This is a genomic window from Burkholderia diffusa, from assembly GCF_902499115.1.
In the GTDB taxonomy this organism is placed as follows: domain Bacteria; phylum Pseudomonadota; class Gammaproteobacteria; order Burkholderiales; family Burkholderiaceae; genus Burkholderia; species Burkholderia diffusa.
In genome coordinates this window covers 1-88,093 of sequence record NZ_CABVPN010000033.1, presented here as the reverse complement: position 1 = coordinate 88,093, position 88,093 = coordinate 1, and the positions used below count along the sequence as shown (strand labels likewise).

Genomic DNA, 88,093 nt, shown 5'->3' with positions numbered 1-88,093 from the left:
CCCTGTGCGGCCATCACGGCCGGGCTCGTGTAGTTTTCCGACGCGATCAGCTCGATGTGCTCTTCCTGGCGGCGGTTTTCCTGCTCGATCGCTGCAAAGATTTCGGGATCGACGTTCGCGATGGTGCTTTGGGCTCTGTCAAACATACGGTTTCCGTTAAGTGTGTACAGGTTGACCGGAGTGGCCGAGTACATTGCGCTGCTGGCGGAACCAGCCCGACGTGGCGGAAGAATCCGTATGACGCGAGGCAGGACAGCCACCGGCGATGCACGCGACGGCGCACAACGGCTGCCCAGGCGAACGGCAAAAACGGCGCCCCGCGCTTCACGGTGGGATGCTCCACCTTGAACCCGAAGGGTTCTATCGCCAGTCACGCAGGGGTGATGAGCGCGTTAGTGTATTGGATGCGTCATGAATAGGCAACCGCACGGCGGGACGCCCGAAGCAATTGGGGCCAGACTGTACGCGCCCGTACCGGAACGCTGTGCCGCCTTGCCGCGGTGCCGCAATCTCAGTAGGCTTGCGGGATACTATCCGCTACTTTGTTACCGACCAGGAGCAGCAATGATCGTGTTCGTCACAGGCGCGTCCGCCGGCTTCGGCGCCGCCATCGCCCGTGCCTTCGTCAAGGGCGGCCACCGCGTCGTCGCAACCGCGCGCCGCAAGGATCGTCTCGATGCGCTCGCCGCCGAACTCGGCGATTCCCTGCTGCCGCTCGAGCTCGACGTACGCGATCGCGCGGCCGTCGAGGCCGTGCCGGCCGCCCTTCCCGCCGAATTCGCAGCACTCGACGTCCTCGTCAACAACGCCGGCCTCGCGCTCGGCGTCGAGCCGGCCCAAAAGGCCAGCCTCGACGAATGGCACACGATGATCGACACGAACTGCACGGGCCTCGTCACCGTTACGCACGCGCTGCTGCCCGGCATGATCGAGCGCGGCCGCGGTCACATCTTCAATATCGGCTCGGTCGCGGGTTCGTACCCTTATGCGGGCGGCAACGTCTACGGCGCGACCAAGGCTTTCGTCAGACAATTCAGCCTGAACCTGCGCGCCGACCTGCTCGGCACGCCACTGCGCGTCACCGATATCGAGCCGGGCCTGTGCGGCGGCACCGAGTTCTCGAACATCCGCTATCGCGGCGACGACGCAAAAGCGGCGAGCGTCTACAACAATGTCCAGCCGCTCATGCCCGAGGACATCGCCGACACGATCTACTGGATCGCGACGCGCCCGGCACACGTCAACGTCAACACGATCGAGCTGATGCCGGTCGCGCAAGCGCCCGGCGGCCCGACCGTCCACCGCGGCTGAAAGTCGCGCGGGCCCGCCCCCTCTCGGGGCCGGCCCGCAGTGTGCTACGGCATACTACATTCCGTTACGAATCGGTTACGAATCCGGCCTCGGCCTTCCGGTAAAATGCGCGCCATGACTCAGCCTACCCGCTCCCCGGACGCGCACTCCGGCTTCACTTGGCCGGTACGCGTGTACTACGAGGACACCGACGCAGGCGGCATCGTCTTCTATGCCAACTACCTGAAGTTCTTCGAACGCGCTCGCACCGAGTGGCTGCGCGCATGCGGCATCGACCAGCGTCGGCTCGCCGACGATACCGGCGCGATCTTCATCGTTCGCAGCACATCGCTCGACTACCGCGCGCCGGCGCGACTCGACGACGCGCTGACGATCACGAGCCGGCCCGGGCGCATCGGCCGCGCATCGGTGGAATTCACGCAGGAAGCTTGGTGCGGAGACACGCTGCTCGTGGCCGGACACATCCGCCTCGGCTGCGTCGACCGAACCGGCATCCGGCCCGCAGCAATCCCGCCGGTCGTGCTCGACGCGCTGCAACGCGGGCCCGTCATCGACGCCGGGCAGACTGTATTGTCAACGAAGCTCGGATGAGCACCGTTTAGACAAAGCCTATGAACTTGCCCTCCTGAATCGATACTAAGCAAGGTTCGGCGCCAGGCCAGGCCGGCGCGCCGCGCCACACGCATACCGTGCGCCCTCGCCGGACACCCCCGAAGGGACGTTACTCAAACCTCTATGAACACTTCTCAAGACCTGTCGATCATTTCCCTCGTCCTCAACGCGAGCGTGCTGGCCCAGGCCGTGATGGGGCTGCTGCTGCTGCTGTCGCTGATGTCGTGGACCTTCATCTTCCGCAAGTGGTTCGCGATCCGCCGCGCACGCGCGCAGACCGAACGCTTCGAAAGGGATTTCTGGTCGGGCGGCGACCTGCAGGCGCTGTATCAAAGCGCGGCCAACAATCGTCACACGATCGGCGCGCTCGAGCGGATTTTCGAATCGGGGATGCGTGAGTTCCTGAAGGGGAAGGAAAAGCGCATCAGCGACCCGGGCCTCGTGCTCGACGGCGCGCGCCGTGCGATGCGCGCGTCGTTCCAGCGCGAAATGGACGTGCTCGAAGCGAACCTCGCGTTCCTCGCGTCGGTCGGCTCGGTCAGTCCGTACATCGGTCTGTTCGGCACCGTCTGGGGGATCATGAACTCGTTCCGCGGCCTGGCGAACGTGCAGCAGGCGACGCTCGCGAACGTCGCACCGGGCATCGCCGAGGCGCTCGTCGCCACCGCGATCGGCCTGTTCGCCGCGATTCCGGCGGTTGTCGCGTACAACCGCTACGCGCACGACATCGACCGCCTCGCAATCCGCTTCGAGACCTTCATCGAAGAGTTCTCGAACATCCTGCAGCGTCAGGCCCAGTAAGGAGCGCGCCATGGCAGGAAGTCCCATTCGATCCAGCATGCGCGGCGGCCGCTCGCGCCGCGCGATGGCCGACATCAACGTCGTGCCGTACATCGACGTGATGCTGGTGCTGCTCGTGATCTTCATGGTCACGGCACCGCTCGTCGCCCCGTCGATCATCAATCTGCCGACCGTCGGCAATGCCGCCCCCCAGGAACAGACGCCACCAGTCGTCGTCAACATCAAGGCCGACCGCACGATGAGCGTCAAGTACAAGGGCGACTCCGGCGCGACGCAGGAAGACACGATGACCAAGGCCGAGCTCGACAGCTTCATCTCGGCCCGGCAGGCTGACCATCCCGACCAGCCCGTCGTGATCGCGGCCGACAAGACCGTGCAGTACGATGCCGTCATGACCGTGATGTCGGACCTGAAGGCGCGCGGCGTCAAGCGCGTCGGCCTCCTCGTCAAATCGCAATGAACCGGCAGCAATCCACGCGCGGCAACGCCTATCCGTCTCAGCCCCCTCGCGAGCGCGGCACCTGGCGCGCGTTCGCGCTCGCGGCGCTGATGCACGTGCTGCTCGCGTTGTTCCTCTATCACGGCGTGCAGTGGCAGAACAGCACGCCGGCAGGCGCCGAAGCCGAACTGTGGACCGAGGTGCCCGACGTGCCCGCGCCGCGGCCCGTCGTCACACCCACGCCGCCCGCGAAGCTCGCACCGCCCCCTCCCCCGGTCAGGGACGAGCAGGCGGACATCGCGCTGCAGCAGAAGAAACGGCAACAGGAAGCGGCCGCGCGCGAAGCGCTGCTCGAGCAGCAGCGCCGCGCGCAGCAACTGAAGACCCAGCAGGAAGAAGCCCGGCGCGAGCAGCTTGCGGCCCAGCAGGCTGCTGCCCTCGCCGCGCAGAAGGCCGCCGAGCGCGAAAAGCAGAAGCAGGCGGACAAGCTCAAGCAACAACAGCTCGTGGAGCAGCAGAAGCTCGAACAGCAAAAACTCCAGCAGCAGAAACTGCAGCAACAGAAGCAGGCGCAGCTGGAAGCGCAGCAGGCGGCGAAGGCCAAGGCCGACGCGGCCGCGAAGGCGAAGGCGGAAGCCCAGGCAAAGGCGAAGGCCGAGGCGACGGCGCGCGCGAAGGCCGACGCGGCGGCGAAGGCGAAGCTCGACCGTGAGCGCAGCGCGCGTCTCGCGCAGATGCAAGGCATGTCCGGGTCCGGCGAAGGCGGCGGTGAAGGCCTCGCGAAAAGCGGTACCGGGACGGGCTCCGGCGGCAATGCCGCGTCGCCCGGCTATCCCGACAAGGTGCGTCGCCGTGTGAAGCCGAACATCGTCTGGGGCGGCGAGCGCGCGGGCCTGACGACGGTCGTCGCGATCCGCTGCACGCCGTCGGGCGACGTGCTGAGCGTTTCGATCCGCCGTTCGAGCGGAAATTCGGGGTGGGATCAAGCCGTGGTCAATGCGATTCAGGCGTCGGTCCCATTGCCGCCCGATTCTAACGGTCGTACCCCGTCCGACATTACGATTACCTTCAAGGCAGCGGAGTGATCGCAAATGCGCTTACACTCCGTGCGTCGCTGCCGGACGGGAACGAATCGGGTATTTTTACTGTCTCTGCGGTTGCGCAGCGATCCAAGTCACATGGGAAGCAAGAAGCATGAGTTTGATGACGAAACTAGGTTTCAGGGCACTCGTGGCCTCGTGTCTGATTGCGGCCGGCGGCGCCGCTAATGCGCAGGTCAACGTGCTGATCACCGGCGTCGGTTCGACCCAGTTCCCCATCGCCACCGCGAATTTCGTGAACGAGGCGAACCTGCCGCAGCAGGTCACGTCGATCGTCCGCGCCGACCTCGCGCGCAGCGGCAAATTCACCAATATCGACGCGGGCAGCACGCCCGTGCCCGAAACCGCATCGGTCGATCTCGGCGCATGGAAAGCCAAGGGCGCGAACGCGTTCGTCGCCGGCAGCGTGAACCGCGACGCCAACGGCCAGTACAAGGTGAACTTCATCCTGTACGACACCGTGAAGCAGCAAAGCCTCGGCGGCCTGTCGCTGACGGCGAACGACAACACGCTGCGCACGGCTGGCCACAAGATCGCCGACTACATCTACCAGAAGTTGCTCGGCGTGCGCGGCGTGTTCGCCACGCGTCTGTCGTACGTGATCAAGACGGGCAACCGGTACCAGTTGCAGATCTCGGACTCCGACGGCCAGAACGCACGCATCGCGCTCTCGAGCACCGAGCCGATCATCTCGCCGGCGTGGTCGCCGAGCGGGACGAAGGTCGCGTACGTGTCGTTCGAGCGCAAGAAGCCGATCGTCTACATCCATGACCTGCCGACGGGCCGCCGCTACATGGTCTCCGACCAGAAGGGCAACAACAGTGCGCCGGCGTGGTCGCCGGACGGCAACACGCTGGCCGTTGCGCTGTCGCTGACGGGCAATACGCAAATCTATACGGTCAATGCGAACGGCGGCGGTCTGCGCCGGCTCACGCAGAGCAGCTCGATCGACACCGAGCCGTACTACTCGCCGGACGGCCGCTGGATCTATTTCACGAGCGATCGCGGCGGCGCGCCGCAGATCTACCGGATGCCCGCGCAAGGCGAAAGCGCCGGCTCCGCGCAACGCGTGACCTTCACCGGCAGCTACAACACCAGCCCGCGCATCAGCCCGGACGGCAAGTTGCTCGCCTACATCTCCCGCACGGGTGGGGGGTTCAAGCTGTACGTTCAGGATCTGCAAACCGGCGCGGCGAACGCCATCACGAATACCAATCGCGACGAATCGCCGAGCTTCGCGGCAAACGGCCAGTACCTTCTTTACGCTACCCAGTCGGGTGGTCGCAACGTGCTGGCAGCAGTGCCCTCCGACGGCAGCGCGCCGCCGCAGATCCTGTCCGTCCAGGGCGGCTCCGTTCGTGAGCCGTCGTGGGGGCCCTTCATGCAATGACCACAAGGAGAGTAACCATGATGTCGAACAAAGCTCGTCTGGCCCTGGCCGTGATGATGATCAGCGCGCTCGCAGCGTGTAAGTCGGGCGTCAAGCTCGACGACAAGGCCAACGCGGGCGCGATGAGCACGCAGCCGAGCGCCGACAACGTCGCGCAGGTGAACGTCGATCCGCTGAATGACCCGAACAGCCCGCTTGCGAAGCGCAGCATTTACTTCGACTTCGACAGCTATTCGGTGAAGGACGAATACCAGCCGCTGCTGCAGCAGCACGCTCAGTACCTGAAGAGCCACCCGCAGCGCCATGTGCTGATCCAGGGCAACACCGACGAACGCGGCACGAGCGAGTACAACCTTGCGCTGGGTCAGAAGCGTGCGGAGGCTGTCCGCCGCGCGATGGCACTGCTCGGCGTGAACGACTCGCAGATGGAAGCCGTGAGCCTCGGCAAGGAAAAGCCGCAAGCATCGGGTCACGACGAAGCATCGTGGGCGCAGAACCGCCGCGCCGACCTCGTCTACCAACAGTAAGTAACGGAAGAGTTGCCGTATGACGCACCGTGTATCCTGGCTGCGGATGGCCGCAGCATTCTGCGTCGTCGGCGCGGCGTGGTCGGCCGCGCCGGCGCACGCCGGCATGTTCGACGACAACGAGGCGCGCCGCGCCGTGCTTGATCTGCGCAGCAAGAGTGACAACCTGTCCAGTCAGTTGTCGGCCGCCCAGCGTACGATACTCGATCAATCCGGCCGTATCGACCAGCTGAACCAGCAGGTCGCGACGCTGCGCGGCGAGAACGAAGACCTGACGAACCGGCTGACGACGCTCGAGCGGCAGCAGAAAGAGTACTACCAGGATCTCGACACGCGGCTGAAGAAGTTCGAGCCGCAACAGGCGACGATCGACGGCGTGGAAGGCACCGTGCAGCCGGGTGAAACGGATGCGCTCAACGCGGCGCAACAGCAGTTCCGCAACGGCAACTTCAAGGCGGCGGCGGCTTCGTTCCGCGCGTTCATCGCGAAGTATCCGCAGAGCCCCTACCAGCCGACCGCGCAGTACTGGTACGGCAATGCGCAATACGCGCTGCGCGACTACCGCGGTTCGACTGCAACGTGGCAAGGGATTGTGAGCAAGTTCCCGCAGCACCCGCGCGCGGCCGACGCACTCGTGGCAATCGGCACGAACCAACTCGAGCAGGGCCAGAAGGCGGCTGCAAAGAAGACGTTCGAGCAGGTCGTGTCGCAATACGCTGGATCGAACGCTGCGCAGACGGCACAGGGCAAGATCGAAAGCATCAAATAAATTATGGTGACGGGTTGTTGACAGACCAGCGATCCGCCGCTATAATTTTTTGCTCTTTGGGTCGTTAGCTCAGTTGGTAGAGCAGCGGACTTTTAATCCGTTGGTCGCGTGTTCGAGTCACGCACGGCCTACCAAGATGTCAAGAAGGGGCTTCCGGGAAACCGGAAGCCCCTTTTTCATTGTTGTTGCCTCGCGAGCAGGTGTGCGCCGCTGCACGCAGACACTTCTCCCCTCTTCGATTTCGCCAACGGTTCGTCGTCGAGCACGACGCCCCCGCCGGCAACCTCACGAGTCGCGCTGCGCGCGCCGCCAGCGCCCCGGCGTCGTGCCGAGCACCGCGCGAAATGCCTTGCCGAACGCCGCCTCCGACTGATAGCCGACTGCCTGCCCGATCTCCGCCTGCCCGCGCTGCGTGTCCTGCAGCAGCGCGCACGCATGCATCATCCGGATCTGCGCGATGAACGCGCCGACACTCATCCCGGCCCGCTCGCGGAAATGCCGTGCATATGTCGCGCGCGACATCGCGGATGCATCGCCGAGCGACTCAACCGTCCACGGCTTCTCCGGCGCCTGCAGCACGGCCTGAACCGACGGGCCGAGCCGCGCGTCGGCCGCAAGCGCGAGCCAGCCGGACGGCACGCGCGCACCACGACCGTATGCGCGCAACGCATACGCGAGCAGCGCCTGGCCGAGCGCGTTCACGATCGCGCCGGCGCCCGGTTGACCATTCGACGCCTCGGTGCGCAGCACGCTCGTCAGCAGCTGCAGCGGCGCGAACCCCGACGCCTCGCGCAACCCGACATGCAGTACATGCGGCAGCGTGCGCATCAGCAGTTCACCCGCACCGCGCGCATAGACGAACCGTCCACACAGCAGGTCCACGCTCGCGCCGCCCGGTTCGGCCGGATCGAGATTCGACTTGACCGGCAGCACCGTGCCACCGCCCGTCCCCAGATCGCGCAGCGCTGCAACCGGCCCCAACCGGCCGGCTCCTGCGTCGAGCAGGTCGTGCGCGCCACCCGCGGGCAGCAGTACGAAATCGCCGTCGGCGAGCTGCAGCGTGCGCCCGTCCGCGGTACGCATCCGGCACGTTCCGGCCAGCACGAGGTGAAACGCGGCCTCGCCGGGCGGCAACGGATCGTGCGGCATCGCGAACGGGCCATCGAGCAGGCAGCGCACGTCGAGTTCGACATGGCTGCGGCCCAGCGATAGTAGTTGACTGAGGGCATCCATGAGACGATCTCGCTAAAAATTGACACTCTAGCGTATCGAAACCCTCAGCGCGAACGATCAGAATAGGTCTGCATCGCCCGAGATCGCGGCGCCCGCCGCCCTCCTCACCTCTTCTCGAAAGGACGCATCATGCTGAACTGGAACGAATACCGGAAGGAACTCTCGACGCGCATCGGCGACATCGCCAAGCTGTCGCCCGATACGCTGGCCGGCTACAAGGCGCTGTCCGGCGCCGGCGCCAAGACGGGTCATCTCGACGCAAAGACGCGCGAGCTGATCGCGCTCGCGGTGGCCGTCACCACGCGCTGCGACGGCTGTATCGCCGTGCACACGGCGGAAGCCGCAAAGCATGGTGCGACCAAGGAGGAAGTGGCCGAAGCGCTCGGCGTCGCGATCGCGCTGAATGCGGGCGCGGCGCTCGTCTACTCCGCCCGCGTGATGGACGCGCTCGGCGACTGACGCGTGCACGAAGGACGCGGCACCCGCCGCATCCTTCATCGACGATCGACCGGCGCAGTCTGCCAACCGGCGAGCGTGCGGCAGCCGCGTATAACGGCGCCGCGAAGTCGGCTACCATGCGCGAGAGGATTCATCGCGAAGGAGCGCTCCATGTGCCGCTGGCTCGCCTATACGGGTAATCCGATCCATCTCGAGACCGTACTGTTTCGCGCGAAGCATTCGCTGATCGACCAGAGCCTGCATTCGGAACTGGGCGCCACGACCACCAACGGCGACGGGTTCGGCATCGGCTGGTACGGCAACCCCGACGAACTGCCGTTCCGCTACCGCTCGGTGCATCCCGCGTGGAACGATCGCAACCTGCGCGAAGCCGCGCGCGCGATCCGCTCGCGGATGTTCATCGCGCACATCCGTGCTGCAACCGATACGCCCGTGCAGGAAACCAACTGTCACCCGTTCCGCCACGGCCGCTGGCTGTTCGCGCACAACGGGCTGATCCGCGATTTCCACAAGCTGCGCCGCGACCTGACGATGAAGGTCGACCCGGCGCTGTTCGCTACGCTCGAAGGCTCGACCGATTCCGAGCTGATGTTCCGTCTCGCGTTGACCTACGGCCTCGAGCAGATGCCGCTGCCGGCGCTCGAACGCATGGTCGGCGTGATCGAGGAAACCGCCGCGCGATACCGAGTCGCCGAGCCGCTCAACATGACGATCTGCGTGACGGACGGCGACCGGATCATCGCGGTGCGCTACTCGAGCGAACGGCAATCGCGCTCGCTGTTCCACAGCACGTCGTTCAGGCATCTGCACGAACTTTATCCGCACAATCCGCGCATCGTCGAAGCGGGCGACGACGCGTTCATGGTCGTGTCGGAGCCGCTCATCGACCTGCGCGACGCATGGGAGGAAGTGCCCGAAAGCACGGTGATCGTCGCGCATGGGGCGGATGTGCAGCAGCGGCCGTTCAATCCGCGGCACAAATAGGTTGAAGCGGCGTTTAAAGTCCCCGCCACACCAGGTGAAATGAGTCCGAATCGGACCGGATTTAACGAGGAATACGACAGGCACGTCACCAGCCACGACGCCACCCGCCATGTCGGTAAAGTAAAAATATTGCGATTCCAAATCTCGATATAAAACGGGTGATTCGCGCCGATCGAATCGAGCATGATATAGTTGCCATCGATTTTTAGTATCAAAAAACCATCACCGCATTCGGCGTCGACTTCCGCTTGCACTCTCCTTGTCGCGGCTTTGCGCAAATGTTTGCGTGCGACAGCACGTCCGATGAATCCCGCGCAAGCGCACGGAGAATCGCGATACACCGCACACGACCGGCATCATCCGAGTCCTGCGGTATAGAGAATTAATAGTCTTTCAACGCAGACTGTGCGGTTGATACATGCGTCGCCTCGAAGGAATACCCTAGAATATGCGTGCAACCCAGCCCCCAGATCCGTCGGGGCAGCACGATTTCTTGATACTCTTCGTCCTGCGTCAATCGAGGGCGACGCGCACGAACGAGAGCAAGGCAGGACTCACTGCCGTTAACATAAAAAGAGGCTACATGATATTGGTTACAGGTGGCGCCGGCTTTATCGGTGCCAACTTTGTGCTGGATTGGCTGCGTCAATCCGACGAATCGGTTCTGAACGTCGACAAATTGACCTATGCGGGCAATCTCGGAACATTAAAATCGGTGCACGGAAACCCGAAGCACGTGTTCGCGCAAGCCGATATTTGCGACCGTGCGGCGCTCGATGCGCTGTTCGCGGAATACACGCCTCGCGCAGTCCTGCATTTCGCTGCGGAAAGCCACGTCGATCGCTCGATTCACGGGCCGGCGGATTTTGTTCAGACCAATGTCGTCGGAACATTCACGCTGCTTGAAGCTGCACGCCAGTACTGGAATACGCTGCCTGCGGCAGACAAGGCCGCATTCCGCTTTCTGCACGTTTCCACGGACGAAGTATTCGGTTCGCTGTCGCCTGCCGATCCGCAATTCTCCGAAACGACTCCGTACGCACCGAACAGCCCCTATTCGGCAACGAAGGCCGGCTCCGATCATCTCGTGCGCGCCTACCAGCATACGTACGGCCTGCCTACGCTCACCACGAACTGCTCGAACAACTACGGCCCATACCAGTTCCCCGAGAAACTCATTCCGCTGATGATCGCCAACGCGCTCGCCGGCAAGCCGTTGCCCGTGTACGGCGACGGCCAGAACGTACGGGACTGGCTGTACGTCGGCGACCACTGCAGTGCGATCCGCGAGGTGCTCGCGCGCGGCCAGACCGGCGAGACGTACAACGTGGGCGGCTGGAACGAGAAAACGAATCTCGAGGTCGTGCACACGCTGTGCGACCTGCTGGACGAACTGCGACCGAAATCGGCGGGTTCGTATCGCGACCAGATCACTTATGTGACCGACCGGCCGGGCCATGATCGACGCTACGCGATCGATGCACGCAAGCTCGAGCGAACGCTCGGCTGGAAGCCCGCCGAAACGTTCGAAACCGGCCTCGCGAAAACGGTGCGCTGGTATCTGGACCATCAGGAATGGGTCGACGAAGTCGCTTCGGGCGACTACCGGAAGTGGGTCGCAACGAACTACGCGCACCGCGCGTAAGGGGAACGGACATGGCGCGCAAGGGCATCATTCTCGCCGGCGGTTCCGGCACACGGCTCTATCCGATCACGCATGCGGTCTCGAAGCAGTTGCTTCCGGTCTACGACAAGCCGATGATCTATTACCCGCTCTCGACGCTGATGGTCGCGGGCATTCGCGACGTCCTGATCATCTCCACGCCGCAGGACACCCCACGCTTCGAAGCCATGCTCGGCGACGGCAGCCAGTGGGGGATGAACATCCAGTATGCGGTGCAGCCGTCGCCCGACGGCCTTGCACAGGCGTTCATCATCGGTCGCGAATTCGTGGGCAACGATCCGTCGGCGCTCATTCTCGGCGACAACATTTTCTATGGTCACGACCTGGCGAAACAGCTCGAGCACGCAGACGCGCAAGACGCGGGCGCGACGGTGTTCGCCTATCACGTGCACGATCCGGAACGTTACGGCGTCGTCGAATTCGATCAAGACTTCCGTGCCGTATCGATCGAAGAGAAGCCAGCCAAGCCGCGTTCGAACTACGCCGTGACCGGTCTCTACTTCTACGACAACCGCGTGTGCGACATCGCCGCCGACATCGAGCCGTCGCCGCGCGGCGAGCTGGAAATCACCGACGTCAATTCCCGCTATCTCGCGGACGGCGCGTTGAACGTCGAGATCATGGGCCGCGGCTATGCATGGCTCGACACCGGTACCCACGATTCGCTGATCGAGGCCGCGAGCTTCATCGCGACGCTGCAGAAGCGGCAAGGCTTGGTCGTCGCCTGCCCCGAGGAGATCGCGTACCGCCGGCAGTGGATCGATGCCGAGCAGGTGCAGAAGCTCGCGCAGCCGCTGTCGAAAAACGGCTACGGCAAATATTTGCTGAACATTCTCACGGATCAGGTTGCATGGCCATCACGGTAACTGCTACGGCGCTCCCCGAAGTCAAGATCGTCGAGCCGAAGGTATTCGGCGACGCGCGAGGCTATTTCTACGAGAGCTTCAACGGACGCGAATTCGCGGCGCTCGTCGAGGCCGACGTCGAGTTCGTCCAGGACAACCACTCGCGTTCGGTAAAGGGCGTGCTGCGCGGGCTCCACTACCAGATCGAGCACGCGCAGGGCAAGCTCGTGCGCGTGGTCGAAGGCGAGGTATTCGACGTCGCGGTCGACATCCGGCGCAGTTCACCGAACTTCGGCAAATGGGCCGGCGTGACACTGTCGGCCGACAACCATCGCCAGCTCTGGGTGCCGCCCGGCTTCGCGCACGGTTTCGTGGTGCTGTCGGAGTCGGCGCAATTCCTCTACAAGACCACCGACTACTGGTTCCCTGAGCACGAGCGCAGCTTGCTGTGGAACGATCCGGAGATCGGCATTGATTGGCCGCTCGAAGGCGAGCCCGTGCTCGCGGCCAAGGATGCGGCTGGCAAGCGGCTCGCCGAAGCCGAGTACTACAAGTGAGCGGCGCCGTGGAACAGAAAAAACGGCCCGAGCAACGGACCATCCTGCTCACCGGCATCAATGGCCAGGTGGGATTCGAGCTGGCGCGCAGCCTGCAGGGTCTCGGCAAAGTGGTCGCACTCGATCGCGGCGCGCTCGACTTGTCGCGCCTCGATCAGGTGCGCGACGTCGTGCGCCACGTCAGGCCGGACCTCATCGTCAACCCGGCGGCCTATACGGCCGTGGACCAGGCGCAAAACGACGTCGCGTTGGCCACGCGCCTGAATGCGGAAGCGCCAGCCGTGCTCGCCGAAGAAGCGAAGCGCATCGGCGCGGCGCTGATCCATTACTCGACGGATTACGTGTTCGCCGGGACGAAGAACGGCCCGTACATCGAGGACGATCCGGTCGATCCGCAAAACGTGTATGGCACGACCAAACTCGCGGGCGAGCAGGCGATCGCGGCATCCGGATGCGCGCACCTGATTTTCCGTACCAGCTGGGTGTACGGAACGCGCGGCAAGAACTTCCTGTTGACCATGCTGCGCCTCGGCGCCGAGCGTGACGAACTGAAGATCGTCGCGGACCAGATCGGTGCTCCGACCTGGTCGAAAACGATCGCTGCGCTCAGCGCGAACGTCGCTGCGCAGGCCATCGGCGCCTCCATGAACGAACGGGACGGACAGCACGAATGGTGGAACACGCATTCGGGTATCTATCACCTGTGTGCGGCCGGTTCGACTTCATGGCATGGATTCGCCGAAGCGATCTTTCGTCTCTCGAATCTGTCGAAGAAGCCGTCGTTGTCGCCCATTCCCGCCAGCGCTTATCCGACACCCGCATCGCGCCCGGCCAATTCCCGCATGTCGAATGCAAAACTGGCGGAGCACTTCGGCTTGTGCGCGCCGCATTGGGAAGCCGCGCTCGAACTGTGCATGAAAGAGATTTGATGCGCGCCGTCAGCCGCGACGCGTGAGCCGCATGCGTACCGAATCAAGCTCGGCAGGCAGCCGTCGCGAGCGCTGACGCGACCGCGTCAGCGCGACAAAGCCGAGCCGCTCGTACAGTGCGCGGGCGCGCTCGTTGCGGGTCAGCACGTCGAGCACGATGTCGCGGCTGTCGTCGTCCGGCAACGCACCGGTCTCGAGCGCGTCGCGCAGCAGTGCGGTGAAGATGCCCGTGCCGCGCCGCCGCTCGTCCGTCGCGCAATGCGCGATGAGGATCTGCCCACGCTTGGGCGCCGGAATCTCCGTTTCGAGCACCAGCCCGCGCAGCAGCTGGCCGATCGTGCGGCGCACGCCGAAAAAGCGCGCCAGGGCCCACACGACGTGAACGTCGTCGAACAACGTCCGGCGCCCGTCATGAATGGCCATCACGGCATGCACGGTGCCGTCGGCGCCGAGCGCGACCCGATGCCTGCGCCACGAGAACCGGCCGTGACGCGACCGGAACGCCTGTTGCAGGAACGCGATGCAGCGCGCGTCGCTCTCACCGAGGAAGAAACCGAATTCGCCGACGCCGGATGCGAACACGAGCGGTGCGCATGCCGCCGCATCGTCCGCGCATGCGGCGCGAAACGGCGTCGACGCGCCGGCTTGCGGCACGTCGAACGACGGCGCAAGCACCGCGGCGGGCATCATGCCGCCCGCCCCGCCAGGCGGGCCAGCACATCGACCGTCCGGCTGATCTGCCCGGGCTCGTGCGTCGAGCAGATGAAGAACCGCAGGCGCGCGGCCTTCTCCTCGACGGCCGGATAGAAGATCGGCTGCACGTTGATCCCTTCGTCGAACATCGCGTTGGCCCACTGCGCGGCTTTCAGCGAACTTCCGGTGATCACCGGCACGACCGCATATCCGGCGCTCGTGCCGGTGTTCAGCCCCGCCGCGCGTGCCTCGGTCAGGAATTGCTGCCCGCGCGCCTGCAGTTGCGCAACCCGCTCCGGTTCGGCCTGCAGGCGTTCGAGCGCGGCCAGCGACGCTTCGGCGAGCGTCGGCGCGAGTCCGACGCTATAGAGAAAGCCCGGCGCCAGATGGCGCAGCATGTCCACGAGCGGCTGACAGCCGGCGATGAAGCCGCCGCAACCGGCCAGCGTCTTGCTCATCGTGCCCATCCACACGTCGACCTGGTCGGGCGCGACCGCGCAATGTTCACGGATGCCCTTGCCCGTCGCGCCGAGCACGCCGAGCGAATGCGCTTCGTCGACCAGAAGGAACGCACCGTGGCGCGTCTTCACGTCGACGAAACGCTGCAGGTCCGGGAAATCGCCATCCATGCTGTACAGCCCCTCGATCGCGATCAGCACGTGCCGGTATTCGCGACGCACGCGCGACAGCAGTTCGTCGAGCGCCTGCCAGTCGTTGTGCGCGAAGCTCAGCCGTTTCGCGCCGCTCAGCTGCGCACCCTGCACGATGCTGTTGTGCGCGAGCGCGTCGTGGACGATCAGGTCGCCGGGGCCGAACAGTGCGCCGATCACGGTCACATTGGTCGCGTGGCCGCTCACGAACGCGACGCAATCGTCGGTCTCGTAGAACGCGGCCAGCGCCCGCTCGAGGTCGCGCTGCACCGGACGCTCACCCGCGACCATGCGGCTCGCGGACGCCGACGTGCCGTAGCGGTCAATCGCGGCCTTCGCACGTTCGGATACGGTCGGATCGCCGGCGAGACCGAGGTAGTTGTAGTTCGCGAAGTTCACGTACTCGCGACCGCCGATCTGGGTGGTCGCGCCGGCAACGCCATCGTGCACGCGGAAGAACGGCGAGTCGACGCGCAGCTTCTCGCCCATCTCGCGCATGATCCTGACTTGCTGATACTGCGGCATCGATTCGAAACGGCTGCGCGCCGACGCGGCCTGCGCCGCCGGCGTACCGGGCACGCCGGGCGCCGCGGCAGCTTCCGTTGCGCGCTCAAGTTGCCGCTTCAGCGCTTTCGCCGCCAGTTGCTGGCGAAGGTGTTCTCCGAGTGCCATGTCTTTGGTTCCGGGCAGTCCGTCCGTTGTGTCCGCGTTACGCGGATACGTCGACCCATTCGTACGCGTCGGGCGTACCGAGCAACGCGCTGAGAAGTCGGTAGTTCATTTCGTGGGTAGGGCGATGCGCGATGACGCGCCCGAGCAGCGGTGAGCCCGCGAGCGCCAGATCGCCGACGAGATCGAGCACGCGGTGACGCACGAATTCGTCGGGCGCGCGCAGTCCGCCGATCACGTGATTGCCGATGATCGACGCCGTGCAGGACGGCCTCGCGCCGCGCAGGATCGGCGTGCCCGTCAGGTAGCCGACCGCGATCGCCGGCACGGCCCACTTGATCCGCCCGTACGAACGCGACGACGAAATCTCGCTGGCGAACGTCCCCGGCGTGAGCTCGCCGTCCCACTGCATGTCGCCGAACCCCTTGAGATCGTCGCGCACGCTGAATTCGTATCGCTCGGCGGGCTCGACGCGCAATTCGCGCCGTGACGCGCCCTCGCCGTCGGCCACGCTCACCGGCTTCAGCACCCGGAGAAAGCGCTTCGAACGCTGCAATTCGGCACGGCCGCCGGCCGTGATCGCGTCGATCCACGGCCGCGCACTACCATCGAGAATCGGCACTTCTTCCGCATCGAGTTCGACGATCGCGTGATCGATCTCGCATGTCAGCAGCGATGCAAGCAGGTGCTCGACCGTACGCACGCCCATGCCGTCGTCGGCACGCAGCATCGTGCAGAGCGGCTGCGCGCGACGCACCGCCGGACCGGCGGCAAGCATCCCCAGTTGATGATCGCCGCGCATGCGGCGAAACACGATCCCGTGCCGTTCGTCCGACGGCGTCGCGGGCAGGATCCGCACCTGGACCCGGCGCCCGGTGTGCAGACCATGTCCGGTCATCGTCACCGGCCGGGCGACCGTGCCTTCGTTGGCCTGCCATCCCTGCGGTGCTTTCACGCGGCATGAACCGGCGTCGACTTGCATGTTGCTGCCCCCTGGTTTTTTTCGTGATCCTGACGACGTGCTAGCGTCGCCCGCGCCTCATCGCCCAATGCATGCCGCGCGACCAGCGCTTGCGCCAGTTCGTCCACGGCCGCGGTCTTCTCGTCGCCGCTACGCTCACCGAGCAACTCGACGATGCGCTCGGCCAGCGTATGCACCGTCGCGCCTTCCGCAATCGCCATGATCGACAGCTTGACGCCGAAGGTCTCCTCGACGGCCATGCCGAGCTCCATGCCCATCAGCGAGTCCATCCCGAGATCGAGGACCGACCGGCCTGCATCGACGCGCTCCGGCGACATATGCAGAATCCGCGCGATCTGGCCGCGCAGCACGGTCTCGACGAGCGCGACTGCCTCGGCCGGCGGCAACGTACGCAATTGCTCCAGCAACACGCGATCGTCGCTCGACGTTTCGGCCGTGCCACCCGTGTGCAACGCCGTGTAACGCTGAGCGTGCGCGGCCGGCATGCCGCGCGAAATGGCACCCCAGTCGAGACGCACGACGGCTTCGCCGGCGGTCCCTTGGGCAAGCGCGCGTTCGAGCGCGGCCATCGCTTCGTCCGACGTGATCGACGCACCGCCGATCCGCGACTGCAACGCCTCGCGCGTGCCGGCGTTGCGCGCCAGGAAGCCGACGTCCTCGATCGGCCCCCACGCCATGAACATGGCCGGCTGGCCGGCCGCGCGACGATGTGCGACCAGCGCCTCGAGGAAGCCGTTGGCGGCGACGTACGCACCCTGCCCCGGGTTGCCGAGACAGGTCGTCGCCGACGAATACACGATGAAGAAATCGAGCGTGCACCGCTGCGTCGCGCGATGCAGGTTCCATGCGCCCGCCACCTTCGGTTCGAGCACGGCCGCGAAGCGCGCGTCGTCGACGTTGCGCAGCAGCCCGTCGTCGATCTGCATCGCCGAATGCAGCACGCCCTTGAGCGGCGTTCCGCGACGCTCGATCTTGTCGACGAGGCCGTCGAGCGCCGTGGCGTCGGTCACGTCGCATCGCGCGACCGACACGTCAGCGCCGAGCATGTCCCGCCAGCGGTCGGCTTCCGCCTGCATTGCCGCGCCCAGCGCGCCGCCGCGACTCGCGAGCGTCAGGTGCCGCGCGCCGCGCTCGATCATCCAGCGCGCGGTCGCGAAGCCCAGCCCGCCGGTGCCACCGACGATCAGGTACGCGGCGTGCGGGTCGAATCGCAGCGCCGGCACCGCAACGCCACGCGTCGGCGCCGGCGTGCCTGACGGATAGGTGACCAGCACCTTGCCGATCTGGCGTGCCTGCTGCATGTAGCGGAATGCTTCCTCCGCACGTGCGGCCGGGAATGCGCGGTATGGCAACGGATGCAGCACGCCCGCAGATAACAGGTTCATCACCTCCTCGAACAGTCGTGCCGTCAGCGACGGCAGCACGCCCATCAGTTGATCCGCGTCGATGCCGAAATAGCTGATGTTGTTGCGGAACGGCCGCAGGCCGATCTGGCTATTCTCGTAGAAGTCGCGCTTGCCGAGTTCGAGGAAGCGGCCGAACGGACGCAGCGTATCGATGCTACGCACCATCGCTTCGCCCGCGAGCGAATTGAGCACGATGTCGACGCCTTCGCCGTGCGTGCGCGTACGGATCTCGTCGGCGAACGCGAGGCTGCGCGAATCGAACACGCGGTCGACGCCGAGCAGGCGAATGAACTCGCGCTTCTCGTCGCTGCCGGCAGTAGCGAAGACTTCCGCGCCGAGATGGCGCGCGATCTGGATCGCCGCGATGCCGACCCCACCCGCGCCACCGTGCACGAGCACGCGCTCTCCGCGTCGCAGTCGCGCCAGTTCGCACAACGCGTAGTACGCGGTGAAGAACGTCGTCGGAACCGTGGCGGCCTCCTCGAACGACATCGTGTCGGGCTTGTGTGCGATCGCGGTCGCGCGCGTGACCACGCGTGTCGCGAACGATGCGGGCGCGAAACCCAGCACCGCGTCGCCCGGTGCAAACCCTTCGACGTCGGCGCCGACCCGCGCGACGCGTCCCGACATTTCCATGCCGATCGTCGCGCCCGCGAAGCCCGTCTCGACGGCTTCGTCGGACAGCAGCCCCATCGCGTACATCACGTCGCGGAAATTGAGCCCCGTCGCCATCGGCTCGATCTCGACCTCGCCGGCGGCGAGATCGCGTGCCGGCATCGCGAACCATTCGAGGTTGCGCAACGAACCCGGCATGTCGAATGCGAGCCGCGCGCCCGACCGGCCCGATGCGCGTGACAGCGCGCCGTCACGCTCGGCCGCCTGCGCGGCCGGCAACATGCGCGGCACGTAGCGGCCCTGCGGCGCCAGCCGCACTTCCTCCTCGCCATCGTCGCCAAGCAGCGCCATCGCAAGCTGCGATGCCGGTTGTTCGACGGCGCGATCGACGTCGATCAACCGGAGCGGCAGCGTCGGATACTCGTTCGCGATCACGCGGCCGAGACCCCACAACGTTCCATGCTCGGGGTGTGACGACGTGCCTGCGGCAAACGGCGCGCCGCCACGCGTCACGACACACAGTCGCCCGCGCTCCGTCGCGCCGGCTGCATCGAGATCGCGCACGATCGATGCCAGCGCGAGCGCGCCACCGCGCTGCGCGCGCATCATGGCCGCACCGTCGGCTGTGTCGAGCGATGCAAGCGGCGCCACGAACACGACATGCGCCGGATGCCCGGCCGGCTGGCGCGCCGACCATGCCGCGGCGTCACGCACCGCTGCCGACTCGACACGGCAACCCAGCCGCTCGAGCTCGCCCGACAGGGCGATGCCGAACGCGTCGACATCGTCCTGCACGATCAGCCAGTGCGCGTCGTCACTCTGCGCCATGCGACGCGCCCGATCCTCATCCCGCGATGCGCCGGCCGCTTGCTCGCGGGCAGCGGGCTTGCGCGCGACGAAGAACGTCGGCGTGCCCTCGAGATCGAGGCCTTGTTCGGTATCACGCACCACGTCGACCAGCCCGGCGCGTTCGCACATCGACTCGATCGCGGCCGGCGCCAGCGCACCGTACGCGCCGGCGGCGCCCGCGCCACTGGCCGTGCCGAACACGATGTCGGAGAATCGACTGCGGCGCGCATCGGCAATGACGACGAGCCCGCCGGGCGCGAGCCGTTCGGCGATCGCCGTCAGCGCGGCGAGCGGATCCGGATGATCACCCAGCATCCGGTTGACGATCACGACGTCGAACGGCGTCGTATCGCGGCATTGCGAGAACAGCGGCGCGTCGGTCGCGAACGCCAGCGTCCGCACGTGCGCGTGCGCTTGCGCATCGAATCCGGCGAGCTGCTGCGGCGTACCCGCCAGCAGGTATTCGCAGCGACCGGCCGGCACGTCCACGTCGAGCGGTTGCAGCACGTCGCCGCTCGCGGCACCGAACTCCAGTACACGCAAGCGGCGTGCGTCCGGCCACGCCGCGACGGCCTGCGTCACGCAGGCGGCGAGCAGCGCGCGCGCATGCGCCCAGGTCGGCGATGCATCGAAGAACTGTTCGACCAGACTGCGCCCGGTCGACGACAGCGGCACGCCCCCGGGCGACGCATCGCGCAGCACGCGCGGCAGCGCCGCGCCGACGTGTGCCAGCAGCGTCAGTTCGGCGACATGGGCCGGCGATGCCGCCAGCACGTCGCGCCACAACGCGTCACGCGCGGGCATCGCCGCGCAGGCTTCGTCATCGCGAACCAGACGATCGCCTTCGAAGCGCGCCAGCCCGTCCTCGACGACGATTTCCGCCAGTCGCTCGACCTGTTGCGGATGCGTGTTCGTCAGCAGCGCCGGCTGGGCGAACGCGCCGAGCGCATCCAGCGCATCGAGCGCATGCAGACCGGCAAGCACGTCGAGCAGCGGCAGCATTTCGGTCAGATGCTTCGTGCGGCGCTCGAGGTCCTCACGCGCCGCGACGTGCGCGTTCGCACGCTCGACGAGCACGCCCGGCGGCGGCAACGCGTCGGCCGTGTAACCGGCCGGCAGCGGCCGCGCTTCGAGCACGTAGGCAAAGCGCGCGGGCGCGCCGTGACAGCGCCCGGCGAGATCGACGCGGCGGAAGCGGCACGCGGAAAGGCGCGCGACGATCTTGCCGTTTGCATCGATGAATTCGAACGACGCGAGGATGGAATGCGGGCTGCGGCGATGAATGCGCGCCAGCACGCGACGAATCGCTTCGCCGCTCAGGAAATCGACACGACCGATCTGCACGGGGACAAACGCCGACTGCGCATCGTTCGGCGTGGCACCGGCCTGCGCCAGCACCGCGAACAGCGGATGGAAGCCGCTGTCCATCAGCGCGGGATGCAGCAGATAGTCTGACCGCGCACGCGCATCGACAAGGACCGGCGGCACATCGAGCTCGGCAAGCGCGTCGTCGCCCGACACGCGCAGCGACCTCACCCATCGGAACGCCGGCCCGTAGCTCAGGCCGATCGCCGTCGTGCCCGCATACAGTGCATCGCCGGACAGCGCAGGACGCGACTGCAGACGGGTGACGACGGACGCATCCGGCGTGCTGTACGCATCGAGCGTATTGCCGCTTTCGAGCAGGCGCCCCGTCACGTTCAGGTTCCATGGGCCGTCCGACATCCGGTCGCGTGTCTCGATCGTAAACGACGCGGTGCGCACGTCGATCGCGAACCGGAACAGCTTCGCATGCTGCGGCTGGAACACGACCGGCATCCGGATCTCGACGTTCTCGATGGCCACATCCGGTGTGCCGAAGAACGTGCGCGCCGCCGCGAGTGCCATCTCGACATAACCGGCGCCCGGAAACGCGATGCCGCCGTCGACCACGTGATCGGCGAGCATCGGCACGCGCTGCGGATCGAGCTGATTCTCCCAGGCGAACGCATGCTCGTGCAGACGATAGCCGAGCAGCGGATGATCGACGCGGCGATTCACAAGCCCGTAACCCTCGACGCTCGGCACGAGCCAGTAACGCTCGCGCTGCCACGGATAAGTCGGCAGCGCGGCGTGCGGGACATCGGGAACGAGACGATCGAGATCGACACGCGCCCCCTGCGCGACCGCCGACAGGAACGAATGGGCGAGCATTTCCGCACTATCGTGCTGACGCTTGAGCGTCGGCACGACGACGCCCGGCGCGACGCGTGCGGCAAGCGTCTGCTTCACGTAAGTGCGCAGGATCGAATGCGGGGCGATCTCGACGAACACGCGCACGCGATCGTCGGCCAGGCGAGCAATTGCATCGCCGAAACGGACCGGCTCGCGAATGTTGCGCCACCAGTAATCCGCGTCGAGCGCGGTACCCGGCAACGTGTCGCCGGTGACCGTCGACACGAATCGCGTATGCGTATCGCGCGGCGCGAGATCGGCCAGCCCGTCGCGCACGACCGGCTCGATTACATCCATGCGGCTGCTGTGGAACGCATAGTCGAGGCCGAGCATCTGATAGAAATGGCCTGCGTCCGCGAGCGCTGCACCGATTGTTTCGAGCGCGGCTTGCGAACCTGCGAGCGTCACCGAGTCGGGGCTGTTGGTGCCCGCGATTTCAATGGCCGCAGCGAGATCGAGACGCGCGATCCAGTCGCGCGCCGCGGCTTCGCCGATGCCGGCCGCCGCCATCCTGCCCGCGCCGCGCGTCAGGCCCTGGGCACCGCTGCGAATCCTGATCACGCGCACGGCCTCGGCGAGCGTCAGCGCGCCCGACACCCAGGCCGCCGCGATCTCGCCGACACTGTGGCCGACCGCCGCGTCGAAGCGGATGCCGCGCGCGGTCAGCACACGCGTGATGCCGACCTGCATCGCGAACAGCAGCGGCTGCGCGTTCTCGGTCGCGGCGAGCCATTCGGCGTCGACACCCTCGCACATGACTTCGACGAGCGACGCGGTGCCGTCCGCGCGCCACAGCGCATCGACTTCGTCGAGCGCCGCGCGAAACACCGCATCCTCGGCATAGAGCCGCTTGCCCATCCCGGCCCATTGACAGCCGTTGCCCGCGTAGACGAACGCGACGGGCGCGTCACCTTCGATGGCCTGACCCTGCACGGCGCATGCCGGCAGCCCGCGCTCCGACGGCTCCGCGAGTGCGGCAAGCGCAGCCAAGCCTTCTTCGTGATCCGCCGGCGCGACGACCGCGCGATGCTCGAGCCATTGACGACGCCGTGCGGCGGCGGCCGCGAGTGCGGCCCAGTCGGCACCCGACTGCAGGCGCGCGAGATAGCGCGCGGCAACGGCTGCCAGCGCAGCCGGCGACCGTGCGGTGAGGACGAGCGGCGGCAACGGAGCATCGATCCTTGCCGCCGACTGCGCGACTGGCGCCGGCGCTGCCGCTTCGGTGACGACGACGTGCGCATTCGTGCCGCCAAAGCCGAACGAATTGATGCCGATGGTCAGCGGTGCGTCGCTGCGCTCGAGCGGCGTGAACCGATCGACCACGCGCAAGCGGCCGCCTTCGAAATCGATATTGGGGTTGGGCGTGTCGAAATGCAGCGAACGCGGCACCGCGCGGTGCTTCAGGCACAGCACGGCCTTCAGCAGACCGGCCATGCCCGATGCCGTTTCGAGGTGTCCGATATTGGTCTTGACCGAACCGATCAGCAGCGGATCGGATTCCGGCCGGCCGCCCGACACCGCATCGATCAAAGCACGCGCCTCGATCGGATCGCCGACCGCCGTGCCCGTGCCGTGCGCCTCGAGATACGCGAGCGTGCGCGGATCGATGCCCGCGCGCCGATACACGGCGCGCAGCAGGTCCGCCTGCGTCGCTGCTGCCGGCACGTTGATGCCGCCGTGCGAATGGCCATCCGAATTCACGCCCGATCCGGCGATGACCGCGTGGATCGTATCGCCGTCGGCCAACGCCTGGTCGAGCGGCTTGAGCAGCACGAACGCACCGCCTTCGGCGCGCACGTAGCCGTCGCCGGTGGCGTCGAACGCGCGGCAGCGGCCGCGCGGCGACAGCATCGACGCCTTCGAGAAACTGACGAATCCGAACGGATGCAGCAGCAGGTTGACCCCACCGGCAAGCGCCATCGCCGTCTCGCCGGACTGCAACGCGCGGATCGCCTGATGAAGCGCGACGAGCGAGGACGAGCATGCGGTGTCGACCGACATGCTCGGGCCGCGCAGGTCGAACAGGTAGGACACGCGGTTCGACGCGATGCTGAGCGTGTTGCCGGTTGCCGAATACGGATCGATCGTGTTCATGTCGTCCATATTGCGGTTGCCGTAATCCATGCCCGCCACGCCGACGAACACGCCGCAGTCGCGGCCGCGCATCGCGGCCGGACGCACGCCGGCGTCTTCGAACGCCTCCCACGCGAGTTCGAGCAGCAGCCGCTGCTGCGGATCCATTTGCGCCGCCTCGCGCGGCGAGATGCCGAAGAATTCGGCGTCGAAGCCCGCGACGTCGTCGACGACGCCCGCGGCGAACGTGTAGCTCTTTCCCGGCTCCCGTTTCGACGGGTGCTGGTAGAACGCCGTGCCGAATCGATCCGGCGGAATGGCGGTCACGGCATCGCGTTCGTCACGCAGCAGGTTCCAGAAGTCGTCGGGTCCCTCAACCCCACCGGGAAAGCGGCAAGCCATCCCAACTATTGCAATTTTCTTTTCCATCATCACGCCGGCGTCTGCAGCATCCCGGTCGGCGAAGCGGCGCGAGTGCAATCGACGTGCACCATCGCGCGCTGTATCGCGGCACCGAGACTCTCGACGCGAACGTTTCGGTGCTCGCCGAAATCGTTCGCGAAGTTGCGCCAAATAAAGTAATCGCTATTGGTCGGTTCGGTTTCGAGCGCGTCGAACACCGAAGTCAGAGCAGGAACATGGTCGCCGTAAAAGCACAGCACGGTCGGTCGCTCCCGCTTGCGGAGATAATCAGTCAGCTTGCCGATCATGCGGTCGGCATTCTCGACGTGTCGAAGATAGGCGGTCAGGTCGCGCCAGCGCGCGTCGTCGCCGAGCGTATGCCGCGATTCGGATTCGCCCGGTCCGACCGGTTCGAGATGCAGCGGCCCGTGGTTTTCCATCGTGATCGCGAACGCGAAGACCGGCCCGTCGCCGTGCTCCTGAAGGGCCGCGATGATCGCATCGGCCACGGGGCCGTCTCCGACATACGGCCCGATTCGCGCCGCACCGCCGAAGTCCCGAATGTCGAGAAAGCGGTCGAAATGCATGAACCGGAATGCCCGGTTGCGCCCGAAAAAATCGGCGTGGTAAGGATGAATCGCGAGCGTGCGATATCCGCCTCGCTTGAACCAGCCCGCCAGCGACGCACACGCGCGGCGCACATACATGTACGGGTAAAAGCGCGAATAGCCGAGCGATGCCGACGGCAATCCCGTCAGCATCGCGAATTCGCTGCGCATCGTGTTGGCGCCCCAGGCGGGAACGTCCAGGCTGCCCTGCGTGAATGCCTCGCGGCGGGCGCGATCGAGATTCGCGTACGGCTCCGACGACACGCATGCGCCAAGACGACGCGCGTCGAAATAGGATTCGCTCTGGATGACGATCACGTCCGGCGTGCTGTCCGGACGGCCGCGTGAGAATGGCCCGGCGTCGACCGCGCGAAAGAACGCACTGCGCTCCTCACGCCGCAGCCCGTTGACGAGGTAAGCGACGAATGCCGCGAAGAAACCCGTCCGACGCTGGTCCGCCATCGGGTCGAGCGTCAGCGGCGTGCGACGCGACAGCGCGACACAGACCGGCACGCAAGCGACCGCGATCAGTGCGGCGGCGCCACGCGCCAGCGTGCCCGCTGGTTGTTCGAGCAAAAAACCGATCGTCGCGACCGCCACGGCGGCAACGATGCCTAACACCTTGCCCGCACTCAGAAACGGCAGATAAAGACGCGGATGGGCGAAAACCTGGCTGAACAGGCTCAAGTCCGTAAAGACGAAGGGCTCGCGCAGGGATTCGTATTTTGCGTTGCTGATGACGGCCAGCAACGCGATCAGCACGAGGGCGGCGGATGCCGAGAAAAGCGGCCGAGCCGTCACGGCGAAAGTCGCGCTCGCCACGATCGCGAACGCGCAGACATGCAGTGCGATCGCCGCGGGCGAACGGGTGAGCGACGCGCGCGGATACGCGATGGCCTCTACGAGAAACGAGAGTGCGGCTGCGGCAGCCGCGAACGCGAATCCGGGCAGCACGTCACGCCTTCCCGCGCGGGAGATAGGACAGACGACCGAGAATGGCATCCGCCAGCGTGGCCGGCAGCAGGCGCAGCAACTTGATGCCGAGGGCAAGACTGAACGGAAAGGCAATTTCCACGCGGCGTCGCGCGAGGCGCTTCTTGATGTACCCGGCAGCCTTGTCCGCACTCCACATGAACGGTTTGCTGCCCGGGAAGACGTCGCTCATCGCCGTGCGGACAAAGCCCGGCATCACGACCGACAGGCCGATGCCCTCGCGTGCGAGGATCGGGCGCACGGAATCGCAGTAGGCGACCAGCGCCGCCTTGCTCGCGCAGTAGGCGGGCGAGATGGCCATGCCCCGCAATGCGGCGAGCGAACTGACGACCGCGATCTGCCCGCACCGGCGCATGCGCATCCGGTCGATGGCCGGCAGCACCGCATGCAACGCGCCGTACAAGTTGGTATCGACGACGTCGGCGGTGCGCGCCATATGCTCCCAGTCGTCCGCGGACTGCAGCGTGCTGGCCACGCCCGCATTCGCAATCATCAATTCGATTGGATACCGCGTATCGAAATCGATCATCCAGTCCTGAACGGCGGCCGAGTCGCGCACGTCCATGCAGCCGATCACGACGCGGGCGCCGCGCGCACGGCATTCCGCGGCGACGGATTCCAGCCGCGCCGAATTTCTGCCGATCAACCCCAGCGTGGTATCGGGCGCGGCATAACTCAATGCCAGCGCACGTCCAAGCCCGGCACTGCTGCCGGTTATCACGATTGCTCGCGGCCCGCTTGCGCTCACCTGCCCTCCCCGGTTGCGAATATTGCTGCTTGCCATCGTTTTAAACAGACTTTGTTTTTCAGCGATGCTGGTTATCGATCTTCAAGCGCCAAGCGCTGCCTGATATTTCGATCAAGCAGCAGACAACATTTTCGATTTATTGCGTTCGATTATTTCGTATGATTTGACCATGCCCGCAACACGCCACGCATTGGCATGGCACATCGACGTAACGATGTACGACCACCCGAATCAGGGTTGCGAAAAAGTGTGCGGGCCATGCAGCGAATCGACACCGCATGGAAATTTGCGCGGCGCGAAAGGTTGCTGGCCGCAAGCTTACAACACGCCGACGAGATCATACATCAATGTTAATATCCGCGTAATACCTTGCACGTTACGATCGCTTACACGGCACATACTCTCGGCGATCGGGACCATGCAAAAGACGAAACTTGCATTGTTTGCAATCGTCAGGTGCCGGTCTCACGCCGATCCGCGAAGTGCGAAGTGCGAGAATCGGAAAAAACTGCCGGATCATGCACGCGGCTGTCCGGCACCGGTCCATACGTTTTAGTCGCATCGATTACCGATGCTTGCATCACCGCCTGACCGACTTCATGCGGCAATCCTGCAAGCCGTTGTTAAGGTTTCCCGGTTACTTGTCAGACATGAATCTCCGACTTGGCGGGTTCGATGAGAGACTGTCTGGTGGCATTCTGCCCCGTCCAATTGGGACGTACAGAATTCCTCGAATGTTCTTTGCAAATCTTGATGATCCTTCGACTCGCTTGATTCGCCGAGTCATGTATGCAGATCGTCAGGGGCGCCTCCAGATCGGTGCCAGACCGGGGAAGCGAGCGAAGCCAGGCGGCCACGCCATCGGCAAAAAATGAACGCACTGCCCCGATTCGATCGAGCGAGCCCAGCCGGGTAACGCTCGAGGGCCTGCGGCATTCGTCGTACGAAATCGTTCGTTAGTTTGCGCTCCCTCATCGTGCAAACATCCGTGTTTCTTTCGATGCTGACAATCGCTTTACGCGGACCATATGCGCGAAAGGGAGGCGCCCTCAACGAATCGGCATTCCGTGCTCGTCATTCGGGTCGATTCGACTGCGCTCACGCTGAAATCACGATTGCACACGGACACGATGCTCTTGCCACGACCAATAGAGAACCATACCGAAGCCGACGCAAACCGTTACGTTGAGCGGAATCAGAATATAGTTCTTTTTCTGAATCGCCAGCAAAACCGTCATGAGTGAATAGGCGAACGTGGCGATTTCCCCGGCCAGCAGAACTGCATTGATGCGCGGCATCGTCGAGCGATAGGCTTCCCTGCCTTTTGGCGTGCGATGAAAACCGCTATACACGCCGAAAACCGCTCGCACGCCCCCCGCGAAGTAATACCAGGCCATCGGCAAAAACATCGCGATATAAAGGTAGGTCTCCCATACCGCTTTCAGAACACTCGGCTTGTCGTCGAATCTCGCGCCCTTGCGCGAACCGAACGCATTCGCAAGCGCCCAGATTGCCACCAGAACGAAAAAGACGAATGCGCCGAGATGAATCCCCTCGCCGTCGAAATGCACCAGGCAAGTCAACGGCATGCTGAGCAGTATCAGCACGTAGATCGAAGCCAGCAGCACGGACGAGAACATCACCGAGATCGCATGCATCCGCTTCATCAGCGGCATGCTTTGCGACAGCATCTGTCCGACATGCTTGAACCCGCTGTGGATCAGACCGCGCCCCCAGCGTTCCCGTTGAATGCGAAACGCGCTGATGGTCTCCGGCAGCACCGACATGGAAACGACTTCTCGCATATACGCGTATTTCCATTCGCCGAACTGCGCGCGATAGCCCAGGTCCACGTCTTCGGTGACGGTCGACGCATTCCAGCCGCCCAGCGCATCGACGCACTCCTTGCGCCACACACACGAGCTGCCGCTCAGCGAAGCCATGTCGCCGTCCTCGCTCAGCCCCACCGTCACGTACTGCTGGTGGCCCATTTCCATGGCCTGGAAGCGTGTCAGGAACGACGCGTCGCGATTCTCGTAGCCGATGCCGGTCTGAAGGAAGCCGAGCTTCGGATCGGTGAAGCACGGGATGGTCTTCAGCAGGAAGTCGGCGGGCGGCACGAAGTCCGCATCGAAGATCGCAAAGAACTCGCCGGACGACTGCTGGATGCCGTTTACCAGGTTGCCGGCCTTGTAGCCCGTTCGCGACTCACGCTTGATGAGCCGGATGTCGATTCCGTCGGCGGCGTAGCGATCGACTTTCGCCCGCGCGAGCTTCGTCGTCGCATCCGACGAATCGTCGAGCACCAGGATCTCGATCGCGTCGGGCGGATAGGTCAGGCGGCAGGCCGCGTCGATCAGCCGCTCGACCATCTCGGACTCGTTGCAGATCGGCAGCAGCACGCTGACCCGGGGATGAAACCCGTCTTCGGAGATCCCGACGGGCTGCGCCAGATCGGTCAGCTTGCGCCGTTCGACCTTGCGGGAAATCAGCAGCACGCGCAATTCGAGCAGCACGTACAGCGCGAAATAGAGCACCACCAGCAGGAAAACCAACTGGGCAGCGTAGGAAAGCAGCGCGAGCATCGTGACCGCTTCCCCCTCAGATCTTCACGACGGCGCAGATTTCTTCCAGCCGGTGCGCCCACGTATGGTTCTGCCGTACGTAGCGCGCGCCTGCCTCGGCTCGGTCCAGATCATCCTGCGACGGGCCATGCCGAAGCCGCGAAAACAACTCCCGTGCCTCGTCATGCGTATCGATCACATGGCAGAACTCGCGGAAATACCGATCGACCGCGCGGCTCGCGTTGGTCACCGCGATGCCGCCGCACGCGAGAATCTCGAGCAGGCGCCGCGAGAACATCGTCTCGGAGCCCGTCACCGAATTCACATTGATCGAGATCGCATGAGACTTGTACACGTGCGCGGTTTCCCGATGCGGCACCTTGCCGTGCACGCGCAGCCCGTTCCTCTTCGGATAACGGAACTCGAAGAAGCGCGACAGGCGATCGTGATTGCGATCGAACACGTTGAGCTGCAGATTGCTCTGCTCGCAGGTGTCGAACACCATGTCGAGAAAGCGGCGGCGTTCGTTCAGGATGCGTCGGTAGTAGCTGCCCGTGAAGCACGCCTCGTTGCGGACGAAATTGAAGCCCGAGAAATTATGCGACGCTGGTTGATACGGCATCACCAGCGTGTTCACCGGCACGTGCGCGGGCACCTGCTGCCGATATCGGTCGAGACACTCTTCGTCGGTCGTGAACACGTAGTCGAACACCTTCGCCACATCGATGAACGTGTCGAAAAAAGCGCCGTCGTCCTTGTTCCAGAATACGGTCGGAACACCCGCGCGCCTCGCGAAGTCGACCAGGCGAAAGATCGCCGTCGGCTTGCTCAGCCGTATCAGCGGCGATTGCCGCGCCAGCTCGTAGCGCCAGCTCCCGTCCACGCCGTGAAACGCCGATTCGACGAGCACGAGATCGGGTTTCCAGTTGCCGATCACGTCCGCGTAGTTGGCAGGCGTCATGGTGCGCACGCGACACTCCGCCGACAGGCAGTCCGCCGTGAAGTAATCGGTAACGAGCGCAATCTTCAGGCACCCGAAGCGTCCGGCCTGCTCCACATCCTCTGCAACCGTCGGATAGTCGTAGACCAACGAACCCAGTTTTCTAATGACCCTGCCGACCATTTAACCCCTCACCCTGCGACATTGGCAGTGCATTCATGACAAATTCGCGCCAGCGGCGCTGTGTGGCCGCGTATTCTCTCGCCTGGCCACCGAACGCCGCGAGCGTACCGCGATCGGACAGCGCCACATCGATCACCCGTGCCAGGTCGACCGCATCGCCGGCCTTGAAAAACCAGCCGGCCGGACTCGGACCCATTTCGTCGCGAAACACCGGCAGATCCGGCACGATCACCGGCTTACCCATCGCGAGCGCTTCCACGAGCTTGATCGGCGGCACGATCTCGCAAACCTTGAACGGCTTGCGCGGGATGCACACCAGTGCGCAACGGCCGATCGCCCTGCGCGCCTGCTCGGGCGAGGTCCGGCCCAGAAAGCGAATCTGCTCCGACAATCCGAGGCGCTGGACCTGCGCTTCCAGCGCGGGCCGCGCCTCGCCTTCTCCGACGATCTCGACCCGAACCGCGCGCCCTTGCCCGTTCAACCGGCCGACCGCTTCGATCAACGTATCGAGTCCTTCATAGCCGATCAACGAGCCCGCATATCCGATGGTGTCGGCGTCGATCTCCTCTGGAGCCGATGGCGCAAACCGTTCGGGGTCCACGCAATTCGGCAGCAGATGCATCCGCTCGCCGGCAATCCCCCATCGGTCGCGCGCGAACCGCCCCAGTTGCGCCGAGATCACGAACAGCTTGTCCGCATGCCGGGCCACCAGACCCTCCAGCTGCAGCCCCTGCACGAACCCCTGCCGCCCTTCGTATTCGGGCATGCGCGAGATGCGCGTCAGCTCCCACAACCCGCGCATCTCGTACTGGAACGGAATGCCCAGTTGCCGCGCCGCCAGCAGGGCCGGCAGCGCGTTCACGTGATTCGACGCGGCATGGATCACCGACGCGCGATGCTGCATGGCCACGCGCGCGATGACGGGCGCCGCCTGCAACGCATACATCAGCACCGGCCGGTTGTTGAACGGCGCACTCGCATGCAGATACCGGACCTCGCTCACCAGCGTCTCGCTTCCGGCGACATCCGTCAGGCGATCCACGCGATCGCCGGGATAGCCGGGCCGCGTCAGCGGATGCACGCGACCGCCCGCAGCTGCCAATGCGCGAACGACTTCGTGCGTGCGCGTCGTATAGCCGCTCGTGTGATACGGCAATGCGCTCGCCGCCACGTACAGCATGCTGTCCGGATCGCCGACAAACGGCACGCCGCGCGAACGCTGCTTCAATTTGCGCTCGAGCACATGCGCCGTCAGTCGACGGCTCATCGCGAGCAGGGGCTCGGTCAATGCCGTCTGCAACGAATCGAGCATCGTGCTCATGCTTTTGCCGCCCCGGCCGCCTTCAGTTCGGCAAGGGAGAGATCGGTCGTATGCGTAGTCCGGATCTTGCCGCGGGACTGCAGGTCCAGGAATTCCGACGTCGTGATCACGTCGTAGTCCTTCGTGAGGCGCGACAGGAGTTTCCGGTAGCCTTCGACGCGCTGGTCGTCCCGGTACGTCGCGTGCCCGTTCTCGTCCCAATACAGCAGCGACCACGAATGGAGCAGAAAAATCGAGAACGTCGGACTGCCGCTGAACGCGTCGAGCAGCAGCTTGCCCCACCACGGACGAAACCGGAAATACGGCGATTCAGGGTAAGTCAGGCGCGCCCACCATTCGTCCTTGCCGACCTTCGGCAGGATCTTCTTCTCCGTCATCGGCACCTCGATCACGCCGTTCGACCACTGGAACGGCAGATTCGTGGGCTCGCTGTAGTTGCACTGCCCGGCATGGACCGCGCACAAGGAATTATTGAACGACAGTCGTACGCCGGTGGACTTCAGCGCCCGGATCGTCGACGCATTCCAGCGAAATGAACCGGCACGATGCGCCAGCACCGGCTTGCCCGTTTCCGCCGCGATCAGCTCGCCGAAGTGGCGAATCACGAACTCCGCACGCGCATCGTCCGTGTATTGATTCATGTATTGCGGCCGCCGCGCAAGGCCGTGCTCGGCCCAGAACGAGTCCGGCAGGTATTCCGGATGCGTATGCAGTTGAACGTCCTGCCCCGCCGCATCCAGCCGACGCACGACCTCCTTCGTTTCGTCGAGGTACGCATACGCGCCGCACTGGTCCACGAAGAACACGTGCTTGACGCCGAACTCGTCGCCGATGGAAGCCATTTCCGCGACCCCGGCCCGCCCCTTCTCGTGCACACCCCACATCAGCCGCTTGACGTGATCTTCCGTGGCGCGCTTGGGCAGCGCCTCGGTATCCACCGTCAATATGGCATAGCGATTTCTATCCATCATGTTCAGTTCACTTCCACCAATGCCTTCCAGTCTGCGTCGCTAGCCTGCGCCGCGGCCGGCGGCACGATCCGCGCCCCGCGATAGCGCCACGCGAGATACGCGCGCTTTCCTTCGTGATACGAACGATCGTCACCGCTCAATTCCGGCAGGTATTCCACCAGCCAGCCCAGCCGTGAATAGAAGGCGAAATCGGCTACGTCGGTCACCAGTACCGGCGCCAGCGTATCGTTGCCTTTCAGCCGCGCGGAAAAGTCTTCGCACGCACGGCGCAGTGCATCGCGCTCCGTACCCGGCGCCCAGATCAGCAGCGTGTTCGCTTCGGCCGAAACCGGTGCATGCTTCATGGGTCGGCAGCCACGGATATTTCGTCACGTGAGGCGGAATTACGCCCAACGTGGCCAGCACGCGCTTGGCACCGCGCCACGCGCGCTCCTTCAGCGTGGCCGGCGGCTTTCCGGCGAGCAGGTCATGGCGCGTGAGCAACGTCCAGTCGGGCTTCGCCGCCAGCGCGCGCAACTCGCGCCTCAAGGTCCGGGTTTGGTCGATGATGCTCAATGCGTTCGCCTCTTGTCAGCAATCCTGGCGAGGATCTCGTCCGCCGCGAGCGACGCACCGTTCATCGGCACCGCGCGCCGCGCCGCAACGGGCAACATGCCCAGCAGCGCGTCGACGGCGGCCTTGCGCTCCGGTTCGGTCTCGCACGCCGAAACGACGGCCGGCATCACGTCGGCGACCATCCGCGCGCGGCGAACCTGATCGTCCACCAGTTGCGCGTTGGGCACCAGCAACGCGGGAACACCCGACTGCACCAGTTCGCAGCAGGTGTTGTAGCCCGCTGCGCCGACAAATGCATCGAACGCGCGCAGATAGCGCGCCAACGGATAGACCGAGACCGGCAACACGCCGGCCGGCAATTCGACGTCACGCACCGAGATGGGCGCCCGCGCCCACACCACCTGAAATCCGGCCGCCTCGAACGCAGCGATCAGTCCGTGCCCGATGCCGGCGACATCCTTCAGGTTGCCCGGGCCAAGCGAAAAGAGGACGAAGCGACCCGTCTGCGGCAGGCCAAGCGCGTCTCTCGCGGCTGCACGGCCGAGCAACTCGTCGTCCTCCAGCAGGCAGACCGGCGGAACCGTCAGCCGCGTGCCGCCGTTCGTCAGGGACCCGCGCGCCTCGGTCGCACCCAGTTCACCAGGCTGGATCACGAGATCGAACAATGCTTCGTCCACCGGCACCGTCTTGGTATCGGCCTTGAGCAGCCCGCGATTGGACCACACGAGGACGGGTGATCCATACATCTCGCAGGCCGTCAGCAAACCCTTGAACGGCCACGTTCCGTCGAATACGACCGCATCCGGGCGAACCCGCTCCAGCATCAAGCCCAGCCGCACGGCCAGTTCGCTGTTCCAGCCGAACGTCGAACTCGACGACCAGTAATGCGAAACGAAGTAGTCCGCTTCGAATCCCATCTCCTCGATGATCTCGATCGCCGACGCCAGCGAAAAGAAAAACGGGCGCGCGCGGCCCCGCAGGCGACGCGCGTACGCGAGGCAACGGTTCAGATGACCCATGCCCGAGCCGTTCACGTTGAAGAACAGGATGCGCGGCAATGCGCTCGCCGCGCGCGCCGCGTGACCGGACTTCGGGTCGATCATGCGTCGCCGCCGAACAGGTCGCGCGTGTAAACCTTGCCTGCGACGTCGGTCAGATCGTCGGTCAGGCGGTTTGCAACGATCACGTCGGCGGAGCGCTTGAACTCGGCCAGGTCGTGAACGACCGACGAGTTGAAGAACGTCGATTCGTGCAATGCCGGCTCGTACACGATGACCTCGACGCCCTTGGCCTTGATGCGTTTCATGACGCCCTGGATGCTCGACGCGCGGAAATTGTCGGACCCCGCCTTCATCACGAGGCGATAAATGCCGACGACCTTCGGCTTGCGCTTGAGAATGCTCTCGGCGATGAAGTCCTTGCGCGTGCTGTTCGACTCGACGATCGCGCGGATCAGGTTCTGCGGCACGTCGCGATAGTTGGCGAGCAATTGCTTCGTGTCCTTGGGCAGACAGTAGCCGCCGTAGCCAAAGCTAGGGTTGTTGTAGTGCGCGCCGATGCGTGGATCGAGGCAGACGCCGTCGACGATCTGATGCGTATCGAGACCGTGCTGCGCAGCGTAAGTGTCCAGTTCGTTGAAATAGGCCACACGCATCGCAAGGTACGTATTCGCGAAGAGCTTGATCGCCTCGGCTTCCGTGCTGCCCGTGAACAGCGTCGGAATATCCTGCTTGATCGCCCCCTGCTTCAGCAGGCCGGCAAACGCTTCGGCTCGCTCGGAACGTTCGCCGATCACGATCCGCGAAGGGTGCAGGTTGTCGTACAGCGCCCGGCCTTCGCGAAGGAATTCGGGCGAGAAGATCAGGTTGTCGGTGCCGAGTGCCGCGCGCGTACGCTCGGTATAGCCGACCGGAATGGTCGACTTGATCACCATCACCGCCCGCGGGTTGATCGCCATCACGTCGCGGATGACGACCTCGATCGAGCGGGTGTTGAAGTAGTTCGTGTCCGGATCGTAATCGGTCGGCGTGGCGATCACCACGTAGTCGGCGCCGGCGTACGCGTCTTCCTTGTCCAGCGTCGCGCGGAAGTTCAGGCGCTTGTGGCGCAGGTAGTCCTCGATCTCGGCATCCTCGATCGGCGACTCCTTGCGATTGAGCATCGCCACCTTCTCGGGGACGATGTCGAGCGCCACGACTTCATTGTGCTGCGACAGCAGGACGGCGTTGGACAGGCCGACGTAGCCTGTGCCGGCGATAGCGATTTTCATGCAAACGTCTCTCAGACAGATTGGGAGATCTTCCTGTGTCCTCGAAACCCAGTCTGCATGGGCCTCGGACAGGACATCGATATCTTCAAGGACACCATTATTTCACAATGATCCTCAGGAAAATTTCCCAAAACAGATTGATCGCAATCCGAATTTGAGTTTTAAATACCTCCAATTCCGATCGCATGCGAATCAAGCACCTTCTTCGGTGCGGGAATACAAACTCGACATCAAAAACCGAGTTCCAATGCTCCTCTTGATGTACAAACGGACCTACCCGGGAAGCGGGTATTTCCCATAAGACTGAATCCGAGCCTTGCGATCAAGGTCTCTCTCGAGCATCGACAATGCACGTCGAAGCGTGGGGAGATCGACTTGAAAATCGTTCCGATGGTACAGCTTGTGTTCGCTACTGCTCAACGGGCCGCGCACCTCGTACCAACGCATCCCACCGAGCGCAGCCAGATCATAAAAAAACATGTCATCCCAGTGAGCCGGGATCATCGGAAGGATCGACGTGCCAGACCGAGCAAAGGCGATGTTTGTCAACGCGGAACCTAGCGGTCCAGCGATCACGGACGCCGACGAAAACAATTCAATCTGACCAGCGAAGTCGTATTCCGAAACACGAACGTACTCGAATCCGTGTTCGCTGAGCAAAGACACGACCTCACTTTCATTGTGTAACCGCCGATCGGCAGCATCATGGCGAGTCACGTAAATTCGACGGTCGGACGTTCGAGCCCCGGATTTTCCTGCTAACTCGCGAAAACATTCATAAATCGCCGGCGCCTTTCGATCGGTCGGCCCCATCTTCGAAATATAGCGTAGTCGCGGAATGCGGATGCCTTTTTCGGGAAGCGGGACAACGCCCCCAAACTCCACGCCCGCAAGCAACAGCGACTTCTGAATGGCCTTCCACATGCCAGACGGGTGTCCACCGTGTGGGCTATTGAAACTGCCGGGCATCAATATGCATGCGTTTGAAGGGATCTCACGTCTCGCCGCATAAATTCTTGGCAGAATTTCGGCAAGCCAGTGTCCGTAGTATTGAATGCCATAACGAGTCGTGCATACAGCAAAGGGAACCGGTGAATCCACGATTCCGGATGTATCTATTTCCCATCGATTTTCATCAGCCGGAGTGATGAGTCGATAGCGCTCCCTATTCTTCACCACCATGCCTGGAACCGTATCTCTGACAATAACCCCGTCAGTCACAACGGTTCCGTCCATCAAAACCAGTACATCATCCAGATCAACGCATATGCACGGATCGACGGAAATTTTTTGATCTCGATACTGCGACCGGAGATACCCTGACCTCAAAAAATCAAAATCTTCTATATTGGTGAAACGTACGATGGATGGTCTAACATAGTCCATCGAAGGAGACACGACCCGGAATCCGAGTTGTCGCTCCTTTATAATTTCAAAAATTCCCTTGACCTCATAAAGCATCGCAAATTCACCAATAGCAATTATGTCACAGTCCGATTTCCGAATAATCCCGAACCCGACTGCTTAGTTTTTCGAAACAAAAGGCAAGATGGGGTGGACAGCTGCGGGCCCATCCGCCAAACCAGTCACGAGCACCGTGTACCTCCAGGCACGAACAGCCCCATTTCACAGAGGCTATCGATGGATTGGGTCGATATTTCACGGTGCCACGCCGACCAGTCAACTCAATTCGCTTGCCAGTCGCCCCCAAATCACGCCTTTGCAGAGTTTCACTCCGCCATCGCCCAGAAACACCTCGGATAAACCCCCAAGATACTATCGAAATCATCTGGCAATTGAATCTTACCTTGATCAATCAGCTTTGCGATTCTCTTTGCATTATCTCTATTTGGGAAGTTTTGCATGTATGGAATAACCCATCCCATTTGCGTCATCCCCCTATCAGGGCGAAGAAAATGCAATGCTTGCCTCCCATCCGGCTGAACCGGATCAGTTGGAGCGAAATTTTCAGCTGCGTAGCCCAAAATGACGGATTCGTTTTGCAACGCATCAATCCAGAATTTAATCGCCTTATGAATATCGCCACTAGGCCCTCGATACGAGTAAAGATCAACTCCCTTCACGAGTTCAAGTTCGGCCACCAGCACCAGTAGCGCAATAGCATTATTCTCGTACTTCAACGCCGATTGGCCACGCCTCGATTCGGCAGGGAAGCTGCCATCACTTCTCATGGTATCTATATATGCCCGATATGCTTTGGCCGCCGTGCCATTTAGCGAATCGTCCGACGTGGTGATACCTACCGCGAGTTGCGTCGCGGCCGAGCTCAGCACAAGGTTCTGCGCCAGTTGTCCCTCATTTTCGCCACCGGAAATATGTGAATAATTGGCGGCACGGCGACGCATCCAATCAAACACCTCTTTGCGATCAGACATACTAATAAGATTATGCCGTCTCAACATCGACGTATAGATTGCAATTGGCCTGAGAGTACTATTCCCCGCCAGCTCCCCCGTCACCAACGATGACTGACTACCCTTGTGTTTCTCACGATCGAATTTCAACGCATCCGAATTCACCAGCTTATCGAGCCACTCCGAGAATTGATCGCACGCGCCTTTGTTTCCGGCCATACAAGCAGAACCCAAATTGGCGAATGGGTATCCGATTGACATGACCGGTGCGTAGAGCTGTTCAGAAGCCAAATTTCGACCGGGCGTGCCGCGAATTACCACGGGGAAAATTTCCGGAATCACCGCCTGCTTTGACGAATCTAGCGCAGACACCGCACACTCCTGCCCCCAGCTCGACTTCGCGTGAAAAATATCCTTTGCTTCACGTGCATGAGCATTGTTAATTCCAGCCGGCACAAACATGAGCGCAAGATACAGCCAGCTCAATCTGATTTCGCATTTCGCAAAAAGACTTGCCATAGTTACCTCCCAATCATAGCCGTCGAAACCACTCATTTATCGGAAAATCAGAATAATCCCAATAAAATCTCAGTCATCGAAATTTGGCGCCCTAGCAATTCCCTACAACCGTGCGACCCAGATCTGATGGACAATTACGACCGAAAAAACTCACACGACCGAGGACGCATTCAAAGTGACACTGAGCGCCCCCGACATTCCGCTCTCCATGGATGAAATTAGTTCGCTCACGTGGGCTTCAAATCGAGCCTCCCAGCTATTTCGACTCACATACTCAATCATATCTGACGATGAATCTACGTTGCTGGCGAGCACATCTGAAATATTCGCCAGAAATGACTCGTGAGAGTCGGCAACCCGAACTAGGCCCGCACTTCGATCGATATTAAATATCTCCGTGGAAACAACAGGCACTTTCCAGGACAAGTAAACGTAAAGCTTGAGCGGATTCATGTGCTGCGTCATCTCAAGGTTGAGGTGCGGGATAATACCAACGTCAAATTTAGAAACCCACGCACCGACCTCTTGATACGGAACGACACCGGCAAAACGCACATTTGGATAACGTTTCAACTGCAATACATCCGGATTTGCATGCGTCGAACCAATCAGAACGAGCTGGCAATCCACAAATTTTTGCGCAATCTTTTCCAGAAGAGAAATATCAATTTTCTTTTCAAGATTTCCCACAAAACCGATAGTCTTCCCTTCCCAGGCTTTGAAGGAATCAAATTCCGCGTTGTGAGCAGGCTCGGTCTTCGGAGGACTAGTATCGCATCCGTTGGGTACGAGGCGAATTTGTGGATAGAATTCGCTCATAGCGCCCACCATCGGCTCACAATTCACGAAAGCCATATCGGCCTTTGCGAGCGTCTCTCTGTAATTCTCGGTGAGACGCTGATACTCCTCCGCCGAAATTCCCGGCCACGCACGGTGGTCGTCCACAACATCGACCACAACCTTTGCAGGTTTGAAGTGCTCGATCAAATCACAAGCGGAATAATTTTTTGGATACATCCAAAATACCGATTCCTCGGGCCTCACTTCCTCGCGCCGAAGAACTTCAGTTACATAAGGGAAATATCCCTCATTAACATGCGGCTTCTGAGTGTCCGAATCGTTATTTCTGTATTTCCCAGGAGGATAAGCGAATACGTTATACGATATTTTATCTGTATCATACTTACCCAGCAATTTTTCGTACGTTCCCGTATAAATCCACCGATGTTGACTAGCCTCGCTGCGAGATTGCTGGCGCAATATCAAATCATGCTCGGATATCGGCGCATCAAACACAATGACCTTGCGAATATCCGGTCGCGAGGCGAGATATTTGATAACCATATCGTGTCGACGACCATATAAACGGGTGTCATTTTGCTTCCAGAAAATGACAATATCGGCACCTGTATTCTGCGACTTGGATCTCGAGACTAAAGATTGACCCAACGCACGTCCCATGACGGCTTGCAGTCTGCCGTAGCTTTCGCCCGTCCGAAGCGCACCGCGCGACAGGCACCGCTTGATCATGTCGTGCATTTGCATCGCTGCCGCCGCATAGCTGTAGCGTCCCAGAAAACGGTCGCGCACGTCACTACGCCACTTTTCGACGTCTTGCTCTCTTCCAGCGAGACGCTCCAAAGCCGCAGGTATATCGTCAATATTGACGAGTTCAGCCACTTTATCGTCAACCAGTTGCCGCAACGGCAACGTATTACTTACCAGCAACGGAACTCCCATCGCGACCGCGTCAATTGCCTTTGCCGGGAGCTGAAATTTCGATATCGCATGCCCCTCGTCCTGAGGTAGGCACACAACATCGGCCATAGCGAGAATCTCGGGAATAGCGGAAAATGGTTGATTCGGAAGATAAATAACCCTCCCTTTCGCCAATTTATCCAAAACACTATAGATGCTTCGATCTGGCGCAGTTCCAACGATCATCAACTTGAATCTGACGTCCGCAATCTGACTGACCGCTCTCGCTAGCGTATCAATCCCTTTATGAAGACGGGGGGTACCAAAAAACAGAACGAGTTTGGTATCGTTCGGCACGCCGTACCGGCACCGAATCTCCGATTTATTATATTGCGCCGGATCAAATTTGGCCTCGTCGCGGACGTGAGGGACGATCGTGCCGCCAAATTCATTCTGCAATGCAACGTTCGAGACAATAATTTCGTCCGCGCTATCACAAAGACTTTGTGTAAGCCTTGTCCATAGCTCGGCGTAGGGCTCCGTGATACTCGAAGCCGAACCTTCCGGCATCGACTCCAGTTCACCAACATTCAACGCGCTTTGATTCTTGAAAAATGAAAGCTCATGATCGTCGACATCAATGATCAGCGGGCAACCCCATTTTTCCTTGATTGCCATGCCTAGAGCTACCGATGGAAGCCGCGGCTTGCAGGCGATTACCACATCCGGCTTAATACGAGATGAGATGCGCTCAAGGCTGTCATAGAAATCAGGAAGATTTGAACCAGGCAACGAGACAACGGGAAGTTGACCGGCGCGAACGGGTTCCCAGATGCTATTTCCATACTTGGGAAACTGGAACCCGACCAGTAATGTATGCCGCGCGACTTTTTGCACAACTTCCGCGAGCATATACGAGCGCCCGAGGCAATTATGCCCTACATCCCACGTGATAACCAAGACGTTAATCGGCAGCTTTCTGAAAACGCCCGCGCCTGCCGCCACCTCATATTTTTTTAGATCTCCCTGTCGATTTAAATCTGGCATACATCCACGCCGACGCATCAACTCGATATTAAAATTGATAATATTCGACAACTCGGGCATAGCCACCAGAGCAGCCTGATAAGACCGATACGCCGCCCCGTAATCTTTATCGAGAAATTGCTTATTCGCCTTCTTCAGCAAGCTCATTTATCCCCCCGGAATGTTGTTTCCACAACCCAGCGACTTCAAATTTAAAATCGATCAAAGTGGCCGGGCAATATAGCTCTCGATGCCCGACATCGTGGTCGGGTTGTTCGTTATATTGTACAAACATGCTCAGTACATTATCCCGCTCCCACCGAATTCGATCTATAATCGGTTCGGCGTGCCCAAGATCCTCACCCCACAGGACTTGAACATCATCAGGATTCCACTTGTATTCTGGCGCAGAAAATAGTGTCGCCACCATTTTCCCCTGACTGTGATCGCCACGCGAAATTATGTATGCATTATCTCGACGATCCAGGACAATTTCCGGTCGACTTATGGGAATCTGCAACGTGTCCCGACCTCGGAGCGAAAACGGAGATATACGCCGCGACACTATTTGGTGATGCCATCGCTTACCGTCATACCGCAAATATTGGTACTGCGGAATACCATCGATATCATCGGCATAAAATGCAATATGTGGGCACCCACGGCTATCGAGCGCCATGCTGCACTGATTAATCAAATTACTTCCCGGCGATATCGGATATATGGTCTCGGAATTTATCTGTGTAATCGGCAATCGATAATTCCGCCCCTTCGATGTCACCCAGGTGATTCCGTTATCGAGCGAGCAAGCATATCCAACGTCGATGTTGTTGATTCGCTCTTCTGTGCCTAGCGGATGAGTTCGCCACACAAAGCTCAGATGTAAACTTCCATCGGAACCAACGGCCGGATGGTTCCAATAAGCATTACTCGTCCACGGCTTCGAATCGCTTCCGCTTAAAATCGGCAGCGGATGATCCGTCCAGCTCTCACTCATCTCATCATATGTTTTAATACGTGCAGCACCTTTGTTATGGCCGCCATCTCTATAAAGTAGCGTGAGCGGAAAACCATTGCGCGGCAGAATGAACGTAGGATAGGTAATCCTGTCCTCCGCCTCCCCCGTCATGGAGAGTTCTTCACTCCATCCGGAAATATCGTTCGGACGAAGACTGCGCCGATAGCGAAGCTGGGTCGCATGCTGGTCATAACAGATATGCAAGTGATTATCGCGATCGATGCCGATGCTTATGCTGTTGTGAGCATCATATAAATTGTAGCCACCTTCAAGATCAAAGAATTCGATCTCCGCGGAATTCAAATTTCGGCACGCCAGACGCAACGTCTGGGCATCCACATAAAATGCGGAAAATTGCCTATCGTGACTCGTAACTACGCCGTGATGCCGAAAAATCACCGTATTGACTGTATTTCCGGCCCACCCGGCACCGAGCCTGACCTCGGCCAGGCGGCTTACTCGAAAGCGAGGCCTTCCGCGAGAAGCAACCTGACTGCTCGAAATAGCAGTCGTTCCACCTCCAAGCTGCATAGCTGTCAACCCAAGCTCACTACATTGCTGATTGATGCGCGCTTTGGTCAGAAGCTTTTTGTCCGCTCCGGGTGTGCCGAGGGCAATCGCCGATTCGAAATGTTCGAGCGCTCTAGGAAAACTGCCAGCGATCACTGCTGCACGCGCCAAGCTATTGTGCACGCCCGCGGCAAGGATTTGCCCCAAGAGACGCTTGCTCACCCCCCAGTCTTGAGCGAGTCGAATAAATTGTCTGGCCTCGGATATATGTCCGAGTTGCAGACGGCCGGCAGCAGCAAGCAACGCGAGCTTCGGTCGATCCGGGTGATGCTGCAGAATATCGCGCTCAAGCTCAGCGAGACTTTGCCAATCACCAAACTGCCACTGGGTCCGCGTGCGTTCGAGCAGGTTTTCATCGTAAGGCACGACGGACTGCCCCGACTGAATATCGATCACCGTGACTGACTGAAGAGAATCGACCGATTCCCTTTCGAAAGGACCCGCAGGTTTCTCGCTCATAGCCCAGGCTCTCGCAGAAACACTTCCTTTATGAGATCAAGCTGAGCTTCGGCCCGAACCATTTCTTCCTGCATAAGCTGCTGCCGGGTCGACAACTCTGCTTCACAAGCTTGACGATTCTCGATTTGCTGCTGCACCTCGTTAAGTTGCGTCAGTCGGTCAGCAGCCAACTTGACCGCTTCATCGCGCATCCCCGCCAGCGTGAGATTCTCAAGCTCAAGTCGCTCTTTCGCCTGCTTCAACGTTTCAAATTCGCGCGCGTACCGAGCTGCCTGCTTTGCCGCCTCGTCATACTGTCCTGCAAGCGCCTGTTTGTCTTGTTCCAGTTTTTCCTTGGCCAGAGTCAGAACGCTGACTTCTTGAGCTTGTGCGGCCGCCCGTTTCACGGCGTCGTCATGTCTGCCTGCCAAATCAAGACGATCCTGTTGCAATTGCACGTTAGCCTGTCTAAGCGCCTCCACTTCCTGGCTTCGCTCCGCTGCGTGCCGCGCGGCATCCTCACCCTGTTCCATAAGCGCGCGTCTTTCGTACTCGAGATGCCTCGTGGTTTGCTTCAGGGCTTCGATTTCCCTGTCGCGCTCTGCCATATGCATTACGGCTTCACGATGCTCAAGCATCAGCGATGCGTTGTCCTGTTCCAACTTCAACAGCGACCGCTTCAGTACTTCAATCTCCTGCGTCAGTTCAAGCACCCGGGCAGCCGATTCCTCATGCTTACCGGCGAACGTAAGCTTGTCTCGCTCCAACTGCGTTTTGGCCTGAGTCAGCGCTTCAATCTCCTGCGCGCGCTCGACTGCCTGATTGACGAGCGCTGCATACTTGCCGTCGCATACCACCCGGTCGCGTTCCATCTGCGCGTTGGCTTCCTTCAGGCATGCGATTTCTTCGGCGCGCTCGAGCGCCTGCTTGGACGCTTCCTGATGTCTCTCGGTCAGCGCCAATAGATCCTGCTCAAACTGTGCATTCGCCCGCTTCAAGCACACAATTTCATTGGCATACTGGGCAGCCGTCCTGACCGCTTCCCCCTGCCGCCCTATCAACGCTTGTTTATCGAGCTCCAGTTGCCCTTTGCTGTGCTGAAGCGCCGCAACCTCGCGAGTACTATCGATCAATTGGCTCGCAAGTTCGTCGTATCGATGCGTTAGCGCCAATTTGTCCTGCTCCAATTGCATCGTGATCTGCTTCAGAACCTCAACTTCCCGGGTGTAACTGGCAACCTGCCTAGCGGTTTCCTTGTCCCGCTCCACCCACGTCAGTTTCTCTTGTTCCAACTGCGCCTTAGCTCTCTTCACGACTTCCACTTCGCGCGCGCGTTCGATCGCTGACTTGGCTGCCTTTTCATATTGTGCCGCCAGAGCCAACTTATCCTGCTTCAGTTGCAACTTCGTTCGCTTCAGTATTTCGACAGCGTGCATGCTGTCACTCAACTGCCTCGAGCACTCATTGGTTCGCAGAACCAGTACGGGCTTTTCTTGCTCCAGTTCAATTTTGACTTGCCTCAGTGTCTCAACCTCTCCAGCAAGCTCGCTCGCCTGCTTGACGACAAGGCCATAGTCAGCCTTCAGCTCCGACCTTTCATTTTCGAGTCGCGCCTTTACATGCTTCAGCACTTCGATTTCGCGTGCGTATTCAGTCACTTGCCGAGCTGCTTCCTCGCACCTAGCCGCCAATGCCGATTTATCCTGCTCCAGCACGGCCCTGGATTGTTTCAGTGCCTCGATTTCCAGATGACGTTCTGTCGCCAATCGTGATTTCTCATCACGCTCCCGCACCAGACGATCCAATTGTTTTTCGATTTCGGCGCGACGCTCCAGGAAGCCCGTTTCCTGCCGAGTTTCGCTGACCCGAACTTCATTAGCGTCAAACCTCAATTGATTGGCTTGTCGAATTTCCGAGTCGCTATATGGAGTATCCAGCGGCAGAATATCCAGCATGGCTTCGGCACGAACGACATCACTTGCTTCGTGGAGTCTGAAGGCGAGCCACTTCAACCGAAATGGCTTCGGATCCAATGCGTGCGCGCGCCGAGCAGCCTCGGCAGCATTTGCCCGATCGCCGTGCATCAAATGCCGCGCCAAAGCCGTATAACCGTTGGCCCGCATCGCAGGTGAAATCGCAGCGTCATCGATCAATTTCTCAACCGCGTCGAAGCCTCCTTCGCTGTAGGCCGCAACGAGATTGGTAAACGCCTTGCCGCCCAGTGTTTTTGGGGGGATCACCCGACTGTGGGTGCGCCATATCTTCCAGATTTTTCCTGGCAATTTCAGAAATGCCGTCGGCGAATCTGCCCCCTGGATCAAGAGATTCCCCAGCTTCGCATTCAGCGCGTTCTCAGCTTCGATCTGATGGACCTCTCGTTGGACATCCACCAATGCGCGCAGACGACGAGCCTCTGCCAAAGCGTCCGGTAGTTCGTTATCGACCCAGTTCTTGGTGATCACGACGCCATTCGATGCCTCGGCCAGGGCACCTTTTTCAAGGGACTTGTTTCGGAGGTAGTACCGCTCCAGTTCCTCCTGAACGTGATGAAACTGATTGAGCAACAGTTCGTTCTCAGCCACAGCCTCTTTGAGACGAGATTCAAGATCGATCGGATTTTTCTGATTCGTTATCATTTTTCGTCTTTCCAGATGCCACGCGTATCGACAAGTACCTGGCGGTCGTTCAACTTGGGCTTAACGCTTCGAAATTCCTGATGATCGACAAGCAGAACAAATACGTTCGCATCGGCAATGGCCTTGTCCAGAGTAGTCAAATTTGCACGATCGATCGCCAGAGTGACCGGCAGCGATTGAAGATTTGGCTCCACGATCGAGACATTCCCAGCATGATTCCTGACCAGTGTTTGCGCAATTTTCATTGCTGGGCTTTCGCGCAGGTCATCGATGTCTGCCTTGTACGTGATTCCCAGACAAGCAATGCCGATATCCTCAATGGCAGTACCCCGAGCAACGAGCGTTGCAACGGCTTGCTGCACCTTACGCACAACCCAATCCGGCTTTGCGTCATTGACATGTCTCGCGGCCCGAATCAGCTTCGCTTGTTCCGGTTCGCTGTCAACGATGAACCACGGATCGACGGCAATACAATGTCCGCCCACGCCACAGCCCGGTTGCAAAATATTTACTCGCGGATGCCGATTCGCCAGTCTTATAAGTTCCCATACGTTGATGTCCAACTTGTCGCAGATCGTCGACAACTCGTTGGCGAATGCAATGTTGACATCGCGGAAACTGTTTTCGGCCAGCTTGCACATCTCAGCCGTTCGAACGTCCGTGACAATGCAATCGCCTTGTACAAACAAACGATAGAGCGCAACTGCAGCGTCAGAGCACTGTTGCGTCATACCACCGATCACACGATCATTGACAACCAACTCGTGAACAATGCGGCCGGGAAGAACGCGCTCTGGGCAGTGTGCAATGCGAATATCGGACGCATTACCTGCCTGATGCGGAAAGGTCAAATCCGGTCGGATTTCTGCCAGCCAGTTGGCCAACAACTCAGTTGCCCCAACGGACGAAGTCGATTCGAGAATAACGAGATTACCCTCTGCAAGTACAGGCGCAATCGATTTGGCCGCTGATTCGATGTAACTCAAATCAGGCCTTTTCTCGTCCGTCAAGGGCGTCGGCACTGCGATGATGAATGCGTCCGCTGGCTCAGCGGACGTGGTCGCACGCAGGTAACCGGCCCCAACGGCAGCATGAACCAAAATATCGAGTTCCGGTTCAACGATATGAATATTTCCTTGATTGATCGTATCGACGACGTGCTGAGACACGTCCACACCAATGACACGTACCTTGCGCGAGGCAAACAAGGTTGCGGTGGGTAATCCGATATACCCAAGACCAATGATTGAAATGGTATTCAACATGCGCTCACCAAAATATCGCGAATCCGCGAGGCTGCCGTGCCATCACCATAGGGATTGGCGGTATGCGCCATGGTGGCGTACTCGTCTGCATCATCAAGGAGACGGTTCGCTTCATTGACGATGGTTGTTTTGTCCGTGCCGACAATCCTTGCCGTACCTGCAACGATCGCTTCCGGCCGCTCTGTAGTTTCACGGGTAACAAGCACCGGTTTGCCCAGAGCGGGGGCTTCCTCTTGAATACCACCCGAGTCCGTGATGACGAGTGCAGCCCTATCCATCAGGTAGACAAAGGGCAAGTATTCCTGCGGCTCGATGAGAAACACGCCCGCAACATCACCTAGGAGACGATGAACGGATTGTTTTACCTTCGGATTCAGGTGTACCGGGAAAACAATTTCAATGTCACCGCGTTGGGCAATTTCTCGCAGAGCACGGCAGACTGAGTCAAGCCCATCTCCCAGATTTTCCCTACGATGACCAGTAACGAGAATCAAACGCTTCCGCGGATTCAGAAAGCCAAAGCGCCGTTCCAGGTCTCCGCGCCATACAGCCTCGTCGCGCGTCCTCGCGACCGTGCCCAACAGAGCATCGATGACGGTGTTGCCGGTGACGTGAACATCCGCCTCAGCGATACCCTCCCGGAGCAAGTTATCTCTAGCATTTGGTGTCGGTGCGAAGTGATACTTCGCCAAAACGCTCGTGAGGCGGCGGTTCGCCTCCTCCGGCCACGGTGCAAACAAATCACCGGTACGAAGCCCTGCCTCGACGTGGCCTACTTCAATCTGTCGGTAGTGAGCGGACAACGCCGCTGCCATCGTAGTTGAAGTGTCTCCTTGCACAAGCACGATGTCCGGTTGCGCCTTCCTCAAGACACAATCAAGTCCGTCGAGGACTTTGCTCGTTATCCCGGAAAGCGTCTGGTCCGGTGCCATGATATCGAGATCGTAGTCGGGACGAATTTGGAAAAAATCAAGCATCGAGTCCAGCATCTGCCTATGCTGTGCAGTGACACAAACGGTCGCCTGGATTTTCGGCTCGGTCTTCAACGCATTGACCAGCGGCGCCATCTTGATCGCCTCTGGTCGCGTTCCAAAGATAATCAGGGTTTTCATTACGCTTCCCGATCTCAATCCACGTGATCCGAAATAATGCTTTCCAGTAGCTTTATCACCCCAATCACCGCTGCAGCGATCAGCAGCGTCACCAGCACGTTATAGAGCCGCTCGGGTTTGAGCGGGTAGCCCGGCATGGTCGGCGCCTGGAGCGTGGAGACCATCTTGAGCGTACGAGCAGCATCCATCCGGCCTTTCTCCAGTGCTGAAAGAGCCGTCTTATACAAATCCTGAGCAAATCCCGCCTGCATTTGCAAGCGCTGGAATTCATCAACAGTGTAGTTGAGCGTCCTTCTTGAAGGCGACGTCAACTCCGCCTTTTTCTGGGTAATCTGCTGCTGAATGGCATTCAGATTGTTCTTTAGCATTACCACCGTTGGTTGATTCTGATCCAACGATGCCGGCAATGCAGCCAGCTGGGTTTTAACATCGGTTTTTTGGGCCTCCAGCTTTTCAATAAGTGCGTTAATGCTTTCTGCCGTTGCCTGCGGGGCAGCCAATCCTTTTTGATTCTGGAAGTCAATTACAGATTGCGTGGCATCCAAAAATCGATCGTGCGCAAGCGTTACCTGCTTCGCCAGGAAATCTACCTGCGACTGAGCCAGTTCATGACCAATCTGATTCATATGCAACTCCCCCTCATGAACCATCATGCTCACGATAGCCTGAGCCATCTTGGGGTCGTAGGCTTCTGCCCGGATACGCAGAACGCCGCTGTAACTGTCGTAATCAACGCCAACTCGGGACAGCCAGTATTTATAGAACCATTCATCCGGCGCATTCTTGAACCACATACGCGAAATAGGGTCCCGCCCGTGACTACTGAAATGTGACCGCAGATCGAGAGAGGCATCGAGCTTCTTGAGCATGTCCGTGGATAACAGATACTCACGCAGCAAGAGTTGATCCCCACTATTGGGACCACCTACGCCAGCAACAATAGCCGGAAGTCCGGCAACAGCACCATCCACTTGATCAGTTCTTTGAATGATTACAGTTGCCTCGGAAACATAGCGATCCGAGGCTATCAGCAACCAGTACGGGACCGACAATACTGCGCCGATGATAATCAAGCGGATGATCAGCTTGAAGATTTTAACTGAGATGATCGCTCGCTTTGCCTTGTCATAGGCCGCAACAAATTTTGCAGTCGCGAGCGAGCTTTTGGTTGTCGACAATTCTTTCATACCAAAGTCTTATTTTTGTACGCGCTCAATGCTTCACCAAGATCGTCGAACCAGTACGCCTGGCCTTCATCGATCCAGATGCCAGATTGGCAAAATTGCCTGAGCGTGCCTTCATCATGAGAGACCATGATTACGCTGGCCCGATCCACCATGCTTTTGAAAGCATCGGCGGCCTTCTTTCTGAATTTCGCGTCACCCGCGGAGGTAACTTCATCGGAAATGAATACATCAAAATCGAACGCGAGCGACAAAGCAAACTGCAAACGCGATCGCATACCGGAAGAATAGTGCTGCACCGGTTCATCGAAGGAATCGCCCAACTCGGCAAAATCCTGAATAAAGGCGAGACGATCTGCGAGTTCGTCCTGGTGGCCATGCACGCGGCAGACAAATTTCGCGTTCTGGCGTCCGGTAAGTGTCCCCTCCAGTCCGCCTCCCCCCATCGGCCACGATACCCGGCATCGCCGCTCAACGCTGCCTTTTGTCGGAAAATCGATTCCACCGATAATGCGAAGCAGAGTGGATTTCCCAGCACCATTTCGACCAATCAGCGCGACGCTGTGTTTAGGTGGAATGATCATGTTGATACCGCGCAGCACCCATTTACCGACACCGTGTTCGGTCATATAGCGCTTATGAACGTCTTCGATCAGTATCATCGCATCACCAGCTTTCTGGAAAAGCGTTTGTACATGGCCAAACCAATAAGCAAAGACACCAATGCCGATCCATATAGATAGGACAAACTCACACCATCAAGGGCATGATATGTCGGCAGGAAACCCAGCCTGATCAACTCGAGACCATTAACTACCGGGTTGGCCAAGAACAAATATTGATAGGGCTGCGGAACGAACAACGAAATAGGAAGCAGTGCGCCGGACACGTAATAAAGCGGCAGATACATGAGCTTAAATATATGATCCAATTCCGGCACAAAACTCATTGCCACTGACGTAATGAGACCAAATCCCAGTCCGAACAGCCACAATCCAACGACGCTAACGATAACCAAGAGTGGGTCAGCGGGAAGCCACGCCGGGTTGATCAAATCCGGCGTCACGGCATGCCCCGCCGCAACTGCAATCAAAATGATGATGATAGATATCGGTATCATCAAAAACAGCTCCAACGCAGCTCGAACAAGAGCAACATCGAAAGGCTTCACTTGCCGATAGGCAAAAAATGCGCGATTGCTATCTATCCCGTGCAACACCTGAACCCAGGTACGGCGCCACAGAAGAAAACCGATAAACCCCGCGATAATCCACATATTTATCGCGATTCCGCCCACCTCGTGGATGCGAAATGTTTCGAACCCGAACGCGTGGGTCGATATGTAGATGATCGGCTCAATCAACAACCACAACCACGCCGCACGCGCCTCGAACAACCGATCCAGTGCCTCGCGCAGGAACATGGCTCTCCAGACGGAGACCGTGACCTCGAACGGAGTACGCACCTTTCCCGACATGGCGCCTTACTCCAGTTCCCGATTGATCGTCGCCGCCGGGCTGGCCACCATCACGACGAGCGTAAGGAACTTCTTGAACTCGACCTCGGGCGAGTTCGAGACGTAAATCACGTCGCGATTCTGGATCGGGAAGTTCTGCGTCACGAAGAATGCGGCGGGATCCCGCAGGTTGATCTCGTAGACCACGGGCACGGTGCCATTGATGGCCCTGACCGTCTTGTCCTTCGCATCGACCAGCTTCGCGTCTTCGAACCGGAACACGAACACGCCGCGCGCATCCGCACGGTTGTCGTTGAGCCCGCCCGAACGTGCGAGCGCCTGGGCCAGCGAAATGCCTTGTGCTTCGAACGGAATCTCATCGTTCTTGCCCGTTGCACCCAACACCGAGAAGCTCTGCGACTGGAAGAGCGCCGTCACGACATCGCCCGGCTTGAGCACGACGTTCTGGTGCGGATCGCGAATGACCGAATCGAGCGGCATCGTCGCGGTGACACTGCCTCGCGAGAGCTGCACGGCCATGCGGTTGACCGACTGCTTCACGCCGCCCGCAAATGCCAGCGCATCCAGCAGACGCTCGCCCTTCGGGGTCAGCGGCATCAGCGCGCTCGTGTTGACTTCGCCTACGACCGTGATGTTCGACGCATTGTTCTTGGTGACGCTGACGAGCACCTGCGGCATGTTCGCCTTGCCCTTGAGATGGCTGACGATGCTCGCCTCGATCTGCTCCGTCGTGCGCCCTTTGACCAGGATCCGTCCCGCGAACGGAATGGCGATCGTGCCATCCGAAGCCACCATCTGGTTGGGAAGCGTGACGCTATTGGCCGTGCTCGTCGTCATCGGCTGCGCGGGCGCCAGCGTACTGAACAGCATCGCCGGCGGCGCCTCCCAGATCGTCACTTCGATGACGTCGCCCGGGCCGATCAGATAATTGTTGGTAACCGCGCTCGGAAAGATGTCCGCGAATTGGCCGAGCTTCTTGCTGTCGGCAAGTTTCCTCGCCAACGTATCGTTGACGTCCACCAGTTGAATACCTTCGATCCGCCCGCCTGTCTCGGGCACTTCCTGCACTTTCTGGCGAGACGCGCCGGACGCGGGAATCCAGTCCGGAAATGTCCCACACCCCGAAAGCGCCAAGGCGGCAAGAACGGAAATTGCCAATAAACTCTTTTTCATGGATCTTGAGGCCAAGACTTTTTACTATTGATTTGCCAGCGTCATTTCCCGGGCGCTCAATCAACGCATCCCCCGAACACCCGGTCGCTCTTTCATCAGTCGATTAGCTCGATCAGGCCATCGACCTCTCAAAAATTCTTCACTTAAATTTGCATTCTTTCGGCCATTGGCGACCGAAAAAGCAACAAATCCCCTCTCTGTGACAGCAGACGAAATTGTGACTGCATGTCAATTTCCGCCACGGATACAGGCTCGATGGCAAACGAACTTCAGAAAACCACGGGAAATAACCAAAACAACGGCGCGCCTGAAAAACGCGTCCGGCCTTGCCAGCCGGCTGTCTGCGCCTGTTATCGGGGTGATCGATCCTTCTCAATCAATCGCACTGTCTGCTTAGGCTCTCTCAACTTACAGCGCGAGATCTCCTAAACGCCGGCATTATCGCATGGAAGTCGGACGCGTCCGAATTCAGTCCGAAAACTACAGGATCAGTCCGCATCCGCGATCCCGTGGTAATAAGCGGTAATCGACTCGGATTGCACTCCGGATTTAACAATGTTCGTGTCGCGGCAAACGGCATGCGTCGCGCCGATTGAAACGTGCTCGATACTGGCGTCCAAGCAGGCGCGGTGGTTGTCTCGGCCTCACAGGTCGGTTATAACCGTGCGACGAATATCGGCCGCACGCCATTCTTTAAACCCGCCTTGGAGCCCTGATGCTGAACTTGGAATCCGCCCAGCAATTCCTGATGACCCGCGGCCTCGACTTTGGCCTGAATCTCCTCGCCGCGATCGTGTTGTGGTTCGTCGGTCGCTGGGCGATCCGCATCGCCACGCGCCTGCTCGGCAAGGTCGTGCGCCGCAGCGGCAAGGTCGACCCGACGCTCACCGACTACCTGACCTCCGTGGTCGGCGTGCTGCTGACGATCCTGCTGATCCTCGCGATCCTGCAGATCTTCGGCGTGCAGACCACGTCGTTCGCCGCGCTGCTCGCCGGCCTCGGCCTCGCGATCGGCACCGCCTGGGGCGGCCTGCTCGCCCACTTCGCCGCCGGCGTGTTCATGCAGGTGCTGCGTCCGTTCAAGATCGGCGACGTGATCAGCGCGGGCGGCGTCACCGGCACGGTGAAGGAACTCGGTCTGTTCGGCACGACGATCATCACCGCCGACAACATCGTGACGATCGTCGGCAACAACAAGATCTTCTCGGACAACATCGCGAACTACAGCGCGACGCCGCATCGCCGCGTCGACCTGACCGCCAAGATTGCGAACAGCGTGGACGCGGTCGATGCAATCAACCGCCTGAAGTCACGGATCCAGCAGATCCCGAACGTGCTGCCCGATCCGGCGCCGGACGTCGGCGTGCTGCAGTTCACGCCGGAAGGCCCGCTGCTGTTCGTGCGTCCGTCGACGCAGCCGGGGAACTACTGGCAGGTGTACTGCGATACCAATCGCGTGATCCTCGAGACGTTCCGCGACGCGCAATACCCGACGCCCGAAACACCGATCTTGCATCGCACGACCTGACGCAACGGTGTCGCCCGTCGGTCCGCGGAATTCTGACTGAAGCAGCCGGCGTCGAGCAGCCGGGTCGGCCGATACCGCAAATCGGCAATCGGTCGGACCGCACGGACGAAAAAAAAGCGTGGCAGCCGCCACGCTTTTTTATTGCGCCGAAGGGAACACGTGCGGCTCAGTGACCGCCGGTGTTCGGCGTACTGCCCGACCGCCGCCCGCGCACCAGCTTCCACAGCGCGCCCAGCGCAACCGGCACGATCGCCGCACCGATCCCCGCCAGCACGATCACGTTCAGATACTGGCGGATGAACGGAATATTGCCGAAGAAGTAGCCGAGCAGCACCAGCAGCAGCACCCAGACCAGCGCGCCGATCACGTTGAACAGCTGGAAGCGCGTGACGCTCATCGACGACGCGCCGGCGACGAACGGCGCGAACGTGCGCACGACCGGGATGAAGCGCGCGAGCACGATCGTCTTGCCGCCGTGCTTGTCGTAGAACGTGTGGGTCTTCTGCAGCGCCGCGCGATCGAGGAAGCGCTCGAGCACCGGAATATGCGTATTGAACACCTTCGGCCCGATCCAGCGGCCGATCAGGTAGTTCACGGTATTGCCGGCAATCGCCGCGACCAGCAGCAGCACGATCAGCGCACCAAGGTTCATGTCGCCCGTCGCCGCGAACGCGCCGCCGATGAACAGCAGGGAATCGCCGGGCAGGAACGGCAGCACGACGAGCCCGGTCTCGCAGAACACGATCAGGAACAGCACCAGGTACACCCACGCACCGTACTGCCGGATGAAGTCGCCGAGGAACGCGTCGATATGCAGGACCAGGTTGACGAAATGAAGCAGCGTATCCAAATGCGATTCCTCGAAGGCGAAAGGGCCGGAACGGCCGAAAAGGCAGAAGTGCCCGCCGGACAAGGCGGCACGCGGAACGGAGCCATCATACCGAAACTACCTTAAGGCTCCGTGAAAAAACGTAACCGGCACCGCCCCGGCACGCCACCGCCGCCTCGCTATAATTCGGCCATGTCCGAAATCACCGAAACGGCCGCGGGCGCCGCGCCCGCCCCTGCTCCGCGCCCGCTGCGCGCGATCCAGCCCCTGCCCGACCAGTTGATCAGCCAGATCGCTGCCGGCGAGGTCGTCGAACGCCCGGCGTCGGTCGTCAAGGAATTGCTCGAGAACGCGATGGACGCCGGTGCGACGACGCTGCGCATCGTGCTCGAGGAAGGCGGCGTCAAGCGCATCTCGATCACCGACGACGGCTGCGGAATCCCGCCCGCCGAACTGCCGCTCGCGCTGATGCGTCACGCGACGAGCAAGATCCGCTCGCTCGAGGAGCTGGAGGCGGTCGCGACGCTGGGTTTTCGCGGCGAAGCCCTCGCGTCGATCGCGTCGGTCGCCGAGATGTCGATCACGAGCCGCACGGCCGACGTCGCGCATGCGACGAAGATCGACGCGACCACGGGCGCGCTGTCGCCGGCCGCCGGCGCGGTCGGCACGACGATCGAGGTGCGCGAGCTGTACATCAACACGCCCGCGCGCCGCAAGTTCCTGAAAAGCGAGCAGACCGAATTCGGCCACTGCCTCGAAATGATCCGCCGCGCGGCACTCGCGCGGCCGGACGTCGCGATCTCGGTGCTGCACAACGGCAAGGCCGTCGAGCACTGGAACGCGACCGAGCCCGCGCAGCGTGTCGCGAAGATTCTCGGCGACGGCTTCGCCACCGCGCACCTGCCGCTCGACGAGCAGGCCGGGCCGCTCGCCGTCTACGGCTGCGCGGGCCTGCCGACCGCGAGCCGCGGCCGCGCCGACCAGCAATACTTCTTCGTCAACGGCCGCTTCGTGCGCGACAAGCTGCTCACGCATGCGGTGCGCGCGGCGTACGAGGACGTCCTCCACGGCGACCGCTACCCATCGTACGTGCTGTTCCTCGACCTGCCGCCGGAATCGGTCGACGTGAACGTGCACCCATCGAAGATCGAGGTGCGGTTCCGCGATTCGCGTTCGATCCACCAGTACGTGTTCCACGCGGTGCAGCGCGCACTCGCGCGCCACGCGGGCGCGTCGCCGGAAACCACCGCGGGCGGCCATGCCGCGCAACTCTCTCCGGCGCCGAGCGGCCCCGCGTCGTTCCTGAATACGCCACTCGGCCAGGGCGCGGCCACCGGCACGGGCGGCAGCGGCTTCTCGTCGCCGTCATCGTCGTCGGGCAACACGTGGATGCGCCAGGCACGCATGACGCAGGGCACACTGCCGGTCGCGCAACCGCTCGCGCTCTACGACGCGCTGTTCGGCCGCAAGGACACGAGCGCGGGCACACCGGATGGCACGACGATCATCGCGCGCGATTCGGCGGATGCGGTCGATGCGCCAGCCGCGCCGCTGCCGGGCTTCGCCGCGTCGCCGCTTGCCGCCACCGTACACGGCGAGCAGCCGCTCGGCTTCGCACTCGGCCAGATTCACGGGATCTACGTGCTCGCGCAGAATGCGCACGGCCTCGTGATCGTCGACATGCACGCGGCGCACGAACGGATCCTCTACGAACAGTTCAAGAACGCGCTCGCCGACCGCACGGTCGCGGTGCAGTCGCTGCTGCTGCCGATATCGATGACGGCGACGCCGGTCGAGATCGGCACGGTCGAGGAAGAACGCGACACGCTCGAATCGCTCGGCTTCGACCTCGCGGTGCTGTCGCCGACGACGCTTGCGGTCCGCGCGGTGCCCGCGCTGCTGAAGGACGCTGATTTGCAGTCGCTCGCGCGCGCGGTGCTCGCCGACCTGCATGCGTTCGGCGGTTCACGCGTGCTCACCGAGCGCCAGCACGAGCTGCTCGGCACGCTCGCATGTCACCACGCAGTGCGCGCGAACCGGCGCCTGACGCTCGACGAGATGAACGCGCTGCTGCGCCAGATGGAGGCGACCGAACGCGCGGACCAGTGCAATCACGGCCGGCCGACGTGGTATCAGCTCACGCTGAACGATCTCGACCGTCTCTTCATGCGCGGCCAATGAGCGCTTCACCGCAGTCTCGTCCGACGACGATCGCCTGCCTGCTCGGCCCCACTGCTTCGGGCAAGACGGCCGCGGCGCTGGCGCTCGCCGCGCGCCGTCCGATCGAGATCGTCAGCGTCGATTCGGCGCTCGTCTACCGCGACATGGATATCGGCACCGCGAAACCGACGCGCGACGAGCGCGCGAGCGTGCCGCACCACCTGATCGACATCATCGACCCGGCCGACGCCTATTCGGCGGCCGAATTCCGCGCGGACGCGCTGCGCGTGATCGGCGAGATCGTCGCGCGCGGCCGCACGCCGCTGCTCGCGGGCGGCACGATGCTGTACTACAAGGCGCTGACGCAGGGCCTCAACGACCTGCCGACGGCCGATCCGGCCGTGCGCGCGGAGCTCGATGCCGACGCCGCGCGCGACGGCTGGCCGGCACTCCATGCGCGGCTCGCGCAGGTCGACCCCGCGACGGCCGCGCGGCTCGCCCCGAACGATTCGCAGCGGATCCAGCGCGCGCTCGAAGTGTTCCTGCTGAGCGGGCAGCCGATGTCGGCGCTGCTCGCCGCGCCGCGGCGAGCGGACGATGCGGCCGCCGCGTACCGCTTCGTGCCGGTGGCGCTCGAGCCGTCGGACCGCGCGGTGCTGCACGCGCGCATCGAGCAACGCTTCGACGCGATGCTCGACGCGGGCTTCATCGACGAAGTCGAACGGCTGCGCCGCCGCGAGGATCTGCATCTCGGCCTGCCGTCGATGCGCTGCGTCGGCTACCGGCAGGCATGGGAGTTCCTCGACGGCGACACCGACTACCGGACCATGCGCGACAAAGGTATCTTCGCGACGCGCCAGCTGTGCAAACGGCAGATCACATGGCTGCGCGCGATGCCCGAGCGGATCGTCGTCGACTGCGTCGCGCCGGATTCGACCGACCAGGCGGTTGACGCGCTTGAACGCGTGCTGGACGGCCGTATCGAGGATCACTAACGGGGCCGGATCGGCGCGCATCGCCCGCTGCACACGCGTGATGCCCCTGCCCCGCTCAGTGCGCGAGCATGACGAGATTCGCGTCCCGCGCGAGCTGCCATCGGCCATCCGACTTGCGGAAGATCGTCAGTGTATGGCCGGAGCGGCGCACGGCATCACCGCCCGGCTGCGTCACATCGATCTCGATGAAATTACGCATGTACGCCCAGTCGCCCATCACGCGAAGTTCGTCGATCCGATAACGGCCGTCGACTTTCGGCCCATTGCCAGCCGCCGCATTTGCGTCGCGCGACGCGGCCGCGAACGCCGCCTTGTCGAACGGCGGCTTGCCGGCCACCATGAAAATCGCGTCGTCGGCGATCAGGTCGAGCACAGTGGCCAGATCGCCGCGCCGGCTCGACACGAACCAGGTTTCCACCAGATCGCGAATCGCGCGTTCGTCTTCGGTCATCGTCGTTGCCCCTTCGGCGGCCCGCCGACACGCCGGGCCACGCCGGAAAAAAAGCCGCCCGGATCGACTCCGGGCGGCTTTCCTTGCTGCATCTTGCGTGCGGTGCGTCAGACCACGACCGTCTGCGCCTCGCCTTCGCGGCTCGCACGCACGGTGCCGATCTTCCACACCTGTTCGCCGGCGGCCGTCAGGTCGGCGATGGCCGCGTCGGCATCGGCCGCCGCGACGATCACGGCCATCCCGATCCCGCAGTTGAACACGCGGTGCATTTCGGCGTCGGCCACGCCGCCGTGCTCCTGCAGCCACTTGAACAGCGGCGGGAGCGGCCACGCGTTCTGGTCGAGCTCGGCCGTGAGGCCATCGCGCAGCACGCGCGGAATGTTCTCGACGAGGCCGCCACCCGTGATGTGGGCCATGCCCTTCACCGGCAGCTTCTGCATCAGCGCGAGCAGCGGCTTCACGTAGATGCGCGTGGGCGCCATCAGCGTGTCGGCCAGCGAGCGGCCGTGGAAATCGGCCGACAGGTCGGGGTTCGCGCGCTCGATGATCTTGCGCACGAGCGAGAAGCCGTTCGAGTGGATGCCGCTCGAAGCAAGGCCGAGCACCACGTCGCCTTCGGCGATCGTGCTGCCGTCGATGATCTTGCTCTTCTCGACCGCGCCGACCGCGAAACCGGCCAGGTCGTATTCGCCGTCCGGGTACATGCCCGGCATTTCGGCCGTCTCGCCGCCGATCAGCGCGCAGCCCGACAGTTCGCAGCCGTGCGCGATGCCCTTGACGACCGTTGCGGCCGTGTCGACGTCGAGCTTGCCGCACGCGAAGTAGTCGAGGAAGAACAGCGGCTCCGCACCCTGCACGAGGATGTCGTTCACGCTCATCGCCACCAGATCCTGGCCGACGGTGTCGTGTTTGTTCAGATGAAAGGCCAGCTTGAGCTTGGTGCCCACGCCGTCGGTGCCCGACACGAGCACGGGTTCCTTGTACTTCTTCGGCACTTCGAACAGCGCGCCGAACCCGCCGATGCCGCCAAGCACGCCGTCGCGCAGGGTTTTCTTCGCAAAAGGCTTGATCTTGTCGATGAGCGCGTCGCCTGCGTCGATGTCGACGCCTGCGTCGCGGTATGACAGACCCTGAGCGTCGGGAGCGGATTTCGGAGGATTCATGGGGGAATGCGAGAAGGTCGGTAAAATGCGATTTTACCCGAAGCCGGCCCGTTGGCCGGAATTCCCAGCACCGAATCGTCAGGGATTGCATCTTGCTCGACACGTCCCCGTTTTCATCGCTACGCGAGCCGCGCCGAAACCCGCGCGCCGCCGTGCGTGCGGCCGCGTGTGCAGGCACCGGAGCAGCCCCGCGCGCGCGCCCGGCGTACGGCGCGCGTTTCATCAACCGACCCGCATTGTGACTGTTGTGTCCCGTCAACTGACGCTCGATCTCGGCACGCCGCCGCCCGCCACGTTCGACAACTTCATCATGAATGAGGAGAACGACGAGCTCATCTCGCGGCTCCAGAAGCTCGACCTCGCGCTCGCGGCGGGGCCCGTGCCGGACCGGTCGTTCTATATCTGGGGCGAGCCCGGCAGCGGCCGCACCCATCTGCTGCAGGCGCTCGTGAGCGACGCGTCGTACGGCAACGCGCGCTATCTGACGCCGCAAAGCCCGCTCGGCGCGTTCACGTTCGACGCGCGCATCGGCATCTACGCGATCGACGACTGCGACCGGATGAGCGACACGCAGCAGGTCGCGCTGTTCAACCTGTTCAACGAGGTCCGCGCGCACCCGTCGAGCGCGTTCGTCGCGGCAGGCCCGGCGGCGCCGCTCGCGCTCGACGTGCGCGAGGATCTGCGCACCCGCCTCGGCTGGGGGCTCGTGTTTCACCTGTCGCCGCCGTCCGATGCCGGCAAGATCGCCGTGCTGAAGCTCGCGGCGAAAGAGCGCGGGATCGCGCTCACCGACGACATCGCCGCCTACCTGCTGACCCATTTCCGCCGCGACATGCCGAGCCTGATGGCGCTGCTCGACGCGCTCGACCGCTTCTCGCTCGAGCAGAAGCGCGCCGTCACGCTGCCGCTGCTGCGCCGGATGCTGGCCCGCCCCGGCGACGACATCGCACCGCCGGGCACAGGCCCGAACCGCTTCGAGTAAAATGCGCATCCATGACTAATCTGGCACTCTTTGACCTCGATCACACGCTGATCCCGACCGATAGCGACCACGAATGGGGCCGCTTCATGGTGAAGCTCGGCATCGTCGACGCGGAAAGCTTCTCGCGTCAGAACGATCAGTTCTTCGCCGACTACAAGGCCGGCAAGCTCGACATCCATGCGTACCTGTGCGCGATGCTCACGCCGCTCGCGAAGTATTCGCGCGCGCAGCTCGCCGAATGGCACGAGCAGTACATGCACGAGGTGATCCGCCCCGCGATGACGCCCGCCGCGCTCGAACTCGTGCGCAAGCACCTCGATGCCGGCGACCTGTGCTGCGTCGTGACGGCCACCAACGAATTCATCACGCGTCCGATCGCGACCGCGTTCGGCGTCGACACGCTGATCGCGTGCGAGGTCGAAACGACCGACGGGCATCCCGATTCGCCGTACACGGGCCGGCCGACCGGCACGCCGAGCTATCGCGAAGGCAAGATCGTGCGCACCGAAGCATGGCTCGCGTCGCTCGGCAAGCACTGGAACGACTTCGAGCACAGCTACTTCTACAGCGACTCGCACAACGACATCCCGTTGCTCGAGAAAGTCACCGACCCGATCGCGACCAACCCCGACGACACGTTGCGTGCGCATGCAAGCGCGCGCGGCTGGCGCATCCTCGATCTCTTCTGAACGTCGTGATCAAAAAATTCATTCGCAAGCTGCTCGGCCAGGACGGCGCCGAACAAACGTCGCCCGCCGAGGCGCCCGCCGTCGACACGGCCCCTGCCCAGCGCCCCGCGAAGGGTAGCCGCGGCGGCGCCGCCAGGAAGCCGCGCAGCAATCACGAACCGACCGTCGTGCCGGCCAGCGTGCACCAGATCGATCCGTCACTGATCTCGCGCAATGCAGTCCGCGTGACCGACACGCTGCAGCAGGCGGGCTTTCGCGCATTCATCGTCGGCGGCGCGGTGCGCGACCTGCTGCTCGGCATCGCGCCGAAGGACTTCGACGTCGCGACCGACGCGACGCCGACCGAAGTCCAGCGCCTGTTCCGCCGCGCGCGCCTGATCGGCCGCCGCTTCCAGATCGTCCACGTGCAGTTCGGCCAGGAACTGATCGAGGTGTCGACGTTCCGCGCACTGGTCGATGCGCCGCCCGAGGCTGCCGCGTCGGCCGAGCCGCCGAAGCGCCTGAAGCGCGACGAACTCGATCGCCGCACGCACGCGGTCGACGCCAGCGGCCGCGTGCTGCGCGACAACGTGTGGGGCGAACAGCACGAAGACGCCGCGCGCCGCGACTTCACGATCAACGCGATGTACTACGATCCGTCGACGCAGACGGTGCTCGACTACCACGACGGGATGGCCGACATGCGCGCCCGCCTGCTGCGGATGATCGGCGACCCGGCCACGCGCTTCCGCGAGGATCCGGTGCGGATGCTGCGCGTCGTGCGCTTTGCGGCAAAGCTCGGCTTCGAGATCGAGCCGCATACGCGCGAACCGATCAAGGCGCTCGCCGACCTGATCAACAACGTGCCGGCCGCGCGCCTGTTCGACGAAATGCTGAAGCTGCTGCTGTCGGGCCACGCGCTCGCGTGCCTGCAGCGGCTGCGCAAGGAGGGCCTGCACCACGGGCTGCTGCCGCTCCTCGACGTCGTGCTCGAACAACCGCAGGGCGAGAAGTTCATCACGCTCGCGCTGAACAACACCGACGCGCGCGTGCGCGCCGGCAAGACGGTATCGCCGGGCTTCCTGTTCGCGACGCTGCTGTGGCACGACATGCGCCAGCGCTTCGAGCAATACACGGCGGAAGGCGAATTCCCGGTGCCGGCGCTCCATCGCGCGATGGACGACGTCATCGACATGCAGACCGAGAAACTCGCGATCCACAAGCGCTACTCGGCCGACATGCGCGAGATCTGGGGCCTGCAGTTGCGCCTCGAAAAACGCTCGGGCCGCAGCGCGATGCGGCTGCTGGAACACCAAAGGTTTAGAGCGGGGTATGATTTCCTCCTGTTACGCTGCGAATCCGGCGAGCTCGATGCGGAAGTCGGACAGTGGTGGACGGATTTCATCGAAGGCGACGCGGCCGCGCGCGAGGCACTCCTGACGCAGGGCGGCTCGAAGGAAAAATCGCCCCGCAAGCGGCGCCGCCGCGGCGGTGCGCGAAACCGCAAGCCGGGCGAAGGCGCCGCCGAGCAGTCGTCGGACACCGCGGGCGGTTCCGACGACTGACGCGCGCGCCGGCGAACGACGTAGGAAGTGATGCCATGACGGTTGCATATATCGGACTGGGGGCGAATCTCGGCGATGCGCGCCAGACCCTGAAGGACGCGGTGGTGTGCCTCGCGCAGCAGCGCACCATCTCGATCCTCGGCAAATCGAGCCTGTATCGCACGGCGCCCTTCGAAGCGGGCGGCGACGATTACTACAACTGCGTCGTCAAGCTCGACACGACGCTGTCGGCCCGTGAGCTGCTCGCGCTCTGCCAGAAGATCGAACATCACTTCGGGCGCGAGCGCCCGTATCGCAACGCGCCGCGCACGCTCGACCTCGATATCCTGCTGTTCGGCTCCGATTCGATCGACGAACCCGACCTGATCGTCCCGCATCCGCGCCTCACCGATCGCGCATTCGCGCTCGTGCCGCTCGTCGAGATCGAGCCGGCGCTCGACATCCCCGCGCGCGGCCGCGCCGATGCGTACCTCGCCTCTGTCGCGGATCAGCGCGTTGAGAAGGTGCAGACCTGTCAATGCCTGATGCAGAAGGCCCTTGCCGCCGGCGCTGACGCCGACAAGAACCGCTGCCGATGAACATCACTCCGCTGACCGTCACCGCGCCCGACCTGCGCGCCCCGCATCGCTATCTGGTGATCGAAGGGCCGATCGGCGTCGGCAAGACGACGCTCGCGCGCCTCTTCGCCGAGCGCTGGTCGATGCAGACGCTGCTCGAGCGCCCGCAGGACAACCCGTTCCTCGAACGCTTCTATCGCGACACCGCGCGCTACGCGCTGCCCGCGCAGTTGTCGTTCGCGCTGCAGCGCGCGCAGCAGGCGCGCGAACTGATCGGCGCGCTCGATACGGGCCGGCCCGTCGTCGCCGATTTCATGCCGCAGAAGAACGACATCTTCGCGCGGCTGAACCTGCCGGAAGACGAATGGCAGTTGTACCGGTCGATCGCGACGCACCTCGACGTCCCGCAAGCCCCCGCGCCCGATCTCGTCGTCTATCTGCAGGCGAGCCCCGAGGTGCTGTTCTCGCGCATCCAGAAGCGCGGGCTGCCAACGGAGCTGCAGATCAGCGACGCGTACCTGCGCTCGCTCGTCGATGCGTACAACGAATTCTTCTATCACTACGACCGAACGCCGGTACTCACGGTCGCAGCCGAACACCTGAACCCGCAAGACTCCCCCGAAGACCTCGCGCTGCTGATCGAGCGCATCGACACGATGCGCGGCCGCAAGGAATTCTTCGTCAAGGGCGAAACGACGCGCTGACGCGTCCTCGCCTGTCGTTCCTCCCCCATCGAACCGGATTTCCCCATGACCTATCTCCAGGAATCGAGCCGGCCTGCCGTCACTGTGCCCAAGCTGCAGGCAATGCGCGAGGCCGGCGAGAAGATCGCGATGCTCACCTGCTACGACGCGAGCTTTTCCGCGCTGCTCGATCGCGCCGGCACCGACGTGCTGCTGATCGGCGACTCGCTCGGCAACGTGCTGCAGGGTCACACCACCACGCTCCCCGTGTCGATCGACGACATCGCGTACCACACCGCATGCGTCGCGCGTGCGCAGCCGCGCGCGCTCGTCGTCGCCGATCTGCCGTTCGGCACGTACGGCACACCGGCCGAGGCGTTCGCGAACGCGGTCACGCTGATGCGCGCCGGCGCGCAGATGGTCAAGCTCGAAGGCGGTGAATGGCTCGCCGACACGGTCCGCTTCCTCGTTGAACGCTCGGTGCCGGTGTGCGCGCACCTCGGCCTCACGCCGCAGTCGGTGCATGCGTTCGGCGGCTTCAAGGTGCAAGGCCGCACGGAAGCTGGCGCCGCGCAGCTGCTGCGCGATGCGCGCGCGATCGAGGACGCGGGCGCGCAGCTCGTGGTGCTCGAAGCGGTGCCGACGCTCGTCGCGTCCGAAGTCACGCACATGCTGAAAATCCCGACGATCGGCATCGGTGCGGGCCTCGAATGCTCGGGCCAGGTGCTGGTGCTGCACGACATGCTCGGCATTTTCCCCGGCAAGCGCCCGCGTTTCGTGAAGGATTTCATGCAGGGCCAGCCGAACATCCAGGCGGCCGTCGAGGCGTACGTGAGCGCGGTGAAGGACGGCTCGTTCCCGGGCCCGGAACACTCGTTCTGACGCGCGGCCGGCGCCCGTTCGATACGAAAAAAAGCGCGGCACCCTTTGCGGGGCGCCGCGCTTTTTCCTTGGATGCGGTGTTGCCGAAGATCAGCGGTATCGGTTCGTCGGGCACGCGGCCCAGTCGTTCATCGCGTCATTTCAATACCGCATCGAGCGCGCCGCGCAATGCATTGGTCAGCAGCAGCGCCTCGGCGCGCGCCAGATCGTCGAGCGTGACGATGCGCTCCTGGGCGCCGAATGTGCGATCGTCGAGCAGCACGCCACGCATCACGCCCGGCAGCACACCGCTCGACAACGGCGGGGTCACCCACTGGCCGTCGAGCTTCACGAACAGGTTCGAGCGCCCGCCTTCCGTCACCTCGCCACGCTCGTTGACAAACAGCATGTCGAAGCCACCAAGCGCCTCCGCCGCCTGCCATGCGCGATCGTATTCGGCACGGCGCGTCGTCTTGTGCAGCAGCAGCGCGTCGTCCGTGCGGGTCGGTGCGAACCCGTGCGCGGACGCTAGCATCACGCCGACCGGCCCAGCGGGAAGCGGTTTCATCGTCGCGGCCATGATGTCGATCGTGCCGTCCTTCGCGAGCGCGAGCTTCATCCGGTACGGACCATCGCCGTCGAGCGCCGCGCAGCGCGCGTCGATCTCGCGGCGCAACGCATCGGCGTCGAGGCGGAAGCCGAATGCATCCGCGCTGCGCCGCAGCCTCGCGAGATGGCGCTCGAGATGCCGGATGCCGTCTGCACGCGTCGCGGCGGTGGTTTCGAACAACTGGAAGCCGGGATCAGCGTCGGTCAGGAATCGCGCTTTCAATTCGCACTCCGCATATTCGTCGGCGGCGACGCTGTCGAGCACGATGCCCGCGCCGACCCCCATCGTGCCGCGTCGCCGGCCGCCAGCGGCCGCTGCCGCGTCACGCGTGTCGATCGTTGCGGCAGCATCGACATCGACCGCCTCGAGCGTCAGCGTCCGGATTGCGACCGACAGGCAGAAATCGCCGCAGCCGGTCGCATCGCCGGGCGACGCATCGCCTGCCGCTGCCCCTTCCTGCGGCGCGTCGAGCCAGCCGATCGCGCCCGTATAGAGCCCGCGCGGCGTCGACTCGATCGCGTCGATCAGTTCCATCGTCTTGTGCTTCGGCGCACCGGTGATCGATCCGCATGGAAACAGCGCACGCAGCATCTGCGCGAACGTGGTGCCGTCGCGCCAGCCGGCCTCGACCGTCGACGTCATCTGCCATACCGACGCGTACGGCTCGACCGAGAACAGCGCCGGCACCCTGACCGTGCCCGTACGCGCGATCCGCGACACGTCGTTGCGCAGCAGGTCGACGATCATCACGTTTTCCGCGCGGTTCTTCGGATCGTTCGCGAGGAACGCGGCGGCCGCCGCGTCGTCGCGCGGATCGGCCGAGCGCGGCGCGGTGCCTTTCATCGGCCGCGCGCGCAGCACGTCGCCGTGCTTCTCGACGAACAGCTCCGGCGAGCACGACACGACCCACGCACTGTCGGGCAGCGCGATCAGCGCGCCGTAACGCACGGGCTGACGCGCGCGCAGCCGCCGGTACAGCGCGAGCGGCGTGCCGAACATGTCGAAATTCAGCCGATACGTGTAGTTGATCTGGTACGAATCGCCCGCGCGCAGCGCGTCGTGCACCGCAGCGATCGCCGCGTCGAACGCGTCGCGCGACACGCTCTTCGCGACATGCGCGACGCCCGCGATCGACGGCGGGCCGCCGCCGTCCTGCTGCGCGAGCCACGCATCGACTTCGTCGCGCGACAGGCGCTCGCAGCGCGCATACAGCAAAAAGCGCAGCGGGGCATGGCCCGGCTGCGCTCTTTCAAGATTGCGTCCGAATTCGTAATCGCCGACGACGACCGCATGCAGCCCGTCGCGCAGATCCTGCGCCACCGCCGCATCGAGCTCGTCGAGCCGTGCCGGATCCGTACACACGCGTTCGCGCACGAAACCGGAATACAAACGACTCGACCGCGTGGACGCGGTCGAGTCGCAATCGTCCAAGAGCGCGAACGACGCGCTCTCGTTGCCTTCAGTCATGCCGTCACTCGAAGAAGCTCTTCACCCGGTCGAACCAGCTCTTGCTCTGCGGACTGTGACGCGCACCGCCCTCGGCCAACGACTTCTCGAACTGCTTGAGCAGATCACGCTGCTGGTCGGTCAGCTTCACGGGCGTCTCGACCTGCACGTGTACGTACAGATCGCCCGCGATGCTCGAACGCAGACCCTTGATCCCCTTGCCGCGCAGGCGGAACGTCTTGCCCGACTGGGTACCTTCCGGCACCGGGAACGACGCACGGCCGGCCAGCGTCGGCACCTCGATCTCGCCGCCGAGCGCGGCGGTCGTGAACGGGATCGGCATCTGGCAGTGGAGATCGTCGCCGTCGCGCTCGAACACCGAGTGCGGCTTGATGTGGATCTCGACGTACAGGTCGCCCGGCGGCCCGCCGTTGATGCCAGGTTCGCCGTTGCCGGCCGAGCGGATCCGCATGCCGTCGTCGATGCCGGCCGGGATCTTCACTTCGAGCGTCTTGGTTTCCTTCACCTTGCCCGATCCGTGGCAGTGCGCGCACGGTTCGGGGATGTAGGTGCCGGTGCCGTGACACTTCGGGCAGGTCTGCTGGATGCTGAAGAAGCCCTGCGACATGCGCACCGTGCCCTGGCCGTGGCAAGTCGGGCAGGTTTCCGGCTTCGTGCCAGGCTTCGCGCCCGACCCGTGACAGACTTCGCATGAGACCCAGCTCGGCACGCGGATCTGCGTGTCGTAGCCGTGCGCGGCCTGCTCGAGCGTGATTTCCATGCTGTAGCGCAGGTCGGCACCGCGATACACCTGCGGACCGCCGCGGCCGCCACGCGCGGCGCCGCCCGCGGCCTGACCGAAGATGTCGCCGAAGATGTCGCCGAACGCATCCGCGAAGCCGCCGAAACCCTGTCCGCCCGCACCGCCCATGTTCGGATCGACGCCCGCGTGGCCGTACTGATCGTACGCCGCGCGCTTCTGGTCGTCCGACAGCATTTCATAGGCTTCCTTCACTTCCTTGAAATGCTCTTCCGCATCCTTGCTGTCCGGATTGCGGTCAGGGTGATACTTCATCGCAAGCTTGCGATACGCCTTCTTGATTTCGTCGTCGCTCGCATTCTTCGCGACGCCCAGAACCTCGTAGTAATCCCGTTTCGCCATATCGATTCGCTGTGCCGTCGCGCGTCACGCACGCGGCGGCTCCTTTCGCCCGCAGTAAAGTCTCTCGACTCGTCTGGCGCTGCGCCGTCCGCGGACGGCTCGCGCAGCACCCGCCAAAAAACAAATGTGCCCGGAGGGCCGCGAAGCCCGCCAGGCGTGGAGTCGATCCGGCCATCCGGAAGGAAAGACAGACCGCTGTTCAGCCGCGCCGCGCGCGTGTCGCGCGCGGCGTGCGGTGCCATGGCAACCCGGCTCAGTCCTTCTTTACTTCCTTGAACTCGGCGTCGACAACGTCGTCCGCAGCCTGCTGCGCGCCGCCCGCGTGGGCCGCGCCTTCCGCTGCACCCGCCGCGCCGGCCGCACCGGCCTGCTGCGCCTGCATGTCGGCGTACATCTTTTCGCCGAGCTTCTGCGAAGCCTGACCGAGTTCCTCGACCTTCGCGTCGATCGCCGCCTTGTCGGCCGACGTATCCTTCAGCACGTCCTCGAGCGACTTCAGCGCCGCTTCAATCTTTTCCTTCTCGCCCGCTTCCAGCTTGTCGCCGTACTCGGTGAGCGCCTTCTTCGTGCTGTGGACCAGCGCGTCGCCCTGGTTGCGCGAATCGGCCAGCTCGCGCAGCTTGTGGTCTTCCGCTGCGTTCGCTTCCGCGTCCTTGATCATCTGGTCGATTTCAGCTTCGGACAGGCCCGAGTTCGCCTTGATCGTGATCTTGTTTTCCTTGCCGGTCGCCTTGTCCTTCGCGCCGACGTGCAGGATGCCGTTCGCGTCGATGTCGAAGGTCACTTCGATCTGCGGCACGCCGCGCGGCGACGGCGGGATGCCTTCGAGGTTGAACTCGCCGAGCAGCTTGTTGCCTGCCGCCATCTCGCGTTCGCCCTGGAACACCTTGATCGTCACGGCCGACTGGTTGTCGTCCGCCGTCGAATACACCTGTGCGTGCTTCGTCGGGATCGTCGTGTTCTTGTTGATCATCTTCGTCATCACGCCGCCGAGCGTCTCGATGCCGAGCGACAGCGGGGTCACGTCGAGCAGCAGCACGTCCTTGCGGTCGCCCGACAGGACCTGGCCCTGGATCGCCGCGCCGACTGCGACGGCTTCGTCCGGGTTCACGTCACGGCGCGGGTCCTTGCCGAAGAACTCCTTCACCTTCTCCTGCACCTTCGGCATGCGGGTCTGGCCGCCGACCAGGATCACGTCGTCGATGTCCGACACCTTGACGCCCGCGTCCTTGATCGCGATGCGGCACGGTTCGATCGTGCGCTCGACCAGATCCTCGACCAGCGCTTCCAGCTTCGCGCGGGTAATCTTCAGGTTCAAGTGCTTCGGACCCGATGCGTCGGCCGTGATGTACGGCAGGTTGATTTCGGTCTGCTGGCTCGACGACAGCTCGATCTTCGCCTTTTCAGCGGCTTCCTTCAGGCGCTGCAGCGCGAGCACGTCCTTCGACAGGTCGACACCCTGCTCCTTCTTGAACTCGCCGATGATGTAATCGATGATGCGCTGGTCGAAGTCCTCGCCACCGAGGAACGTGTCGCCGTTGGTCGACAGCACTTCGAACTGCATTTCGCCGTCGACGTCCGCGATCTCGATGATCGATACGTCGAACGTGCCGCCGCCGAGGTCATACACGGCGATCTTGCGGTCGCCCTTCTCGGCCTTGTCGAGGCCGAACGCGAGCGCAGCCGCGGTCGGCTCGTTGATGATCCGCTTGACTTCGAGGCCCGCGATGCGGCCGGCGTCCTTGGTTGCCTGACGCTGGCTGTCGTTGAAGTACGCCGGCACCGTGATCACGGCTTCCGTGACCGGCTCGCCGAGGTAGTCTTCGGCCGTCTTCTTCATCTTGCGCAGCACTTCCGCCGAAACCTGCGGCGGCGCCAGCTTCTCGCCGTGCGCTTCGACCCATGCGTCGCCGTTGTCGGCCTTGATGATCGTATACGGCATCAGGCCGATGTCCTTCTGGACTTCCTTCTCTTCGAAGCGGCGGCCGATCAGGCGCTTCACCGCGAACAGCGTGTTCTTCGGGTTGGTCACGGACTGACGCTTGGCCGGTGCGCCGACGAGCACTTCGTTATCGTCCATGTAGGCGATGATCGACGGCGTCGTGCGCGTGCCTTCCGAGTTCTCGATGACCTTGACCTGGTTGCCTTCCATGATGGCGACGCACGAGTTCGTGGTGCCGAGGTCAATACCGATGATCTTTCCCATTTTTGCTAATCTCCAGAAATGCCTGTTTGCTGCGCGAAACCCCGCGTTTTTGGGCGGTTTCGCGCGCCAGAATTCAACTCTGTTCCCGAAATGCGTCCGGCCGATCCGTTTTCAAGACCCGCCAAGCGATGCGGGTATTAAATTTTTTCAATCGATGCCGGTAGCCGGATCGTGCGGACCGTCGTCGCGGTCCGACGGCGCGCCTGCCGCCGCGGCAACCTTCGCGCGCGCCGCCGACACCGCCGCCTGGAACTGCGCGAGGCCATGCCAGCCGGTCGCGCGGCCGAGCCGCTTGCCGCGATGGAAAAAGAACCATGTCGGCACACCGTGCAGGCCGAAGCGGCGCCCCAGCTCATGATGTTCATACACGTTGCAATGGAACCACTTCAGGTCCAGCGCGCGCATCGCGTCCGTCTGGGCGAGCATCGCCTTCTTCGCGATCTCGCAGTTGAAGCAGTCGACGCCCCAGAAGAACACCACGGCGAGTGCATCGCCGACGCCGGCGATCGCGGCGTCGAACGTGTCGGCCGCCAGCGCCTGCATGTCGAACGCTTCGAACGCGGCCGGATCGACGCCGGCGGGAACCATCGCGGCAGCCTTACTTCGGCTGGGCGACCGTGACGAGCGCCGGGCGCAGTACGCGGTCCGCGATCGTGTAACCCTTTTGGAGGACGGTCACGACGGTATTCGGTTCCTGATCGGCCGGCACCATCGAAATCGCCTGGTGCTGGTGCGGATCGAACTTCTCGCCGACCGGGTTGATCGCCACGACGCGGCCCTTCTCGAGCGCGCTCGTCAGTTGGCGCAGCGTCAGCTCGACGCCTTCGCGCACCTTCGTGATGTCGCCGGACGTATCGCTGACGGCAGCCTCGAGGCTGTCCAGCACGGGCAGCAGGTGCTCCGCGAAGCCCTCGATCGCAAACTTGTGCGCCTTCGAGACGTCTTCCTGCGCACGGCGGCGGACGTTCTCGGTCTCGGCCTTCGCCCGGAGGAAGCTCTCCTGCAGCTCGGCGACCTTGGCTTGAGCCTCCGCGAGCGCAGCGTCGGCTGCTTCGGCGGCGGGAGCAGCGCCTTGCGCCGCCTGCTTCTCGCTGCCGATGTCTTCGGCCGATTGGGTAGCCGGGTTCTCTTGCGTGTTTTCCATGTCGCTGAAAGTCGATTAGAGGTTGAAGCCAAATCGGCAACCGCCGGACCATATGCCGGCGACACCGCACATTGTTGGTGCAAATAAGGGCGAAAACTGCGGTTTCAAGAGGGTTATTCGCCGGTATTCGCCAACACTGCGAAACAACCGCGCCGCACCCCGCCCGATTGCGCGCATTTGTCGCCAGATCGGACGAAACGGTCGGTAACAACGCTTACCAGGCAAGTACTAGCTCGGCACAGGGGGCTGCACTACACTCCACTCAAGCGTCGAGAAAGCGCGTTTACCCTAGCTTACCGCCGCCTGACATCCACCTGGCGCTGCATTCACCGTCCCATCGAGGCGAGTACCGTGAAACTGACCTTTGCCATATCGGTGGTCGCGCTGGTACTGATTGCCGGCACCACCACCATCTGCCTGTCCGGAGCCGTGACCGACCGCACGACCGAATACGGAAGCGCGCGGGCGACTTTCGACCAGATGCTCAGCTCCCACCAGAAAATCTGTCGATGATGCGCCGGTCGCGCTTGGTCGGCCGGCCGTGCAGATTCGCCGCCGGCTCACGATACGTGCGGCGCCGCTCCAGTTCGGCGAGCCGCGCGACGCGCCCCGCTTCCGTTTCCTCGTAAAGCGTCTGCGCGATGCTCGCGGGTCCGCGCACGTCGCAAATGCCCAGCACGGCAATGTGCCAGACGACACCGTCGATCGCAATCTCGACCTCGTCGCCGACGCGCACCTCCTTCGCCGGCTTGACGGCCGCGCCGCCGATCTTCACGTGGCCCTTGTCGACCGCGTCGGACGCGAGCGAGCGCGTCTTGAAGAAGCGCGCGGCCCACAGCCATTTGTCGATGCGCAGCTTCGCGCCGGGTTCCGTCGAAATCCTGTAGTTCATCGCGTTCAATTCACCGTTTCGGGCTGTGCGGCCTTCACCGGCCAGCCCCGCAAATTCTCGGCGACAATCTCGCCCACCGCGCCGATCCACGCGGACGCGCCGTTCAGACACGGAATCCGGTGGAAAGCCTGGCCGCCACCCGCGATGAACTCGTCGCGCACCTCCATCCCGATCTCCTCGATCGTCTCCAGACAATCGGCCGTAAAACCGGGGCAGAACACGTCGGCCCGCCGCACGCCGGCCTCGCCGAGTTCGCGCAGTGTCGGCGCGGTGTACGGCTGCAGCCACTCGGCCTTGCCGAAGCGCGACTGGAACGTCACGCGGCACTCGAGCGTCGACAGCCCGAGCGCGGCCATCAGCAGCGCGCCCGTCTGCTGGCACTGGTCATGATAAGGGTCGCCCAGGTCGAGCGTGCGTTTCGGCACCCCGTGAAAACTCAGCACGAGCTTGTCGCCGGCCGCGAAGTCGGGCCGACCGTGCTGCGCCCAGTACTGACGCACCTGCTCGGCAAGCGCGTGGATGTAGGCCGGATGGTCGGCATATTGCCGCACCGTGCGCACTTCCGGCTGGTTGCGCATCCGCGCGAGCGCGGCGAACGCGGCATCGAATGCGGTCGCGGTGGTGGACGCCGAGTACTGCGGATACATCGGCATCAGCAGCACACGCTCGACGCCCGCGCGCTTGAACTGCGCGAGTGCCTGCGCAATGCCTGGGCTGCCATAGCGCATCGCGTAGTCGACCGTCACCTGGTAGCCGTTCGATGCGAGCAGATGGCGCACGCCTTCGGTCTGGCGCTCGGTGTACACGCGCAGCGGCGAGCCCTCGGGCATCCACACTGCCGCATATTTCTTCGCGGACGCGCGACCGCGCAGCGGCAGGATCAGCGTGCGCAGCAGTATCTGCCAGACGACCTGCGGGATTTCGACGACGCGGGGATCCGACAGGAATTCGGCCAGATAGCGCCGCACCGCGCGCGGTGTCGGAGCGTCGGGCGTGCCGAGATTGATCAGCAGCACGCCGATGCGATGGGCGGCCGCAATGCTCGAAGGCGGCTCAAGATCGAAACGCATGGGCAGGAACGTGCTCGAGGCACGCAGTCGGACGGCCCTCAATTATAGCGGGCCGGCTCGCTGGGGTTGGCTGGCCGTTCGGCCGACTGGCAGCGCACGCGGCGTCGCAGCACGATGGCGGAACGGGATCGGTCAGGTTACTGCTGGCTCAGCGTGAGCGACAGCAGCCGCGCGGTGATGTCGACGATCGGGATCACGCGGTTGTACGCCATGCGGGTCGGGCCGATCACGCCGAGCGTGCCGACGATCTGGCCGTTCACCTCGTAGGGCGCGGTCACGACGCTCATTTCCTCGATCGGCACCAGCGTCGATTCGCCGCCGATGAAGATCTGCACGCCCTGGGCGTGGCTCGACACGTCGAGCAATTGCAGGAGGCCCGTCTTTTGGTCGAACACGTCGAACAGCTTGCGCAGCCGCGCCATGTCGGAGGAAAGATCCGCCACTTCGAGCAGGTTGCGCTCGCCGGAAATCAGCACGGTGTCCTCGGTGTCGGGCACCTCGGTACTGGCCGTCACGGCCGCGTGCATCAGCGTGGTCATGTCGCCGCGCAACTGGTCGATCTCGTCGCGCAGGCGGCGGCGCACCTCGTCGAACGACAGGCCGGCGAAATGCGCGTTGATGTAATTGGACGCCTCGGTCAGTTGCGACGGCGAGTAGTCACGCGGCGTCGCGAGCATCCGGTTCTGCACGTCGCCCTCGGGCGTGACGATGATCAGCAGGATGCGCTTGTCCGACAGGCGCATGAACTCGATCTGCTTGAACACGTGGCTGCGCCGCGGCGTCAGCACGACACCCGCGAACTGCGACAGGTTCGACAGCACGCTCGCGGCGGCCGCCACCACTCGCTGCTGCGGCTCACCGGCCTGCAGCGTGTTCTGCACCTGCCGCGCGACGGCCTCGGCGTCGATCGGCGCCTCGACCGTCAGCATCGTGTCGACGAACAGCCGGTAGCCGCGCGGCGTCGGCACGCGGCCGGCCGACGTGTGCGGGCTCGACACGAGGCCGAGCTCCTCCAGGTCGGACATCACGTTGCGGATCGTCGCCGGGCTCAGCTCGAGCCCGGAGTAACGGGACAACGTGCGCGATCCGACTGGCTGACCGTCGGCGATATACCGTTCGATCAGGGTTTTCAGGAGGGTTCGTGCGCGAGGATCTAGCATGGTGGAAAATTTTAGCGCAACCACGCGACCGCGGCGAGTGGCGTCGGCCATTGTTGCGCGGGCCGGCCCGATCCGGCCCCGCCGTCGCACAGCCGGTTCTTTTCGTCAACGAGCTATGGTGTAATGCCGGCATGAAAACCGGTAATCAGTTCAACACTGTCGCGCTCGTCGGCCGGAGCAACACGCCCGGCATCGCCGAGCCGCTCGCCACCCTGGCTGCCAGCCTAGCGAAGCTGGGCTTCGAGGTCGTATTTGAAGGCGATACCGCGCGCGAGTTCGGCATCACCGGCTATCCGGCGCTGACCCCGGCCGAAATCGGGGCGCGTGCGGACGTGGCGGTCGTGCTGGGCGGCGACGGCACGATGCTCGGCATCGGCCGCCAGCTTGCGCCGTACCGGACACCGCTGATCGGGATCAACCACGGGCGGCTCGGCTTCATCACGGACATCGCGGCGGCCGACATGCACGCACGCATCCCCGTGATGCTGGCGGGCAAGTTCGAGCGCGAGGAGCGCTCGCTGCTCGAGGCCCGAATCGTGCGCGACGGCGAACCGATCTACCATGCGCTCGCGTTCAACGACGTCGTCGTGAACCGCAGCGGCTTCTCCGGGATGGTCGAGCTGCGCGCGTCGGTCGACGGCCGGTACATGTACAACCAGCGTTCGGACGGCCTGATCGTCGCCACGCCGACGGGCTCGACCGCGTACGCGCTGTCGTCGGCCGGCCCGATCCTCCATCCGCAGCTCCAGGGCATCGTGCTCGTGCCGATCGCGCCGCACGCGCTGTCGAACCGGCCGATCGTGCTGCCCGACGATTCGAAGATCGCGATCCAGATCGTCGGCGGGCGCGACGTCAACGTGAATTTCGACATGCAGTCGTTCACCGCGCTCGAACTGAACGACACGATCGAGGTGCGCCGCTCGAAGCACACGGTGCCGTTCCTGCACCCGGTCGGCTACAGCTATTTCTCGACGCTGCGCAAGAAGCTGCACTGGAACGAACACGCATCGAACGAAGACGACAAGGCGTTCTGACGCCCCTGAGCCCGACACCATGCTCCGCCACCTCTCGATTCGCGACTTCGTCATCGTCGCCGCGCTCGATCTCGAATTCGACAGCGGCTTTACCGTCTTTTCCGGCGAAACCGGCGCCGGCAAATCGATCCTGATCGACGCCCTCGCCCTCGCGCTCGGCGAACGCGCCGACGCGAGCGTCGTGCGCGCCGGCTGCGGCCGCGCCGACATCACCGCAGAATTCACGCCGCACGACCGCGTCGCGCACTGGCTCGACGAACACGCGTTCGACACCGAGGACACCGTGATGCTGCGCCGCGTGATCGACGCGAACGGCCGCTCGCGCGCATTCATCAACGGCACCAGCGCGACGCTCGCGCAGCTGCGCGAGCTCGGCGAGATGCTGGTCGACATCCACGGCCAGCACGCGCACCAGTTGCTGATGCGCCCCGATGCGCAGCGCGAGCTGTTCGACACGCACGCGGGGCTCGTCGCCGATGCCGCGAACGTCGCACGCGCGTGGCGCGTCTGGCGCGACGCGACGCAGGCGATCGACGCCGCGAAGGCGCACGAGCGCGAACTGCAGCTCGAACGCGAGAAGCTCGCCTGGCAGCTCGCCGAGCTCGACAAGCTCGCACCGCAACCGGGCGAATGGGACGAAGTCGGCAGCGAGCACAAGCGCCTGTCGCATTCGGCGAATCTGATCGCCGGCGTGCAGGGTGCGCTCAACGCGCTGTCCGAGGCCGACGACGCGATGCTCCCGCAACTCGGCGCGATCGTGTCGAAACTGCGCAGCCTGGCCGACTACGACACGGGGCTCGGCGACGCGCTCGCATCGCTCGAACCGGCCGAGATCCAGTTGCAGGAAGCCGTCTATTCGCTGTCGCACTACGCGCAGCGTCTCGATCTAGACCCGGCCCGGCTCGCGCAGGTCGAAACGCGCCTCGACGCGCTGCACTCGACCGCCCGCAAGTTCCGGCTGCCGCCCGACACGCTGCACGAGGAACATGCGGCACGCCGCGCGCAGCTCGCCGCGCTCGACGCAGCCGCCGATCTCGGCGCGCTCGAAGCCGCGCAGGCCAAGGCATGGGAAGCCTATCTCACTGACGCGAAACGCCTGTCGAAGGCGCGCGCGCAGGCCGCGAAGGCGCTCGGCACGGCCGTCACGGCCGGCATGCAGGAACTGTCGATGGCGGGCGGCAGCTTCGAAGTCGCGCTCGTGCCGCTCGCCGATGGTGGCGCGCACGGGCTCGAGCAGGTCGAATTCCGGGTCGCCGGACACCCCGGCGTGCCGCTGCGGCCGCTCGCGAAAGTCGCGTCGGGCGGCGAACTCGCACGGATCAGCCTTGCGCTCGCGGTGATCGCGAGTGCCGCCAGCCCGACGCCGACGCTGATCTTCGACGAAGTCGACACGGGCATCGGCGGCGGCGTCGCCGAGGTGGTCGGCCGCCTGCTGCATCAGCTCGGGCGTGACCGCCAGGTACTGTGCGTGACCCACCTGCCGCAGGTCGCCGCGCGCGGCGACCATCACTTCCAGGTCGCGAAGGGTGCCGACGACCGCGGTGGCACCGTCTCGTCGGTCGTCCCGCTCGACAAGGCGAGCCGGGTCGAGGAAGTCGCCCGGATGCTCGGTGGGCTCGAGATCACCGCGACGACGCGCAAGCACGCGAAGGAAATGCTGGCGGCCTGACGCAGGCACCCGGCCCCCGAATGAAAAGAGACCGGCGCATGCGTCGGTCTCTTTTCATCGGCAGCGGCGGCCGCCCGATCGCGCCCACCCTGCTCCGGTGATTCGAACGCTCGACTCGAACGCCCGAATCAAACGCTCGTTTCAACCGCGCCGAACACCCGCTCCCACAGCGCCGTCACGGCCGCCCGCTCGTCGGCCACCAGCGCCGGATCGACCCGCGCCTTTTCCATCCCGTCGAGCCGCAGCTTGTGTTGCAGCTTCCGGTACTTGCGGTACGCGGCGCCGACGCGCTCGGCTTCGTCCTCGCCCATCAGCCCGAATCGGGCGACCTCGCGTAGCAGCGCGATGTTGCCGGTATTGCGGATCAGCTCGGCATCACTCGACGCATGCAGCAGCACCCAGTACTGGACGATGAACTCGATGTCGACCATCCCGCCGCGATCGTGCTTCAGGTCGAACAGCTCGGTCTGGTTCGGGTGGCCGGCGAACACCTTGCCGCGCATGTCGACGATCTCCTTCGCAAGCACCGCCCCGTCGCGCGGCGTCGTCAGCACCTGCTGGCGGATCGCCTCGAAGTCGGCGCCGATCTGCGTGTCGCCCGCGCTGTAGCGGGCACGCGTCAGCGCCTGGTGCTCCCACACCCACGCGGTGTTCGCCGCGTCGCCCTCGCGCAGCTGGTAGCGGCGGAACGCGTCGAGATCGGTCACGAGCAGTCCGGCCTCGCCGTTCGGCCGCAGCCGCAGGTCGATGTCGAACAGCGCGCCGGCGCCGGTCGCGGTCGTGAGCCACGTGATCAGCCGTCGCGTGAACGTCGTGTAGACGTCCGCCGAGCGCTCGTCGGGGTCGTCGTACAGGAAGATCAGGTCGAGATCCGATGCGTAGCCGAGCTCCTTGCCGCCGAGCTTGCCGTACGCGATCACCGCGAACTTCGGCACGTCACGGTGGCGCTTCGCGAGCTGCGACCAGACAACCTCGATCGTCACGTCGAGCACGGCGTCGGCGAGCTCCGAGAGGCGATCGCTCACGTGCTCGACCGACAGCTGGCCCGCCAGATCGATCAGCAGGATGCGGAACACCTCCGCGTGCTGCGCATGCCGCAGCAGGTCCATCTGCTGCTCGGGGCCGTCGGCGGCCGCGAGGCGCGCACGCAATGCGTCCTTGAACGCGGGCCAGTCGAACGGGCTTGCGATCGCTTCGTCGTCGAGCAGTTCGTCGAGCAGTTGTGGATGGCGGATCAGGTAGCCGCCGCCCCAGCGCGTCGCGCCCAGAACCGACAGCACGCGATCGAGCGCGGCGGGATACTCGGTCAGCAGCGCGAGATAGACGCCGCGCCGGCTGACCGTCTCGAGCAGGTCGAACAGCCGCACGATGGTGTCGTCGCGGCGCGCAGCGTCGATCCGCGGCGCAGCCTCGAGCGCGCGCTGCGCGACGCTGTCGAAGCGTTGCCGGCTCTTTTCCGGCAGGCCCGCGTAGCGCGACGACTGCCAGATCGCGCGCAGCCGAGCGAGCACGGTCGCCGGATCGGTGAAGCCCAGCCCGTCGAGGCGCGCGCGCAGCGCGTCGTCTTCGCCGTCGTCGGCGAGCGCCCCGCTCCAGATCCACGACGCGGTGGTGTCCTCGCCCGCCGCGCATGGGCCGCCGCTCACCTTGTCGGCAAAGATCTGGTCGAACTGCGCCTCGACGAAGGTGCGGTAGCCGTCGAGCACCGTCATCAGCGCCGCGTAGTCGGCAAAGCCGAGCGACGCGGCCAACGCCGCGCGCTCGGCCGGATCGACCGGCATCGCGTGCGTCTGCGCGTCGTCGCGGTACTGCAGCCGGTGCTCGAGCGTGCGCAGGAAGTTGTAGGCGTCGGTCAGGCGCTCGCGCACGTCCTCGCCGATCAGCCCGCGCGCCTGCGCATGGCGCAGCACCGCGAGCGTCGGCCGTACGCGGAATTCCGCATCCTGGCCGCCGCGGATCAACTGGAACACCTGCGCGCTGAATTCGATCTCGCGGATCCCGCCGCGCCCGAGCTTGATGTCGTCGGCCTTGTCGGGCCGCATCGACGCGCGGCGCGCGGCTTCCTGGCGAATCTGCTGGTGCAGCGAACGGATCGCACCGATCACGCCGAAGTCGAGATAGCGGCGGTACACGAACGGCTTGACGATCGATTCGAGCTGCGACGCGAGCCGCTGCGCCGCGTCGCTGTCGCCTTCCGACACGAGCCGCCCCTTGATCCACGCGTAGCGCTCCCATTCGCGCCCCTGCACGTAGAAATATTCCTCGAGCATCCCGAGGCTGCACACGAGCGGCCCCGAATCGCCGTTCGGGCGCAGCCGCATGTCGACGCGAAACACGTAGCCGTCGGCCGTGACTTCGGACAGCACGCCGATCAGGCGCCGGCCGAGCCGCGTGAAGTATTCCTGGGTGGACAGCGGCGAGCGCGTGCCGCCCGCCGTCTCGCCGTCGTCCTCGTAGACGAAGATCAGGTCGATGTCGGACGACACGTTCAGCTCGCGGCCGCCGAGCTTGCCCATCCCGACCACGCCCAGCACGACGCGCTGGCCGTCGGCGCCGCGCGGCTCGCCGTACATCGCCTCGAGTTCGGCCGACAGCAGCGTGAGCGAGCGCTGCACGGCCACCTCGGCGAGATCGGTCATCGCGCCCGTCACCTCGGCGACGTCCGCGACGCCGCGCAGGTCGCGTTCCGCGACCGCGCCGAACACCTCGACACGCAACTGCCGCAGCGCGCGCTTCAGTTGCTCGTCGCCCGGCGCGGCCGCGCCGGCCGGCGATGCGAGCAGTTCGGTCAGGCGCGCGTCGAGCTGCGCACGGGCGAGCGGTGCGGCGGCCCACGCGGCGATCTGGTCGGACAGCGCGGGACGCGCGGCGGCCGCGCGGGCGATATAGCGGGAGTAGGACTGGCTGATCAGGGCGGAAGCGTCGGTCATCGAAAAGCGTGCCTGGCGGTCGGGCCCGCCGCCGCGGGAGAGCGCTTGCGCGCCCCGCTGCCGACAGGCCCCGTGGACTCGGCGCGGTGTCGCGACGCGGATGCGCCGCCGCGAAAACCGCGCGCCGGAAAGCCCGTGCCGTGCTGCCGCAACGGCCGCCGGCACGAACCCCTGTGATACATTTCAACGTCAGTCTGCAAAACTACCATATCGCCGCCCTTCCGCCGCATGTCCGACCGTCAGGAATCCGCCTTAGCTGAGCCCGAAGCGGGACCTCCGAAGCACGATCATCCAGTCCTGCGTCACGTGTTCAGGGTGACGCTGGCAGTCGGGATCGGCACGTACTTCGTCGCGGCCGGCGCGTTCCTCGGGCTGCGCTACGTGGTGCTGCCGCGCATCGACGAATTTCGCCCGCGCATCGAGCGCGCGGTGTCCGACAAGCTCCACGCGCAGCTCTCGATCGGCAAACTGTCCCCCCACTGGTCCGGCATGCAGCCGGGTGTCGAAGTCGCCAACCTCACCATTCGCGGCCGTGACGGCCAGATCGCGCTGTCGGTCCCGCACGCGACGGCCGCGCTGTCGTGGATGTCGCTGCTGCGGCTGTCGCCCGCGCTGTCGAGCCTGATCGTCGACCATCCGGACCTCGTCGTCGCGCGCACGGCCGACGGCTCGCTGAGCATCGCGGGCGTCGGCGTCGCGACCACCCATGGCGGCAACGACACGTTCGGCACCTGGCTGCTGAAGCAGGAAGCGATCGTGCTGCGCAACGGCACGCTGCGCTGGCGCGACGCGCAGCACGATGCACCGGAGCTCGCGCTGTCCGGCATCCGCCTCGCGGTGCTCAACGACGGCCGCGAGCACAAGGCCGCGCTTCAGGCGCCCGCGAACGGCACCCTGCTGCTCGGCCCGCTCGATTTCCGCGCGCGCTTCCGGCACAAGCCGCTCGCGCCGATCGGCAAGCCGACGAACTGGACCGGCGACGCGTATCTGTCGACCGGCCCCGTCGACCTGCAGACGCTCGGCCGCTATCTCGACATACCGCTCACGATCCACGCGGGCCGCATCGACAACGCAATCTGGGCGACCTTCCAGAACGGCCACCTGCGCTCCGCCGGCGGCGACCTGCAGGGCGCCGACGTCGTGCTGCGCGTGCGGCCGACCCAGCCGCGCCTCGACGTGCCGACGGTCGGCTTCGGCTGGGACATGGCGCTGGACGCCGGCCGCGACTACACGCTGCACCTGACGCGCTTCAACGCGGAGCTCGGGCAGCCGCCGCTGCCGGACGGCACGCCGCTCGCCCGCTCGCTCGCGCTGTCGACGCTGACCGCCCGCTACCGCGTGCCGGCCGCCGACCAGGGGCAGCTCCTGAGCGTCGTCGGCGACCGCGTCGATCTCGGCATCCTCAGCGAGTTCATCCGCGGGCTGCCGCTGCCGGCGCAGCTGCGCAACGAACTGATCAAGCTCGACCCGCGCGGGATGGTGTCGAATTATCACATCGAGGTTGAACGCGCGAAGCCGGCGCGGGCCGAGCTCGCCGACGAAGAGCGCCGCACCGGCGCCGCACCGATCGTGCGCTACCGCTTCCTCGGCGACCTGCAGGGCATCAGCTTCGCCGCGCAGGAGCCGCCCCCCGGCCTCTCGCCGCGTGGCCATCCGCGCGCCGGCTGGCCGGGCGTCGAGAACCTGTGGGGCCGCGTCGACGCGAACGAGACGGGCGGCGCCGCGCACTTCGACACGGTCAACGCCGCGGTCACGGTGCCCGGCGAATTCGACGAGCCGCGCCTGACCTTCGACCGGCTGCGCGGCAACGCGAAATGGGTGATCACGCCGGCGCCGGGCGAGAAGCACGCGCGCGTCGACGTGACGTTGCCGGACCTGTTCGTCGCAAACCCCGATGCGGAAATCGCGGTGTCGGGCTCGTACACGAACCCCGGCCACGGCCGCGGCTCGCTCGACCTGCGCGCGGATTTCGCGCGCGCGTCGGTGGCGCGCATTCCGCGCTACCTGCCGACTGGGATGTCCGAGCACCTGCGCAACTATCTCGGCCATGCGCTGCAGGACGGCCAGGTGTCCAAGGGCGCGTCGATCGTCGCCCGCGGCCCGCTCGAGAAATTCCCGTTCGAACACGAGCCGGATGCCGGCGTGTTCCATATCGTCGCGCCGTTCACCGGCGGCCGCTTCGAGCCGACGCCGTACCCGCCGCGCAAGCTCGCGAACGGCACGCCGAGCGTCTGGCCCGCACTCGACGGGATCGACGGCGTGTTCGAGCTCGCGCAGAACAAGCTGCGTTTCGACATCGCGCGCGCGCACTACAAGCGCGTCGCGCTGACGAAGGTCGCCGGCCGGATCAACGATCTCGGCAACCCGTCGACGTCGCCGCTCGTCATCGACGGCCATGCGCAAGGCCCGCTCGCGGACCTGATCGACTACGCGGACAACAGCTCGCTCGGCGCGATGAGCGGGCACATCGGCCAGCGGATCGATGCGCAGGGGCCGGCGACGCTCGCGCTCAAGATCACGATTCCGCAGCACGTTCCGCATCCGCATACCCACGTCGAAGGCGCACTCGCATTCGGCGGTAACACGCTGTCGACCGACGGCGTGCCGCCGCTGTCCGCGCTGCGCGGCAGCGTGCGCTTCTCCGAGACTGGCGCATCGCTGCACGACCTGTCGGGGCGCTTCCTCGGCGGACCCGTGCGCGCGAACGGCAACTTCCAGTCGCACGGCCCGTACGCGGTGGACGTCGACGGCAAGCTCGCGCTCGACGCCGCGCGCGGGATGAACCTGCGCGGCACGGCTGCGGCGCTGCTCGAGCACGTGGTCGGCGACGCACCGTACCAGCTCGCCGTGCGCGGCGCGCCGGGCCGCCTGCCGGAAGTCACCGCGCGTTCCGACCTGACGGGCGTCGCGTTGAACTTCCCGGCGCCGTTCGCGAAACCGGCCGGCACGCCGATGCCGTTCCGCTTCACGCTGCAGCCGGCCGCCGAGGCGGGCGGCAAGCGCCTCGAGCATGCCGACCTGACGCTCGGCCCCGTGTCCGCGACCTACCTGCTCGACGCAACACCCGGCCAGCCGCTGCGCGCGGTGCGCGGCGCGATGGGCATCCACCGGATGCCCGACCTGCCGCAGGACGGCGTGAGCGCCGCCGTCGACGTCGACGAGCTCGACGCCGACGCCTGGCTCGCACTGGCCCGCACGCTGCAGCACGACGCGCCGCGCGCGCCGGAACCGCAAGCCGCGCCGCGCATCGACGTCGCGAGCTTCACGCCGAAGCGCTTCGCGCTCCACTTCGGCACGCTGAAGCTGCTCAAGCGCAACTGGGAAAACGTGATCATCGGCGCGTCGCACATCGACGAGTTGTGGCAGGCGAACATCGCGTCGAACCAGGTCTCGGGCTACCTGTCGTGGGCGCCAGGCGGCGGCCACAACGGCGCGGGCGTGCTGAACGCGAGGCTCGCGAAGCTCGTGATTCCGCAGAGTGCGCAGCACGACCTCGTCGGCCGCGCGATGAACCTGCCGACGCCGACCGACCGGCCGATGCCGTCGGTCGACCTGATCGTCGACCAGGTCGTTGCACGCGATCACGACATCGGCCGGCTCGTCGTCAATGCGCGCAACATCGAGGAAGACGGCGCGCCGGTGTGGCAGCTCGACAAGCTCGAGCTGGCGAACCCGGCCGCAAAGCTGACGGCAACCGGCAACTGGCGCACGTCGCGCCGCGCGCTGGCCCGCGGCGTCGACGAAAACGATGCACCGCGCCGCAGCGTGTTCGACTTCAAGCTCGACGTCGGCAACGCGGGCGCGCTGCTCGACCTCGTCGGCCTGCCGCGCACGCTGGCGGACGGCCACGGCACGGTGACCGGCAAGGTCGGCTGGCGCGGCGGCCCGACCGCGGTCGATCTGCCGTCGCTCGGCGGCCAGATCGCGCTCGACCTGGAGCACGGCCAGATCCTGAAGGTCGATCCGGGCGCCGCGAAACTGCTCGGCGTGCTGAGCCTGCAGAGTCTCGCGCGCTTCCTGACGCTGAATTTCCGCGACGTGATCGGCAAGGGACTGCCGTTCGACAAGATCACGGGCACCAGCCGGATCTCGAACGGGATCGCACGCACCGACGACTTCTCGATGACGACTGCGCCGGCGAACGTGACCGTGCGCGGCGCGGTCGACCTTGGCACCGAGACGCAGGACCTGCACGCGCACGTCGCGCCGAAGATCGGCGCCGGCACGGCCGCGATCGCGGCCGCGATCATCAATCCGCTGCTCGGCGTCGGCGTGCTGGCAGCGAACTACGCGCTGTCTGAGACGCTGTCGCACGCGTTCGCGCTCGACTACGCGATCACCGGCTCGTGGGCGCATCCGCACATCGAGCGGGTGCGAGGCGATCAGGGTAAGATGAATCACGGTCCGGCCGATGCGACGAGCCACTGACGCGCGCAGGGTGCCGGGCCGCACCCCATTTATGACGCAACCGATCCAGCGATGACCGATCACGCCCGTTCCGCCACGCCCTTTCGGGTCGCCGCGCTGCAGATGGTGAGCACGCCGGACGTCGCACGCAATCTCGCCGAAGCCGGACGCCTGATCGCGGAAGCGGCCGGCGACGGCGCGCAGCTCGTGCTGCTGCCCGAGTATTTCTGCTTCATGGGCCATCGCGACACCGACAAGCTCGCGCTCGCCGAACCCTACCGCGACGGTCCGATTCAGCGCTTCCTCGCGGAGGCCGCGCATCGTCACGGCATCTGGGTGATCGGCGGCACGCTGCCGCTGAAGGCGCCCGAACCCGATCGCGTGCTGAACACGACGCTCGTGTTCGACCCGAGCGGCAACGAAGCGGCCCGCTACGACAAGATCCACCTGTTCAACTTCGAGAAAGGCGACGAATCGTTCGACGAGGCGCGCACGATCCGCGCGGGCGACACGGTCGTCACGTTCGACGCGCCGTTCGGGCGGGTCGGCCTGTCGGTCTGTTACGATCTGCGCTTTCCGGAGCTGTACCGCAGGATGGGCGACTGCGCGCTGATCGTCGTGCCGTCGGCGTTTACGTATACGACGGGCCGCGCGCACTGGGAAATGCTGCTGCGCGCGCGGGCCGTCGAGAACCAGTGCTACGTGCTCGCGGCCGCGCAAGGCGGCAAGCACGAGAACGGCCGGCGCACCTGGGGCCACAGCATGCTGATCGACCCGTGGGGCGAAATCGTCGCGGTCCGCGACGAAGGCGCGAGCGTCGTGACCGGCGCGCTCGATCCGCAGCGCATCGCCGACGTGCGCCAGAGCCTGCCCGCGTGGCGGCATCGCGTGCTGGCCTGAACCGCTGATCCGCCCTGGCGCTTGAAACGCCGCCCGGCCAACCCATCTGCCCAGAACGCACCCGACAACTTTTTGAGAACCCTCGATACCCGCATGAACATCATCGAACCCGGCATCCGCAACCTTGCGCTGGCGAAGGACATCCTCCTCACGCCGTACGGCCTCGACGAGAGCCTGCTCACGCGCACGATCGCCGACATCTTCACGCATCGCGTCGACTACGCGGACCTGTACTTCCAGGCGACCCGCAGCGAAGCGTGGAGCCTCGAGGAAGGCATCGTGAAGTCGGGCAGCTTCAGCATCGACCAGGGCGTCGGCGTGCGCGCGGTCGCGGGCGACCGCACCGCGTTCGCCTACTCGGACGACCTGTCTCCGGAAGCCATCGCCCAGGCGGCCGCGGCCACCAAGGCGATCGCGGCGGCCGGCGGCGGCCGCCAGAAGATCAAGGCGGCGACGTCGCTGAAGGGCATCTCGGGCCGCGACCTGTATCTGCCGTCCGATCCGCTCGCGTCGCTCGACGCGACGGCCAAGGTCAAGCTGCTCGAGCGCATCGAGCAGATGGCGCGCGGTCGCGACCCGCGCGTCACGCAGGTGATGGCGGGGCTCGCCGGCGAATACGATGTTGTGCTGGTCGCGCGCAGCGACGGCGCGCTCGCCGCCGACATCCGGCCGCTCGTGCGCGTGTCGGTCACGGTGATCGCCGAACAGAACGGCCGCCGCGAAATCGGCTCCGGCGGCGGCGGCGGCCGCTTCGACTACGGCTACTTCACCGACGAAGTGCTGTCGCGCTACGTCGACGACGCCGTGCACGCGGCGCTCGTGAACCTCGACGCGCGCCCTGCGCCGGCCGGCGCGATGACGGTCGTGCTCGGGCCGGGCTGGCCGGGCGTGCTGCTGCACGAGGCGATCGGCCACGGCCTCGAGGGCGACTTCAACCGCAAGGGTTCGTCGGCGTTCGCCGGCCGGATCGGCGAGCAGGTCGCCGCGAAGGGCGTGACGGTGGTCGACGACGGCACGCTGCCGAATCGCCGCGGCTCGCTGAACATCGACGACGAAGGCAACCCGACGCAGTGCACGACGCTGATCGAGGACGGCATCCTGAAGGGCTACATCCAGGACACGCTGAACGCGCGCCTGATGAAGATGCCCGTCACCGGCAACGCGCGGCGCGAGTCGTATGCGGCATTGCCGATGCCGCGCATGACCAATACGTACATGCTGAACGGCGACAAGGATCCGCAGGAAATCATCGCATCCGTGAAGAACGGCCTGTACGCGGTGAACTTCGGCGGCGGCCAGGTCGACATCACGAACGGCAAGTTCGTGTTCTCGGCGTCCGAGGCGTACATGATCGAGAACGGCAAGATCACCTACCCGGTGAAGGGCGCGACGCTGATCGGCAGCGGCCCGGAATCGCTGAAGTACGTGAGCATGATCGGCAACGACATGTCGCTCGACTCGGGCGTCGGCGTGTGCGGCAAGGAAGGCCAGAGCGTGCCGGTCGGCGTCGGCCAGCCGACCCTGCGGATCGACAAGATGACGGTCGGCGGTACGGCATAACCGCATCGCGGCGCAGACAATCCGCGCATTTTGCCGAAAACGCGCGGATTGTCCGCATTTTTGCGCATCCCCGGTTGCCAGCGGCCTGGCGCCGGGGTATAAATTCCGAATCAACTTTTTTGACGAACCGAATCTCCGTCATGTCCGCCAAGTTTTATTTTTACTTTTTTTGGCATCTCAGACCGCTGGCGGATCGAGAGGGTTGATGGCGCGTAAAGCGCAACCGAAATTCCCGAAAAAACCGCCGGCGAACCCGGCGGTTTTTTTTCGCCCTTCGCCACCCGGTCCCCGCCGCAGCGGATCCCGCGGTTCCGACCGGAATCACTGAATTGCTTGAATTGATGAATCTGCCGCACGCGCACTGACCGAACGGCGCCCGCAAAATTAGGAGAAACAGCATGCCCCCGCACAACACCGATGATGTCCGCATTCGCGAACTCAAGGAACTGACGCCGCCCGCCCACCTGATCCGCGAATTCGCGTGCTCCGAAGCCGCGTCCGAGCTGATCTACAACTCGCGCCAGTCGATGCACCGCATCCTGCACGGGATGGACGACCGGCTGATCGTCGTGATCGGGCCGTGTTCGATCCACGATACGAAGGCGGCGATCGAATACGCGGGGCGGCTCGTGAAGGAGCGCGAGCGCTTCAAGGGCGAGCTGGAAATCGTGATGCGCGTGTACTTCGAGAAGCCGCGCACGACGGTCGGCTGGAAGGGGCTCATCAACGATCCGCACCTCGACAACAGCTTCAAGATCAACGAAGGGCTGCGCACCGCGCGCGAACTGCTGCTGCAGATCAACGAGATGGGGCTGCCGGCCGCGACCGAATACCTCGACATGATCAGCCCGCAGTACATCGCCGACCTGATCTCGTGGGGCGCGATCGGCGCGCGCACGACCGAGTCGCAGGTGCACCGCGAGCTCGCGTCTGGGCTGTCGTGCCCGGTCGGTTTCAAGAACGGCACCGACGGCAACGTGAAGATCGCGGTCGACGCAATCAAGGCCGCATCGCAGCCGCACCATTTCCTGTCGGTGACCAAGGGCGGCCACTCGGCGATCGTCTCGACGGCCGGCAACGAGGACTGCCACGTGATCCTGCGCGGCGGCAAGACGCCGAACTACGACGCGGACAGCGTGAACGCCGCGTGCGCGGACATCGGCAAGGCGGGCCTCGCCGCGCGCCTGATGATCGACGCGAGCCACGCGAACAGCTCGAAGAAGCACGAGAACCAGATCCCCGTGTGCGCGGACATCGGCCGCCAGGTTGCGGCCGGCGACGAGCGCATCGTCGGCGTGATGATCGAGTCGCACCTCGTCGAGGGGCGCCAGGACCTGAAGGAAGGCTGCCCGCTGACCTACGGCCAGAGCATCACCGACGCGTGCATCGCGTGGGACGACAGCGTGAAGGTGCTCGAAGGCCTCGCGGAATCGGTGAAGGCACGGCGCGTCGCGCGCGGCAGCGGCAACTGATCGCCAGCAGGCCCGAGGCGGCGCGTGCCACCCGCGGCCTGCGGCCTGCGCCGCAAGAAGAAAGCCCGGCTCGCGCCGTAATGCCGTTCAGTTAAGGTTCTTTCTGAGGAACCGGACAGCGTAACGAGTAGGACGGGACTTGACGGCCCGATC

The 88,093-nt window shown here is 63.7% G+C and carries 68 protein-coding genes, 1 tRNA gene, 1 pseudogene and 1 riboswitch; of the genes and pseudogenes, 31 read left to right on the top strand and 39 right to left on the bottom strand.

Annotated elements, in window-relative coordinates; all coding sequences use genetic code 11:
- Positions 1 to 146, bottom strand: a pseudogene (glyA, locus tag BTE28158_RS28050) (serine hydroxymethyltransferase); the annotation flags it as partial.
- A 137-nt stretch (positions 147 to 283) separates the two neighbouring features.
- Positions 284 to 384: riboswitch (ZMP/ZTP riboswitch) on the bottom strand.
- Positions 385 to 564: 180 nt separating this feature from the next.
- On the opposite strand from glyA, the gene BTE28158_RS28045 reads away from it, so the two are divergent.
- The 9 genes from BTE28158_RS28045 to BTE28158_RS28005 all read left to right on the top strand — a co-directional run bounded on the left by BTE28158_RS28045 (position 565) and on the right by BTE28158_RS28005 (position 7,083).
- Positions 565 to 1,311, top strand: a complete 747-nt coding sequence (locus BTE28158_RS28045) for an SDR family NAD(P)-dependent oxidoreductase (RefSeq protein WP_059608335.1) — start codon at positions 565 to 567, stop codon at positions 1,309 to 1,311.
- 105 nt (positions 1,312 to 1,416) lie between these two features.
- Positions 1,417 to 1,902: a tol-pal system-associated acyl-CoA thioesterase gene (gene ybgC / locus BTE28158_RS28040; protein WP_059608334.1), complete on the top strand. Its 486-nt coding sequence runs from the start codon at positions 1,417 to 1,419 to the stop codon at positions 1,900 to 1,902.
- Between the two features lie 144 nt (positions 1,903 to 2,046).
- Positions 2,047 to 2,724: a protein TolQ gene (tolQ, locus tag BTE28158_RS28035; protein ID WP_059608333.1), complete on the top strand. Its 678-nt coding sequence runs from the start codon at positions 2,047 to 2,049 to the stop codon at positions 2,722 to 2,724.
- A 10-nt stretch (positions 2,725 to 2,734) separates the two neighbouring features.
- Positions 2,735 to 3,184, top strand: coding sequence for a protein TolR (gene tolR, locus BTE28158_RS28030; RefSeq protein WP_006484943.1), 450 nt, complete (start codon positions 2,735 to 2,737; stop codon positions 3,182 to 3,184).
- Positions 3,181 to 4,248 carry a cell envelope integrity protein TolA gene (gene tolA, locus BTE28158_RS28025; RefSeq protein WP_059608332.1) on the top strand — a complete coding sequence of 356 codons (1,068 nt, stop codon included), beginning with the start codon at positions 3,181 to 3,183 and terminating at the stop codon, positions 4,246 to 4,248. Before tolR ends, tolA begins: the two co-directional genes overlap by 4 nt.
- Before the next feature lie 109 nt (positions 4,249 to 4,357).
- Positions 4,358 to 5,653, top strand: coding sequence for a Tol-Pal system beta propeller repeat protein TolB (gene tolB / locus BTE28158_RS28020; protein WP_151047860.1), 1,296 nt, complete (start codon positions 4,358 to 4,360; stop codon positions 5,651 to 5,653).
- Positions 5,654 to 5,670: 17 nt separating this feature from the next.
- Positions 5,671 to 6,180 carry a peptidoglycan-associated lipoprotein Pal gene (gene pal / locus BTE28158_RS28015; RefSeq protein WP_059465490.1) on the top strand — a complete coding sequence of 170 codons (510 nt, stop codon included), beginning with the start codon at positions 5,671 to 5,673 and terminating at the stop codon, positions 6,178 to 6,180.
- Positions 6,181 to 6,199: 19 nt separating this feature from the next.
- Complete coding sequence (gene ybgF, locus BTE28158_RS28010) at positions 6,200 to 6,949, top strand: tol-pal system protein YbgF (RefSeq protein WP_059608330.1); 750 nt, start codon at positions 6,200 to 6,202, stop codon at positions 6,947 to 6,949.
- Between the two features lie 58 nt (positions 6,950 to 7,007).
- Positions 7,008 to 7,083 (top strand) — tRNA-Lys (locus BTE28158_RS28005).
- Positions 7,084 to 7,234: 151 nt separating this feature from the next.
- Here the strand turns inward: BTE28158_RS28005 and BTE28158_RS28000 are convergent.
- Positions 7,235 to 8,182, bottom strand: a complete 948-nt coding sequence (locus tag BTE28158_RS28000) for a cupin domain-containing protein (protein WP_059608329.1) — start codon at positions 8,180 to 8,182, stop codon at positions 7,235 to 7,237.
- Between the two features lie 129 nt (positions 8,183 to 8,311).
- Here BTE28158_RS28000 and BTE28158_RS27995 point away from each other — a divergent pair, with 129 nt between their 5' ends.
- The 6 genes from BTE28158_RS27995 to rfbD all read left to right on the top strand — a co-directional run bounded on the left by BTE28158_RS27995 (position 8,312) and on the right by rfbD (position 13,640).
- Entirely contained in the window at positions 8,312 to 8,641 is a 330-nt protein-coding gene (locus BTE28158_RS27995; protein ID WP_006484989.1) for a carboxymuconolactone decarboxylase family protein, read from the top strand.
- Between the two features lie 150 nt (positions 8,642 to 8,791).
- On the top strand, positions 8,792 to 9,625 hold the full coding sequence (locus tag BTE28158_RS27990; protein WP_059608328.1) for a class II glutamine amidotransferase: 834 nt from the start codon (positions 8,792 to 8,794) through the stop codon (positions 9,623 to 9,625).
- Positions 9,626 to 10,208: 583 nt separating this feature from the next.
- The gene (rfbB, locus tag BTE28158_RS27985) at positions 10,209 to 11,270 is read left to right on the top strand and encodes a dTDP-glucose 4,6-dehydratase (protein WP_151047892.1); all 1,062 of its coding nucleotides are present in this window, start codon (positions 10,209 to 10,211) and stop codon (positions 11,268 to 11,270) included.
- Between the two features lie 11 nt (positions 11,271 to 11,281).
- A complete protein-coding gene (gene rfbA / locus BTE28158_RS27980) occupies positions 11,282 to 12,175 on the top strand; it encodes a glucose-1-phosphate thymidylyltransferase RfbA (protein ID WP_059608326.1) in 894 nt (297 codons plus the stop codon).
- Positions 12,160 to 12,711 carry a dTDP-4-dehydrorhamnose 3,5-epimerase gene (gene rfbC / locus BTE28158_RS27975; RefSeq protein WP_059608325.1) on the top strand — a complete coding sequence of 184 codons (552 nt, stop codon included), beginning with the start codon at positions 12,160 to 12,162 and terminating at the stop codon, positions 12,709 to 12,711. Before rfbA ends, rfbC begins: the two co-directional genes overlap by 16 nt.
- Positions 12,712 to 12,719: 8 nt before the next feature.
- On the top strand, positions 12,720 to 13,640 hold the full coding sequence (gene rfbD, locus BTE28158_RS27970; RefSeq protein ID WP_151047861.1) for a dTDP-4-dehydrorhamnose reductase: 921 nt from the start codon (positions 12,720 to 12,722) through the stop codon (positions 13,638 to 13,640).
- A 9-nt stretch (positions 13,641 to 13,649) separates the two neighbouring features.
- On the opposite strand, the gene BTE28158_RS27965 is transcribed toward rfbD, so the two are convergent.
- The 24 genes from BTE28158_RS27965 to BTE28158_RS27850 form a co-directional block, all read right to left on the bottom strand.
- Complete coding sequence (locus tag BTE28158_RS27965) at positions 13,650 to 14,327, bottom strand: GNAT family N-acetyltransferase (RefSeq protein WP_124902722.1); 678 nt, start codon at positions 14,325 to 14,327, stop codon at positions 13,650 to 13,652.
- On the bottom strand, positions 14,327 to 15,655 hold the full coding sequence (locus BTE28158_RS27960) for an aminotransferase class I/II-fold pyridoxal phosphate-dependent enzyme (protein WP_124625046.1): 1,329 nt from the start codon (positions 15,653 to 15,655) through the stop codon (positions 14,327 to 14,329). The genes BTE28158_RS27965 and BTE28158_RS27960 overlap by 1 nt, the downstream gene beginning before the upstream one ends.
- A gap of 37 nt (positions 15,656 to 15,692) precedes the next feature.
- Positions 15,693 to 16,607 carry a UDP-3-O-acyl N-acetylglycosamine deacetylase gene (locus BTE28158_RS27955; RefSeq protein WP_124625043.1) on the bottom strand — a complete coding sequence of 305 codons (915 nt, stop codon included), beginning with the start codon at positions 16,605 to 16,607 and terminating at the stop codon, positions 15,693 to 15,695.
- The gene (locus tag BTE28158_RS27950) at positions 16,604 to 24,220 is read right to left on the bottom strand and encodes a type I polyketide synthase (protein WP_151047862.1); all 7,617 of its coding nucleotides are present in this window, start codon (positions 24,218 to 24,220) and stop codon (positions 16,604 to 16,606) included. Before BTE28158_RS27950 ends, BTE28158_RS27955 begins: the two co-directional genes overlap by 4 nt.
- Positions 24,221 to 24,222: 2 nt before the next feature.
- Entirely contained in the window at positions 24,223 to 25,755 is a 1,533-nt protein-coding gene (locus BTE28158_RS27945; protein WP_244108033.1) for an LTA synthase family protein, read from the bottom strand.
- 1 nt (position 25,756) lies between these two features.
- Entirely contained in the window at positions 25,757 to 26,578 is an 822-nt protein-coding gene (locus BTE28158_RS27940; RefSeq protein WP_239007367.1) for an SDR family NAD(P)-dependent oxidoreductase, read from the bottom strand.
- A 1,073-nt stretch (positions 26,579 to 27,651) separates the two neighbouring features.
- Positions 27,652 to 29,127 (bottom strand): glycosyltransferase, encoded by a 1,476-nt coding sequence (locus BTE28158_RS27935; protein WP_151047864.1) that lies wholly within the window; start codon positions 29,125 to 29,127, stop codon positions 27,652 to 27,654.
- A 16-nt stretch (positions 29,128 to 29,143) separates the two neighbouring features.
- Entirely contained in the window at positions 29,144 to 30,229 is a 1,086-nt protein-coding gene (locus BTE28158_RS27930; protein WP_151047865.1) for a CgeB family protein, read from the bottom strand.
- The gene (locus tag BTE28158_RS27925) at positions 30,210 to 31,496 is read right to left on the bottom strand and encodes a glycosyltransferase (protein WP_239007371.1); all 1,287 of its coding nucleotides are present in this window, start codon (positions 31,494 to 31,496) and stop codon (positions 30,210 to 30,212) included. The genes BTE28158_RS27930 and BTE28158_RS27925 overlap by 20 nt, the downstream gene beginning before the upstream one ends.
- A 50-nt stretch (positions 31,497 to 31,546) precedes the next feature.
- Positions 31,547 to 32,521 carry a polysaccharide deacetylase family protein gene (locus BTE28158_RS27920; RefSeq protein WP_124625028.1) on the bottom strand — a complete coding sequence of 325 codons (975 nt, stop codon included), beginning with the start codon at positions 32,519 to 32,521 and terminating at the stop codon, positions 31,547 to 31,549.
- 2 nt (positions 32,522 to 32,523) lie between these two features.
- Positions 32,524 to 32,865, bottom strand: a complete 342-nt coding sequence (locus BTE28158_RS27915; RefSeq protein ID WP_174920193.1) for a hypothetical protein — start codon at positions 32,863 to 32,865, stop codon at positions 32,524 to 32,526.
- 207 nt (positions 32,866 to 33,072) lie between these two features.
- A complete protein-coding gene (locus BTE28158_RS27910) occupies positions 33,073 to 34,179 on the bottom strand; it encodes a glycosyltransferase (protein WP_151047867.1) in 1,107 nt (368 codons plus the stop codon).
- Positions 34,176 to 35,345 carry a nucleotide sugar dehydrogenase gene (locus BTE28158_RS27905; RefSeq protein WP_124625019.1) on the bottom strand — a complete coding sequence of 390 codons (1,170 nt, stop codon included), beginning with the start codon at positions 35,343 to 35,345 and terminating at the stop codon, positions 34,176 to 34,178. The genes BTE28158_RS27910 and BTE28158_RS27905 overlap by 4 nt, the downstream gene beginning before the upstream one ends.
- Before the next feature lie 273 nt (positions 35,346 to 35,618).
- Positions 35,619 to 36,806 (bottom strand): glycosyltransferase family 61 protein, encoded by a 1,188-nt coding sequence (locus BTE28158_RS27900; RefSeq protein ID WP_151047868.1) that lies wholly within the window; start codon positions 36,804 to 36,806, stop codon positions 35,619 to 35,621.
- 269 nt (positions 36,807 to 37,075) lie between these two features.
- Positions 37,076 to 38,275, bottom strand: coding sequence for an alginate lyase family protein (locus tag BTE28158_RS27895; protein WP_151047869.1), 1,200 nt, complete (start codon positions 38,273 to 38,275; stop codon positions 37,076 to 37,078).
- A gap of 114 nt (positions 38,276 to 38,389) precedes the next feature.
- Positions 38,390 to 41,131: a glycosyltransferase family 4 protein gene (locus BTE28158_RS27890; RefSeq protein ID WP_151047870.1), complete on the bottom strand. Its 2,742-nt coding sequence runs from the start codon at positions 41,129 to 41,131 to the stop codon at positions 38,390 to 38,392.
- Positions 41,106 to 43,010: a BNR repeat-containing protein gene (locus tag BTE28158_RS27885; RefSeq protein WP_151047871.1), complete on the bottom strand. Its 1,905-nt coding sequence runs from the start codon at positions 43,008 to 43,010 to the stop codon at positions 41,106 to 41,108. Before BTE28158_RS27885 ends, BTE28158_RS27890 begins: the two co-directional genes overlap by 26 nt.
- Positions 43,007 to 45,625: a coiled-coil domain-containing protein gene (locus BTE28158_RS27880; protein WP_151047872.1), complete on the bottom strand. Its 2,619-nt coding sequence runs from the start codon at positions 45,623 to 45,625 to the stop codon at positions 43,007 to 43,009. The genes BTE28158_RS27885 and BTE28158_RS27880 overlap by 4 nt, the downstream gene beginning before the upstream one ends.
- Positions 45,622 to 46,890, bottom strand: a complete 1,269-nt coding sequence (wecC, locus tag BTE28158_RS27875; RefSeq protein WP_151047873.1) for a UDP-N-acetyl-D-mannosamine dehydrogenase — start codon at positions 46,888 to 46,890, stop codon at positions 45,622 to 45,624. The genes BTE28158_RS27880 and wecC overlap by 4 nt, the downstream gene beginning before the upstream one ends.
- Positions 46,884 to 48,002 carry a non-hydrolyzing UDP-N-acetylglucosamine 2-epimerase gene (wecB, locus tag BTE28158_RS27870; RefSeq protein ID WP_151047874.1) on the bottom strand — a complete coding sequence of 373 codons (1,119 nt, stop codon included), beginning with the start codon at positions 48,000 to 48,002 and terminating at the stop codon, positions 46,884 to 46,886. The genes wecC and wecB overlap by 7 nt, the downstream gene beginning before the upstream one ends.
- Positions 48,003 to 48,016: 14 nt before the next feature.
- Entirely contained in the window at positions 48,017 to 49,189 is a 1,173-nt protein-coding gene (locus BTE28158_RS27865; protein WP_239007366.1) for a KpsE/RkpR family capsule polysaccharide export protein, read from the bottom strand.
- Positions 49,186 to 49,848 carry an ABC transporter ATP-binding protein gene (locus tag BTE28158_RS27860; protein WP_151047875.1) on the bottom strand — a complete coding sequence of 221 codons (663 nt, stop codon included), beginning with the start codon at positions 49,846 to 49,848 and terminating at the stop codon, positions 49,186 to 49,188. The genes BTE28158_RS27865 and BTE28158_RS27860 overlap by 4 nt, the downstream gene beginning before the upstream one ends.
- Complete coding sequence (locus tag BTE28158_RS27855; protein ID WP_151047876.1) at positions 49,845 to 50,663, bottom strand: ABC transporter permease; 819 nt, start codon at positions 50,661 to 50,663, stop codon at positions 49,845 to 49,847. The genes BTE28158_RS27860 and BTE28158_RS27855 overlap by 4 nt, the downstream gene beginning before the upstream one ends.
- Before the next feature lie 6 nt (positions 50,664 to 50,669).
- A complete protein-coding gene (locus BTE28158_RS27850; RefSeq protein WP_151047877.1) occupies positions 50,670 to 51,836 on the bottom strand; it encodes a polysaccharide biosynthesis/export family protein in 1,167 nt (388 codons plus the stop codon).
- Between the two features lie 715 nt (positions 51,837 to 52,551).
- Between BTE28158_RS27850 and BTE28158_RS27845 the strand changes: the two genes are divergently transcribed.
- A complete protein-coding gene (locus tag BTE28158_RS27845; RefSeq protein WP_151047878.1) occupies positions 52,552 to 53,364 on the top strand; it encodes a mechanosensitive ion channel family protein in 813 nt (270 codons plus the stop codon).
- A 166-nt stretch (positions 53,365 to 53,530) separates the two neighbouring features.
- On the opposite strand, the gene BTE28158_RS27840 is transcribed toward BTE28158_RS27845, so the two are convergent.
- A complete protein-coding gene (locus BTE28158_RS27840; RefSeq protein ID WP_170296383.1) occupies positions 53,531 to 54,214 on the bottom strand; it encodes a DedA family protein in 684 nt (227 codons plus the stop codon).
- Between the two features lie 171 nt (positions 54,215 to 54,385).
- Here BTE28158_RS27840 and mutL point away from each other — a divergent pair, with 171 nt between their 5' ends.
- Both mutL and miaA read left to right on the top strand, forming a co-directional pair.
- On the top strand, positions 54,386 to 56,374 hold the full coding sequence (gene mutL / locus BTE28158_RS27835; protein ID WP_151047880.1) for a DNA mismatch repair endonuclease MutL: 1,989 nt from the start codon (positions 54,386 to 54,388) through the stop codon (positions 56,372 to 56,374).
- Positions 56,371 to 57,348 (top strand): tRNA (adenosine(37)-N6)-dimethylallyltransferase MiaA, encoded by a 978-nt coding sequence (gene miaA / locus BTE28158_RS27830; protein WP_151047881.1) that lies wholly within the window; start codon positions 56,371 to 56,373, stop codon positions 57,346 to 57,348. The genes mutL and miaA overlap by 4 nt, the downstream gene beginning before the upstream one ends.
- A gap of 55 nt (positions 57,349 to 57,403) precedes the next feature.
- Here miaA and BTE28158_RS27825 read toward each other — a convergent pair whose 3' ends face one another.
- Together BTE28158_RS27825 and purM are read right to left on the bottom strand one after the other, a co-directional pair.
- Complete coding sequence (locus BTE28158_RS27825) at positions 57,404 to 57,799, bottom strand: YybH family protein (RefSeq protein WP_151047882.1); 396 nt, start codon at positions 57,797 to 57,799, stop codon at positions 57,404 to 57,406.
- Positions 57,800 to 57,906: 107 nt separating this feature from the next.
- Complete coding sequence (gene purM / locus BTE28158_RS27820) at positions 57,907 to 58,962, bottom strand: phosphoribosylformylglycinamidine cyclo-ligase (RefSeq protein ID WP_059608307.1); 1,056 nt, start codon at positions 58,960 to 58,962, stop codon at positions 57,907 to 57,909.
- Positions 58,963 to 59,209: 247 nt separating this feature from the next.
- On the opposite strand from purM, the gene hda reads away from it, so the two are divergent.
- From hda to panB, 6 genes are read left to right on the top strand one after another with little or no spacing between them, the layout of a single operon-like run.
- A complete protein-coding gene (gene hda, locus BTE28158_RS27815; RefSeq protein WP_059608306.1) occupies positions 59,210 to 59,944 on the top strand; it encodes a DnaA regulatory inactivator Hda in 735 nt (244 codons plus the stop codon).
- A gap of 11 nt (positions 59,945 to 59,955) precedes the next feature.
- A complete protein-coding gene (locus BTE28158_RS27810; RefSeq protein WP_151047884.1) occupies positions 59,956 to 60,633 on the top strand; it encodes a histidinol-phosphatase in 678 nt (225 codons plus the stop codon).
- A 5-nt stretch (positions 60,634 to 60,638) separates the two neighbouring features.
- A complete protein-coding gene (gene pcnB / locus BTE28158_RS27805; RefSeq protein WP_151047885.1) occupies positions 60,639 to 62,177 on the top strand; it encodes a polynucleotide adenylyltransferase PcnB in 1,539 nt (512 codons plus the stop codon).
- 35 nt (positions 62,178 to 62,212) lie between these two features.
- Complete coding sequence (folK, locus tag BTE28158_RS27800) at positions 62,213 to 62,755, top strand: 2-amino-4-hydroxy-6-hydroxymethyldihydropteridine diphosphokinase (RefSeq protein ID WP_059465460.1); 543 nt, start codon at positions 62,213 to 62,215, stop codon at positions 62,753 to 62,755.
- Positions 62,752 to 63,438 carry a deoxynucleoside kinase gene (locus BTE28158_RS27795; protein WP_151047886.1) on the top strand — a complete coding sequence of 229 codons (687 nt, stop codon included), beginning with the start codon at positions 62,752 to 62,754 and terminating at the stop codon, positions 63,436 to 63,438. The genes folK and BTE28158_RS27795 overlap by 4 nt, the downstream gene beginning before the upstream one ends.
- Positions 63,439 to 63,483: 45 nt before the next feature.
- Positions 63,484 to 64,299: a 3-methyl-2-oxobutanoate hydroxymethyltransferase gene (gene panB, locus BTE28158_RS27790; protein ID WP_124902648.1), complete on the top strand. Its 816-nt coding sequence runs from the start codon at positions 63,484 to 63,486 to the stop codon at positions 64,297 to 64,299.
- Between the two features lie 136 nt (positions 64,300 to 64,435).
- Here the strand turns inward: panB and BTE28158_RS27785 are convergent, their stop codons facing one another.
- The 5 genes from BTE28158_RS27785 to grpE all read right to left on the bottom strand — a co-directional run bounded on the left by BTE28158_RS27785 (position 64,436) and on the right by grpE (position 70,846).
- On the bottom strand, positions 64,436 to 66,355 hold the full coding sequence (locus BTE28158_RS27785) for a chorismate-binding protein (protein WP_151047887.1): 1,920 nt from the start codon (positions 66,353 to 66,355) through the stop codon (positions 64,436 to 64,438).
- A gap of 4 nt (positions 66,356 to 66,359) precedes the next feature.
- Positions 66,360 to 67,496, bottom strand: coding sequence for a molecular chaperone DnaJ (dnaJ, locus tag BTE28158_RS27780; protein ID WP_098549687.1), 1,137 nt, complete (start codon positions 67,494 to 67,496; stop codon positions 66,360 to 66,362).
- A 253-nt stretch (positions 67,497 to 67,749) separates the two neighbouring features.
- Positions 67,750 to 69,702 (bottom strand): molecular chaperone DnaK, encoded by a 1,953-nt coding sequence (gene dnaK, locus BTE28158_RS27775; protein WP_059608300.1) that lies wholly within the window; start codon positions 69,700 to 69,702, stop codon positions 67,750 to 67,752.
- A 147-nt stretch (positions 69,703 to 69,849) separates the two neighbouring features.
- Positions 69,850 to 70,290: a thioredoxin family protein gene (locus BTE28158_RS27770; protein WP_151047888.1), complete on the bottom strand. Its 441-nt coding sequence runs from the start codon at positions 70,288 to 70,290 to the stop codon at positions 69,850 to 69,852.
- Positions 70,291 to 70,300: 10 nt separating this feature from the next.
- On the bottom strand, positions 70,301 to 70,846 hold the full coding sequence (gene grpE / locus BTE28158_RS27765) for a nucleotide exchange factor GrpE (RefSeq protein WP_059465453.1): 546 nt from the start codon (positions 70,844 to 70,846) through the stop codon (positions 70,301 to 70,303).
- 351 nt (positions 70,847 to 71,197) lie between these two features.
- On the opposite strand from grpE, the gene BTE28158_RS27760 reads away from it, so the two are divergent.
- Positions 71,198 to 71,359, top strand: a complete 162-nt coding sequence (locus BTE28158_RS27760) for a hypothetical protein (protein ID WP_170296384.1) — start codon at positions 71,198 to 71,200, stop codon at positions 71,357 to 71,359.
- On the opposite strand, the gene BTE28158_RS27755 is transcribed toward BTE28158_RS27760, so the two are convergent.
- The 3 genes from BTE28158_RS27755 to hrcA form a co-directional block, all read right to left on the bottom strand.
- Positions 71,331 to 71,738, bottom strand: coding sequence for an RNA-binding S4 domain-containing protein (locus BTE28158_RS27755; RefSeq protein ID WP_151047889.1), 408 nt, complete (start codon positions 71,736 to 71,738; stop codon positions 71,331 to 71,333). The two genes, BTE28158_RS27760 and BTE28158_RS27755, sit on opposite strands and share 29 nt — an antisense overlap.
- Positions 71,739 to 71,743: 5 nt before the next feature.
- Positions 71,744 to 72,808, bottom strand: coding sequence for a ferrochelatase (gene hemH / locus BTE28158_RS27750; protein ID WP_151047890.1), 1,065 nt, complete (start codon positions 72,806 to 72,808; stop codon positions 71,744 to 71,746).
- 137 nt (positions 72,809 to 72,945) lie between these two features.
- A complete protein-coding gene (hrcA, locus tag BTE28158_RS27745; protein ID WP_011544637.1) occupies positions 72,946 to 73,968 on the bottom strand; it encodes a heat-inducible transcriptional repressor HrcA in 1,023 nt (340 codons plus the stop codon).
- A gap of 131 nt (positions 73,969 to 74,099) precedes the next feature.
- On the opposite strand from hrcA, the gene BTE28158_RS27740 reads away from it, so the two are divergent.
- Entirely contained in the window at positions 74,100 to 75,002 is a 903-nt protein-coding gene (locus BTE28158_RS27740) for an NAD kinase (RefSeq protein WP_059608296.1), read from the top strand.
- Positions 75,003 to 75,021: 19 nt separating this feature from the next.
- Positions 75,022 to 76,671 carry a DNA repair protein RecN gene (gene recN / locus BTE28158_RS27735; protein ID WP_059608295.1) on the top strand — a complete coding sequence of 550 codons (1,650 nt, stop codon included), beginning with the start codon at positions 75,022 to 75,024 and terminating at the stop codon, positions 76,669 to 76,671.
- Positions 76,672 to 76,799: 128 nt separating this feature from the next.
- Here the strand turns inward: recN and glnE are convergent, their stop codons facing one another.
- Positions 76,800 to 79,601, bottom strand: coding sequence for a bifunctional [glutamate--ammonia ligase]-adenylyl-L-tyrosine phosphorylase/[glutamate--ammonia-ligase] adenylyltransferase (gene glnE / locus BTE28158_RS27730; protein WP_174920191.1), 2,802 nt, complete (start codon positions 79,599 to 79,601; stop codon positions 76,800 to 76,802).
- 228 nt (positions 79,602 to 79,829) lie between these two features.
- Between glnE and BTE28158_RS27725 the strand changes: the two genes are divergently transcribed.
- The 3 genes from BTE28158_RS27725 to tldD all read left to right on the top strand — a co-directional run bounded on the left by BTE28158_RS27725 (position 79,830) and on the right by tldD (position 86,468).
- Positions 79,830 to 84,029 carry a YhdP family phospholipid transporter gene (locus tag BTE28158_RS27725; RefSeq protein WP_151051894.1) on the top strand — a complete coding sequence of 1,400 codons (4,200 nt, stop codon included), beginning with the start codon at positions 79,830 to 79,832 and terminating at the stop codon, positions 84,027 to 84,029.
- Positions 84,030 to 84,080: 51 nt separating this feature from the next.
- Entirely contained in the window at positions 84,081 to 84,908 is an 828-nt protein-coding gene (locus BTE28158_RS27720) for a carbon-nitrogen hydrolase family protein (protein ID WP_151051892.1), read from the top strand.
- Between the two features lie 93 nt (positions 84,909 to 85,001).
- The gene (gene tldD / locus BTE28158_RS27715; protein WP_059451318.1) at positions 85,002 to 86,468 is read left to right on the top strand and encodes a metalloprotease TldD; all 1,467 of its coding nucleotides are present in this window, start codon (positions 85,002 to 85,004) and stop codon (positions 86,466 to 86,468) included.
- A gap of 110 nt (positions 86,469 to 86,578) precedes the next feature.
- Here tldD and BTE28158_RS27710 read toward each other — a convergent pair whose 3' ends face one another.
- Positions 86,579 to 86,824 carry a hypothetical protein gene (locus BTE28158_RS27710; RefSeq protein ID WP_162499696.1) on the bottom strand — a complete coding sequence of 82 codons (246 nt, stop codon included), beginning with the start codon at positions 86,822 to 86,824 and terminating at the stop codon, positions 86,579 to 86,581.
- Between the two features lie 42 nt (positions 86,825 to 86,866).
- On the opposite strand from BTE28158_RS27710, the gene aroG reads away from it, so the two are divergent.
- Positions 86,867 to 87,940, top strand: coding sequence for a 3-deoxy-7-phosphoheptulonate synthase AroG (gene aroG / locus BTE28158_RS27705; RefSeq protein ID WP_059465445.1), 1,074 nt, complete (start codon positions 86,867 to 86,869; stop codon positions 87,938 to 87,940).
- The last annotated feature ends 153 nt before the right edge of the window (positions 87,941 to 88,093 follow it).

Coding starts and splice junctions, on each gene's coding strand:
- BTE28158_RS27825 (WP_151047882.1), bottom strand. CDS start 57,799: ATGACCGAAGACGAACGCGCGATTCGCGATCTGGTGGAAACCTGGTTC.
- grpE (WP_059465453.1), bottom strand. CDS start 70,846: ATGGAAAACACGCAAGAGAACCCGGCTACCCAATCGGCCGAAGACATC.
- BTE28158_RS27900 (WP_151047868.1), bottom strand. CDS start 36,806: ATGCTTTATGAGGTCAAGGGAATTTTTGAAATTATAAAGGAGCGACAA.
- rfbB (WP_151047892.1), top strand. CDS start 10,209: ATGATATTGGTTACAGGTGGCGCCGGCTTTATCGGTGCCAACTTTGTG.
- BTE28158_RS28000 (WP_059608329.1), bottom strand. CDS start 8,182: ATGGATGCCCTCAGTCAACTACTATCGCTGGGCCGCAGCCATGTCGAA.
- BTE28158_RS27755 (WP_151047889.1), bottom strand. CDS start 71,738: ATGAACTACAGGATTTCGACGGAACCCGGCGCGAAGCTGCGCATCGAC.
- tolR (WP_006484943.1), top strand. CDS start 2,735: ATGGCAGGAAGTCCCATTCGATCCAGCATGCGCGGCGGCCGCTCGCGC.
- ybgF (WP_059608330.1), top strand. CDS start 6,200: ATGACGCACCGTGTATCCTGGCTGCGGATGGCCGCAGCATTCTGCGTC.
- hemH (WP_151047890.1), bottom strand. CDS start 72,808: ATGCGTTTCGATCTTGAGCCGCCTTCGAGCATTGCGGCCGCCCATCGC.
- aroG (WP_059465445.1), top strand. CDS start 86,867: ATGCCCCCGCACAACACCGATGATGTCCGCATTCGCGAACTCAAGGAA.
- BTE28158_RS27950 (WP_151047862.1), bottom strand. CDS start 24,220: ATGGAAAAGAAAATTGCAATAGTTGGGATGGCTTGCCGCTTTCCCGGT.
- BTE28158_RS28045 (WP_059608335.1), top strand. CDS start 565: ATGATCGTGTTCGTCACAGGCGCGTCCGCCGGCTTCGGCGCCGCCATC.
- BTE28158_RS27895 (WP_151047869.1), bottom strand. CDS start 38,275: ATGAGTGGTTTCGACGGCTATGATTGGGAGGTAACTATGGCAAGTCTT.
- BTE28158_RS27725 (WP_151051894.1), top strand. CDS start 79,830: ATGTCCGACCGTCAGGAATCCGCCTTAGCTGAGCCCGAAGCGGGACCT.
- BTE28158_RS27960 (WP_124625046.1), bottom strand. CDS start 15,655: ATGGCACTCGGAGAACACCTTCGCCAGCAACTGGCGGCGAAAGCGCTG.
- BTE28158_RS27930 (WP_151047865.1), bottom strand. CDS start 30,229: ATGGTCGGCAGGGTCATTAGAAAACTGGGTTCGTTGGTCTACGACTAT.
- ybgC (WP_059608334.1), top strand. CDS start 1,417: ATGCGCGCCATGACTCAGCCTACCCGCTCCCCGGACGCGCACTCCGGC.
- rfbA (WP_059608326.1), top strand. CDS start 11,282: ATGGCGCGCAAGGGCATCATTCTCGCCGGCGGTTCCGGCACACGGCTC.
- recN (WP_059608295.1), top strand. CDS start 75,022: ATGCTCCGCCACCTCTCGATTCGCGACTTCGTCATCGTCGCCGCGCTC.
- tldD (WP_059451318.1), top strand. CDS start 85,002: ATGAACATCATCGAACCCGGCATCCGCAACCTTGCGCTGGCGAAGGAC.
- BTE28158_RS27925 (WP_239007371.1), bottom strand. CDS start 31,496: ATGAGCCGTCGACTGACGGCGCATGTGCTCGAGCGCAAATTGAAGCAG.
- BTE28158_RS27965 (WP_124902722.1), bottom strand. CDS start 14,327: ATGCCCGCCGCGGTGCTTGCGCCGTCGTTCGACGTGCCGCAAGCCGGC.
- BTE28158_RS27915 (WP_174920193.1), bottom strand. CDS start 32,865: ATGAAGCATGCACCGGTTTCGGCCGAAGCGAACACGCTGCTGATCTGG.
- hrcA (WP_011544637.1), bottom strand. CDS start 73,968: ATGCTAGATCCTCGCGCACGAACCCTCCTGAAAACCCTGATCGAACGG.
- BTE28158_RS27795 (WP_151047886.1), top strand. CDS start 62,752: ATGAACATCACTCCGCTGACCGTCACCGCGCCCGACCTGCGCGCCCCG.
- BTE28158_RS27855 (WP_151047876.1), bottom strand. CDS start 50,663: ATGTCGGGAAAGGTGCGTACTCCGTTCGAGGTCACGGTCTCCGTCTGG.
- BTE28158_RS27880 (WP_151047872.1), bottom strand. CDS start 45,625: ATGATAACGAATCAGAAAAATCCGATCGATCTTGAATCTCGTCTCAAA.
- glnE (WP_174920191.1), bottom strand. CDS start 79,601: ATGACCGACGCTTCCGCCCTGATCAGCCAGTCCTACTCCCGCTATATC.
- miaA (WP_151047881.1), top strand. CDS start 56,371: ATGAGCGCTTCACCGCAGTCTCGTCCGACGACGATCGCCTGCCTGCTC.
- panB (WP_124902648.1), top strand. CDS start 63,484: ATGACCTATCTCCAGGAATCGAGCCGGCCTGCCGTCACTGTGCCCAAG.
- dnaJ (WP_098549687.1), bottom strand. CDS start 67,496: ATGGCGAAACGGGATTACTACGAGGTTCTGGGCGTCGCGAAGAATGCG.
- BTE28158_RS27990 (WP_059608328.1), top strand. CDS start 8,792: ATGTGCCGCTGGCTCGCCTATACGGGTAATCCGATCCATCTCGAGACC.
- dnaK (WP_059608300.1), bottom strand. CDS start 69,702: ATGGGAAAGATCATCGGTATTGACCTCGGCACCACGAACTCGTGCGTC.
- tolB (WP_151047860.1), top strand. CDS start 4,358: ATGAGTTTGATGACGAAACTAGGTTTCAGGGCACTCGTGGCCTCGTGT.
- BTE28158_RS27920 (WP_124625028.1), bottom strand. CDS start 32,521: ATGATGGATAGAAATCGCTATGCCATATTGACGGTGGATACCGAGGCG.
- BTE28158_RS27995 (WP_006484989.1), top strand. CDS start 8,312: ATGCTGAACTGGAACGAATACCGGAAGGAACTCTCGACGCGCATCGGC.
- purM (WP_059608307.1), bottom strand. CDS start 58,962: ATGAATCCTCCGAAATCCGCTCCCGACGCTCAGGGTCTGTCATACCGC.
- BTE28158_RS27890 (WP_151047870.1), bottom strand. CDS start 41,131: ATGAGCTTGCTGAAGAAGGCGAATAAGCAATTTCTCGATAAAGATTAC.
- BTE28158_RS27740 (WP_059608296.1), top strand. CDS start 74,100: ATGAAAACCGGTAATCAGTTCAACACTGTCGCGCTCGTCGGCCGGAGC.
- tolA (WP_059608332.1), top strand. CDS start 3,181: ATGAACCGGCAGCAATCCACGCGCGGCAACGCCTATCCGTCTCAGCCC.
- BTE28158_RS27770 (WP_151047888.1), bottom strand. CDS start 70,290: ATGGTTCCCGCCGGCGTCGATCCGGCCGCGTTCGAAGCGTTCGACATG.
- rfbC (WP_059608325.1), top strand. CDS start 12,160: ATGGCCATCACGGTAACTGCTACGGCGCTCCCCGAAGTCAAGATCGTC.
- BTE28158_RS27940 (WP_239007367.1), bottom strand. CDS start 26,578: ATGGCAAGCAGCAATATTCGCAACCGGGGAGGGCAGGTGAGCGCAAGC.
- mutL (WP_151047880.1), top strand. CDS start 54,386: ATGTCCGAAATCACCGAAACGGCCGCGGGCGCCGCGCCCGCCCCTGCT.
- BTE28158_RS27885 (WP_151047871.1), bottom strand. CDS start 43,010: ATGAGCGAGAAACCTGCGGGTCCTTTCGAAAGGGAATCGGTCGATTCT.
- BTE28158_RS27845 (WP_151047878.1), top strand. CDS start 52,552: ATGCTGAACTTGGAATCCGCCCAGCAATTCCTGATGACCCGCGGCCTC.
- BTE28158_RS27850 (WP_151047877.1), bottom strand. CDS start 51,836: ATGAAAAAGAGTTTATTGGCAATTTCCGTTCTTGCCGCCTTGGCGCTT.
- folK (WP_059465460.1), top strand. CDS start 62,213: ATGACGGTTGCATATATCGGACTGGGGGCGAATCTCGGCGATGCGCGC.
- BTE28158_RS27935 (WP_151047864.1), bottom strand. CDS start 29,127: ATGCTCGCGCTGCTTTCCTACGCTGCCCAGTTGGTTTTCCTGCTGGTG.
- wecB (WP_151047874.1), bottom strand. CDS start 48,002: ATGAAAACCCTGATTATCTTTGGAACGCGACCAGAGGCGATCAAGATG.
- pal (WP_059465490.1), top strand. CDS start 5,671: ATGATGTCGAACAAAGCTCGTCTGGCCCTGGCCGTGATGATGATCAGC.
- BTE28158_RS27810 (WP_151047884.1), top strand. CDS start 59,956: ATGACTAATCTGGCACTCTTTGACCTCGATCACACGCTGATCCCGACC.
- BTE28158_RS27910 (WP_151047867.1), bottom strand. CDS start 34,179: ATGATCGACCCGAAGTCCGGTCACGCGGCGCGCGCGGCGAGCGCATTG.
- BTE28158_RS27860 (WP_151047875.1), bottom strand. CDS start 49,848: ATGATACTGATCGAAGACGTTCATAAGCGCTATATGACCGAACACGGT.
- BTE28158_RS27865 (WP_239007366.1), bottom strand. CDS start 49,189: ATGAAAGAATTGTCGACAACCAAAAGCTCGCTCGCGACTGCAAAATTT.
- BTE28158_RS27720 (WP_151051892.1), top strand. CDS start 84,081: ATGACCGATCACGCCCGTTCCGCCACGCCCTTTCGGGTCGCCGCGCTG.
- BTE28158_RS27785 (WP_151047887.1), bottom strand. CDS start 66,355: ATGACTGAAGGCAACGAGAGCGCGTCGTTCGCGCTCTTGGACGATTGC.
- tolQ (WP_059608333.1), top strand. CDS start 2,047: ATGAACACTTCTCAAGACCTGTCGATCATTTCCCTCGTCCTCAACGCG.
- wecC (WP_151047873.1), bottom strand. CDS start 46,890: ATGTTGAATACCATTTCAATCATTGGTCTTGGGTATATCGGATTACCC.
- BTE28158_RS27905 (WP_124625019.1), bottom strand. CDS start 35,345: ATGAAAATCGCTATCGCCGGCACAGGCTACGTCGGCCTGTCCAACGCC.